The sequence below is a fragment of the Fischerella sp. genome, from assembly GCF_013388695.1.
Taxonomy (GTDB): Bacteria; Cyanobacteriota; Cyanobacteriia; order Cyanobacteriales; family Nostocaceae; genus PCC9605.
This window is the reverse complement of sequence record NZ_JACAEU010000014.1, coordinates 1-96,225: the sequence shown is the minus strand read 5'-3', so window position 1 is coordinate 96,225 and position 96,225 is coordinate 1. Positions and strand designations below refer to the sequence as shown.

General features: G+C 42.2%; 88 protein-coding genes. 33 read left to right on the top strand and 55 right to left on the bottom strand.

Features of this window, described 5'->3' with window-relative positions; genetic code table 11:
* Positions 1 to 94: 94 nt before the first annotated feature.
* The 3 genes from HXY43_RS02795 to HXY43_RS02785 form a co-directional block, all read right to left on the bottom strand.
* Entirely contained in the window at positions 95 to 1,255 is a 1,161-nt protein-coding gene (locus HXY43_RS02795; RefSeq protein WP_290879736.1) for a SpoIID/LytB domain-containing protein, read from the bottom strand.
* 215 nt (positions 1,256 to 1,470) lie between these two features.
* Entirely contained in the window at positions 1,471 to 1,623 is a 153-nt protein-coding gene (locus tag HXY43_RS02790) for a PAP/fibrillin family protein (protein WP_082209750.1), read from the bottom strand.
* A 781-nt stretch (positions 1,624 to 2,404) separates the two neighbouring features.
* Positions 2,405 to 3,010 carry an exopolysaccharide biosynthesis protein gene (locus tag HXY43_RS02785; RefSeq protein WP_290879733.1) on the bottom strand — a complete coding sequence of 202 codons (606 nt, stop codon included), beginning with the start codon at positions 3,008 to 3,010 and terminating at the stop codon, positions 2,405 to 2,407.
* A 635-nt stretch (positions 3,011 to 3,645) separates the two neighbouring features.
* On the opposite strand from HXY43_RS02785, the gene HXY43_RS02780 reads away from it, so the two are divergent.
* A complete protein-coding gene (locus HXY43_RS02780) occupies positions 3,646 to 3,804 on the top strand; it encodes a hypothetical protein (protein WP_290879732.1) in 159 nt (52 codons plus the stop codon).
* 135 nt (positions 3,805 to 3,939) lie between these two features.
* Here HXY43_RS02780 and HXY43_RS02775 read toward each other — a convergent pair whose 3' ends face one another.
* Both HXY43_RS02775 and HXY43_RS02770 read right to left on the bottom strand, forming a co-directional pair.
* Positions 3,940 to 4,149: a hypothetical protein gene (locus HXY43_RS02775; protein ID WP_290879730.1), complete on the bottom strand. Its 210-nt coding sequence runs from the start codon at positions 4,147 to 4,149 to the stop codon at positions 3,940 to 3,942.
* Positions 4,150 to 4,732: 583 nt separating this feature from the next.
* Positions 4,733 to 5,668, bottom strand: coding sequence for a hypothetical protein (locus HXY43_RS02770; RefSeq protein ID WP_290879728.1), 936 nt, complete (start codon positions 5,666 to 5,668; stop codon positions 4,733 to 4,735).
* Positions 5,669 to 6,561: 893 nt separating this feature from the next.
* Between HXY43_RS02770 and HXY43_RS02765 the strand changes: the two genes are divergently transcribed.
* The 4 genes from HXY43_RS02765 (at position 6,562) to HXY43_RS02750 (ending at position 12,785) form a co-directional block, all read left to right on the top strand.
* Positions 6,562 to 7,161 (top strand): helix-turn-helix domain-containing protein, encoded by a 600-nt coding sequence (locus tag HXY43_RS02765; RefSeq protein WP_290879725.1) that lies wholly within the window; start codon positions 6,562 to 6,564, stop codon positions 7,159 to 7,161.
* Positions 7,162 to 7,182: 21 nt separating this feature from the next.
* The gene (locus tag HXY43_RS02760; protein WP_290879723.1) at positions 7,183 to 10,227 is read left to right on the top strand and encodes a peptidase domain-containing ABC transporter; all 3,045 of its coding nucleotides are present in this window, start codon (positions 7,183 to 7,185) and stop codon (positions 10,225 to 10,227) included.
* Between the two features lie 79 nt (positions 10,228 to 10,306).
* Entirely contained in the window at positions 10,307 to 11,872 is a 1,566-nt protein-coding gene (locus HXY43_RS02755; protein ID WP_290879720.1) for an HlyD family efflux transporter periplasmic adaptor subunit, read from the top strand.
* Positions 11,873 to 12,002: 130 nt separating this feature from the next.
* Positions 12,003 to 12,785, top strand: a complete 783-nt coding sequence (locus HXY43_RS02750; protein WP_290879717.1) for a peptidylprolyl isomerase — start codon at positions 12,003 to 12,005, stop codon at positions 12,783 to 12,785.
* Between the two features lie 281 nt (positions 12,786 to 13,066).
* Here the strand turns inward: HXY43_RS02750 and HXY43_RS02745 are convergent, their stop codons facing one another.
* From HXY43_RS02745 to psbP, 11 genes are all read right to left on the bottom strand, one after another.
* Complete coding sequence (locus tag HXY43_RS02745) at positions 13,067 to 13,273, bottom strand: hypothetical protein (RefSeq protein WP_290879715.1); 207 nt, start codon at positions 13,271 to 13,273, stop codon at positions 13,067 to 13,069.
* A gap of 706 nt (positions 13,274 to 13,979) precedes the next feature.
* A complete protein-coding gene (locus HXY43_RS02740; RefSeq protein ID WP_290879712.1) occupies positions 13,980 to 15,485 on the bottom strand; it encodes a glycosyl hydrolase family 57 in 1,506 nt (501 codons plus the stop codon).
* Between the two features lie 255 nt (positions 15,486 to 15,740).
* Complete coding sequence (locus HXY43_RS02735) at positions 15,741 to 16,871, bottom strand: site-2 protease family protein (protein WP_290879710.1); 1,131 nt, start codon at positions 16,869 to 16,871, stop codon at positions 15,741 to 15,743.
* 130 nt (positions 16,872 to 17,001) lie between these two features.
* Positions 17,002 to 18,582 (bottom strand): B12-binding domain-containing radical SAM protein, encoded by a 1,581-nt coding sequence (locus tag HXY43_RS02730; RefSeq protein WP_290879708.1) that lies wholly within the window; start codon positions 18,580 to 18,582, stop codon positions 17,002 to 17,004.
* Positions 18,583 to 18,857: 275 nt separating this feature from the next.
* Positions 18,858 to 20,432 carry a B12-binding domain-containing radical SAM protein gene (locus HXY43_RS02725; protein WP_290879705.1) on the bottom strand — a complete coding sequence of 525 codons (1,575 nt, stop codon included), beginning with the start codon at positions 20,430 to 20,432 and terminating at the stop codon, positions 18,858 to 18,860.
* 427 nt (positions 20,433 to 20,859) lie between these two features.
* The gene (gene cutA, locus HXY43_RS02720) at positions 20,860 to 21,186 is read right to left on the bottom strand and encodes a divalent-cation tolerance protein CutA (RefSeq protein ID WP_290879703.1); all 327 of its coding nucleotides are present in this window, start codon (positions 21,184 to 21,186) and stop codon (positions 20,860 to 20,862) included.
* 85 nt (positions 21,187 to 21,271) lie between these two features.
* A complete protein-coding gene (locus HXY43_RS02715) occupies positions 21,272 to 22,234 on the bottom strand; it encodes a transposase (RefSeq protein WP_290879700.1) in 963 nt (320 codons plus the stop codon).
* A 24-nt stretch (positions 22,235 to 22,258) separates the two neighbouring features.
* The gene (locus HXY43_RS02710) at positions 22,259 to 23,179 is read right to left on the bottom strand and encodes a hypothetical protein (RefSeq protein ID WP_290879698.1); all 921 of its coding nucleotides are present in this window, start codon (positions 23,177 to 23,179) and stop codon (positions 22,259 to 22,261) included.
* Positions 23,180 to 23,314: 135 nt separating this feature from the next.
* Positions 23,315 to 23,971 (bottom strand): Npun_F0813 family protein, encoded by a 657-nt coding sequence (locus HXY43_RS02705; RefSeq protein ID WP_290879695.1) that lies wholly within the window; start codon positions 23,969 to 23,971, stop codon positions 23,315 to 23,317.
* A 163-nt stretch (positions 23,972 to 24,134) separates the two neighbouring features.
* Positions 24,135 to 24,734, bottom strand: a complete 600-nt coding sequence (locus HXY43_RS02700; RefSeq protein ID WP_290879693.1) for a nucleoside triphosphate pyrophosphatase — start codon at positions 24,732 to 24,734, stop codon at positions 24,135 to 24,137.
* Positions 24,735 to 24,878: 144 nt separating this feature from the next.
* A complete protein-coding gene (psbP, locus tag HXY43_RS02695) occupies positions 24,879 to 25,424 on the bottom strand; it encodes a photosystem II reaction center PsbP (protein ID WP_026730910.1) in 546 nt (181 codons plus the stop codon).
* 70 nt (positions 25,425 to 25,494) lie between these two features.
* Here psbP and HXY43_RS02690 point away from each other — a divergent pair, with 70 nt between their 5' ends.
* Positions 25,495 to 26,118: a hypothetical protein gene (locus HXY43_RS02690; RefSeq protein ID WP_290879690.1), complete on the top strand. Its 624-nt coding sequence runs from the start codon at positions 25,495 to 25,497 to the stop codon at positions 26,116 to 26,118.
* 235 nt (positions 26,119 to 26,353) lie between these two features.
* On the opposite strand, the gene HXY43_RS02685 is transcribed toward HXY43_RS02690, so the two are convergent.
* From HXY43_RS02685 to HXY43_RS02645, 9 genes are all read right to left on the bottom strand, one after another.
* Entirely contained in the window at positions 26,354 to 27,754 is a 1,401-nt protein-coding gene (locus tag HXY43_RS02685) for a PP2C family protein-serine/threonine phosphatase (protein ID WP_290879688.1), read from the bottom strand.
* 958 nt (positions 27,755 to 28,712) lie between these two features.
* Positions 28,713 to 30,314 (bottom strand): signal recognition particle-docking protein FtsY, encoded by a 1,602-nt coding sequence (gene ftsY / locus HXY43_RS02680; protein WP_290879686.1) that lies wholly within the window; start codon positions 30,312 to 30,314, stop codon positions 28,713 to 28,715.
* Between the two features lie 294 nt (positions 30,315 to 30,608).
* Complete coding sequence (nusB, locus tag HXY43_RS02675; protein WP_290879684.1) at positions 30,609 to 31,241, bottom strand: transcription antitermination factor NusB; 633 nt, start codon at positions 31,239 to 31,241, stop codon at positions 30,609 to 30,611.
* 98 nt (positions 31,242 to 31,339) lie between these two features.
* Positions 31,340 to 32,113, bottom strand: coding sequence for a DUF502 domain-containing protein (locus HXY43_RS02670; protein WP_290879682.1), 774 nt, complete (start codon positions 32,111 to 32,113; stop codon positions 31,340 to 31,342).
* 594 nt (positions 32,114 to 32,707) lie between these two features.
* Positions 32,708 to 33,157, bottom strand: a complete 450-nt coding sequence (locus HXY43_RS02665) for a dTDP-4-dehydrorhamnose 3,5-epimerase (RefSeq protein ID WP_290879679.1) — start codon at positions 33,155 to 33,157, stop codon at positions 32,708 to 32,710.
* Between the two features lie 126 nt (positions 33,158 to 33,283).
* Positions 33,284 to 34,870 (bottom strand): glucose-6-phosphate isomerase, encoded by a 1,587-nt coding sequence (locus HXY43_RS02660; protein WP_290879677.1) that lies wholly within the window; start codon positions 34,868 to 34,870, stop codon positions 33,284 to 33,286.
* 103 nt (positions 34,871 to 34,973) lie between these two features.
* Positions 34,974 to 35,222 (bottom strand): cytotoxic translational repressor of toxin-antitoxin stability system, encoded by a 249-nt coding sequence (locus HXY43_RS02655; protein WP_290879741.1) that lies wholly within the window; start codon positions 35,220 to 35,222, stop codon positions 34,974 to 34,976.
* 158 nt (positions 35,223 to 35,380) lie between these two features.
* Positions 35,381 to 35,578 (bottom strand): hypothetical protein, encoded by a 198-nt coding sequence (locus HXY43_RS02650; protein WP_026730899.1) that lies wholly within the window; start codon positions 35,576 to 35,578, stop codon positions 35,381 to 35,383.
* Positions 35,579 to 35,703: 125 nt separating this feature from the next.
* Positions 35,704 to 35,853, bottom strand: coding sequence for a ribbon-helix-helix protein, CopG family (locus tag HXY43_RS02645; protein WP_290879675.1), 150 nt, complete (start codon positions 35,851 to 35,853; stop codon positions 35,704 to 35,706).
* A gap of 33 nt (positions 35,854 to 35,886) precedes the next feature.
* Here HXY43_RS02645 and HXY43_RS02640 point away from each other — a divergent pair, with 33 nt between their 5' ends.
* The 3 genes from HXY43_RS02640 (at position 35,887) to HXY43_RS02630 (ending at position 38,505) form a co-directional block, all read left to right on the top strand.
* Positions 35,887 to 36,462 carry a helix-turn-helix domain-containing protein gene (locus HXY43_RS02640; protein ID WP_290879673.1) on the top strand — a complete coding sequence of 192 codons (576 nt, stop codon included), beginning with the start codon at positions 35,887 to 35,889 and terminating at the stop codon, positions 36,460 to 36,462.
* Between the two features lie 152 nt (positions 36,463 to 36,614).
* Positions 36,615 to 37,736 (top strand): branched-chain amino acid ABC transporter permease, encoded by a 1,122-nt coding sequence (locus HXY43_RS02635; RefSeq protein WP_290879671.1) that lies wholly within the window; start codon positions 36,615 to 36,617, stop codon positions 37,734 to 37,736.
* The gene (locus HXY43_RS02630; protein ID WP_290879669.1) at positions 37,726 to 38,505 is read left to right on the top strand and encodes an ABC transporter ATP-binding protein; all 780 of its coding nucleotides are present in this window, start codon (positions 37,726 to 37,728) and stop codon (positions 38,503 to 38,505) included. Before HXY43_RS02635 ends, HXY43_RS02630 begins: the two co-directional genes overlap by 11 nt.
* A gap of 205 nt (positions 38,506 to 38,710) precedes the next feature.
* On the opposite strand, the gene HXY43_RS02625 is transcribed toward HXY43_RS02630, so the two are convergent.
* The 5 genes from HXY43_RS02625 to HXY43_RS02605 form a co-directional block, all read right to left on the bottom strand.
* Positions 38,711 to 38,896 (bottom strand): hypothetical protein, encoded by a 186-nt coding sequence (locus HXY43_RS02625; protein ID WP_290879667.1) that lies wholly within the window; start codon positions 38,894 to 38,896, stop codon positions 38,711 to 38,713.
* Complete coding sequence (locus HXY43_RS02620; RefSeq protein ID WP_290879665.1) at positions 38,889 to 39,734, bottom strand: DNA adenine methylase; 846 nt, start codon at positions 39,732 to 39,734, stop codon at positions 38,889 to 38,891. Before HXY43_RS02620 ends, HXY43_RS02625 begins: the two co-directional genes overlap by 8 nt.
* Before the next feature lie 606 nt (positions 39,735 to 40,340).
* A complete protein-coding gene (locus HXY43_RS02615) occupies positions 40,341 to 40,904 on the bottom strand; it encodes a metalloregulator ArsR/SmtB family transcription factor (RefSeq protein ID WP_290879662.1) in 564 nt (187 codons plus the stop codon).
* 563 nt (positions 40,905 to 41,467) lie between these two features.
* Complete coding sequence (locus HXY43_RS02610; RefSeq protein ID WP_290879660.1) at positions 41,468 to 42,514, bottom strand: glutathione S-transferase family protein; 1,047 nt, start codon at positions 42,512 to 42,514, stop codon at positions 41,468 to 41,470.
* Between the two features lie 4 nt (positions 42,515 to 42,518).
* Positions 42,519 to 43,196, bottom strand: coding sequence for a Uma2 family endonuclease (locus HXY43_RS02605; RefSeq protein WP_290879657.1), 678 nt, complete (start codon positions 43,194 to 43,196; stop codon positions 42,519 to 42,521).
* Between the two features lie 205 nt (positions 43,197 to 43,401).
* Between HXY43_RS02605 and HXY43_RS02600 the strand changes: the two genes are divergently transcribed.
* Positions 43,402 to 44,673, top strand: a complete 1,272-nt coding sequence (locus tag HXY43_RS02600; protein WP_290879654.1) for a class I SAM-dependent methyltransferase — start codon at positions 43,402 to 43,404, stop codon at positions 44,671 to 44,673.
* 248 nt (positions 44,674 to 44,921) lie between these two features.
* Complete coding sequence (locus HXY43_RS02595; protein ID WP_269320999.1) at positions 44,922 to 45,839, top strand: NAD(P)-dependent oxidoreductase; 918 nt, start codon at positions 44,922 to 44,924, stop codon at positions 45,837 to 45,839.
* A 117-nt stretch (positions 45,840 to 45,956) separates the two neighbouring features.
* Here the strand turns inward: HXY43_RS02595 and HXY43_RS02590 are convergent, their stop codons facing one another.
* Both HXY43_RS02590 and HXY43_RS02585 read right to left on the bottom strand, forming a co-directional pair.
* On the bottom strand, positions 45,957 to 46,364 hold the full coding sequence (locus tag HXY43_RS02590; protein ID WP_290879649.1) for a hypothetical protein: 408 nt from the start codon (positions 46,362 to 46,364) through the stop codon (positions 45,957 to 45,959).
* Positions 46,365 to 46,517: 153 nt separating this feature from the next.
* A complete protein-coding gene (locus HXY43_RS02585) occupies positions 46,518 to 47,486 on the bottom strand; it encodes a M48 family metallopeptidase (RefSeq protein ID WP_026730888.1) in 969 nt (322 codons plus the stop codon).
* Positions 47,487 to 47,636: 150 nt separating this feature from the next.
* On the opposite strand from HXY43_RS02585, the gene HXY43_RS02580 reads away from it, so the two are divergent.
* From HXY43_RS02580 to HXY43_RS02570, 3 genes are all read left to right on the top strand, one after another.
* Entirely contained in the window at positions 47,637 to 49,178 is a 1,542-nt protein-coding gene (locus tag HXY43_RS02580; protein WP_290879646.1) for an ATP-dependent DNA helicase, read from the top strand.
* 136 nt (positions 49,179 to 49,314) lie between these two features.
* Entirely contained in the window at positions 49,315 to 49,533 is a 219-nt protein-coding gene (locus HXY43_RS02575; protein WP_026730886.1) for a DUF2839 domain-containing protein, read from the top strand.
* A 611-nt stretch (positions 49,534 to 50,144) separates the two neighbouring features.
* Entirely contained in the window at positions 50,145 to 50,588 is a 444-nt protein-coding gene (locus HXY43_RS02570; protein WP_026730885.1) for a Fur family transcriptional regulator, read from the top strand.
* A 111-nt stretch (positions 50,589 to 50,699) separates the two neighbouring features.
* Here HXY43_RS02570 and HXY43_RS02565 read toward each other — a convergent pair whose 3' ends face one another.
* The gene (locus HXY43_RS02565; protein WP_290879642.1) at positions 50,700 to 53,795 is read right to left on the bottom strand and encodes a pentapeptide repeat-containing protein; all 3,096 of its coding nucleotides are present in this window, start codon (positions 53,793 to 53,795) and stop codon (positions 50,700 to 50,702) included.
* A 144-nt stretch (positions 53,796 to 53,939) separates the two neighbouring features.
* Here HXY43_RS02565 and HXY43_RS02560 point away from each other — a divergent pair, with 144 nt between their 5' ends.
* Together HXY43_RS02560 and HXY43_RS02555 are read left to right on the top strand one after the other, a co-directional pair.
* A complete protein-coding gene (locus HXY43_RS02560) occupies positions 53,940 to 55,682 on the top strand; it encodes a DUF3685 domain-containing protein (RefSeq protein WP_290879639.1) in 1,743 nt (580 codons plus the stop codon).
* Positions 55,679 to 55,801 carry a hypothetical protein gene (locus HXY43_RS02555; protein WP_290879636.1) on the top strand — a complete coding sequence of 41 codons (123 nt, stop codon included), beginning with the start codon at positions 55,679 to 55,681 and terminating at the stop codon, positions 55,799 to 55,801. Before HXY43_RS02560 ends, HXY43_RS02555 begins: the two co-directional genes overlap by 4 nt.
* Here HXY43_RS02555 and HXY43_RS02550 read toward each other — a convergent pair.
* From HXY43_RS02550 to pilM, 10 genes are all read right to left on the bottom strand, one after another.
* Positions 55,796 to 57,250 carry an NAD(P)/FAD-dependent oxidoreductase gene (locus tag HXY43_RS02550; protein WP_290879634.1) on the bottom strand — a complete coding sequence of 485 codons (1,455 nt, stop codon included), beginning with the start codon at positions 57,248 to 57,250 and terminating at the stop codon, positions 55,796 to 55,798. The genes HXY43_RS02555 and HXY43_RS02550 overlap by 6 nt on opposite strands.
* A gap of 45 nt (positions 57,251 to 57,295) precedes the next feature.
* The gene (cobD, locus tag HXY43_RS02545; protein ID WP_290879632.1) at positions 57,296 to 58,396 is read right to left on the bottom strand and encodes a threonine-phosphate decarboxylase CobD; all 1,101 of its coding nucleotides are present in this window, start codon (positions 58,394 to 58,396) and stop codon (positions 57,296 to 57,298) included.
* A gap of 32 nt (positions 58,397 to 58,428) precedes the next feature.
* Positions 58,429 to 58,713, bottom strand: coding sequence for an HU family DNA-binding protein (locus HXY43_RS02540; RefSeq protein ID WP_009457351.1), 285 nt, complete (start codon positions 58,711 to 58,713; stop codon positions 58,429 to 58,431).
* 481 nt (positions 58,714 to 59,194) lie between these two features.
* Positions 59,195 to 59,602: a type II toxin-antitoxin system VapC family toxin gene (locus HXY43_RS02535; protein ID WP_290879597.1), complete on the bottom strand. Its 408-nt coding sequence runs from the start codon at positions 59,600 to 59,602 to the stop codon at positions 59,195 to 59,197.
* Positions 59,599 to 59,853, bottom strand: coding sequence for a hypothetical protein (locus HXY43_RS02530; RefSeq protein WP_290879594.1), 255 nt, complete (start codon positions 59,851 to 59,853; stop codon positions 59,599 to 59,601). Before HXY43_RS02530 ends, HXY43_RS02535 begins: the two co-directional genes overlap by 4 nt.
* A gap of 131 nt (positions 59,854 to 59,984) precedes the next feature.
* The gene (locus HXY43_RS02525) at positions 59,985 to 60,140 is read right to left on the bottom strand and encodes a hypothetical protein (RefSeq protein WP_290879592.1); all 156 of its coding nucleotides are present in this window, start codon (positions 60,138 to 60,140) and stop codon (positions 59,985 to 59,987) included.
* A gap of 383 nt (positions 60,141 to 60,523) precedes the next feature.
* Entirely contained in the window at positions 60,524 to 62,950 is a 2,427-nt protein-coding gene (locus tag HXY43_RS02520; protein WP_290879589.1) for a type IV pilus secretin family protein, read from the bottom strand.
* Between the two features lie 605 nt (positions 62,951 to 63,555).
* Positions 63,556 to 64,314 (bottom strand): pilus assembly protein PilO, encoded by a 759-nt coding sequence (locus HXY43_RS02515; RefSeq protein WP_290879588.1) that lies wholly within the window; start codon positions 64,312 to 64,314, stop codon positions 63,556 to 63,558.
* A complete protein-coding gene (locus HXY43_RS02510; protein WP_290879584.1) occupies positions 64,311 to 65,072 on the bottom strand; it encodes a PilN domain-containing protein in 762 nt (253 codons plus the stop codon). Before HXY43_RS02510 ends, HXY43_RS02515 begins: the two co-directional genes overlap by 4 nt.
* Before the next feature lie 132 nt (positions 65,073 to 65,204).
* Positions 65,205 to 66,311 carry a type IV pilus assembly protein PilM gene (gene pilM / locus HXY43_RS02505; protein WP_290879582.1) on the bottom strand — a complete coding sequence of 369 codons (1,107 nt, stop codon included), beginning with the start codon at positions 66,309 to 66,311 and terminating at the stop codon, positions 65,205 to 65,207.
* A gap of 182 nt (positions 66,312 to 66,493) precedes the next feature.
* Between pilM and HXY43_RS02500 the strand changes: the two genes are divergently transcribed.
* Positions 66,494 to 67,792 (top strand): sugar ABC transporter substrate-binding protein, encoded by a 1,299-nt coding sequence (locus HXY43_RS02500; protein ID WP_290879580.1) that lies wholly within the window; start codon positions 66,494 to 66,496, stop codon positions 67,790 to 67,792.
* A gap of 29 nt (positions 67,793 to 67,821) precedes the next feature.
* Here HXY43_RS02500 and HXY43_RS02495 read toward each other — a convergent pair whose 3' ends face one another.
* From HXY43_RS02495 to HXY43_RS02485, 3 genes are all read right to left on the bottom strand, one after another.
* Entirely contained in the window at positions 67,822 to 69,108 is a 1,287-nt protein-coding gene (locus HXY43_RS02495; RefSeq protein ID WP_290879578.1) for a folylpolyglutamate synthase/dihydrofolate synthase family protein, read from the bottom strand.
* 145 nt (positions 69,109 to 69,253) lie between these two features.
* Positions 69,254 to 69,379, bottom strand: coding sequence for a photosystem II protein Y (locus HXY43_RS02490; protein WP_026730871.1), 126 nt, complete (start codon positions 69,377 to 69,379; stop codon positions 69,254 to 69,256).
* Between the two features lie 262 nt (positions 69,380 to 69,641).
* A complete protein-coding gene (locus HXY43_RS02485) occupies positions 69,642 to 70,172 on the bottom strand; it encodes a gamma carbonic anhydrase family protein (RefSeq protein WP_026730870.1) in 531 nt (176 codons plus the stop codon).
* A 196-nt stretch (positions 70,173 to 70,368) separates the two neighbouring features.
* Here HXY43_RS02485 and HXY43_RS02480 point away from each other — a divergent pair, with 196 nt between their 5' ends.
* From HXY43_RS02480 to map, 5 genes are all read left to right on the top strand, one after another.
* Positions 70,369 to 70,881 (top strand): TIGR02652 family protein, encoded by a 513-nt coding sequence (locus tag HXY43_RS02480; protein WP_026730869.1) that lies wholly within the window; start codon positions 70,369 to 70,371, stop codon positions 70,879 to 70,881.
* Positions 70,882 to 70,988: 107 nt separating this feature from the next.
* Positions 70,989 to 71,432, top strand: coding sequence for a VOC family protein (locus HXY43_RS02475; RefSeq protein WP_290879739.1), 444 nt, complete (start codon positions 70,989 to 70,991; stop codon positions 71,430 to 71,432).
* A 252-nt stretch (positions 71,433 to 71,684) separates the two neighbouring features.
* A complete protein-coding gene (locus HXY43_RS02470) occupies positions 71,685 to 74,516 on the top strand; it encodes a pitrilysin family protein (protein ID WP_290879572.1) in 2,832 nt (943 codons plus the stop codon).
* Positions 74,517 to 74,657: 141 nt separating this feature from the next.
* Positions 74,658 to 75,155, top strand: coding sequence for a cupredoxin domain-containing protein (locus HXY43_RS02465; protein WP_026730866.1), 498 nt, complete (start codon positions 74,658 to 74,660; stop codon positions 75,153 to 75,155).
* Positions 75,156 to 75,474: 319 nt separating this feature from the next.
* Complete coding sequence (map, locus tag HXY43_RS02460; RefSeq protein WP_026730865.1) at positions 75,475 to 76,302, top strand: type I methionyl aminopeptidase; 828 nt, start codon at positions 75,475 to 75,477, stop codon at positions 76,300 to 76,302.
* Positions 76,303 to 76,518: 216 nt separating this feature from the next.
* On the opposite strand, the gene HXY43_RS02455 is transcribed toward map, so the two are convergent.
* From HXY43_RS02455 to HXY43_RS02445, 3 genes are all read right to left on the bottom strand, one after another.
* Positions 76,519 to 77,649: a CO2 hydration protein gene (locus HXY43_RS02455; protein ID WP_026730864.1), complete on the bottom strand. Its 1,131-nt coding sequence runs from the start codon at positions 77,647 to 77,649 to the stop codon at positions 76,519 to 76,521.
* A gap of 96 nt (positions 77,650 to 77,745) precedes the next feature.
* Positions 77,746 to 79,248, bottom strand: a complete 1,503-nt coding sequence (locus tag HXY43_RS02450) for an NADH-quinone oxidoreductase subunit M (RefSeq protein WP_290879567.1) — start codon at positions 79,246 to 79,248, stop codon at positions 77,746 to 77,748.
* A 135-nt stretch (positions 79,249 to 79,383) separates the two neighbouring features.
* The gene (locus tag HXY43_RS02445) at positions 79,384 to 81,240 is read right to left on the bottom strand and encodes an NAD(P)H-quinone oxidoreductase subunit F (RefSeq protein ID WP_290879564.1); all 1,857 of its coding nucleotides are present in this window, start codon (positions 81,238 to 81,240) and stop codon (positions 79,384 to 79,386) included.
* A gap of 813 nt (positions 81,241 to 82,053) precedes the next feature.
* On the opposite strand from HXY43_RS02445, the gene HXY43_RS02440 reads away from it, so the two are divergent.
* From HXY43_RS02440 to HXY43_RS02395, 10 genes are all read left to right on the top strand, one after another.
* Entirely contained in the window at positions 82,054 to 82,362 is a 309-nt protein-coding gene (locus tag HXY43_RS02440) for a carbon dioxide-concentrating mechanism protein CcmK (RefSeq protein WP_009457333.1), read from the top strand.
* Between the two features lie 102 nt (positions 82,363 to 82,464).
* Entirely contained in the window at positions 82,465 to 82,809 is a 345-nt protein-coding gene (locus tag HXY43_RS02435; RefSeq protein WP_010995041.1) for a carbon dioxide-concentrating mechanism protein CcmK, read from the top strand.
* 6 nt (positions 82,810 to 82,815) lie between these two features.
* Positions 82,816 to 83,118, top strand: coding sequence for a EutN/CcmL family microcompartment protein (locus HXY43_RS02430; protein WP_026730861.1), 303 nt, complete (start codon positions 82,816 to 82,818; stop codon positions 83,116 to 83,118).
* A gap of 102 nt (positions 83,119 to 83,220) precedes the next feature.
* Positions 83,221 to 84,882 (top strand): ribulose bisphosphate carboxylase small subunit, encoded by a 1,662-nt coding sequence (locus HXY43_RS02425; protein WP_290879472.1) that lies wholly within the window; start codon positions 83,221 to 83,223, stop codon positions 84,880 to 84,882.
* A 134-nt stretch (positions 84,883 to 85,016) separates the two neighbouring features.
* The gene (locus HXY43_RS02420; RefSeq protein ID WP_290879738.1) at positions 85,017 to 85,670 is read left to right on the top strand and encodes a transferase; all 654 of its coding nucleotides are present in this window, start codon (positions 85,017 to 85,019) and stop codon (positions 85,668 to 85,670) included.
* Positions 85,671 to 85,714: 44 nt separating this feature from the next.
* Positions 85,715 to 86,473, top strand: a complete 759-nt coding sequence (locus tag HXY43_RS02415; RefSeq protein WP_290879469.1) for a BMC domain-containing protein — start codon at positions 85,715 to 85,717, stop codon at positions 86,471 to 86,473.
* Between the two features lie 623 nt (positions 86,474 to 87,096).
* Positions 87,097 to 88,017 carry a LysR family transcriptional regulator gene (locus HXY43_RS02410; protein ID WP_026730857.1) on the top strand — a complete coding sequence of 307 codons (921 nt, stop codon included), beginning with the start codon at positions 87,097 to 87,099 and terminating at the stop codon, positions 88,015 to 88,017.
* 338 nt (positions 88,018 to 88,355) lie between these two features.
* Positions 88,356 to 88,706, top strand: coding sequence for a response regulator (locus tag HXY43_RS02405; protein ID WP_290879465.1), 351 nt, complete (start codon positions 88,356 to 88,358; stop codon positions 88,704 to 88,706).
* Entirely contained in the window at positions 88,676 to 89,443 is a 768-nt protein-coding gene (locus tag HXY43_RS02400) for an ATP-binding protein (RefSeq protein WP_290879463.1), read from the top strand. The genes HXY43_RS02405 and HXY43_RS02400 overlap by 31 nt, the downstream gene beginning before the upstream one ends.
* Before the next feature lie 216 nt (positions 89,444 to 89,659).
* Positions 89,660 to 91,282, top strand: a complete 1,623-nt coding sequence (locus HXY43_RS02395; protein WP_290879460.1) for a mucoidy inhibitor MuiA family protein — start codon at positions 89,660 to 89,662, stop codon at positions 91,280 to 91,282.
* 130 nt (positions 91,283 to 91,412) lie between these two features.
* Here HXY43_RS02395 and HXY43_RS02390 read toward each other — a convergent pair whose 3' ends face one another.
* The 5 genes from HXY43_RS02390 to HXY43_RS02370 form a co-directional block, all read right to left on the bottom strand.
* Positions 91,413 to 91,634, bottom strand: coding sequence for an S-adenosylmethionine:tRNA ribosyltransferase-isomerase (locus tag HXY43_RS02390; RefSeq protein ID WP_290879457.1), 222 nt, complete (start codon positions 91,632 to 91,634; stop codon positions 91,413 to 91,415).
* A gap of 10 nt (positions 91,635 to 91,644) precedes the next feature.
* The gene (locus HXY43_RS02385) at positions 91,645 to 91,776 is read right to left on the bottom strand and encodes a hypothetical protein (RefSeq protein WP_290879454.1); all 132 of its coding nucleotides are present in this window, start codon (positions 91,774 to 91,776) and stop codon (positions 91,645 to 91,647) included.
* Positions 91,777 to 92,071: 295 nt separating this feature from the next.
* Complete coding sequence (locus HXY43_RS02380; RefSeq protein ID WP_290879451.1) at positions 92,072 to 92,563, bottom strand: SDR family NAD(P)-dependent oxidoreductase; 492 nt, start codon at positions 92,561 to 92,563, stop codon at positions 92,072 to 92,074.
* 104 nt (positions 92,564 to 92,667) lie between these two features.
* On the bottom strand, positions 92,668 to 93,063 hold the full coding sequence (locus HXY43_RS02375; protein WP_290879449.1) for a VOC family protein: 396 nt from the start codon (positions 93,061 to 93,063) through the stop codon (positions 92,668 to 92,670).
* Between the two features lie 83 nt (positions 93,064 to 93,146).
* On the bottom strand, positions 93,147 to 93,920 hold the full coding sequence (locus HXY43_RS02370) for a ZIP family metal transporter (RefSeq protein WP_290879447.1): 774 nt from the start codon (positions 93,918 to 93,920) through the stop codon (positions 93,147 to 93,149).
* A gap of 213 nt (positions 93,921 to 94,133) precedes the next feature.
* Here HXY43_RS02370 and HXY43_RS02365 point away from each other — a divergent pair, with 213 nt between their 5' ends.
* Entirely contained in the window at positions 94,134 to 94,886 is a 753-nt protein-coding gene (locus HXY43_RS02365) for a DUF364 domain-containing protein (RefSeq protein WP_290879445.1), read from the top strand.
* 599 nt (positions 94,887 to 95,485) lie between these two features.
* On the opposite strand, the gene HXY43_RS02360 is transcribed toward HXY43_RS02365, so the two are convergent.
* The gene (locus tag HXY43_RS02360) at positions 95,486 to 95,824 is read right to left on the bottom strand and encodes a hypothetical protein (RefSeq protein WP_290879444.1); all 339 of its coding nucleotides are present in this window, start codon (positions 95,822 to 95,824) and stop codon (positions 95,486 to 95,488) included.
* Between the last annotated feature and the right edge of the window lie 401 nt (positions 95,825 to 96,225).

The following is a 96,225-nucleotide window of genomic DNA, read 5'->3' as shown; positions in this document are numbered from 1 at the left end:
CCACTAACCACTAACCACTAACCACTAACCACTAACCACTAACCACTAACCACCAACCACCAACCACCAACCACCACATTAGTTAGTCATTTCATTACTTGTTACTCACCTTAATTGGTGTGAGGGCTACGCCTTTATAGTAATGCCCCAAAATTTGCAGGTGATTTGCTCCCTGTAGAGCTAAATTGTAGGCTCCCCATTGACTCATGCCGATCGCATGACCGAAACCTAGTCCTTGCAGTAAAAAACCACCATTGCCGTTGGAGACGTTAAAGCGAGTGCTTCTTAGCTTCAAGGCAGTCCGCACTTCTTCACCTCGCAGCACCTTTTCACCCTTGTCGCCGACTATTTTTAAAGCTTTGACGCTGTTGAAAGGCGATCGCTTCTCTACAATCATCTGCTTGGGATTGCCAATTTCTGGAAATTTGGTGCTAATTTCCGTTGGAGAAAAGGTTCTTGCCCAATAGCACTCGCGGATATTTTGGTCGAAGTCGGGAACCGCACGCAAGTAATCTTCTTTGCTTCCCCAGACATCTTCGACGTTTTCAGTGTGTCCGCCGGAACAAGCATGGAACACAGAGAGAATCAGCTGATTTTTGTAAGTGAGTACCTGTCCCGCAGTAGTATCTACAGCTGCATAGGTAGTGCTAGTTTCACTGAGTACGCCTTTGTAAATCTGCCAGCGATCTGGAGTATCACCCAAGTCGTAAATAGGGTTATTGCGCTGTCTTTGACGCTCGTAAAGAGCATAAGTACGGGCAGCGATCGCTTGAGCTTTGAGGGCTTCTAGAGGCCAGCGGGTGTCCATTTCGCCACCGATAACGCTGTAGAGATATTCTTCCAAATCCACCCAGTTAACAGCAGTTAGGCCTTTTTCTGTGGGAACAACTAAAGTTCTGCCTCGATACCAGCGATCGCCAATATAAACAAATCCCTTACCTGTCGGTTCAATCCAAAATAAAGCAGAACGCCACTTATCCAAAGCAACTCCGCCAGAAACCGGTTGAGCATAATACGCATTCATCGCCGGTAATTGTCCCAGAGTACGGCCACTACTATCTTTGACAACCGCAGTTGTGGAACTACCCACTTTCACCTGATTGACATCCCGCTCAATTGCTACGCGCAGGATTACAGATGCTTGTGCAGGTAAGCACAATGCAATCCACAAAAGCATACCAAACCACCAATGGCGTCCTTTAATCTGGGAAAACAAAGAGGCTAAGAACAGTTGAAATTTCATGCCGCTGATCATCTAGTTACACTTGTATATATGTCTGACGCTCTTTTATAGAGGTTTCCTTCCCGGTGATAACAAATTATCCCCAATCAATATAAACTATTCCGGACTGGCAACAAATTTTTGTTGTTTGTTGGTGGTGAGCCAGTTACGAATAAATGCGGCTTCTCTTCAACGTCCTCTACACACCTGAAAGTAGTGAAAATAACGCTAAATGAGCAGTAGAGACTTCATTCATCTCGCACCAGCACATACAAATTTCTCTGATTACCACGCACAAGGCGGAGATTGTCATCCAGATAGGTAATGTCTACCCAGCCACTAAATGAAAGTGTTGATTCGAGAGAAGACTGATTATCGACTCTAGCCCTTTGGTGGTGCAACCTTCAACTTCCAAGACTTACACCTTGACAGGGGCAATTATCGACTCCTAAAGCCTCGCGAAAGGCGGAGTGACTCAAATCGTTAGTTGCACTTTTGACGGACGTTTCTAGAAAATCTCTGATGCAGGGCAGATTTATTGCTCATTACTCTGTTTTGCAGTGATTTAATTTTGTTGAGGCTGTTGAATGGAGAATTTTACCTCAATTTAGTTTGTTTGCAAATTAGCAAACAGATGAGATTGTAGGTAATGAATGAAACGCCCTATCATCACTTGGTTATTAACTTTGCAAGTAATACTTATTAATTTAGAAGCTGAAAAGCTCATTGAGAAAGGACACTTACAAATATAAACTTTAATATTGATGAGTAGCTTAGTATATTACAGTACTTCAACGAGTTGGCAAACTAGAAGATAAACACAAAAGCGCGATCGCCATTTCCATTCCAACAACTCTGCTATTAAAACCGGGGATCGCTATCGATAAATTCTTCCGGATGCATTCATTAGTATGACGGATAAAGAAATGGTAGATGCACCCGAGTTTTTTGTAGCCTTCAGCCTCTGGCTGGGGGCTTTATTATAACATGTTCCAAATTAGTAAAACTTCTTCCCTTTTAGGTATTGAAAAATTTCTGTAACTAGTCAATTTTTCCTGATACTGTTATCACCATGATGGATACATAAATGGTAGATGCACCCTAATTGCTGCCCTCAGTCTTGAACTGAGGGTTTTTATTAAGTAATTAAAAATTCTAAATTCAAAATCATTTGATAATTAATTACCGCCAGAGTGCTGGTATCAAGCTTGGAGCTATAAAAAATACATAACCAATAAAGGCAAATAATAAAGTAGTTAAAACAGTAAAAATGTAGCCAATACACATCAGTAAACCATCTGATTCTATTGTTGCTACTGCTAACAGTAAAATACCTATAGTAGGAATGGGATTTGTAAGCGGAACTGGTGATATTAGCAACACAGCCAGCCAGGAAATACAAAGCCCATTAAGACGCCAAACCCAGCCATGGTCAGCTATTTTAGACAATCGAGGACGAGCAATTTTTTCTAAAATTCTGGTAACACGTTGCAGATTTTGCAATAGTATCTGTGCAAAGTAACGAGGAAATTTATACTTAGCGATTTTGTGAGGGAGCCAAGGCGATCGCCTTCCTAAAATCATCTGCACTGATAATATCAAGCAAGCACCACCAAATGGGCCTGTTAATCCTGGTGGCATGGGAAACAAAAATGGCAAAACTAATAGTGCAATCACCAAGCTAAAACCTCGTTCAGAGGTTTCTGCTAGAACATCTCCAAGTGACAAAGGCTGTTCGGCTAAACGTTGCAAAAGTATCTTGATATCTTGAGAAAATTTCAAATGCATTTGCCCTGAAGTGATGTGATTTTTCACAATATTTAGTTTTACTAACTAAAATAAATTTAATTAGTTATATATACAAATGCATCTATGATATTTCCTAAAATATCAAATTTTCATCTATCGTAGGCAGAATTTAAGTTATGATTAAAAACTAGAAAATAGTGGCTAGTATGTTATGTTGGAAACAAAGATAACGTTGAAATTAAGCAAAAAGCTTATTTTTTGAGCGTTTTACCTTCTGCCTTGTTGTAATAGATACTAGCGTTATGAAATAAGTTTATAGGTATCTAAATTAAAATTAATCTCTAGGAATAAAAACTTTTCCTCCTCGTCGTGGTGGTTATGCTCCTGTGAATTGGGCTATCCTACATACTTCTTTCATTACGATCGCTCGTTTTTTTGGTTTCCGTACTATTCCCCAAGCTCAACGTGCTTTGTCTAATCAACTCGATCTACTTTTTTCTCTCTTTGTATGAAACCACCCTGCTATACGGAACCGGCCCAGGAGGCTCATTCTATGGCAATTAGACCAGGAAAATAATTAGGACGGGCGGTATGAGAGTGAGACTAATAACTTTTCAATCTCACCCCTTCCCTATACTTTAAATCTAATTGTAGTTTCTAAGAGGTCTTTGCCTTTGGCTGTCTCATCCCTTCTCTATGAGGGTTTAACTCTTCGCCCAGTAATTGTCATAGAAGTGTGGGTGGGCGATCGCTATTCTATTCAGATTGGTATAAATCAGGCAAAATTTTTGTGTCTTTTGCAGCACAAACCGAAGGGGAAACTATATACCTAATAGTTGCGATGGTCAAAGACTGCTCCTTCGGAGCATCGCACTGGGAATATTAAAAATATAAAAACTAAAGACACTAATGAATGGTAGGGTGCGTTACGCTGTCGCGTTAACACACCCTACATCTTATCTAATTGATTAAACGGAAGTTACCGCTTTAATTGAGAAAAGAGCGAGCGTTTGGATTGCATTAATTTTCTTGTATGAAAGTAGAAAAGCTAGCCCAGCCAAACCGAGAAGAAAGGTATTAAAATTTAAACCACCTTGAACAAATGCAGACTCAGTTTCAGATAAGTCTGCAAGATAGTTTTGCTCCAAAGAAATGTCAGAAATTGTAATTCTAGCCATGATATTATCGCTCACTCCTCTTGATTGATTTGTACTTTTTAGTTGTTGTTGAAGTTTTAGACATCAATATGATGGTTGCAGCCGCAGCCAAGGTATAACCTTTTTTTGAATAAGCAAGAGCTAACCTACGGCAGAAATTTGCTGAACATAAATATTAAATCTCTAATTCAACATAGATTCACCGTCTTATTTCGCCCGCAAAGTCACTTACATAAACTTTGCTTTGTGGCAAATGCTATTCGCTAAAACTTTTGGATGGCGAAATTACCCTGATAAATTTAGTCTATATTTTGGATGTAGGCTTTAACTCGCTTCACCCTCACCCTTTAGTATAGTTGAAATTAACTAGTGTGTTGGTAAAATTTTATTAAAGCCATGCGTAATTACTTAAGCGATATTACGTAAATAAAAAGTGCTATTAAACACGCAGTAGGATAGTGATGCCATTAAAACAGGTGCTTGGAGTTCATGAAGGCGCGAACTTGACTATTCACAGTTGCTATACAAGCTACTTTGATTGAACCACCATAAATTTTTTTAAGTGGGTAAATGGGAATAAAAGCAGCTATGTTAATAACTGAAATTACGAATTTGCTTTGCGCTGACGCTTCGCAATCAGCAAAAAACAACCAGACAAGAGGGAACCCGAGATAGTTAAAGGTTCAGGAACTGCAACTTCAGCTTGATTGCGTTTAAATTCAACCAACCTCACGTTTGTATCCTGCTCAAAATCGCGTTTTAAAGAACCCTGCACAATCAGATCGGCACTTTCTTGATTGCTACCAAAGTCAGTCTCTTGATTGAGAGGCTCTAAACTAATGTTGCTACTTCCCAGATAATCAAGCACATCTTGATTTTTGCTGTCTACTTTACCAGTAGCTAAGAAGAAATCTAGTACTTCCTCTGTTTCTGGATTCACTAAAGCTAAAAGTATATCTCCACTAGCTGCGGCATTTTCCGTAATTGGATCGTCCACACTAGCATACAGGTTTAAGTTGGTAATAAAATCAAAACTAAAGGATGTACCAGCATTCACAAAGAAATCACCAACGACTGTAGCTTCACTGTTTGCTCGTCCAGAGTTATTTTTACCAAAACCTGTCACCATACTAGAAGATGTATTGTATGCCGCAGGCGAAGCTAATGAAGATAATAAAGGTGCAATTTCTTCCTCCAATCCCAAATCTATGTCTGCTGGTGGTTCCATAGGAAGTTGGTTAATATTCATATCTGTGTCAGATGAAGTATCTGCTGGCAACAGGGGATTGCTGAGAAAAGAAGCTTGTGCTTGGGCGATCGCTATTGCCGATCCATCATCACCACTAGCAACTGTATTAGTATTAGTTTTCGTATCAGTTCCGGTGCTAATTGGATTTTGACTAAATTCATTTAAAATCACGAAACTGTCAGACAAAGCTATAGTTGCAGCCTGACTCGGTGAATTTGCTAATAGAGAACTGGCGATCGCTGATGTAGCGATCAGCAAAAAGCGTTTGACTAATTTCATCTGCTGATTCATAATACTTCCTGTTATTTGACGACATTGACGTTGTACATCCTCAGGCTTGTAACATTAGCTGTGATAGCCGGATGATGGCAAAATTAGGCAATTTGCAGCATCTACCTCGATAAATCTTCAAGCCGCTCTTAACTCTACCACGTTAAAAAAAGTTGATTACTGTCTTTGCACCCAAAAGACAGCAATAACCTGATGCAGTTTCAGTTTGTAGTGATACAACTCAACATCGTAGGATATTACCTACGTAATCATACTAGGAAGCGCTAGGAGAGAAATACCAGGTTTTTGTGAAATTTGTGTAAAATATTTTGCTTTTTTATGAAAATATTCTTAGTTTCTCATGAAGATACTGTAAATTTCCTCGGCAGAGAAAACACTCAGACCGGAAATCGATTAGGCTGTATGGAACAGTACAACGATCAAAAGAAACAGACATTTTTTCTTTGAAGGAGATAAAACCTACGACTTTTTTATGTAAGGATTTCTACTGATGCAAGAATCTACAAGAATTTTTGAGTTGCTTCAAGTGGATTTATGGCTCTAATTAGAGAGATGATTCCTGCTTATATAAAGCGATTTAGGAATAAAGCTGTAATAAATTCACTTACAATTCATCTTTTCTGCCCAATTTTGGTTGGTAATTTTAACAAATTGAGTTTGATAATTCAAAAAAAATATGAGGAGTTTAGCGACAAAGAGACCATCTTGAAAAAAGAATCTTAACAACATGTAAATAAAAATACCATTTATTTGATGTATATTAACACACTATGGGTGAAAACAAATTTTCTTGAACAATGTTTGCAAAATAACGGATACAAAGTTGGTAACAATTTGTAAATAAAAAACAAATTAAGTCCACTTACTACAGTTGACGCCAACTGGTGACAAATATGCCAAACCATTCCAGTAAAGACAATGCTCTTGAGAGCTATGACACAAAAAAGAGTAAATTTTTAACGCCATTTCAACGGAAACTTTTGCTCAAGAATTTGCAAACTGATTTGCAACCAGAATACCGACGCAGATTAGAAATCATGTTGTTGGCAGATATGGGTAAAACCCAGACTCAAATCTGCCAAATTTTAGGTTGTTCGCAGGAGATGGCGCGGTATTGGATTGCTATGGTACAAGCAGGCCTAGCACATAAATGGAATGAGCGACTAAAAGGTAGACCGAAAACCGTTAACAAGCAATATCTTGAAAGATTGCAAGAACTAGTAACACATAGTCCGCGTGAATATGGCTATGCCTTTGCCAATTGGACAGCCCAATGGTTAAGCAAACACCTAGCTTTAGAACTAGGGATTGAAATCAGCGATCGCCACATCAACCGCCTACTCAAACAGAAGGGGCTTTCTACAAAACAAAAACACCAACAAGATAAAGAAACTGCCCAATTCAAAAACAATGGGATTAAGATTTGCGATTTGCAATCCAGTTGTGAGTTGCGGGTTGATTGGTCGTTCGACTTGATGAAAATCAGCAACTAAATCTACTTGCGAGGTACGAAAATGCCATCAGTATTTGACCAGCAACAGCTAGGTCAAAGACTCACCGAGATTTTAGGTGAAAAGCTTGCCAATCAAGAACTGCAAAGCTGTATAAAAGCAACAGAAATATTAAAGCCACCAGTAGCAAAGCTGTTTTGGCAAGCAACATCGGGTAAATCCGGAATTTATCTAGTGTTGGTGGGTAAAGTGCGGCTATTAGATAGCTCGAACAACTTAATTACTACCCTCAATGCTGGAGCATCATTTGGTGAGATGACTTTGTTTGCACAACAAGAATGGCTACCATATGCTGCTAGGGCTTCTGCCAACTTGCAACTTGCTTATCTGCCAGATGAAGTGTTGCATACTTTGATGGACAAGTATCCTCCTATTGGCGATCGCCTCAGAAAAAAAGCAGAAATTTGGGATTTAATGCTCGCTTTGTTACCTCAGCAACAAGACAAAAGCACTACCTCTTGTGAAGAGATACTCAAAGCTTTATCTTTGTTTAGGCGGCATAGTTTGGAATTGGGCAGTCTCTATGCCACACTCCGCCAAGATAGCAAACTGTGGCTGCTGCATCGGGGAGAATTACAGAGTCCTGATGGTAGCCGTTTAACTCCTGGCAATCTCTGCGAAATTTCTCGCCAGGGTGATTGGCAAGTAACACAACCGACAACAATTGCCTACACACTCTCCCATGCAGATTGGGAAACTGCACTGCAATCTTGGCCTGATTTAGCCCAGTTGATTAATTCAGAACCAACTTCAGCCACCACAGAAGCACCTACCAACGGCAGAACAGTCATTCCCTTTCCCCAACCAGAACCCTCACCAGCACCAAAGTCAAAAAAACGCAGATCTTATTTTCCCAATCCCCAAGTAAAAATCGGGCAAGTTTGGGGACACATCACTCAGCGCTATCCCTTCTATGCTCAACAAAGCGCCTCAGACTGTGGTGCCGCTTGCTTGGTGATGATTAGTCGTTATTGGGGCAAGCGATTTAGTATTAGTCTGTTGCGGGATTTAGCTAATACTAACCGCAGTGGTGCTTCCATCAAGGGTTTAGTTGCAGCCGCAGAAAGTATTGGCTTTTCTACCCGGCCTGTGAAAGCTAGTCTGGAAAAATTGGCAGAACAACCCTTACCTGCAATTGCTCATTGGGAAGGTAAGCATTACATCGTCGTCTACGAAATTACGAAAAAGCGAGTCATTATCTGCGATCCAGCCATTGGACAACGCAGCCTCACTCACAAACAATTCAATGCTGGTTGGACTGGTTATGCATTGTTATTGCAACCAACCGCTGGGTTAAAAGAAACCCCAGAAGCAACTCAACCATTCTGGCAGTTTTTTGATTTAATCAAACCCCATACTCAAGTGTTGCTAGAGGTAGTGGTTGCTTCTGTCTTGATTCAGTTATTTGGGTTGGTAACGCCACTATTCACTCAACTACTGTTAGATCGAGTCGTTGTCCAAGGTAGCACCCTGACTTTAAACGCTGTCGGTTTGGGGTTAATCATTTTTGGTTTGTTCCGTGTCGCCATGAGTGGACTGCGGCAATATTTACTCGATCACACAGCCAACCGTATAGGCGTCGCCTTGATGGTAGGTTTTATTAAACACACCTTTCGTTTACCTTTGGCATTTTTTGAGTCTCGTTACGTTGGTGATATTGTGTCTCGCGTCCAAGAAAACCAGAAAATTCAGCGCTTCCTCGCAGGGGAAGCACTGTCAACCACTCTGGATTTAGTGACGGTATTTATTTATATCGGCTTGATGTTTTGGTACAGTTGGCAGCTAGCATTACTAGTGCTATTAGTTGTGCCACCATTTGTGTTACTGGCGGCGATCGCCACACCTTTTTTACGCTTAATATCCAGAGAAATTTTTAATACCCTAGCTAAAGAAAGTAGCTATCTGATCGAATCACTTACAGGTATCCGGACAATCCGCTCAATGGCAATTGAGCAGACAGTCCGCTGGCGTTGGGAGGAATTACTCAATCAAGCGGTGAAAAAAAATTTTTCCGGGCAAGTGATCGGTGTACGATTGCAGGTTTTCAGTACTACCATCGAAACCTTAGCAACTACAGTTTTACTTTGGTTTGGTGCATGGCAGGTAATTCAAAACCAATTAACGATCGGACAATTAGTTGCTTTTAATATGTTGTTGGGTCAGGTGATTCGGCCTTTCCAACGGCTGGTAGTACTGTGGAATGAACTACAAGAAATCGTGATTTCTACCGAACGGATCAACGATGTTCTGCAAGCTGAACCAGAAGAAGACTTACAGACCTCGCCCAAGCAATTTATCCCCAAGCTGCACGGTAGTATTCGCTTTGTTGCAGTTACATTCCGCTATCACCCCGAAAGTGACCGTAACGTATTAGAAAATCTTAGTTTTGAAATCAAGCCCGAACAAACAGTCGCCGTCGTTGGACGTAGTGGATCTGGTAAAACTACTCTTTCAAAACTCCTTTTAGGTTTATACCCACCGACAGATGGCAAAATCTTGATTGATGGTCAAGATGTTACAACTCTCTCTTTGCGATCGCTGCGCCAACAAATTGGAGTTGTTGACCAAGACACCTTTTTATTTGGTGGCACAATTCGCGAAAACCTCAGCATCGCTCATCCCCAAGCCACTCTAGAAGAAATTACCCAAGCTGCAACCATCGCTGGTGCAGATGAATTCATCCGCCAACTACCAATGGGTTACGAAACCCAAATTGGTGAAGGTGGTGGTTTGCTCTCTGGTGGACAACGCCAACGCTTGGCGATCGCTAGAGCTTTGGTTGGTAATCCCCGCTTATTAATTTTTGACGAAGCCACCAGTCATTTAGATTCGGAATCGGAGCGGATTATTCAAAACAATCTCAAAACGATTCTCACAGGGCGCACAAGTATCATTATTGCCCATCGTCTTTCGACGATTCGCAATGCGGATTTAATTCTGGTTTTGGATCGCGGTGTGTTGATTGAAAGTGGCAATCATGATGAATTAATCAAAGCCAAAGGACATTACTTTTACCTCAACCAGCAGCAACTCGCCCAAGTTGGTTGAAATGCACATTTTTCTCCGTCTCTCTCTGACTTCCAGTAGAACCAAGACACACAATCAACCTGAACGGTGGTACGGAACTATGGCTAACTTATCCAACAACTTATCATCTGTACTGAAAAAAAACGACACAGATGACCGTCGCAAATATACATACCCTGAAGACGTTGGTAATTTTAACGAGTCCAATCATCAAAGAAGATTGGCAGATACTGAGGGAAACGATTGGTTTTACGGCACAGAAGAACTGCTAGATGCTTTACCTAAGCGCTGGACACGCTCCTCGCTGTATTTTCTAGTCAGTTTTGCTGTGGTCACTTTACCTTGGGCAATGCTTTCTCAAGTAGATGAGACAGGAAGTGCCAGAGGACGGATAGAACCAATAGGCAAACTACAAAAATTAGATAGTCAAGTCAGTGGTAGTGTTATTTCTGTTAAGACCAAGGAAGGAGATACCGTTAAAGCAGGACAAATTTTAGTTGAGTTGGAATCAGATGTCCTGCGAACCGATTTACAGCAAGCCCACACTAAGCTTGAAGGATACCAAAATCGGTTGGCACAGTTGGAGTTGCTCAAAAACCAAATCATCTTAACAACTAGTGTTCAAGAGCAACAAAACAAATCCCAAGAATTAGAAAAACTTGCTCAAGTAAATCAAGCGCAGCAAAACTTAGATGCAAAAGAGAGTACTTATAACTTACAAAAATTAGAAAAACTAGCTTTAGTCGATCAAGCAAAGCAGGATATTAACACTACGCAGGCTGTTCATCAATTAGCTCAAAGTCGTTTAGAGCGAGATGCAGTCGAAGTTGAACGCTACCGGCAATTGCAAAACCAAGGCGTTGTTCCGCGAGTCAAAGTTGTAGAAATAGAAAAGACAGCCCAAGAAAGTCAAGAATTACAAGAAAAAGCAGAATCTGATGCAAAACAAGCCGAATTACGTTTAAAAGAAGAAACTAGCCGTTATCAAACAATTATTAACCAGGCAAAGGCAGAGATTGAGCAAGCAAAACTCCGTCTGCAAGAACAGCGTAACAGCTATAAAGGTGTAGTGGAAGCAGGTAAATTAGCTGTTCTGAAAAATCAGCAACAACTCAAAGATGTGCAAACACAAATTACCGAATTGCGATCGCTAATGGCTCAAAACAAGAGCCAGATTTTAGCATTAAAAATTCAGTTACAGCAACGCATTGTGAGAGCGCCAGTTGATGGTGTAATTTATGATTTGCCGATTGAAAAACCAGGTGCTGTAGTTCAAGTTGGTCAAGGAATTGCTCAGATTGCACCCAAGAATTCCGGTTATATCCTCAAGGCACAAATGCCCAGCCAACAGAGCGGTTTCTTGAAGGTGGGTATGCCTGTGAAAATTAAATTTGATGCCTATCCTTTCCAAGATTATGGAGTTGTTCAAGGGCGCGTGCATTGGATTTCACCAGACTCAAAAGTGGTTGAAACTTCTCAAGGTAATGTCGAAATGTTTGAGGTAGAAGTTGCTTTAGATAAGCCTTATATCCAAGCTGGAAATAAACGTATCATCATCACACCTGGTCAAACAGCGACTGCCGAGGTAATTGTCCGCCAGCGTCGTGTAATTGATTTTATGTTAGATCCGTTCAAGAAACTGGAAAAAGGTGGTTTGGAGTTGTAGTTATTTAGAGATGGTCAGTTGTTAGTAATTAACAATCAGTTGATATTATTAGCTATTAGTTAGTTAAGAACTATTAACTGCCAACTAACAACAGACCATATCCACAGTTCGTAATTGTAATAATTTCACCATGTCAAAAGAGTTGAATATTTCCAGTGTAGATATTTTGCAGCAAATTAAACTCTCGTGCCAAATTCCAAATTTAGTGCAAGCGATCGCGAATCGCAAGATTGTCGCTGATGCTGCAACCAAAGCAGGGATAAAAGTTGAGCTAACAGAACTACAAAAGGCAGCAGATAGTCTGCGCTTGGCTAATAACCTGCTTAAAGCTGAAGACACTTGGGCATGGTTAGCAAAACATCATCTTTCTGTAGAAGAATTTGAATTATTAGCTGAAACTAATTTGCTTTCTGCTAAACTGGCTAATCATTTATTTGCTGACAAAGTTGAGCCGTTCTTTTATGAAAATCAACTCAATTATGTCGCTGCGGCTATCTATGAAGTTGTCTTAGATGACGAAGACTTGGCTTTAGAACTGTTTTATAGTCTTAAAGAAGGCGAAATAAGTTTTGCAGAAATTGCTCGCCAATATATTCAAAATCCAGAATTACGCCGTGCTGGTGGATATCGTGGTGTGCAAACTCGAAGCGAATTAAAGCCAGAAATTGCAGCTGCTGTTTTTGCTTGCAATCCACCGGGAGCAATCATGCCTATTGTTACTCCTAAAGGAGTTCATTTAATCTGGGTGGAAGAAATCATTCAACCTCAATTAAACGAGTTAATGCGAGTTAAGGTTATGAGTGATTTATTTGCTGATTGGTTACAACAACAAATTTCTACATGGAAAATTAATGTGGATTTAGAATCACAAAGTAATTCTTTATTAACAAATGAATTGCTGAAGCAAGCTTAAGTTCACATTTTATACCAATTGCAGCAGTTCAGAGGCAGCAAAATAGCCTCTGGCTCTTATAGAGAATGGTGAAAGATATTAGTGATAGAAATAACTACTGTCAACTGTGAAATTTGTTTCGAGAACAAATAGGTTGTGTTGCAGAAACTTCAAGTATTCGCAACACAACCTATTTTTCCGCTACAATCATAGGGTTAATTCGATTATTACGTTGTGTTTTGGTCTGTAGTTGTAGAACAAACTATCATTGTTCTACAACTACAACAGCGTGACTTTAGAGATTAAACTTTGCCAATTCCATCTACAGCATATTTGAAAATATCTACAATGCTCCAGATTTTCTGGCTAGCGATTTCTTTTCCGAAACCAGCAAAACCAGCAAGGAGTGCGTTAAATTCGCCGGTACCACCCACAACAGCAGCAGTATCAGCTTCAGAAATTTCGGTAATTTGTTCTACAGAGATATCAGAGATTGTGATTCTAGACATGGATTAATTCCTCTTGAGTTAAGATTAGTTGGTTTGTTTGGTTCAGCTTTTGTTCGCTTCATCCATGTCTTTATTTTGCTGTTTTCAAAACGCAGAATCAAGGGTTATTTGTGAAGGGTTTAGACATAACTACTGGAATTATGTCTCAAAGTTTTATCTAAGTAGATGAGTTTATTTATCAGAGAAAAACTAATCGTGTTTATGAAGTAAATATTAAGTACGAAGATAAAAAAATCTTCTATCCAAAAGTTTGTAGTCTGCATTTTTTCAGTGGATAATTCCGTGAAAAATGTCTCAACATCAACATTATTGAGGTCAGAAATTACAATTCTGGTCATGCAGCCACCTACTAAAAAATTTGAAGTAGATGTAAAGCAATGATTGCAAAGTTACATAAGATGAATTTAAAGAGTATTTATCCTTTTTTCATAGTTTATGACTCGATGTGGCGAGTCAAGTTTTTGTGAATAGTTTTACAGACTTAATTACAGGAATTTTGTCTGGAGAAGTTTATTTCAACATGACGAGAACTGGCTCACCATTCGAGTGAGAAAGCCAGAGTCTCTTAATTCTCGTTATCAGGTTCAACCTGGTAACGGAGTTAAGTGGAAGAAACTATGGGAAAAATTAAGTTTTGGAATCGACCACAGATGCACACAGATAATTTATCCATGTGCATCTGTGTGTATCTATTTACCCTCCGGCGTTATTTCCAGTTGCTTAAAACTGCTTCACCCTGCCGATAAATTTCGCCAGCATAATCAGTCCAAGTCCCTTGTCCCCAGTAGCGGAAACAGCTTGTTTGCAACAACAAGTTATATAGCAAAGCTTCCTGGTAGTCAGGACGCTGTGTTACTGAGGGGTCTTGTTGTACCAACGCATCGTATTTTTCGTGAAACATCACGCTGAGTTTTTTCATTGGGTCTAAGACATTTTCATAGCCTTCCACCCAACTTAAATTATTTGTCCAAGAAGCACCATCCATATGGAATTGGTGGTCAGTTGCTCTTAATTCTGCGATCGCCTTTTCTACAGCTTCCGGCGTAGCATCACCTGGTTCGACTCGCTGCCAAATTTTGTATTGATTAACGGCTTGACAAGTTGGATAATCTCCGGGATTAACACCAGCAGCCTCAATAAGTTCTAAATATTCTGTACCGTTGAGTGCAACCACACCCCCATAATTGTTATCTGCATCGCGGATTTCGTGATATACCCTAAATAAATCGCGGGGATATTCATTCATCATCACGCCGCCATTTTCACCATCGGCAATTTGCGTTACCAAAGAGGGAACCATCATATTTCCAATTTGCTGCTTACCTCTGCCTTTAGCCTCAAAATAAGGTTGCATCTGGGCTACTAATTTTGTATCCGAACCTTGAGTTTTAATTAACACTGTAATGCTGATAGTTTCCCCCTGAGAATTACGGGCAACTAAACGATTGGGAATATATTTATCTTCGTGGCGTAACCCAGAACCATCCAGGCGTTCCAGCGAATGCTCTTGTACCATTAGCCACCGATACCCGCATTCTTTTAGCGCTTTGATGTATTCAAACAAGGTATCTGGGTGATTGGGTAAGTGCATTTCTGGAGGAGAAAAGCCCTTTACACGCTTGAGGGCGTCGTAACCAAAAATTGCTGCAAAATAGTGTTGCCACGCTTGTATGTGCAGTTTAATGTCAGGAATGGGAGTAGAAGGAACTACCGCATGACTCCACATTGTTCCCAGCCATTCTACATAAGGCTGATATTGAGGATCGCAGGTGATGCGCTTGAGATTGTTGAAGATGTCATCGCGTCCCATTTGGCGCAACCCCCACAGCAAATTGCCCGAATAGTCAAGCATTATCCGAGGGTTGCAGCCTTGGGAAATCAACTGAGGAATGAATTCTCCCATGCGACTGTAGCACCAGGCAAAGACTTCCGCATTGTGGTTATCTCCCTCATGGGGATGTTCAAACATATACTGGAGATTGCTAATCAGTTGGCTATTTGCACCTGCGGGGATAGTGGGTTGATGCATGTGTAGGGCGCACGCAAACCCCGCCGTGATGTTTTCCAAGCAGAGATTAGTAGTAGTCAAAAATACTGGTTCATTGTTTTGAACTACAGATTTGATTTCTGCTTCCCAACCGCAAATATTGGGGAATCCTGACTTTAATTCTGCCAATGCGGGTAGATTGGAGGATGGTGCTGTAGCAGTCATAATATTTTTGTTAATGCTTTAATCATTGTTACTTTGTAACCACATTTCACCCCACTCCAGCAACAATTTGCAGTCAAAGTTGTTAGTTCTAAACAATCAGTATTCAGTCTATAGGACTCATATTTGATTTTTGAAAAAAAAGCCATTTCTGGTGGCGATCGCCAATAATCACCTGAATTGCATCAATCTTGGTTATTGAAAGAGAAAACCAGCAAACAGAAGGGGCAATAAAATTAGAACAGACACATATCACTTTTAACTCATTACCTCGCCTAAATCTCGCCTGCGCCGCAACCATCTGGCTATATCACCGGCAGTAATGATCCCCTCTAAAGAGCCGTTTTTAGTAACTAACACTCTGCGTACTTCGCACTCTTCCATTTTTTGCAACACTTGTGACATCTTCTCTTGTGGGCGGACAGTCACCCCATTCTCTATTGGTCGCATGATGTTTCTCACGGTTTGATCGCCCCATTTCTCACGAGGAACATCCTTGACCTGATTTAGGGTAATAATACCGACAAGACGATTGTCTTCGGTAACAGGAAAACCCTCGTAGCGTCGATGCATAAAGTATTCGTCTACCAGTCTTTGCAAACTCAGATCGGCGCTGACGGTTTCTGGATAAGGAGTCATCAATTCCCGCGCGGGTACTCCTTCTAAGGCGCTGCGAATTAATAAATCCTGGTAACTAGCTTCCGCTGCATTGATCAGGAACCAACCGATGAAGATTAGCCACAGTCCACTAAGAACAAAACCGCCAAATAGCTGAAGCAAACCCAAACCAATAATGGCGTAACCCAGTACTTTACCGCCAATGGTAGCAATGCGCGTAGCTTTTTTATAGTTACTAGTAATCTTCCAAACAATGGCACGGAACACACGACCACCATCCAACGGAAAACCAGGTAAAAGGTTGAAAATAGCTAACATCAGGTTGATAGTGGCTAGATAAGCAGTTACACCGTTAACTGCAATACTCCAGCCCGCATTTCTGCCAATCCACCATAGGAAACCACACAACACAGCGATCGCTAAACTGGTTAAAGGCCCTACCCCAGCAATTTGAAATTCATCACCAGGAGTTTCAGCTTCCATACGAGTGCGAGAAACGCCACCAAAAATAAAAAGGGTAATTCCTTCTACGGGAATTCCCTTGGCTTTTGCCAAAAACGAGTGGGAAAGTTCGTGAGCAAGTAGCGACACAAAGAACAGTAACGTTCCCACCACACCCATACCAATGTATGTTGCGCTTGACAGTCCTGGATAGTTTCCTGGAAATACCCCTGTCGTTAACGTCCACAGAATCAGAAAGAAAATCAGAAACCAGGATAAGTCAACGCGAATTTCAAAACCAAAAATCGAACCCAGTCGAAAGCCTTGCATAAATACCTCTGCAGAAGCCGCTGTAATCAAAGCAGTTTATGTGAAAGAGCAGTTTGTATCAATTGAGTTTTGGTATTGAGCGATCGCACTTTTTCTATGCACAATCTCAAATGCGATCGCCACTGTTTTCTCAAACTGTCGCTAATTCTTGTTCCACAGAATTAGGCATAGTCAGCGGATCAAATCCTAACTGCTCAGTAATGCGCTCTCTGGCTAAAACCCGGTATTCCCAAAAATGCTCGCCAGCAGCACACAAGCCCAAATACATATTCAGGAATTGAGGCTTGGTGCGTAGGATAGCCCAAAGCTGTTGCCAAAACTGCAAGCGAATTTCTCGTCTTTGCCAGCCTTGACGCCAGAGTAACTGAGCGAGTAGGCGCAGTCCTTTGCCAGGAGGGAAATACATTGTCTGCTGTAGCTGAGGATTGGGTGTGATGTTGAGGCATTGTTGAAAACAACGTCGCAGATAGTTTCTGGGTTCGTACATTGTCCAGATTGCCTCTACATATTCTTTAGCAACTTCAGCCATCGGTCGAGTAGGCACGAAATTCATCAGAGAATTCTGATCTCCTACCTCCAAACCTCCGAATCCCTCCAATAATCGCTGCTCTTGTTTTAGTCTTTGCCAAAGTGCTGTATTAGGAAGGGCTTGCAGTACGCCTAACATTGGTTGGGGAATACTAGTTTGTTCTACAAAAGTTTGAATCCGTTCACCAGCACCCGCCCGTTCTCCATCAAAACCAATTATAAATCCTGCATAAATGAGCAAACCAGCTTGGTTGATGGTCTGACAAGCTTCTAACAGGGGATTGCGAGTATTTTGAAACTTGCGAGTTACTTGCAGACTGTCTTGATCGGGAGTTTCAATCCCTAGAAAGACTGCATAGAATCCAGCTTGATTCATTAGCTCTAGTAGTTCGCTATCCTCTGCTAAATTAACAGAAGCTTCGGTCAGGAAGGTGAAGGGATAATGACGTTCCTGCATCCAAGGAATTAATTCTCGCAGCAGGCGTTTGACATTGCGTGTATTACCGATAAAGTTATCATCCACTATTAAGACAGAGCCACGCCAGCCCAAATCATAAAGGGTTTGCAGTTCCGCCAAGGTTTGACTGGGTTCTTTGGTGCGCGGTTTGCGTCCATAAAGGTTAATGATGTCACAAAATTCGCATTGGAAGGGACAACCGCGAGAAAACTGGATCGCCATCGTTAAGTATTCATCGCGCTTGAGCAAATCGAAGCGAGGTATGGGACTTGTAGTCACGTCTGGCTTTTCCAAAGCGCGAAAAATACCTTGCTCTTGATTTTGGGCGATCGCTTCTAGAAATTGCGGAACTGTAATCTCCCCTTCATCTAAAATTAGGTAATTAGCTCCCGCTTGGAGGGCAGCTTCTGGCACTGAGGTTGGATAAGGGCCACCCACTGCTACTTTTTTCCCTAGCTGTACTGCTTTTTGAATGAGGGCAAGAAAGTCTTGTTTTTGTGCAAGCATGGCAGAGAGAATCACGATCTCGCACCACTGCCAATCAGCATCGGTTTCCTGATTGACATTGCGATCGTAAAATCGAATTTCCCAGTCTGCTGGTAGCAGCGCAGCAACAGTCAGAATGCCCAACGGTGGAATAAATGCCTTTAGTCCTGCTATTTTCATGAATTCGTCATAGGACCAAAAGGTTTTGGGAAAGCCGGGATAAAGTAACAGTGCTTTCATTGCTGTATTTCCCTGATTGTATTTTGATTGAGGTAATCTTCTAACTTTTAAAAATCCTTTTTCTGAGTTCTTAACGCAGAGATAATTGCCATCTCGGATCGCGCCCAGTTGTCTTACAAAATCCCAAATCTCAAACCGTTAAGTAGGTAGGTGGGAATAAAAGCAGCTATGTGTTTTGGAATATAAAAATACTCAAACCCTTACCAATGACAAATGACAAATGACGATCCTCACAAGTTAACTTTATTCGTGCCCACCTAATACTTGTCATCTATTCAATTAATAAGTTCTAGCGAATAAGTTGCGGTCTTCTCCTGTTCTTGTGTATCTTGTTTCAACGCTGCCAGTTTTTGCAGCAATTGTGCCCTCACTTCGTGGCGGTAGTTAAAGAAGTGTTCGCCTACACCTAGGGTAGTTAAGTAGTCATACAATAAACGGGGTTTGGAAAAAGCGATCGCCACTAATTGCCACCAGAACCGCCAGCGCGTAGAACGTACTATACCCTGTCGCCAGCAAATTGCAGTATATAAACGTATCTCCTTCGATGCGATCGGACGCTTAGTTTTACCCCGCCAACCTTTCATCATCATAAAGTGGCGGAATGTCCGTTTCAGATAAGGCATCGGTTCATAGATATTCCAGAAGGCGTCGATATATTCCTCAACTATTTCTTCCACCGGACGTGTCGGTACAAAGTTCATAATCGCACCTTGGTGGAATGTTCCCAAGCCATCAACGAGTCGCCCTTCCTGCTTCAGGCGGTTCCACATGGCAGTATTTTGCAATGCTTGCAGCAAGCTAAACTGTCCTTGGGGAATACCTGTTTCTTCAATAAATTCCTGGATGCGCCGGCCTGCACCAGGGCGTTCGTTGTCAAATCCCATGATAAAGCCAGACATAATCTGCAATCCTGCCCGCGTGATTTTGTGACAAGATTCGATTAAGTCATGGCGTGTATTCTGAACTTTATGAATACCCAAAAGACTATCTGTGTCTGGGGTTTCAATGCCCATAAACACAAGAGTGAAACCAGCTTTGACCATCAATTCTATTAGTTCCTCATCCTCCGCTAGGTTGAGAGAAGCTTCTGTCACCAGAATGAACGGGTAATCATGTTCTTCCATCCAGGGAATGAGCGCCTGTAGAAATACTTTAGCGTTGCGTTTATTGCCAATAAAATTGTCATCCACTACGAATACGTAGCGCCGCCAGCCCAAATCGTAGAGGACTTGAAATTCCTTGAGCATTTGTTCTGGTGTTTTAGTGCGGGGCTTGCGTCCGTACAAGTTGATAATGTCACAAAATTCACACTGGAACGGACACCCTCGCGAAAACTGTACTGTGATTGCCAGGTAAGCATCTAGATCCAGCAAGTCAAAGCGTGCAATGGGTGTTTGAGTAACATCAGGTTTTTCTGTCGCGCGGAAAATGCCCCGTTCTTCTCCCCGTGCTAAAGCTTCTAAAAACATGGGGATAGTGTATTCCCCCTCATCTAAAATCAAATAATGCGCTCCTGCTTCCAAAGCAAATTCCGGTACTGATGTGGGGAAAGGCCCGCCTACCGCCACTTTTTTACCTAACGCCACTCCTTTTTGAATTAACTCCCAAAAATCTTGTTTCTGGATAATCATTGCAGACATGATGACAATATCGCACCATGCCCAATCGTCATCCTCCTCCAGACGGATATTGCGATCGACAAAGCGAATTTCCCAATCAGCAGGTAACATCGCCGCTACTGTGATTAAACCCAATGGTGGATTAGTAGAGCGTAAACCCGCCAAGTCCAGAGTTTCCTGGTAAGACCAGAAGGAATTGGGCATTATGGGCCAGAGTAGTAAAGCTTTCATAAAGCGTATACCCCGGAATATAAAAAATAATTAATTAATTTCAAGATTACTGCTAGTTTCTCTCACCTGAACTTAAGTTTTGTCGAGTTTTGTAAACTAAATATACGCGATCGCTCCAGAGTCCAAAGTCAATAGTCAAAAGTCCAAAATTTTTTCGCTGATGTAAAAGGAACTGGGGATTAGGGATTGGGGATTAGGTTTTCACGCGTAAAAATTATGGAATTCTGCTTTACCCACAGAGGTCGTCCGATCGCTAATACCATTTCACCTTAATCACGATACATATAAATCCTGTAGAGACGTTGCATGCAACGTCTCTACAACAAAATATGTTTCATGGCTAAAGGGAATTGGTATAAGTTATTGGTAGGAACGTGGAGAAAAATTAACTACCAATCACCAATGACTAATGACCAATGACCAATGACTAATGATTAACTTGTTCTGAAATCCACTGCAAATAGGGATGAGAACCTGCAAGAATAGGCAGAGCAATAATTTCTGGAACTTGGTAAGAGTGAATCTCGTGAATTTTGGCTTCTAAGTTAGAAAATTGGCTCAAGTCAGTTTTGATGAACAGCTGCCATTCTTGCTCTTTTTGTACTTCTCCTTGCCAGGTATAAACAGACTGGATAGGGAAAAAATTTACGCAAGCAGCAAGCTTAGATTCTACAAGAACAGATGCGATCGCCTCTGCCTCTTCCCTAGAGGCAGCAGTCACCAAAACTATACCGTAGCCAGTTGAGTTATCCATAAATAAATTTGCTCAAATTTTGGATTTGTCAAAAGTCCATAGTTAATAGTCTATTGACTCTTGACTCTTGACTCTTGACTAATGACTACACCGTAGACAGAGAATAGACCTGACCATCGATCAACAGTCGGGTAATGCCCTTAGCTTCTAAGTGATAACGAGCCTTGTGCAGCATTCTGCTATCAGGAACTTTCACTACGCGATCGCGTTTGGTAGAAAAGCGCTTTGCCACTCGATGATTATCAAACACTGGCAGAGTTCTTTCCTGAGTTTCCAGACTGGGGATATGTCCCAAGTCGCCAAAGTCCCTAAGTGGTCTGGTGATTAATTCCGAGGAGCGATCGATCACCAAATAGCAAGTTCTGGGTAGACTAGCTGCCGATAGCGGCAAGACTCGCACAAAAGCATCACCAGTTCTAGCTCTTGTCACTAGGCGTGGTGCTTCTACAAAGTCTTCTTCCTCCTCGAAATCTTCATCCTCAAAGTCTTCTTCGTCGAGGTCTTCATCTAAATCCTCTAACTCCTCCGACTCATCTAACAAGTCTTCTCCCAACATTTCCGCTATGACTTTGGCATCCGCACGTGTATCTTCAACAAGCGGACTGGGAATATTTGTCACTTCTTGAATTTGGGGTAAAAGCTCCAATTGCTCAGCTACTGGTGGCGTTGGTTCCGATGGAGCAGAGGAGCGCCGCCGCACTCTTCTGCGATGGGAAACTTGTTCCTCAGTCATAGCAATAGGACTGGGTTGTTCCTCTGGCACTTCCTCCTCTAGTGGCTCTAGTGGCTCCTCTTCAGGTTCTAGTTTTGGTTGGATAAATACAGGCGGATTTTCGTAGCTTACCTGCGCTCTTCCCTCAGGAGTTCTGGCAGCACGCTTTAAAGAAACAAGGTACTCGTACTCGTCTTCTGCTAATGTACTTTTAAGTAAACGGCTAATTGTCGAGTTACTCACGTCATAACGTTCGGCCAAAGTAGAGGTCGTTTCAGCAGTTTGACGATATAATTTTAGGATTTCTTGCTTATCAGATTCTGTTAGTTTTCTCACGGCAAACACCAAACAAAAATTTTTCTAAGTACGTTTTCTGACCCGTTCTCGCCGGGAACGGTTTAATGATGCGTCATATTCCAAGACGGCACCCATACCAAATAACACTCCACTCCACACCCAAAATACTTCTAGTATCTCTCCACTTTGATAATTCGGAATCGAATTCGTGGCGTATTTATACCACATATCTGCAATGTAGAGCGAAAATGTCGCAGCTGCAATCATACGCCAAGAAAGAGAAACTCGTCCGCCCCAAAAAGCTAGTAATAGGGTAGTAGCGATAATTAACAGCAATACGTCGCTGATCACGTAAAACCAATTCAAAGCGGAAGCAACCAATTCCAATCCGGGAGGATATTGGGCTTCGACTGCTGCCTGCGGTTGATTGGAAATTAACCATGCCAACGCACTACCAAAAGCTCCTATTGCTAATACTATTATCCACTGTGAAGTTTCCAAATTCAGTCGTCTAGAAGCCACTGCTAAAGCCATGCCTACGCCCAGCAATAGATATGTTATTACAAAAAATACATCACCTAAGGAAGGGAAAGGTTCTTCTTGTAGGACTATTTCCGTATACCCAAAAAATATTCCTCCCAAAAAATAAGAAAGCATACCAATACCAATTGCCAGCCATACTTTACGACCGCTAACTATTTGCTGACTGCGCCAATTCCTAAAACATAAGATACTAGCAGCCAGGTAAGCTAGCGCTTCAAAAACATTTGTGCCAAGAACATACCAATCAGCACGCCTTAAGCAATTTGTTTCTAGAGCTTTTGCACTCAACTTGGCTATACAATCTGGCTCGGCTGGGACTTTAGCACTAAATAACAAAAAGTACAAAAGTGCTAGTACACCCCAACCGATGCTAGCCAAAATGATGTTCTCAGTGGTGAATAAAGATTTTGAATCTTGATTATTGTTGTAAATGCTACTCATAAGACCTGACTGTGACAATGCATTACTGCAATATTTTTTGAGGTGGAATATCTGTGAAACAGTTATTTGACAAGGATTTTGTCAATTTAACTGCTCGATAAAATTGATTCCAACGTCAACAAACACTGATAGATGCTAATGCCACAGTTTACTCAGTGGAGACTGATTTAGCCAACTGATGAATAGCGATCGCTCTCCTTGAGGCATATCTTGTAATTTATCAGCCACAGGATGGGCAAAATTAGTATTGCCAAAATAGGCTTTTCCCAACCGATGCAGGTCTTGCAAGAAGGTAATGACATGATGTTCTTGCCAATCAGGCACTGGCACAGTCAGTGGATTCATATCTAGCAAGAATTTGACTTCAAGGGGCGAAGATACCTGGGGAAATTGCCACTGCTGCAAAATCTCCGCAATTTCTTTCTGAAATAATGCGGCTTGCCTAGCACCTAAAAAATCTTCTATATCCATATACACAGCTTGCAGCAGCAAAATACTAGCTTGAGTAAAAATACTAATTTTACTATGGCTACCCGTGTCGCCACTCAGTTGATCTAAACGGATTTTACCCCAAACGCTAAAACGTTCAGGTTCTTCCAATAAAACACAGGCTTTGCCTTTGTTATCGGTCAATTCTCTCCACAAGGCTTTGGCTTCTTCTTCTTGACTAGCTTTGAAGACGCTAATTAATCTAAAGGTCTGCCCCTGATAATGGAGGATTGGTACTTGCTGATCCCGTTTTGGGTGCCCAATAGTCGATATTTCAACATCCTGCCTTTTAAGAATAAACATGACACTGGCAAATAACTCCTCACAGGGGCGTTCTTAATTAATATGGCAGATATCATAACTCTATTAGGGCAGGATGCGCTTCTGTTAGTTTTTGGTAGTTGGTGGTTAGTAGTTAGTAGTTAGTGGTTCATTGTTTTTACTACTAACCACTATCCACTATCCACTAACACTCATTCCAAAAATCAGTCACCTCATACCCAAGTTCTACCAGCATTTGCCGTAGTAGAGGCAAACTCAGCCCAATCACATTACTGTGACAACCTTCGAGTTTTTCTACAAACAAACCACCACGGCCTTCCAAGGCAAAAGCCCCAGCACACTTGAGGGGTTCACCTGTAGCAACATATGCATCAATAGTGCGATCGCTTATTGACGCGAAGTAAACTCTTGTTACCTGACACTTGACTAAAGTGCGGTTGTGAGAAAGGTCAATTAAGGCATGACCAGTGTATAGGTCGCCAATATTACCTCGCATCATTTGCCAACGTTGATATGCTTCTTCTGCATTTTTTGGTTTGCCGTGAATTTCACCATTAACAGCTAAAACTGAATCACAACCCACGATCAAACCAGATGGAAACTGAGGGGCTACAGTTTCCGCTTTCCGTTGGGCAAGAGTTTGCACCAATTGTGCTGGATCGCTAAGTTTGACTTGCGACTCATCAAAATCACTAGGACAAATAACTGGTTCAATACCAGCAGTTTGCAGCAAGCGGCGTCGCGCCGGTGAAGCAGAGGCGAGTATAAATTGAGGAATGCCCATATGTGAAGAGTGGGGAGAGTGGGAGAGGGGGAGAGTGGGGGCTAGGGGCCCCCTCTGGGGTTGGGGGCTGTGGGAGAATAACAACCAACAACCAAAAACCAACCACTAACTACTAACTACTAACTTTTGATCAATGACTAATGACTAATACACAGAAAAAGAATCAACAGATTCTTCAATCATGCCTTTGACTTTCCGCCAGCGTTTTTCGGGAATGGAGGCATTAAAAGTAAAAAGTTTACCCCGGCTGGTGGCAACACTGGCCAGATTGTGGCGTTTTTGGTTATTGGGAAGCGTGATTAAGTACTCTAATTTGTAATAAGTTTTACCGTTAGATTCTCGCTGTTCGGCGTTGACTAATTCGGCTGTCCGTCCTGAACCTTCAGGAGCAAGAGCATTTTTTCCTAGTCTATATCCTACCTCACCAGCTGTACCTAGTTCTGTTAAAGTTTTGGCTTCCGGTACCGGACTAATTACAACAGAGATATTTTCACTCATTTCGATCAAATCGTGGAAGACTACATCAGGACCGTTAGCAACTTTAACTTGCACCCAGCCGTTAGGATATAAGAACTGATAGCCATCGTTAGTGTTTACATAGCTTTTGAGTGCAGCAGCAGTAGCCGAACCGTAATTAGTTAAGCTGAAGCTAAACACCAATAGCAAAATTACTGCAATTCGTTTCCACATTTGTTTTAATTCCTTTAGGCTGGAAGCAACACAAGGCGAGTGTAATTTTTCGTTTTTCATTGTGCCACGGATGCTGACAACTTACGAACTGCGCTGGTTTTACCCTGGTAAGGTACCAGAAGACATCCAACATTGGTTTGAGCAGAATTGTCTAGTTCAGCCAATACAATCTCCAGAAGCACGAGAAGATTTATATCTTTACTCTCCCAAATGTGAATTTTTGGGAATCAAATTACGGCAAGATCAACTGGAAATCAAATGGCGTAAAGCAGAGTTAGGCGTGATGTCTATTGGCGAATTTATTGAGGGCAAAGTTGAAAAATGGACTAAATGGCTTTGTCAAGATCCAATGGAAGAAAGTTCTCAACTACAACAGATTTTCAGCCATCCTGCTTGGGTAAGTATTAAAAAAGTTCGCTATTCACAACATTACCAGGTCTCATCTGAATTTTCACTACAACCTGTATCTAGTAAAGAAAATATCGATAATGGTTGTAGTGTGGAACTAACCCATCTTGTCATTAGCGATCGCGATTGGTGGAGTCTTGCTTTTGAAGCTTTTGGTGATGACGCCCGTTTACTCGATAATCTTCAGTTCACAGCCAATAGTATATTCAATACCTATGAAGGCTCAAAGCTGCTTGCTGTAGATTCTTATGCCTATCCAATTTGGTTAGCGTTAGCTTGTCGATAACAAAACAAATTAGATTAACGTAATAATCGGTTAACTTATGTTAATAATAATACTTATAAAATTCTGAAAAGTAAGGCAATAAAAATAAAGTTAAGGTCAAATACTTGACCATCATACTGGGATAGCGATCGCTCATCACCAAGATGATTCCCAAGCAATTAATTTAATGTTTGTCATTAGTCATTTGTCCTTTGTCATTTGTAATAACTAATGACCAATGACAAGTGACTAATGATTATTGACTATCAACTTGCAACACAACCAACGTCATATCATCGGTATTTTGTTTCTCAGTACCGATGAATTGTTGTACTCGTTCAAACAGGTAATCTAGAATTTCCTGTGGGGTATCGCAACGCCTGCAAGCAGCGCTGAATTCATCGACGAAGTTTTCTTCTTCAAAGCGATCGCCACTTGCGGCGGCTGCGTCGGTCAAGCCATCTGTATAGTAAATAATTGTATCTCCCGGTTCTAACTTGGCTTGACCATCTTCGTACTGGCTGTTAGCATCCAAACCAATCAGCATTCCTAGAGTATCTAAGCGCGTTACAGTTTTCGTGGCGGCGTGCCACCAGATCGGAGGATTGTGTGCAGCATTACTATAGGACAAAATCTGGGTTTGCGGGTCGTATTCTGAGTAAAACAATGTGACGAAGCGGTTGGAATTTTCTAAATCCGCATACATGACTCGATTCAAATTTTGGAGAATCTGGGCAGGAGTGTTACTGTGCAGCACCTCTCCCCGTAGCATTCCCCGCATCATTGTCATAATTAGCCCTGCGGGAACACCTTTACCCATCACATCACCAATCACCAAAGCCCAACGACTAGGTTCCGCCATTGCATCTACGGTTGGCGGCAAAATCAAATTTTGATTAGTAGGAATAAAGTCGTAGTAGTCTCCACCCACGCGATTAGCTGGTTTACAACGTGCAGCCAGAACTACACCAGGAATAGTAGGGCATTGGCGTGGCAGAAGTCGCCGTTGAATCTCTGCACCAATTTCTAGTTCTTGGTCTAGGCGTTCTTTTTTCCTTAGTTCTACAGCAAGTTCATCGTTTTCAATCGCTACTGCGGTTTGGTCTGCCACTAACCGGACTAACTTTTGTCTGGTTTCCGTCCAACTATACTCTGGATCGCGGCTCAAAACATAAAGCCATCCCCGTTCTACATGCTTGACCAGAATTGCCGTGCCAAAGACTTGCACATCCGGCCCTAGATGTTGATGCATTTGAGCATCCAAAATACTTGTGGTAGTTGCTAGCGGCGATGTATTTGGCGTATGTGTAATTTGGCTACTTGCTGTTTCTAGTGCTTTGCGGATATCTTTCCTTTGGCGACTGTCCTGCCAGTGAAGCTGTTCTAGCCTGACTTGACCGTTGGGTTTGTAGAGAAACAGTGCGCTACCGTCGGCATCTGTAACTCTTGTTGCCATTAGGGGTATCAACTCTAAAAACTGATTTAAGTTGTTAAAGCTTCTGAGGGCAAATCCTAAAGAACTTAGCAAATCTTGGATCTTGTTCTGTTCCCGGTGCAGCCTTGCCACAAGTTCTTTCAGCGCCACAACTGGGGTAACATCTGTTGCGGCACTAGTATTACTGTCGGTGGGTTCAGAAGGCAGTTTAGGCACAAGCACAGGTATTATTTCACTTCAATAAGCAGATTCGAGATTACTTTTTAATCAACTGGGTTTGGAATCGCTAAACCATATTGAGACAAGATTCGTCAGTTTAGCAAGAGTAGAAAGACGTAAGTGTAAATTTTACAAGTTTTTCATTTTCGATCTCATTTCTTCATCAATCCTAGGTATTTCAAGTGATGTATTTTTAGTCTAAAACCGATCTATCAACAGCAGTAATTTTTACTAAGTAACTGAAGGCTCTAAATTTTTTCATAATTTTATTACTATGTCATATACCTTAAGAGATAAAAATCTGCTGGAAAATTAGGTATAGGTGTCGCTTTTTCATTGTCACTTTTGAAACTGAGGGGTAAAGTACATGAGGGGTTTTACCATTTTGAAATTATACAAAGAGGATGCTGTTGAACTTCTTCTATTAAGAAATAGAAGTTATTTAAAAAACTCAGAAGAAAATCATAACTCAAGATATTTCACTTGAACATTAGATATGATGATGTTTTAGTCATGTTATTACACTTACACTCTTTAAACTACATTCAGAGAATATTTTGGGGCATTGATCGGCAAATCCTGGGAAAGAGTTTGTAAGTACTATTCCAATAAACTTACATCAAATAAGACTTTTTGCAGCAATGTTTTACATACCTTTTGTGAGTCGGTCAAAGAAAGCATTAAGTTGCAATTCTAGCAAAGGTTTCCCGCCTTTTATCACCAACTAACAGTTTGTTGGACTTACGCTTTTTTCAGTATGTTCTTTTCAAGCGATTCAACTGAATAATATCAGATATAGTAAGTCTAAATTTATTAGTGTTGAAAAAAACTCTTCAATCAGTGTTGTGTGGCAGAAATAGCTAGTACAGGAAGGCAGAAATAATCTGAGTGTTAAGAACAGACAAAAAACTTACAGTACAAGCTTTTTACCTGCTGCCTCCTGCATAGCTGCTTTCTTACACTAGCCACTTAAAAGTGCTTCGACAAACTCGTAGCTGGAAAAAGGACGTAAGTCTTCGATGCCTTCACCAGCACCAATAAAGCGAATTGGTAAACCCAACTGCTGCACAACCGCAAGAGCAACGCCTCCTTTAGCAGTGCTGTCTAGCTTGGTCAATACCACACCAGTGAGATTGGCAGCTTCGGAAAACACTTCTGCTTGCCGCAATCCATTTTGACCCAAAGTGGCATCAAGAACCAATAGTGATTCTACTTTAGCGTTGGCGGCTTTTTTGTCGATAATCCGACGAATTTTACTGAGTTCCTCCATTAAATTTTTCTTATTTTGAAGTCTGCCTGCGGTATCTACCAGAAGTAATTCTGTTTCCCGGGCTTGTGCCGCTGCAATCGCATCGAACACTACAGCAGCCGGATCTGTATTCTTACCCGGATTGGCAATGACTTCTACACCGCTGCGATCGCCCCAAATCTTCACCTGTTGCACAGCAGCAGCGCGGAAAGTATCCGCCGCCCCAATCAAGCATTGGTAGCCGGATTTTTGCGCCAAGTGAGCAATTTTGCCGATAGTAGTGGTTTTCCCAGCCCCGTTTACTCCGGTAATTAACCAAATGTTCAAAGTATCTTTTTCGGGGGCAAACAAAGGCTTTTGAGATTTATGAATCGGCTCATCCAGCATATCCCGCAGGATGCGTTTGAGGTAGGCGATCGCTTCTTCTGGTGGCAAAGCTTCTTCGCGCAGCTTTTTCTGTAAAGCGTTGATGATGTAATCTGTCGCCTCTACACCCACATCAGCTTGCAACAGCAATGCCTCAATTTCTGCTACCCCAGCTTGGTTCAGCGGGCCTTGACCGACAATTGCCTTGAGTTGATTGACAATGTTACGACGGGTTTTGTCTAAGCCTTGCCGTAGCCTTTTTAGCCAGGTAATTTCCTCAATCGAAATATCTTCTACACGCCTACCTTGTGCCGCCAGCACTTCCGCTGACCACAAAAATCCTTCATCAAAAGCTAGTTCGGGTATTTCTTCTGTTACTGTTGCAGTAGTAGTGGCAGCTGCTGCTGGTTGTACTTCTTCCGGTTCTGTGACTTCAATCGCGGTAGCAATTAATCGTTCCTGCTTTGCTTGTCGTTCTGCTGCTGCTCGTTCTAACAAGGATACAGGCGTTGCTGGTTGTGTTATCTCTTCTTGTTTTACCTCTTCCTCGACTACAACTTCTGGACTTTCTTCTGCTGTAGCAGGTGGCGCTTCTGCGATTGGTGCAACTGTGACAGCTGGTTCTTCAACTGCTGTTGTTTCAGTTTCTAGTGATGGTGTTGTTGTGGCAGTATCTTCCGATACCGATGTTTCTGGTGCAGCCTCAGCTATTGCTTCACTACTAGGTGGAGTTTCGACTGATTGGGGTTGTTGCTTTTGCTGAATATTTTTGTAAGCAGCTTTAGCATATGCCAGCAAATCTGTCGCTACTGGTTGTTCTGTTGCTGGGGTTGGCGTTGCTGCTGATTCTGGGGAAGATGGTTCTACAACAGGAGTTTCTGCCTGTTGTTCTGGGGAGGTAGTATCTGGAGATTCGTTATATTTACGACGAAACCAATTGAAAGCCATTTGCAGCTAATTATGTTAGTGATGATTTATCTCCACACTACCAAGTAAATATCTCAAGCTGCGATCGCGCCAAAAAAGAGTGGGGAGGTGGGGAGTAGTCAATTAAAAACTAAAAATTAAAAATTAAAAATTTTGAATTTTACATTTTTAATTCCCCGAAGGGGAGATGGGGGAGTGGACATCGAGCATTGGGCATTGGGCATTGGTCATTGGGAATTGGAAATAACCAGCAACCACTAACCACTAACTACTAACTACTAACCACTAACCACCAACAACCAACCACCAACCAATCTAAACAGTTTGTTTTTGCTGCTGCGTGACTCGGCGCAGAACACCGTTGATAAATCGATGGCCTTCTTCGCCACTGTAACGTTTGGCTAGTTCTACAGCTTCGTCAATCGCCACGCTGTTAGGAACTCCTAGATACAGCATTTCTGCCACAGCAATTCGCAAAATATCGCGATCAATTTGAGCGAGGCGAGTCACTTGCCAATCTACTAAAGCCGTACCTATTTGTTCATCTATATTTTTTCGCTCTTCATCGACTGTTCTGACAATTTCAATGGCGTATCTGCTAACTTCTTTGTCTTGGTTGGCTAACTGAATCAATTCAGGAAACTCAATTGCTGCACTCAGTTGGTTGATTGCAGTTTGAGTGTAAGAGATAGCCTCCTTCACCATAGTTCTTGCGGTATTCACATCAGTGGCGCGAGTTTGGCTACTTAAGAGGCGATCGCTACTGCGTTGCAGTTCGCCAACGGCATTATCCAGAGTATCTTGCACTTCCGATCTTAAGGTGCGTACTGCTGCCAGCACTAATTTCGGTAGTTGGTCTTCAGTTAGTTTTTTTGGATTGGCTGGCAGCTGAGAGAGACTCAAAAGCGCCAATTCACGGGCGATTTGACGGGGTTTCCGAGGTTGCATAAAAGTTTAAGTGAGGGAGTATGAGGAGTGTTTTAGAGAAATCAATGGAGTTAAAAGTATATCAGCAACGCCTGCTTATTAACTAAACATGATTGATTTTAAGTATCTTCGACGGGAAAAACTTGCCGTTTTGGTTCTATAGGTGACACTTCCAATTGGCGGTCTTTGGTAATAATTAGAGAAGTTAGGGGTGTGTTGGGGGCAACGATACCACCAGAAACTATGATTTTAAAGGCATCTTCTATCGACATCGACAGGTTAACTACATCATCTTCGGGAACTACTGCATACCATCCAGTTGTAGGGTTGGGAGTCGTGGGAATAAAAATACTGAGCATGGGGCGGGACATGTGAGTTTGAATGTCACTGCTGACAACACCAGTTACAAAAGCGATCGCCCAAATTCCCTGGCGGGGATACTCTACCAAAATTACACGGCGGAACTTGCCATTTGTATCTTTGAGTACTGTTTCCAGAAGTTGCTTGAGAGTTTTGTATACCTGTCCAGCCAAAGGAATCGCTTGTAGGACTCGCTCACCAAAATCCAGCAACCACCGTCCAACAATGTTCCTAGCCATCAAGCCAATCAAGAGAATACTCAACAGCGGTACCATCAGTCCCACTAACAGATTTAGTAGATTAACTAAGATGGGGTGCATTCCATCAAAAGGATTCAGTTGTTTAGGAATGCGAGTGAGAAAGTTAATGACCCAGCTGGCAATGGTAATCGATAGCCAAATAGTAGTTGCTAGGGGAATTACCACCAACAAACCAGCAATCAGGTCATTTTTTAAATCCTGCTTCCAGCGATCGATTACCAAACCGCGATTCTCCTTTTTTAGGGTAGTAGAATTTCTGTTATTGGAATTCATAACAGCAGTTTCGTCAAATGGCGAAGACAGTCCTTGACATATAAGACGGCATTAGCTAATAACTGTTCGGTTACAGTCAACAGTTGCACCGCTGCCGTCAAAAATTTGCTTCTGGCTAGAGAACAAGCTATTTTTCTATCCTAATTTGAGCATATAGACTTATACCAACGGCGATCGCAGTTGGATAATCTAAATACGGTGTTACTTTACTTTTTAAGACTTGTAAATGATTGTTGCAAGCCTTAAGGGTATTTCTAATACTACCGCGCTCGCTCAAAAGCTGCTTATAATTCTGAAAGTCTTTATTGCCAAGTTCAGAATCTGTTTGTTTGTTGAGCTAGCCTGATGAGGACATCATCGAATATTCTGAAAAATTTATTTGCAAAATATGAAATTATATAATTTATTCTAACTTAACAGAATTAATCAGCTACAGGGTCAAGGCTGGAACAAAGCTGTTTAAAAATCCACGCTAGTCACACTACAAGCGAACGCCTAGGTACAGGTTTACGTCAAAAAACTAGAACTACACATGGTTCGTAGTAAGCACAAAGCATGCTTACTACAAGCCAAGAAAATTTTGTAGTCATTTTTTCATCTCACATTGGCTTCTTGAATTCTAGCTTCCAGATTTTTCAATGCTTGAGTAACCGCTGCCAAATCGTAAGGAAATGGTCGTCCACGAGTAATATAATCCCGCTCTTGAACTGGCCGATGACGCAGCACTGCATTCACGACAACACACATCTGCGAACTGAGATTTATCGCTCCGTGCAGCACTCCTGGTGGGATAGTTACTACTACGGGATAATCTTCACTTAAGGGAATATACTGATATTGTTTGTCAATCAAAGTTACGATCGCAAATTCGCCTTTGACTACGAGTAATTGGTCAGTTTGCGATTTGTGAACAAATAAATCATCGACCGTATTGGGCGGAATCTGCACGAGCATTGTTTCGTGACTGGCTTGGGGGGTGAAGAATTCAGCCATTCCCCCTTTAATTGATTCCAACTTACGAATTGCTATTCTTCTTGCACTCATAAACAATGTCCTAAAAAAGCATCCTAAAGATTGAAGATTGAACTTCAATTTAAGATGCTCAATTATGAAATATTGTTACAAGTGAACAATATTACACCAAATATGGTAAAGGAGTTGTTAAATCTATCAGGCGATAGAGACCTTTAAACTGCTGGGTTGAGCGAGATTACCTTGTAAAACTACACCCCGTTGATTAGCGTGGAGATGACGCAGAATTATGTAAATTGACTCAATTCGGTCTGTCGCACCTGCTTTCTGGGCGATTTCCTCTAGAGTCAGAGGTGCTTTTTCTGTTTGCAGAACTTCCACTACTTGTTTTTGCAAGTCAAGAATCGCAGCGGCGGCTTTTTTGCCAGCTTCTACCCCTGGTTGATGGTAGGCGTTGATGTTGATTAAACTGGCATACAAACCAACAGCGCGTTCGTATAAAGCAATTAATGCCCCGACAGTGCGGGAATTAACTTGAGGGATGGTAACTGTAATCGAATAGCGATGATTTTCGTACAGTGCTTGTCTGGTTCCTTGCAGAAAACCGGAAAGATAATCGCCTGACGTGATTCCGGGTTCGATTTCTGGGGATGGACTTTTACGGTCTTCCAATACTTCAATGAAGGTAGCAAAGAAATTCGGCACACCCTCGCGTAACTGCTGGACGTAGGCGTGTTGGTCAGTTGAACCTTTGTTACCATACACGGCAATACCCTGATGAACAATGTTACCTTCTAAGTCTTTCTCCTTACCCAAGGATTCCATCACCAACTGTTGTAAGTAGCGGCTAAATAAAAGTAGGCTGTCTTTGTAAGGTAGAACCACCATGTCTTTTTCGCCCTTGCCGTTGCCAGCATAATACCAAGACAGGGCTAACAATGCCGCTGGGTTGTTTTTGATCTCAGGGATGCGGGTAGCGTCATCCATTTCTTTCGCACCCTCCAGCATGGCACGGATATCAATACCCTGCAATACTGCCGGTAATAGCCCCACGGCAGACAGTTCAGAAGTACGTCCGCCTACCCAATCGAACATGGGAAACCTGGCTAACCAGCCTTCAGATTTTGCTTGTTCATCCAGCTTGCTACCAGGCATGGTAATTGCGATCGCATAATTGGCGAAATCCAAATTATGTCCGGCGTAGGCTTTTTTGATCTCCGTCATCCCATTGCGTGGTTCTGGTGTACCTCCAGATTTGGAAATCACCAATACCAAAGTGCTAGAAAGGCGGTTTCGCACATGAGTTAAAACGCGATCTATACCCACTGGATCGGTGTTGTCGATAAAGTGGATAGCCAGTGGTGGAAAGTCTGGGGCTAAAGCTTCAGCAACGAATTGGGGACCGAGGGCAGAACCACCGATACCAATAGAGATAATATCGGTGAAGCGGGAAGCTTTGGGGGGATGAATTGCACCTGTGTGGACTTTTTCGGCAAATACTTCAATTTGCTCTATGGTACTGACAATTTCTTGTGTCAGTTCTGGAGTAGGCGCTAAATCGGGGTTTCGCAACCAATAATGTCCAACCATACGATTTTCATCAGGGTTGGCGATCGCTCCCCTCTCAAGTTCTGCCATATCCGCAAAAGCCTTCTCAAACTTTGGCTGTAACGCCTCCACAAAGGCATCATCAAAGCCCATCCGGCTTATGTCTAGGTAAAATCCTAATCCTTCATGGAAATATAGCCATTTCTGGTATCGTTGCCAAAGTGCCGTAGCGTCCATAGGGAAATCTCAAGTAAAGTGATTTTCAAAAACAAGTTTAAGCCAAGGATAGAGCAAGCTTTGTCCCTCTAATACAGTTTTAAATGTTCACACACTGCTGACTCTACACATCTGGCATTGGTATGACTCGCAAAAATTTCACGATTTCACCCCTTAGTTCTATACCAACCAAATAATTATCGAGAATAAAACGGTAAAAAATACCTTCTCCATCGAGTTGGCGTAGTTCCAGGCAATGCAGTTGCCTTTTATCTGCAAACTCAACAAAGACAAAATCATAAACCCGCTGATAGGCAGCTGGTTCTAAATTCTTGAGGTCTATTAAAAAAGACCGCGCATAGCGCACTTCCATATTCACAGGGAGTGGGAGAGTGGGGGCTAGGGGCCCCCTTTGGGGTTGGGGGCTGTGGGGGAGTGGGAGAGTGGGAGAGTAGGGGAGTAGGGGAGTGGGAGAGTGGAGAGAGTAAGTAAATCACTAACCACTAACCACTAACCACTAACTCCTAACCCTTATGAAAAAGTTAACAATCGGATAGCTTCTTCATGGGTTAAAGTGTCCCAAGGTTGCTGCGATCGCTTGACTTCTTGTATGCCTTTGAGCATGTAAAAATCACAATGTAGGGCGTAAACGGCATTCCAAACACTTTCCAACTCCTCGTCGGCTAACTGCTCTATTAAATGATGGATTCTGATTCGCAGCAAGTTCATAATACATCTGCCTAGTACAATCAACATTTAGTCTTCCCATCTAGACCTCCCTTCGGGTACTCCCGCCACAACAAAGTTTGGCGGTGAGGGGAATTGCGGGACAATTAAAGAGGTTCGATGCCTCTTTAATTGTCAATCTTTTTCTTGATTTTCTTTTTAAGGTTACGAATGAATTCACGAATTACCTCTGTTTGAGTTCTATCTTCTTGTTCACAATAGGCTTTAAGAATTTCTAGCTCTTGTTCTGGCAACCTGATATCTATGCGAGTAGTCATGACATGTACGGAAATATGCTGTACAATGACTATATGCTACTAACTTACCAGTACAAACTCAACCCCACGCCACAGCAGGTCGTCACAATGGAAGCCTGGGGTGAGTTGCTGCGTCGCCATTACAACTATGCGTTAGGACAAAGACTGGATTGGTTAAATCGTTCAAGATGCCAAATTGACCGTTGTAGTTTGGTTTGTGAGCCAATTGGTGAGATTTCAGAGAAAGCTGATTATTACACACAAGCAAGTGACCTCAAGCAAACTAAAGAACTATTTGCTGAATATAAAAACATTTATGCCGACTGCCAGCAACAAAACCTAATGAGGTTAGATAAGGCTTGGAAACGGTGGTTAATACCAGATAAGAACGGCAAGCGAGGAGGACGTCCGCGTTTTAAAAAGCATGGTGATATTTGCTCATTCACTTTCCCGCGTGTTAACTCTCCCAAAGCAGGAGCGCATCTGGTTATTGACCGAGACTGGAACAGCGCAATCAATCTTTTAAATTTTGGGTCGGTTGGACTACCGATTCCTGGCTGCGGAGGCTTAGGGGATACCCAGCCTATGAGGCAGCAAGTCTCTTATGTGAATTTGAGATGCTGCCGCTAACTCAAAAGCAGTTAGCGGGGGAGTTGTCACAAAGTAGGCTTTGGTTAACGAGAGAGTGGAGATAGGGAGATGGGGTGATGGAGAGAGTAGAGGAAGTAGGGGAAGATAGGGATAATAATTTTTGACTAATGACCAATGACCAATGACTAAATATGGTTGACTATCTCATTTTCTTAGCAATTTCTACATCAATTTTTGCTTTATTCAGTCTGGGACTGAATTTACAGTGGGGTTTTACAGGCTTAATTAACTTTGGTCATGTGGCATTCATGACGCTAGGGGCATATACAACTGTGTTATTAAGTTTAAAGGGAGTCCCTCTGCTGCTGGCGGCATTAATTGGGGGTGTTTTAGCAGCATTGTTAGGTTTGATAATTGGTTTTTCGACTCTGCGTTTGCGGGAAGATTATCTAGCGATTGTCACTATCGGTGTTGGAGAAGTAATTCGTCTGATCGTTAACAATCAGGATTTACCTGTAGGTGACACCTGGATATCTGGGGCGTTTGGCGTGCAAAGCTATCCTATACCGCTAGCGAATTTGCAACCCAATTTGTTTGTCAAACTGCTGATGATTGGGGTGCTGACGCTGGTTGCTGGTATAACTTTTTATTGGTTGTGGCGCTGGATACGTCCGAAGGATTCACTCAAGCGGGCTAGTAAAAAGCAAGAGTTTGTATCGCGTCTAGTGATAGGAATTATCTTAGGACTGTTGTCAGCGGCAATTTATATTTCTGGGGTGATTGCCCTATATAATTACAATCCGAAAGCGGGTTTGATGCTGTTGTCGCTGGTAGTATTGGCTTTTGTTTTCTGGCGATTGGAAATTTTGGTGCGATCGCCTTGGGGTCGAATTCTGAAAGCCATCCGCGAAGATGAACAAGTTCCTAAAGCACTAGGAAAAAATGTTTTTTGGTATAAATTGCAATCTTTTATGTTAGGCGGTGCGATCGCTGGAATTGCTGGTGCTTTCTTTGCATGGCAACTTAGCGCTATTTACCCTGATAATTTCCAGCCGCAGCTTACCTTCGATGCTTGGATTATGGTGATCTTAGGAGGTTCCGGTAATAATGTTGGCACTATCTTAGGTGCAGTCATTTACTTTGCTTACGATACCCTCACCCGTGAATTTTTGCCGAAAATTTTCACTAATCTTTCCTCCGATCAATTGGGTGCATTTCGCATCATGGTAATAGGACTGATCTTGATGGTGCTGATGATTTGGCGTCCTCAAGGTATCTTAGGCAAAAAGGAGGAACTTACCCTTGGTAAATAACGACTCTTCCCAATTTCCCTTATTAGCTGCGAGTGGACTTTGCAAAAGCTTTGGTGGCATTAAGGCGGTATACAACGCCGAAATTCAAGTACCACCTGGCAGCATTACTGGCTTGATCGGCCCTAACGGTGCTGGTAAAACCACTTTATTTAACTTACTTTCTAACTTCATCCGTCCCGATAAAGGACGAGTGATTTTTGATGGTGAACCCATTCAGCACTTGCAGCCCCATAAAATTGCCCAACAAGGGTTAGTACGTACGTTTCAGGTTGCCCGCGCCCTCTCTCGATTGTCAGTGCTGGAAAATCTGCTACTGGCAGCCCAAAAACAAACCGGTGAGAATTTTTGGCAGTTGCAATTGCAACCCCATGTGGTTGCCAAAGAAGAAAAGCAGCTGCAACAACAGGCGATGGCTGTATTAGAATCGGTGGGTTTAGTGCATAAAGCCGACGATTACGCCGGTGGGTTATCTGGCGGACAACGCAAGCTGTTGGAAATTGGGCGGGCGCTAATGACTAATCCCAAATTAATTTTGTTGGATGAACCTGCGGCTGGGGTGAATCCCAGACTGATTGATGACATATGCGATCGCATTGTCGCCTGGAATAAGGGAGGGATGACGTTTTTGATTATTGAACACAATATGGATGTGATCATGTCATTGTGCGATCGCGTTTGGGTACTTGCCGAAGGGCAAAATTTGGCTGACGGTACACCAGAGGAAATTCAGCGTAATCCCAAAGTTTTAGAAGCTTATTTAGGAAAATGAGTAGAAGACAGCAAGTGGGAAAGTGGGGGAGTGGGAGATGGGGAGTAGTCAATTCAAAATTCAAAATTCAAAATTCAAAATTTTTAATTTTTAATTTTACATTTTTAATTCCCCGAAGGGGGGATGGGGAGACAGCTAACCACTAACCACTAACCACTAACTACTAACTCTTGACTAGTGACCAATGACAAATGACTATTAAATTTTAAATTCTTGACGCACTAAGGAGCATTGCCATTAATCTACTTTCTCTGAATTCATTAATACTTGCAGAGTCTATTTCAAAAAACCCTATCTTAGATATATTTTCTAGAATATGATATTTTTGAAATAACTTTTCCCAGGCAATATCATTTTTAGATTTTTGTCTTTGAATCGATAAGTCACTCATAGTTTTTTACTAATATTTCGTCTACTTTACCTCTTTTTTTTGCATTTGAATTGATAGCTCTAATTGCTGATATTTTTGTATATTTATAACCTTCATACAAGTCTGTGATGAAGTTTGTATAAGCATTACTCAATAGAACTTTACAACCTCTTCTGTCTAAATCATCAAATGTATCTTTTAACCTAATTTGTTCATCTTTATTAAATCCATTTACATCATAGACAGTAAAAGAAGCAGTATCTGAAACCGGATCATAAGGAGGATCAAGATACACAAAGTCTCCTCTTTTAGCATCTTTAAGAGCATCTTGAAAATCTAAATTTAATATTTTAATTTCGTTATCATTCAAATATTTACTTACAGCTTTTAAAACAGCTACATCTAAAATATTTGGATTTTTATATTTACCAAAAGGCACATTAAACTGTCCTTGAGAATTAACTCTAAATAAGCCATTGTAACAAGTCTTGTTCAGAAAAATAATTCTTGATGCTCGTTGTACTGGTGTTTTGTCTTGAAAAGTTTCTTCCCTGTCCCAATCTCTAATGGCATAATAATACTCCTCATTATTTTCATGAGATTTTAAATCATCAATTAGTTCATCAACTGAGTCTCTAACAATTTTATAACAATTGATTAGTTCAGTATTACTATCATTAATTACAGCCTTTTTAGGTTGCAAAGCAAACAAGAGCGCTCCTCCGCCAAGAAAAGGTTCATAGTAGGTTTGGTAATTATAATTTTTAGGAATATAATTTTCTACAATTAATGGAACAAGTTGTCTTTTTCCTCCTGCCCACTTCAGAAACGGTTTTACTAGCTTATTGACTGCGACCATTGTTTGACCTAACAAATCATTAAATAACACTGATATAGTACTATTGTACTATAGATATAGTTAACTCGCTCATAAATATTACAGCTATTCGATATAGTAAAGGTGCAAAGTTAATTTTGAGCAATTCCGACCCAAAAAACGAAGACTCATACCATTTCACGTTAATCACGATACATATAAATTTTGTAGAGACGCGAAATTTCGCGTCTCTACACTGTCTGTATTTGTATCAGAGTTTTTGTGAAATGGTATCAAATGATAAATTTTTGAGCTAGCCTATGAAGGGTACAGAATTGAACGAGTAAAAGCAAAAAGAAATATTAATAGTGATACTTCCAGACGCAAACACATTAATGAAATATTAATCATGAACTAATGAATACTAAGTTTATACAGCATATAAAATTTCATACTGTAAGATACCCAACTTTTGGTGAGAACTCGGGGGTCTTACAGGATGCATTTTACGTTTAATTTGGTTGTTCTGCTTAATAAATATAGCAAAATTATTGCCACTGCTGAGTAAAAATTATTAAAGCTTCTGTTTTCGGCTCTATTTTCATCCTTTCCTCTTTGTCTTATGGCTTCGTCAACAATTCCTCTCGATTAATCTGTATAACGCCAATATATCCCGTCTTTTTGGTGGATTAAATGATAACTAATCAACTCCCGTCTGAGATTAGAAAAATCAGGATGGTAACGCTTGAGAATTTCATCAATTGTACGTTCTGAGTACTGAACTCCCACTTCAAATTTGTTTGCCAGCCACTTCAAAATTACCAAGCGTTTTTTACGACTCGCAGGAATTTCTTTAAGACGTTCTCCTTCTATATAAGTCTGGAGTATCTTGCTTTCCCATACTTTTATATCCGCATCCTCAACCCAAGAAGCTATCTTCTGTAGTGTCAAAATTTCTTTGCTGAAGCTTTGTAAAGTATTGCCATCCAACTGGTAAAGATGAGTATTACCTTCAGGACGCATGGTCACTAGATTTACTTCTTTTAATTTCGCCAAATGATGAGATACTGTCGGTTCTTTAAGTTGCAGCAATACCGCCAATTCTTCGACACTGCACTCTTGGTTAGCCAGAAAAGCTAAAATTTTTAATCGGCTTTCATCAGCCAAAGCTTTGAAGAAACGTAGCAAGATTTGAAATTGTTCCGTTTTCATAATTTGTTATAAACTAATTAGATTTAAATCTAATTAGTGTTCGGTCAAATTAGTGGTGCAATAGTCATCCGCCACAGCATAGTTGCTGTGTTGATGGATTTTGTCTTTATGTTGATTTTGTTACGTTTTTCTAAGAATATTGAGATTTCTTAAGCAGTTTTTTACATTTCGCCATACTTAGCCGCTTATATAATCGAAAAAGAAAAAACAGAGTACTATTGAAGCGAGGTATTTCTCTGGTATAAGCAGCGAAATTCCTAAATGTAGACCAAGCAAATCTCTACATGGTTTTGTAAAAACGACAGATCCTCGCCTCTAGAACTAAGTGGAAGAACTAGAGTTAGTGCAGGATTATTAGATTATCGAGCAAGAAAAATAATAAACTGATTAGTTTTTCCTAATCAGCAAATAAAAATTAAAAATAGTAAAAGGTAGGAGACTCAGTTGGCAGAAAGCAGAAGGAAAAATCTGTTTCCAGATAATGGAGAAATTAGTAAAAATCAACAACCAACCACTAACCACTAACCAATGTACAGACGTGCCATGGCACGTCTCTACAACCACTAACCACTAACACCTAACCCTATACTTTCACGACGATGTGGTTCCAAAAGACTTGTAACATCAGGGCCACAGGGGATGATCCCGCCAGGATTGAGTGGGAAAAGGTTGCCATAGTAGTCTCGCTTTACACTTTCTAAATCGCAGGTGTCCGCAACTCCTGGAAGCTGATACAAGTCACGCAAGTAAGCACCTAGATTTTTATAGTCTTGAATTCTCTTGCGATTGCACTTGAATAGCCCGTAATAGACTATATCAAAGCGGAATAGGGTAGTGAACAAACGTACATCCGCCAGTGTGACTCTGTCTCCGCACAGGTATCGACTTATTTCTAGTGCCGCGTCAATTTCGTCCAAAGTAGCGAAAAGTTCGTTACAAGCTTTGTCATATGCTACTTGAGTTTGGGCAAAGCCGCAGCGATACACGCCATTATTTACCGCATGGTAGATTTTCTCGTTCCAACGGTCAATTTGCTCACGCAGTTCTTCCGGATAAAGGTCAAGTGTGGGATTGGTTGCGAACTCGTTGAACTGAGAGTTCAACATCACAATAATCTCCGCGCTTTCATTGTTAACGATCGTCTTGGTTTGCATATCCCACAGCACGGGAACCGTACAGCGCCCTTTGTAACTTGGTTGTGCTAGATTGTACAGTTCAGGAAGAGTGCGGCAACCTTCTTCTTCTTGGTTGATAACCCAGATTCCCTCGTTCGGTGAAGGAGACACAATAGATACTGGTATGGCATCTTCAAGACCTTTGAGCGATCGCACAACTAGGGTTCTGTGTGCCCAAGGACATCCTAAACCAACATAAAGACGATAGCGTCCTGCTTGTGGTTGGTAGGGATTGCCTGCTTCCGTGCTGATGGAGTTCCGGAACTGACTGGCAGGACGGATGTACTCTCCCGATTTGTTGCGGGGGGCAAGATTCGACATCATGATCTGCCAAAGAGTCGTCCAGACAAATTTTCCCAACCGGATGACGATCCCAGAAGGAAGCGACTTACCCTTTTTCTTTGTCTGTTGGTTGCTCAGATTTTTGTCCTGCACAAGATTATCTCCTCAATTTCTCTATAAATGCTTGATGTTCCGCTGTTTGCAATCCTTGTTGAACAACAGCTAAAACCTCAGCCATGTCACCCTCTCGTAAAGCGTTGACTGCTAACCATAATCCAGGGAAAATCTGGCTGCGAATTACTCCGGTTGCATCTGGTTCTAGCGAGATATATCGCCCTTGGTGAAGTGTGAACCAATCTAGGCGATTTTCGTAACTTTGCCAGACAATATACTCTTGTACTCCATTGCGGCGATAGGCATTGAGTTTGTCGTTGAGGTCATAAGCAGCACTGCTAGCAGCAATTTCTGCAATTAATTCCGGTGTGCCTTCAATATAATCATCATCACTGATGCGAGATTTGCCGCCTACCTCTGGTTCAATTCGCAATAGTGCATCGGGTTGGGGTTCGTTATCAGGATCTAAGCGTACGGTGGCGTTGTCCTGCAAGTCTACTCCAGGCGTTGCAGCACTATAAACTAGCAACCAACCAATAATTTGAGCATGGGGTCTACCATGACCTTTAGCACGTACGGGTGATGCCAAGTACACTACTCCTTCTATCAATTCTGCTTTAATATTCTGTGGCATTGCCTGATAGCGGCGCTCGAACTCGTAGCGAGTCAAGCGATCGCCACTTTCCAAAGGGGGAAGGTTAGTAGTAGATATAGCTGGCATAGGAGCAACAAGCTTTATACTTTTACATCGATTCTAAGCTAAACAACTGAGATGAGTACAAATATTGAATCTACCTACTTGAGCATTACTATTTGGGTAACGATTTTATGTCCTGAAAGCAAAGCGCATTCAGCCTGAATTGATAAAACTCAACATAGTGCTGAACTTATTCGTATCAAATCTAAAATTTTCAATCTCAAAGTTTATGGATTCTCATCCAACGCTGTGTACTGCCATAGCCGATTACATTACCACCAGCCCCCAAAAGCGAATCACTTTCGCTGCATACATGGAAATGGCATTGTATCACCCTGACTACGGCTACTATTCCACTCAGGCAATGAACCTTGGCAAGCAGGGAGATTTTTTCACTTCTGTTCACCTGGGTGCAGATTTTGGCGAGTTGCTGGCTGAGCAATTTTTCCAGATGTGGGAAATTTTAGGTCAACCTATGCGTTTTTCTCTGGTAGAAATGGGTGCAGGCCAAGGGCATTTAGCATGGGATATTCTAAAGTATGTACAGCAGCGCTATCCAGATTTTTTTGCAGCACTAGAGTATGTAATTGTAGAAAAGTCACCGCGTTTAAAGCAAGAACAACAACAACGCCTGCAAGAATTTACAGTACGCTGGTGCAGTTTAGAAGAAATACCAGAAGACTCCATTATTGGCTGCTTTTTTTCTAACGAATTGGTGGATGCTTTGCCAGTGCATCAGTTCATTCTCGAAAATGGACAATTGCAGGAAATTTATGTGACTGTACAGGAAGAGTCAAGAGTCAATAGTCAAGAGTCAATAGTCAATGGTCAAGAGTCATTGGTTTCTCCTACTTCCCCCTTTCTCCCTCTCCCCCTCTCCCCCTCTCCCCCTCAAGCATTCACAGAAATCACAGGTGAACCTTCCACTCCCAAACTGGTTGAATATTTTGATTTAGTTGGCATTCAGTTTACAGAAAATCTCTATCCAGAGGGCTACCGCAGTGAGGTAAATTTAGCAGCTTTGGATTGGTTAAGTGTAGTAGCAGACCGTTTGCAGCGAGGGTATGTGCTAACTATAGATTATGGCTATCCCGCCAGCCGTTACTATAATCCTAGGCGATCGCAAGGGACGCTACAGTGCTACTGGCGTCATCAGCGTCATAATAACCCCTATATCAATATCGGGCGACAAGACATCACAGCTCATGTTGACTTTACTGCTTTAGAACGATGGGGTGAACGCTGCGGATTAACTAAAGTGGGTTTGACGCAGCAAGAATTGTTTTTGATGGCACTGGGTTTGGGCGATCGCATTGCGTCTCTATCCTATACAAAGCAGCCAATCTCTGAGTTGCTGCGACGGCGAGATGCATTACACCAGCTTTTAGATCCCTTTGGATTGGGCAGATTTAGTGTTTTACTGCAAACTAAAGGATTGACAGAGACAGAAATATCTCAACCACTGAAGGGATTTAGCATGCCCGAACCAGCATCAATCTAAAAAATTTAAAATTTTGTTAATCTCGCTTGGGGAATAGTTAACTTAACATAACACTGATGACAGTGAAAAAATAGACATTCAGAAGGTAATAATTATGACCACCCATGACCTATTAATGTTAATCGTGCTACTCGTTCCTGGTATTTTACTTTCAGTGATGATTATGGTTACTTTTGCCGCAGGCGGCTAAATCAAGTCAAAAGTCAAAAGTCAAAAGATAAATAATTTCTTTTGACTTTTCTTAACCCATGTCTAATATTTACGAAAAAAGCGATCGCTCGACCAGAGGAACGTCAAAAATGAAGGTAGCATTTCTGGGGACTGGATTAATGGGGCTGCCGATGGCGCAGAAGTTGTTAGAAGCAAAAGTCCAGCTAATTGCCTACAACCGCACCCCAGAAAAGTTAGAACCCCTCAAGGCAGCAGGTGCGGAAATAGTAGAGAAGCCCCATCAAGCCATTCGCGCTGCTGACTGTGTAATTCTGATGCTCACCAATGCCGCAGCGATTTATACTGTGTTGCTATCAGATCAGTCTTCGCAAGCTGTAGCAGGACGCAGCGTTATTCAAATGGGAACTATTACTCCTACCGAAAGTAGAGAAATTCGAGATGCAGTAGTTGCCGCAGGTGGTGAGTATTTAGAAGCACCTGTACTTGGTAGCATCTCAGAAGCACAAGCTGGCAAATTGATTGTAATGGTAGGCGCACATCAAGAACAATATCAGCGCCACTTAGAGTTATTAAAACATTTTAGTCCAGAGCCTGTCCTTGTTGGCCCAGTAGGAACTGGTGCAGCGCTGAAACTAGCTTTAAATCAACTGATTGCTTCGCTAACAACAGCTTTCGCTCTCAGTCTTAGCTTTGTCCAGCGTTATGGCATCGATGAAGACTTGTTTATGTACATTCTGCGCCAGAGTGCTCTTTACGCGCCAACTTTTGACAAAAAGCTACAAAGAATGCTGGATGGCAATTATGCCAATCCTAATTTTCCAACAAAACATTTGATGAAAGATACTGATTTCTTTATCGAAGAAGCTAAAACAGCTGGTTTGAATGTTAACAGTATCGAAGGGGTAAAGAAAATTTTGGAAATGGCTATGAAAATGTCATTTGCTCACGAAGATTACTCATCTATATTTTCTGTGATTAAATTAGGGGAACACTAAACTCAATTTGAACACGCTTTTACAGTGCAGGTAACAATTTTGCCTTTGCGATAGCAACAAATTTTACTGTACATCTCCTAACTTTATCCATCTCGGAAATATGCACTGCCACAAAAATTATTTTCCTGCTTGCAGTGAATAACGAGATAAAATTGCCTTTATTTTCAAATCACAAATTTTCACGATCGCCTCTACCATTTCCTTCTGATCGCCTTGCAAGTGAAGTTTTTCTAGAGCTTGATGAAAATTATTACCAGAGCGTAGATTGTGAGTGAATTGGGCGACTTGAGATGAATCTAAAACTTTCTGAATCTCGCGGTTTCGGCGTTGTCGCACAGCCTGGAGTTGTTGCCGCACCTGTGGAGTAAAATCAGTTTCTGAGAATGATTTCGCTGTTTGGGCAACAATAGCAGTAGAGATTGTATCGAGTTTAGCCGGTGCTGCCAAAACAATTCCTGGTAAGAAGAAAATAAAGGCAATAACTATAGTTAAAACAGACAGGAACTTAGTAAATTTGATAGTCATCTTGAAAAATTTATAAGTAGCCGTCATCAACCGCGTGCACTCCTCAGCATGAAAATTATTTGACTCTTAGTGTCTTGGTGTCTTGGTGGTTCAAGATTTTTTAACCACTAAGGCACAAAGACACAAAGTATTTTCAAATTACCCCATTTTTAATTACTCCGATTTCTTCATTTTATTAATTTCCCTTTGCAATTCTTCAATTTGTCGCCGTAAATCTTCTACTTCTTTGTTTTGGGTAGTGTCCGTTGGTGTGACATCAACTGCTCCGGATGCGGGCGATCGCGCATAATTCCCTCTCTTGATTTGCTGATATTCTTCTGATACTGCCCACTCTTGCAGATAATGCACGCGTTCTACAGGAAAAGGATGGCTGAGCATTTCGCCTTGAGCACCGTTGTATACCAAAAATTTATACACTTGATTAAGTCCATCTTCATCCAGTGCTTGATAATTTTCTGACTGACGAATAAACTCTTGTAAACTGCATTCGTTGGCATATTTTATACTGCCACCTGAAACTTTCATCATTGATGACATCACGATATTTAAGTCATCTGCTACTAGCAACGCTGCACGATCGGCTGATAACTCGGCTTTGCGCCGCCATTCAAAAAAGGCATAAATTAAGGCTGGTGTTACAAAATTACCAATGCCAAAAGTAAATCTACCAAGGGCATAAGCGGTATTCATCGCCCAAATCGCCATTTGAATTAAAATAGTATGACCACATTTAATATGCCCCAGTTCATGGGCTAACACCGCCCTAGTTTCGGCTTCATTCAGTAAGTCTAAAATCCCTGTATTTATGACTATATATGGATGCTCCTGCCCCATTGCATAGCTATTGGCTTGGGGATTTTGTGATACAAATAGTGCTGGTTCTGGATAAATATCCAAATCCCGCACGCATTCCCGAAACATCTGGTAAATAGTGGAATATTGACGAGGCCCAACTTGGATGGTGTTGCCCATTAGATAGACTAGCTGGGGGCGTTCGTAGACAAATTCCACAAATTTACGGGCAACTAAATCAAATCCTGGTAAACTGCGTAAGGCTTGCTCGGCTTGCCGATCTAGGGGATGCCTAAAAGCTTCGCTGGAAATTCCTGTATAGGTTGCCATAATTCAGGGTAATTGGTTAGTGGTTCTTTGTTGGTGGTTGTTTGTTAGTGGGAAAATTCCAAACAACTAACAACTACCAACTAACAACTAACAACATAATAGAAATGGGGTTGTTACAAGTAAAATCACTTTGTATGGGATGAAAAGCGTGTGATTGAGGCAGAAGTTCACTTATCACTACATAACTTCCTGCGATCGCAGGCGGGTTTCCCTTCCTGGCCCCATCATTTGACGATGGCACGGTTGGTAGCACGCGCTCTGCGCCTAGGACGTAGCGCCTTAATTCAAGTAGGTGCAGCTTGTGGCTATCAAGGGCGTTACCGTACAAGCTTCGTGGCATCAGCGTTGATGTGGCACGGCCCTGTGATTATTGTTGCACCTGAAGCTGTGCAACAACGTCTTGCGAAAGTAGAAATTCCCCGCCTACAGCAGTGGCTGCGAGTCAACAAAGCGATTAGAACAGGTGACGTTTGGCCTGGTGGTGAGTTCCAAGGGCTTTTGTTGGTTTCCCCTCAAGCTTGGTTAAAAGGACAACTTGCGCTCAATAATAATTTTCCCAGTGACATTCCTACAATTATTGATGGCGTGGACGATCTAGAAGATTGGGTGCGCGATCGCCTCACCATCACTTGGGAAGCCCATGATTGGGATCAGCTCATGCTTGCTTGTCCGCACATCGCTGAGGAAATTCGCTCTGCACGGGTACAACTGACACACGAACTATTCCAGCATCCTGCTAATCCCTACGAATGTTATCTGATTTCCCAAACAGAGATAGAGATATTGAGCCGTCTTTGTTCGGCTTTGGACATCGCTAGCCTGCCAGATGCTTGGAAACACTTCTGGCAACAATTCCAGCACTCTTCCCCCTCTCCCCCTCCCCTCCTCTGGGCTACTGTTGCCCGTCGTCAAGGCTTATTTTCTTTACACATAGCTCCGATTGAGATAGCAGAAATACTTTCACCGATTTGGCAGCGGCAACCTGTGGTGTTAATTGGCAGCACTTTAGAACCGGAAACGGAAGCTCCGATTTTTCGCCAGCGCTTTGGATTAGGTGGGGAATTGACTTGTCTGAAGTTCTCGGACAGCCAAACAGAAGCCATTCAACTGTACGTACCACATCAGTTTCCCTTGCCAAACACGCCAGAATTTCAAGCCGCGTTTATTCACAAAGTCCGGACGCTGGTTTGTCTGAGTGCAACATCACCAGGACTAACAGTTGTATTAGTAGGAGATGTACCGCTGAAGGCACAACTAGGAGCAATTCTGGCTTCAGAGTTTGGCTCACGAGTGCAGGTAGAAAAAACTTGTTTAGATGAAAATGGCATTTTAGTTAGCGGTTGGGAATTTTGGCGAGAGCATCAAAAAGTTTTGCCTGCACCCCAACTGATCGTTATTGCTACCTTGCCTCTGCCATCTCTCGAACATCCGCTTGTAGCAGGCAGAGTAGCTTATTATAAGCGATCGCATCAAGACTGGTTTCGTTTGTTTCTGTTGCCCGCAGCTTTGAACGAATTGCAAAGAGCGATCGCTCCAGCACGAGAAAGTCAAGGTATCGTGGCTCTACTTGATAGCCGGGTGGTAAACCGCAGTTATGGCGCTCAAGTTCTGGCTGCCCTTAGTCCCTTGGCACGCATTAACTATCTCGATCCCAGTTTGTTTTCCCAATCTGGCGAAGACAATTCTCCATAGTAATTAGTCATTTGTCCTTTGTCATTTGTCAAAAATCTTGACCAATGACTAATGACCATTAAGCGTTATCATCAGCCTTAGCAGATATTTAATGCAGTCAAATTTGAAATTTTGATTTTTCATGGTAGGTGAGCAAATGGGTGAAGCAAAGCGTCGTAAAACCGCACTGGGAGAAGATTACGGCAAGAGCCAACAGACTCGCATCTTACCTTGGGTTCCAATCACCAAATCACAAGCAGAACTATTTGTCAAATGGACAAATCGCGGTGCCTGGATTGGCATTGGCCTTATGGTTGTAGCTTGGGTGACAATCCGTTTTATTGGCCCAGCTTTTGGTTGGTGGCAAGTTGTCTGAAACTATTTCTCTGATCGACAAACAATCCCACCCTTTTTCAAGGGTGGGATTTTTAATGGTATCTACCTTCACATTAGTCCCTAGAGCATAGATTCATACTAGGTTGCAGTCAAAGATAGTACTTCCCTCACCCCGCCTGTCGGCACCCCTCTCCCAATTTGGAACAGGGGAGGGGGTTGGCATCAGTATTCAGAAATTGTCTTTATGGGTGAGACAAGGGAGACATGGGTGACAAGCTAGTACGGGCGGGTTTTGATAGATATTTTGTGATTGAAGCTTATAAATTTGTGACTAAACCCGCCCTTACTAACCATTAACCACTAACCACTAACAATTAACCAATGTAGAGACGTGCCATGGCACGTCTCTACAACCACCTGCCTTTGGGTAGACGTTTGTGGCAATTTTAAGCTAAAGTTGTAATGAGTTTATTTTAAATTAAGGCGCGATCGCAAAGTTGTCAAGAAGCACAAAAATTGCTCTCGCTGAGTATGTGATTTCCACAGCAATAGTGAAAGGCAACCTGGGGGAGTGCATAATGCTTAGATATATAAAATAACAAATAAATATTCACAAGAAAAAATTGCCCGAACAGTTAAAAAGCATAAAATATGCAAAAACCGACGATATCTACACAACCAATTCGTTCTTTAGAAGATGCCCTAGAGCAGTGTCAAGCGCTGGGTATGCGCGTCAGTCGCCAGCGTCGGTTCATTCTGGAATTACTTTGGCAAGCAAAAGAGCATCTGTCTGCTAGAGAAATTTACGATCGCCTCAATCAGCAAGGTAAAGCGATCGGTCATACTTCTGTATACCAAAATTTAGAAGCATTATCTTCTAGTGGCATCATTGAATGTATTGAACGCTGCGACGGGCGTTTATACGGCAATATCAGTGACTCTCACAGCCATGTCAACTGTCTTGATACTAACCAAATATTAGATGTTCATGTAACATTGCCAGAAGATATCATCCGCTTAGTTGAAGAACAAACAGGAGTTCGGATCACTGACTACAGTATTAACTTTTACGGTTATCGTGATTCCAAAGATTAAGAACTGGGGACTGGGGACTGGGCATAGGGAGTGGGTGAGAATCATGAATGCTGAAAATTTCATAATTCATAATTCATAATTCATAATTTTTATTCCCTAGCCGTTAAAAATTCAGCCCAAAATTGTCTCATCATCACCATAATCCTCATATAAATCCGCTGACAAAATTGGTTTGCCTTCTGCACTTTCAATTAGCGTGACTTCAGAGGTATCTTTTAACCAAGCGGCTGTGTTTTCAGAGGAAGAGGAGATGGAGATATCGGTATAAGACGACTCTAACAGCAAACTTTTAATTGCTTGAAACTCTTCTAATGAGAAAATTGCACCATTGATAGCGGCAATCTCTCTGTTGATGTCGCTTAGAATAGCTTCAAATAAGCAGGTGTTAGTGACATTGACTGACTGGAAATTCACTCCTGTGAGATTGGCACCTGTGAGATTGGCACCTGTGAGTTTTGTACCTGTCAGGTTGGCGCGTGTGAGATTTGCCCCTGTGAGGTTCGCGTATGCAAGATTTGCTCCTTGCAAGCTGACTCCGGCTAAATTTGCCCCTATTAACTCAGCATTTGATAAATCTATCTGCTCAAGATTTGCGCCAGATAACACTACTTGTGGCAAGTAAGCTGCTGATAAATTGAGAGAAACAAGGGATGTTGAGTGCAGGTGTGTGGCGAAAGCAGCTTTATCTAAAACTGCTGTTCTAGCAATCAGCATCATTAGTGCTTCTGGCTGGAATTGTGCCAAATTGTCTGGATTGCCACAAGGCCAAAACGGAACTTTCGTTTTTTGATGACAAGCACAAAGCAATAAAAACACATTCAATCCCACAGCTGCATTTACTTGTTCTACATTTACGGGGTTTTGCAGTGCCTGAAAATGAGTTAAAGCTTTGTGTGTGATACCTTCGTCTAACCAACGACCTCGACAGTAAGCATACCAAAAAGGCAGCAGGCGATCGCACAATATCTCAAAGGAGAACTCTTGCTTTGGTTCCCTCTCTAAACCCTCAATCACAAGTTCTTGTATTTCCTGACTGAGAATTCCGAAACCGAGTAAATTATAAACATGCTGAGCAATGCTACTAGGAGATTCCAGCACAAACTTAATTTCACCATAAGCGCTTTCTTGGCGTTGGGTGAGTAATTTTAGTTGAGTAACAATAGCTTGAACGCAGAGAAATCTTCCTAATTTGGGATGAGAGAATTCAATTCTACAATCGGGAGTAGGAGGAGTAGGGGAAGAATAAGAAAAATAACTCTTGACCCTTGACTCTTGACTCTTAAAATAAAAAGCTGGTAGCGTCGTGTTATTCGCTTCGTCAGGTAAATCAATTTGATGGCGTTGGGAGTGCAAAATTTGTAACGCGATCGCTTGCATTTGTGCGAGTACATCTTGGGGATGGCGACCTTGGAGAAGATTGGCGATCGCATCTTGTGTACGATGGATATAATTTGAACCCGATCGCAACAGCATTGTCTTGATGCCACCAGGTTGAGGATAACCCAACAACCAGCGATTTAACCGATGGTGAATTTCCCATAAAAGCGTTGCGTTGGTTTTTGCTTGAGTATTGGCAGCTAGTAGTAATAGTTCATCATCTAGCAGTCCGTCCCGATGTAAAACACCCAACAAATAAAGCATTAAAGGTTGACGGACAAGGTGAGAAAGTTGCGGTAGCTTGGATGTAGCAGAAAATAATCCTGACTGTTTGAGAAAAGTAAAGAAGTTTTGGGCGATGGGCAATGATTGCACTTTTGCCCACTGTTGAAACCATTGTCTCCACTCTTCCTGATCCCAGGGCTGAATGCGAATTCGCCGCAATGGCAGTGCTAGTTCTTTGCTAATTTCCTGCAAAGTTTTTGACTGACTCGTCAACACAATCTTATGGCGAGATTGAGATTGCAGATTGAGTAACTGCTGCATAAAAATGATTTTTGCTCGATTACCTTGATGAGAAACAGGTAGTTCATCCAGATCATCTAGCAGCAAAAGACACCGGGGATAGTCTTGTTGCAACCAATCACAAAGGTTAGTTTGAGAATGACCTGTAAAACCAGAATTCAGCGTTTCTGCTAAATTTTTACCGTACTTTATATCCCGCAGGCGAATTAGTATCGGCATCCACGTAGGGTAAAGTTCTTTTGCTACAGTTGCTGCCCACATTTGACAGAAACTAGTTTTTCCATAACCAGGTTCCGACTCGATCGCAGTAATAGTTTTTAAATCAGTTAATTGTTGCTGTGCCCATGTCATTAAATCAACTGATTTAGCAGTTTTTTGCTCTGGTTGGGAATCACTCTCATTGATTGGTAAGCCGTTTGGGGGAACATAAATATCCTTAAGAGAAAAGGATTCCATCAGCAAAGGTTCAGACTGCTTCTGCATTAAACTGGCTCGGTAGTATTCCCTGTATAAGTCAATTTTGTCACCTACACTTAAGCTTATTTCTGGGGGTTGTAGTTCCTTATCAGTATCAGTCGAGCTAGCAGACAGTGAATTTCCCAATCCAACAAATTTTTGCAGCTGGGCTAAAGGAGGGGCATTTTCAGCTATGACTGCCAGTAAATGACCGCTCAAAGAATTTTGGAGGCGCTGCGTTATCAATTTAGCTTCTGCTTCCTCCACACCATTGGCGATAAACCACGCTACAGCAGCATTATTCATCTGTTGCACCAGTAATGAATCTGCAACCAAACTCAGGGCTTGTTCAGCTTGAGTATCGCTGAGTTTTCCTGGACGAAGAGTTTTGAGTAGCCCTTGCAGTTGAGGATCTTGCAGAGGTCGCCCATGTCTCCGTGTCTTTGTGTCTTTGTGTCTTCGTGTCGGAACATCGCCCAGCATTACCCGGTCTAGCCAAGGTCTTCGTAAGTTGTGTTCCCAATCAAGAACTTGTTGCAAACCTTGCAGGTAGGCAATTTGAAATGCCAACCATGTACCTTCATTGCGTTTTAATGGCTTTTTTTGCGTAATTGCGCGGGCAAGGCTGGCTGTCAACTGAGCAATTACGCTGATTTCCTGCCAAACTGTATCTAGGGGTAGTTCTAACACTTCTGCTAGAGTACAAATGTCTAAAGGCATCAAACTTTTGACTTCCATATCCTGAACAATACGGAAGGCAATAACTGCTATCTGTCCGGGCGATAATCCTGCGATTTCAGGTATTTCTAGATAATATTCTGCCAACCAATGCCGAATACTCAAGTTCATTTAATTACATATTTAATGGCTGCCTATGGCAATTATCATCGATTTTTTTGTCTTCACAAACAGGTGACAATGAGGGGATAAGTTAGATATCAAAGCTGTTTTCGATTTGAGAAAAACAGCATCAAAAGTATTTTCAAGTGGATTATGAGCGATCGCCCTCTGAAATTATTGCTGGTTGACCAAGATCCTATTTTCCGACTAGGATTACGGGTTGCTCTAGAAGAATTTTCTGATTTGCAGGTGGTATCAGAGGCAGACACAGATACCAGTGTGTTGCAGATTTTAGCAGAACTTGCCCAAAAAGACCCTACCAGCGTGAATTTAGTTGTCTTGGAACTTGGCAACGGTCGCTCTATTCCCAGCCAGCAACTAGGTTTACAACTGTGTCGGCAATTGAAAACTCAGTATCCCAACCTACCAATCTTGCTCCTCAGCTCTCTTCAAAACCAAGGGTTGCTATTGGCAGCTAGGACAGCTGGTATAGATGGTTACTGCCCCAAAGGTACACCTGTTTCTGAAATAGTCACTGCCATGCAAGAAGTGGCAGCAGGTCGTTCCTATTGGTATTGGGAACCGGGGGGAGGTGGGGAGGTAGGGAGAATAAGAACTCCTCATTTTTCCCAAAGTCCTTTCTTGAGATTTTTAGAAAAACTGCGTTTATCAGGAACTGCTCAAATAGACGCCAACTTGGCAGCAGTGACGGCACGTTTGCAAGTTCCCGGACAGCCAGAACTAGAACGGGCAATTTTAGCGGGACAGCGACGAGAATTGCTAGCGGCTCGTTGGCTAGTTAATCATTTGTTGGCGACACCACAACCACAGCCAGTAGATGAGCAAATAGCAGATATTTCCGAACAACTACCACCCCCTCCCGTAAATCTCTCTAGTAGTGCGATCGCCAAAAATGCCCCCTCTCTACTTAGCCCCAGAGCGCTGCAAGCAAAACTATTTGCATCTTGTATTAATAAACTGCAATCGCCTTTGCAAAATATTACAGATGTACCATTGGAAATCGACATTTTGCGCCCAGATAAAAAACGAGAATTGCTTTATTTGATTTTGCAAAAAATTGCTGAGGTTCTGGATGAGCTACGTAGTTCTAAAATTGAAATCAAGCAATTATCTGAACTCAAAAATACAATCTTGTATGATTTATGGGAAGAAGTAACTACAGAGTTTTTTGGTAAGTTTTCTCTAGTGAGATTAGGTAATAATCGTGTCGAAATAGTGAAAATTTTACTACAAAATTCGGCAGTAGTGCAAGCAGAAATTCTCAAGCAAATTCCGTTTGTTGTAGAATTGTTTAATTATTTGCTATTTCAAACAAATTTGACTATTGACAATACAAACTATCCGGCGGGTAGTTTTGAAGCTAATCAGCAAGCAGAAATGTTGTTAGAAAATTTATTAATTCAGATAGGTAATGGTGTAGTACAACCACTACTAAGCTATTTAGCAGATGTAGAAGATATTAAGCAAAATTTTTATGACCGCAAATTAATTTCGACGCGAGAAATGGAACGTTTCAGAAATAATTTGTCTTGGAAATATCGGATGAGAAATTATGTAACAGAACCGAAGGCAATTTTTGAAAGCCGCTATGAACTATTCGTATTTGCTCCACGCGGTATCGCCAAAACTTCAATTTATGCTCCCCGTGGGCAAGAGTTAGCCCAACTTTCAGGAATTGCTCTATTGGTGACTTTAGGGCTAGAATTTGGTGATGCGATCGCGCCTCGTCTGCGATCGCTACTATCTTTCTTAGGTAGGGGAGTCGTCTTCGTACTAACGCAAGTAGTTGGTCGAGGTTTAGGTTTGATTGTTCGTGGTATTTTACAAGGTATTGGTAGTGTTTCACTATCAGAAGGGAAGAATAAAAAGCTATGAGTCAAGTCAAGAGTCAAGAGTCAAGAGTCAAGAGTTCTTCTCTCCATCACCCCATCACCCCTACCCTACAGGAAGCCGCTTGCGCGTCTACACCCCATCACCCCATCTCCCATTCATAAATTCCAATCGCGACGGAAATGAAAAAAACTTTCTAAAAATTCTTGCAACATAGTATTACTTTGGAACATTTGCTGATTCCACTCGTTTGCAGTTTTTTCTAAAATCTCTGAAAAACTCACAGAGATAGGAGATAAATTCGCTATGCGATCAATTTTTATTTTTTTGGCGATCGCCAAAGCAATAACATTAATTAACTCAATAGCTTCTGCTCCTAATATGGAAGCCCCTAAAATTTCTCCATTACGTCGAACAATAAATTTACAAATACCTGTGGTTTCTTCTTGGATTTGGGCTGCTGCCAGGGTTTTGAAATATTGTCGTAACACTAAAATTTCATCTTGATGATATTGGCGTTTTGCTTGTGCTTCTGTCATACCAACTTGCGCCAACATGGGCTGAGAAAATACTCCCCACGGAATACAACTATAATTGACTTTATTCCAGGGTAAAAATAGAGCATTTTTTATAGCAATTCTTGCTTCATAATTAGCAATGTGAGGAAATTCATAGCCACCAATTACATCACCACAAGCGAATATGCGGTGGTTTGTAGTTTGGAGTTTGTCATTCACTACCAGGCGACGATGATGCCATTTCACACCTACCGCAGCCAAATTAAGAGATTTAATATTCGGCTGCTGTGCAGTTGCTACTACAATTTCATCTGTTTCAATCGCCTTATCTCCCACCTGAAGCCACTTTTTATCGTCTATTAACCGCACCTGAGTAACTGCTGTGTGGGTAAGGACACGCACACCCTCTGCTTCCAGTTGCGCTTGTAAGAGTAGAGCTATTTCTGGATCGGTATGGCTAATTATAGAGGGACGATTTATTACTAAGGTAACGCTGCAACCCAATCGCACTAAAGTTTGCGCTAACTCGATGCTTTGGGGGACACCGCCAATAATTACCCAATTTTTAGGTGATACAGAACTGCTAAGGGACTGCCAAATATTAGACAGGGTAAGAAAGCCTGTTTTTTGCAATCCTTCAATCTCTGGAATTATTGGAACTGAACCACTAGCCAGTAAATAGGTACGTGCCCGTAACAAACGGTCATTAACAACAAATGTCAAATTTGGTGAGGATTGAAACTGACCCTCACCGACAATAACATCAACACCTCGGGCAGCTAAGATAACAGGTGAATGCTGTTCTTCGATATTGGAGGCAATGCCGCGAGCATACAGCATTGCTTCTGGCCATGCCACAGAAATTTGGTATTTTTCTGCGGTGTCAGGGTATAAAACTCCAAGACCAAATTGCCCAGCATTACTTACCTGACGAGAGAATTTGCCTATCTCGCTAAAAACGTGGTGATGAATAAATTCATAATTAGTTTTTGGCTCTACCAAAGCGACTTTGGCTCTTAATTGGGTTGCCATAAGGGCAGCCTCACGCCCTGCAAGACTGCCACCAATAATTACGACATCGTAGTCAATAGTCATTAGTCAAGGGTCAAGGGTCAAGGGTCAAGGGTCAAGGGTCAAGAGTCAAGGGTCAATATTTTGACTCTGGACTTTTGACTCTGGACTCTGGACTAATGAAATAGCGTCTAATAAACGCTGATTCTCAGAACATAAGCGTACAGCAACACGAAAATAGCGATCGCCAAGTTCAGGGAAACTCAAGCAATCACGGATTAAAATCTGGTGATGCTTGAGTAGTTGTTGCTGCAATTGGGAACTAGGCTGCTGTGATTTCACAAGTAAAAAGTTAGCAGCGCTTGGCAAGGGTTGCAAACCTGGAATTTGGGCTAAACCCTCAAACAGTTGGTTGCGTGTCGCTGGTAGCCATGCCCAGGTTTGCTCCTGAAACTCCCGATCGCCTACTGCGGCAACTGCTGCGGCTTGGGCAAGGATGTTGACTGGCCAGGGGTCACGCCAAGACTGCCAGCGCCGCAAACGATCGGGATGAGCGATCGCATAACCTAACCGCAATCCAGGGAGACTGTAGAACTTGGTTAGCGATCGCAAAATTACCAAATTGGGATATTTTTGCACTTCCCCAATCAGGCTTTGTTCCTGATGCGGAGGCAGAAAATCCATAAACGCCTCATCCACCACTACCAAAGCAAATTCCTCTAGGTAGGGCAAAATGTCTGCTCGCGAAAATAACTTTCCCGTTGGGTTATGGGGGTTATTTAGGAGTAGTCCTTTGTCCTGTGTCATTTGTCGTTTGTCAAGAATCGATGACAAATGACCGTTGACTAAAGAAAGAGGAAATTCCAGCACTTGAGCGTCGTATGCCGTTAGCGATCGGTAGTAGTCGCCAAAGGCTGGAGTAATTAAAGCTGTTGCGGCGAATTCTGCAAATTCTTTTCCTGCTAGTGTCAGTAATTCTGCCGAACCATTACCCGGCAGAATCCACTCAGGCGGCAGTTGATGAAACTGACCCAGAGCCTGTCTCAGTTCATGGTAGTCAGGGTCAGGATAGTGCCTAAGATTACCCAGTTGAGACTCAATTGCAGTTAACGCACTGCTTGGGGGTCCCAACGGGCTGATACTCGCAGAAAAATCAACAATAGCACCAGGGGAACAGCCAGCCAGTGCCGCTGCCCAAGCTAAATTCCCCCCGTGTGCTGTTTGCCGCATCAAACAAGAGTTCCCTAGAAAAACACCACTGATTAAGATTTTGGGGGTGCAACTTTTTCTCTAAACAGCTTTCCAGCAGAGAAGGCAGGAACCTTAGTTGCAGGAATTTCCATCTTTTCGTTGGTTTTGGGGTTGCGTCCTTCGCGGGCTTTGCGTTCGCGTGATTCAAAAGAACCAAATCCCACCAACGTCACTTTATCGCCAGAAGAAACAGCTTCAATGATCGTTTCCAAAGCAGCAGTTAAGACTGCATCAGCTTGTTTTTTGGTTACGCTAGCCTTTTCAGCTACGGCATCAACTAATTCACCTTTGTTCATGTCAAACTCCTTGAGTTTTACTTGAGATTGCGTACAGATGCGCCTTGACGCATCTTTACTTAAACCCCTGTTTTGAGATTTACAAAGTCACCTTTTTGAGTATTTATGCTTAAAAACGCTGTAACTCTCATAGGCTCGACTTTTCAATGAATCATTCTAAAGTGTTCAAGCCAGAAGTGGATAGATGAAACCATTAATTTATATAGATTTCAGGATTTTTTATTTAAAAAGGGTGTTTGTTTCACTAAAAACACCCGCAAAAGTAAGAAAAAATACTTAGAAAAAACCCCTGTTGCGAGGGGAACAGGGAGATTTGTTAGAGATATGGGGGTAGGGGAAGTAGAGGTAGTGAGGAGAGAAAATCTTTCTCTATCTCTGTTTTAATGTTTTATTAACCAAGATTTAGAATTATGAATCATATTGATTAAGCCACTAAGAACTTGATTATAAGTTCTGTAAATTTATCGACCTGTATCGCTATCTAACGGGCTTCCTCCCAATCTTCTATCTGCAACCCGTTTACCCGACCAAATTCACCTGTATTATGCGTTACTAATATTAAACTATTCGCCAAGGCAATAGATGCAATTTGTAAGTCATTGGGACCAATGGGAGTTCCACTCACAGCCAAGTCAGCGCGAATATGTCCGTATATTATTGCAGCAGCATCATCAAAAGGCAGAGAAACAAACAAATTGAGAAATTGTTGCTGTCTGGCTAATGTTCGCTCAGGATGATTGCTTCTCATCGCTCCATAAAATAACTCTGCCTTGACTATCGAACACACAGCAATATCTGCTACTCTTGTTGCCTGCAAACGTTCCCTAATTGCCACCGACCTACCATTGAGATAACGGATGCAAACATTGGTATCTAACAAATACCTCACAAGATTTCTTCTCTTTGCTCAAACACACCCTCAGAATCAATAACAATAGGGTCATCCTGGCAACTACCATAAGTCTGCTCAAAAAAACCAGCAGGCCAGCCCAATTCTTCTGGTGTTTTCATCTGCGCCGATAGTTCTAGTGGCTGAAAAATCACCATCACTTCTAAATCTTTGTCCGTTATACCCACTGGAATTTCTAAATGTAAAATCCCATCTTTGCCCACATGAGAGCGTAATTTTATACTCTGCATTTGCCTTGTCTTCAATTTATCGGTTAGTTACAAGCCCCATCCCCTTGTGGGTGGGGCGGTTGACAGATAGATTCATTCTAGAGTTTCAAGGAATTCACCAAACCACACTAATGAGGAGATAGAAAAGTAGGTCAAGATGGGGTAAGAATGAGTATTTGCACATCGTGCGGGCGAATCAAACCAGAATAGAGCGATCGCTCTATAAAGTGATATCTCCCAGCGGTGCTGCAAGCAGACAGCGATCGCGAGCTTCTCAGTAGTGATAGGTAATTCGCGTTATTCAGCATCGCTTCGACGCTCGTATAACTCTGACAATGTTTTTAAACCGAAGTAATCCATTAAAACTTCTTTGGAAAAATTACACAGATTTGAACCACATTTTTTTTGGGAAAGAGGCGAGGAATCGCCATCTCCCCGCCTCCTCATCTGGTTTGAAAATCAACCTCACCCCGTCCTATCGGACACCCCTCTCCTTATACCAATTTGCATTCTAAAGTGTCATTCTGAACGGAGCGATAGCGAAGTGAAGAATCTCGCGAGATACTTCGCTTCACTTCGTTACGCTCAGTATGACAAAATTACAGTTCCAAATGCGGATTGGTATTAGCAAGGAGAGGGGAAGGGGTGAGGTTTTTCATTCATTCTGGTGTACACAGGTCATGATGGCTACTCATCGCTTCGGAACCTGCAAGCCACGACGCTCAAGCATTTGTCGCACCTCTGGGCTAGGAGTATAGTTATAGCCAAAAGAAGAACGCTCAGAATCATCCATAACTTGAGGTGTGAGCAACACAATTACCTCATTGCGCTGGTTCTGTTTATTTGTCCTTCTAAACAGCGAACCAATGAGGGGAATATCACCTAAGATCGGAATCTTGGAAACAGTCGCTCTATCTGTGTCTTGAATGATACCGCTGAGAATTAGCGTTTGACCATCGCGCAGGCGAACCAAGCCAGAATTGAGCGATCGCTGAGACACCAAAAATATTCTTTGGCTACCACCTGAACCTAAATTAATATTTTCTGATGCTTGGGGTGCTTTGACAGTAGGAGCTACCGATAGAGAGACAAAACCATTGTCATCAACGCGATCGACTTTGACAGCTAAGGTTAAACCCACATCCTCTTTCTCCGCTGTCACAGTTTGTGTAGAACTGCCATCACCGCGAGTGATTTCGTTCTTAATGTTTCCTACTACTTGCTGAGTCAGGTTAACATTAGCTGTTTGACCTTCTTGCACAATTAAAGTCGGGTCGGTCAAAATTTTGGCATTGCCACTTTGCACCTGAGATTGCAAACTCAAAAGAAAACGTTTAGGGAACTGGTATAAAGTTGGCAAACTGAATTCAGCAGTTGCACGCGCACCTTCTGCAAAACTAGCAGTTCGTCTTCCAGTCGTGGGGTCAGTAGTAATCGTTACCGTATCTGGCGTTCCTGGTGTGAAATTGGAAAGACCAGGTTGAGTTGGATCGCTGTCTGTTGGAGAAACAGGTTGGAGGAAGGTCGCATCTCCTGGAATGTCCTGCACAACTAGACCGTCTTGTATAACTCTCAGACCTGAGCCTCCATTCGGTACTGTAAAAGACCCGTTTTGGTCAAAGAATGGCTTTCCTGTAATTGGATTGCTGATCACAGGTGTACTACTCACACTGGTTGCTGCTTCTGCACTAGTGGGTGGTCTAGAACCACCAAAATTCAGAGATGCAGCACCGCCATCATTGACAAAGAAGTTATTGCCAACGCCAAAGGAAAAACTAGTGTTAACATCTTTGGTATTTAAAAGGTTAACATCGATAATCTTGACGTTAACTGCTACTTGCCGACGCCGAATATCCAATTGAGTAAGTTGAGCCATTGCAATCTCAACTAGTCTAGGAGGGCCAATCAAAGTCAGGGAATTTGTACGCTCGTCTCCTAATGCCTGCAAACCTCGGAGTAGAGGCTTGGAATCTTGAAAATCAATGCGTTGAGTTTCAACTCTTGTTTCTGTAGTTGTTTGAGTTTGAGTAATCGGAGCGGCTCCAGCAGCTACAGGCACTGCACTGACGTTGGTTACTTGTCGTTCGCGGTTGACAGCACTTTCTGCACCCAAGGACACCAAAAAGTTTAGGGCAGTTCCTATCGTGACCTGATTAAGTCGCAGGTTCCGCATCACCACATCACGTGTGGAATTGGGTAGTTTCGGCCCTACAAAAACTGTGCGTCCGCTACGGTTAGCTTCCAGACCACTCAAACGCAAGACATAGTTAAACACATCTTGCACTGGCTCGTTTTCTATATCTAGAGAAATTGTCTGTCCTCCTTGTCCTCCTTGTGTTCCAGTTGCATCGGCTCCTGTATAAGCCAGGTTCAAGCCAGCAGCACGAGCAAGCAGTGACAGCACTTCGCGTACCGGCGCATCTCGCAGCACTAGGCGGGGTACACGTTCTTGAGTTCCTAAGTCAACTGCGCTGGGAGAGGCATCAATATTAGAGATGGCTATGTCTCCCACTGGTGGAGCGACGGCTCTAGGTAAGAAAGGCGGAGCTGGGGTTGGAGGTTGACCCGGCCCGGCTGTTTGCGCTGGTGTGCCATCAATGCTGACTTGCGGATTAGGAACGACAGGTGGAACCGATGGGGTTGGTATGGGTGCTGGTGCTGGGTTAGGCGTAGGTGCTTGGGGAGGTGTGGGTGCTGATGCTGTGGTTCCTCCTGTGGGAGCAAAGCCAAGTGTGATATCGTTTGCTCCTCGGTCTACAGGTTGGCTGCTAGGGGCGCTGTCAGCCCCAATCACCAACACTCTGATGCTATTGGCATCCAACTGAGTAACTTCAATGGAGGTAATTCCGGGAGCGGGGTTTTCTTTGCGGAAGCTATTGCCTTGGGGTAAGCGTAGTTGAGTATTAATAATATCTGCAACTAAAGTTTTACCTCTTTGTGTGGTAAAAATTTGGGGGCGGGAGCCAGAAGAAGTTTTTAAAATAAGGTTGATTCCGCCATTAGCTGTTTTTAGCTGCACATCCGTAATTTTAGTAACTTGTGCTTGGGCTGGATGAGCCGCTAAGAAAACTATAGCGGTTGCGCCTAATATTAAACTGTTACCGTGAAGCTGTTTCACAGTTCATTCCTCACATTAAACCGATTTCTAGACAATTTTTGAAATTTTTGTGTAGCTAGCTAGGGCGGAAATAAATTTCCGACTAAAACCTGTTAAGACAGGATTAAATTTAACTCAGACACATGGTATTTTTGCGTAAGTGCGATCGCTGTTGTTGCTATAATTCCCTAAAAACCTGCATAAAATAACACTGTTTAATCAAATTATTTTGAGAATTTTCATTCATAGTTAGCGATCGCCTGAGAAAACCTACAAACAAACTTAACCTTGAGTAAATTTTGACCAAAAAGAGCGCGAAAAAATCTCCCAACCCCCGAAATATGGGGGGTTAAGACAAAGTTGTACATGACCTTTAACCCTCTATTAAGCTGTTGCAGTTAAGCTAAAACACATTTAATTTGCATGAACATTTTTTTTGAACTTCTTGTGGGGTGGGCGTCTCGCCCGCCCAGATTATGCAATTTCAATGTGGAAAAGCTTACAAGTATTCATGTTTTCAGGAAAAAGAGTAAATCTCTCTCCCCACCTCCCCTTGGGGGAATTAAAAATTAAAAATGTAAAATTCAAAATTTTTAATTTTTAATTGACAACTCCCCATCACCCCATCACTTCTTCAGCGCTGCTTGGACAGCTGCAATTTCTTCTGGAGTAAGCGGCATCAATGCCTGTAATTGGAAAGATGTAGAAATTGGTGCTGGCCCCATCCTAATTGCCACTTTACCTGGTTCTGGAGCAGGTTCTGGAGCTAATGTGGATTGATAGTCCTTGACTATCAACAAAGGCTGCAAACGTTCAATATTGCGAAGAATTGATTGCGTTTGTTCATAAGTGCCAACAATTTCGATATTGACGCTCCTGCGTTTCAGCTTACCGTCAACCTGTAGCCCTAATGAACCATCGGTAATCGGTTCAGCTTTATCTGAAGCTGGCACAAATTTCTTCAGTTTAGCTCTAACAGCATTAGCAGAAATTTTACCGTTGCCAGACTCAACCAAACGATTCAAATCCAGCAGTAATGTATCCAAAGTTTTCTCGTTAGCAAACAATCCTAACACCTGGGTTTGTTGTTGTTTGGCATCTGCTAACTCTTGCTTTACCTTGTCTATCTGTTTGATGGTGGCTTTCTTTTGGTCAATTTGCCCTTGCAGTTCACTTTGTTTTGCTTGCTGTTGCTGAAAGGTGTCCCAAGCTGGCACAACCAAGTTCAGCAACATGTAAAGTGCCCCGGCAAATCCTAACACCCCCACTAGGATGCCGATGATTTTGGGTGTGAAGGTGATGCCAAAAACAACGGGGTAGGTTGATGATGCCCCTTCCTCGAACTCCCCACCTTCTACAAAATTAAAATCTTCACTCAGCGTCATTTTTGAATGACTCCTGTTTGTTGTAGACTGCGAATGCGTGCGACTAATCCCACTGTGCCTTTTTGCTCCAACTCTCTGATTAACTCCGAAGCGGGAACATCGCTCAAGCTAGTTTGAATGTTGTATCTGACTATTTGAGGTGGTTTAATCGCTACACCTTGAGGAGGAAAATTTTTCATAGGTGCATCTACTAATTCTGCTGAGACAATTTTTGCTTCACTAGCTTTAAAGAAACGAGATTGTTGCAGAATCAGCAAAAAATCGTTGACATCGTTAAAGGAGCGAGCTAAGCCAGTAATTGCCATTCCGCCAGCGGGATTGGGTGGTGGTTGTCCCTCTACTGGGGCAGCAGGTGGTGTTTGTCTAACATTCTCAATTTGTACTGACGCTGGAATGCGATCGCGCAAATCTTGTAACATTGCTGACCAAGGACGAATCTGATCGAACACGGCAACTAAAGATTGCGTTTCCCCCTTGACTTTGTTGGTTTCTTCCCGAATTTTGTTAATGCTACCGATTTGTGCATCTAAGCTCTTGCTCTCCTCCTCCAGTTGCGCTATCAACTGCTCTAACTCGGCATTTTTCGCTTGCAAAAGCCACCAACCAGTTCCCGCAAAAGCTGGGAAAAGCACACCAATCCCCACTCCTATAAATACAGGTGTTAAATTTCCCGGCTTGAGTGATGATTTCGGCTTCTTTTCAGTATTTTTCTGGAAATTTGGGCGGTCTTTAAGAAAGTTAATATCTAAACTGTACATTTTTAGTCATTAGTTAGTAGTTAGTGGTTAGTGGTTAGTGGTTAGTGGTTAGTCTCCCCCTCTCCCCATCTCCCCATTGCCCCTTATCCCCACAAAGTGGGGGCCCCCCTTCCCCATCTCCCACTCTCCCTTTCACGCCTCCCGCACACCAAGACCAAGCACTATTCCCAATCCGGGACGTTGCACGGCTGGAAATTTTTCTTCGTCAACTTGCAGTGACAAAGACCCAATTGGATCTACTTGAGAGGTTGGTAAACTCAATCGTTGTGTGAAGAACTCATCAAGCTGTGCTAATCCGCCACCCGGTCCCGCCAGCAAAATCTGCGCTACTTCCAAATTTTCACTTTGATTCAAATAAAAATCGATGGAACGGCGCAATTCATCCGTAAGTTCTCCCAACACCCGCATCATCGCTGCCATACCAGGATTAGCTTCGGTGACACCAGTTTTTCCACCCTCCATAGGAGTTAAAGGAATGGTCATTCCCTGCAACAGTTCCATGTCTCGTGATGCAGGTAAGTTCATTGCCCTTGCTAGTGCCATTTGCATCTGATAAGTCCCAAGTGGAACTGTACGCGAAAATTGCGGTACTCCATTGACAACGATCGCAATTTCCGTGCTGTCGAACTCTATATCGACTAGCACAGCGGCTTCTTGTGGGCTAAATTGCCGCAGCTGATCGCGAATTGTCCGAATCAGTGCAAAACTGTTAATCTCTAAAACATCGACTTGCAGTCCTATTTGCTCGAACGTATTTATATAGGTATCAGTAATTTCTTTGCGAGTCGCAACCAGAAGCACCTGTACCTTTTCTATGCCATCTTCATCTACAAAGTACCCAAGTTTCTGATAATCCACATCAGCTTCTTCACGAGGATAAGGCAAATACAAACCTGCTTCATGATTTAACACCATCTCTCGCAGTTCCTTATCATCTAACTCAGCTGGAACGGGTATCAGACGCACAATTGAATCTCGTCCCGTTACGGCAGTAGCAACTCTAGAAGCATTGATTTTACTCTCAGAGAGCGCCTGCTGGATGATTTGCGCCATTGTTGGAGGATCGGCAATTTGACCATCGACAAAAACACCTTCTGGAACTGGTACCGATGTTAAGGCGTCTAGTTTCAGACCTTGGCGTTGTTTGCGTAAACGAGCAACATTTACGCATTGTGGAGAAAGCTCAATGCCGACTCCGCCCTTTGATTTGCCAAACAGACTCTTGAAGCTTTTAACCACAGTTTTGCCCGCATGACTGCTAAGTTGAAAAATTTAAATTTTAGTCCAGAGTCAAGAGTCAAAAGTCCAAAGAACTTAAGTTTAACTATTGACTATTGACTCTTGACTATTGACTAATGACTTTATAATCTCGAAAATTCTGCATCAATTTTTCACCCCGGTTTAACTGAACTACAAGCACAATGATTCAAATTCAAAAATGTAAAAGATTAGCTGTTTGGGCGTTACTTGGCTTATTGACAAGCTGGATTGTCAGTTGCAGCACGGGTAACGTCAGTCCAAGCACAAAACAGGCATCTTCAGGAGTGGCAACAATTGAGTTTTGGACGATGCAACTCAAACCTCAATTTACCGACTACTTTCAAAGCCTGATTGCGACTTTTGAATCGCAAAATTCAGGTATAAAGGTTAACTGGGTGGATATACCTTGGGCGGAAATGGAAAACAAAATTTTAACAGCTGTCTCCGCAAAAACGCCACCTGATGTTGTGAATCTGAATCCCGATTTTGCATCGCAATTAGCAGGTCGAAATGCTTGGTTAGATTTAGATACAAAAGTTCCAAATGAGCTAAAGTCAGCATATCTGCCAAATATATGGAAAGCCAGCACGCTGAATGGTAAGAGTTTTGGAATACCCTGGTATCTCACCACACGGCTAACTATTTATAACACTGATTTATTAAAACAGGCAGGTATAAATAAACCACCTGCTACTTACACTGAATTGGCACAGGTGGCGCAACAAATTAAAGATAAAACTGGTAAGTATGCCTTTTTTGTTACTTTTGTTCCGCAAGATTCCGGTGAGGTTTTAGAATCTTTCGTGCAGATGGGAGTAACCCTAGTGGATGCCGAAGGGAAAGCTGCCTTTAACTCTCCTCAAGGTAAAGCAGCATTTCAGTATTGGGTAGATCTTTACAAAAAAGGACTACTTCCTAAAGAAGTATTGACACAAGGACATCGTCATGCTATAGAGTTATACCAGGCAGGAGAAACAGCTTTACTAGCTTCAGGCCCCGAATTTCTCAAGCAGATTGCCAATAATGCGCCTGCGATCGCCAAAGCTTCCGCCACAGCACCACAAATCACTGGTGACACCGGTAAGAAAAATGTCGCTGTAATGAATGTAGTTATTCCGCGCGACACAAAACAACCAGACGCCGCTGTGAAATTTGCCCTGTTTGTTACTAATGACGAAAATCAGCTAGCATTTGCCAAAAAAGCAAATGTCCTGCCATCTACAAAAAAAGCGCTGTCTGACAGTTACTTTAAGGATGTATCGGCAAATGCCTCTAATATAGATAAAGCGCGTGTAGTCAGTGCCAGTCAACTGCAACAGGCAGAGATTCTAACCCCAACCTTGAAGAATTTCAATCTCCTGCAAAAGGCAATTTATGAGAACCTGCAAGCAGCAATGCTAGACGAAAAGACGGTAGATAAAGCCGTAGAAGATGCAGTACAGGAGTGGAACAGTCAATAGTCATTAGTCAATAGTCAACAAACTCTTGACTATTGACTAGTGACTATTGACTCTTTTAAAAAATGTCCGACTAAATACAGCGAACCGCATAAAACGACTAAATCATCTGTCAAGGAAAAAGCCGCTTCTAGCGCGGATGTTAAATCTGGGAAAGTACTACAAATACTCAATTTTGGGCAAATATTTCCAGCTAACTGTGCTAATTCACTAGGATGAGCTGAACTATGATCGGGTACTGGTACTAAATATAATTGGTCATTGGGTCGCAGTAAGGCTTGAAAAATTTTCTCATGCTCTTTAGTCGAAAGCATTCCCATCACCCAAGTGACTGCTTGGACATCTAGGCTATCTACATAATCTCGCAAAACTTGGGCAGCAGCTGGATTATGAGCACCATCAAGCAATAATTTATGGTTTTTCCAGGTAGTCCATTGCATCCGCCCCGGCCACTTAGTTTTGGCCATACCGTTAATTATGGCTTGCTCAGAAATCTGCCAACCTTGTTTTTGCAGGATTTGCAGCGCAGCTAAAGCTAAAGCTGAATTCGTCAACTGAATTTGTCCCTCTAATGGCAAAGGGTATTGAATGGGGTGATCTCCCCACCTCCGGTTCTCCCCATCTCCCAATCTTTCATATTCTGCCCATCCAGTAGAAATTTGACGCGCTGGCTGGGGTGTAAAGATAGGGCATTGTAATTCCAAAATGCGCGATCGCACAACTTTTTCTGCATCTGGTGGCAAAAGGCCAATCACAGCCGGGCATCCAGGCTTGAGAATACCAGCTTTCTCTCTAGCAATATCAGCGATGGTAGGCCCGAGTTGCTGCCAGTGTTCGCGACTAATAGATGTGATAATAGTAACAAGGGGTTGATCGCAAACGTTAGTAGCATCCAAACGTCCTCCCAGTCCTACTTCTACCACTGCAATATCAATTTTTTGCTGAGCGAAATACAACCAAGCTGCTGCTGTCACCACTTCAAATTGAGTCGGTGACTCTTCATCCGGATCAATAGCAGCTTCGACTTGCAGTAATAATTTGCAAAATTCCTCAGAAGAAATAGGCTGTTCGTTAAGGCAAATGCGTTCTGTCCAATCAACTAGGTGAGGAGAAGTATAACGTCCTGTGCGATAACCTGCCTCCGTGAGAACCGAAGAAAGATAGGCACAAACAGAACCCTTACCATTAGTGCCAGCAACGTGAATTACCGGAACTTGGTGATGTGGACTACCAAGATTTGTCAATAATTTCACTATACGTTCCAACCCCAGATGAACGCCAAATTTTTGGAAGGGTTGGAGTAAAGAGTCGATGTCCATAAGTAGATAGTTGTTAGTAGATAGTAGTTAGTGGTGAGTTATTACAGCTAACTACTAACTACTAACCACTAACAATTAACGAATAAAACCGACTGTCTCTACAAAAGAGAAACAGTCGGGATCGGATGATGATACGGAGTATATTTTATGCTTCTTTATTTAAAAAGCTTTGAATTTGTCTTAAAGCAGCAGCACCGATATTAAACAATGCCCAAGCAGCTGCGATCGCGACTGGTGCCAACACGATAACCACACGCATATCAAAGTCCATTTTTTTAACCTCTCTCTTAAGTACAACTTAAAGTATTGTCAACTGTTCTCATTTTTTTATTTTTAGCTGAAGTGAGCAATTTTTCCCAATTGATATGTAAAGAATCTTTACAAAATTAGTCAATAGTCATTTGTCATTTGTCATTGGTTAGTGGTTAATAGTTAGTAGTTAGTGGTTAGTAGTGATGGTTAGTGGTTGGTCGTCTCCCCATCTCCCATCTCCCCATTGCCCCTTATCCCCACAAAGTGGGGGCCCCCCTTCCTCAATGGGAAGTGCTAAAACCAGTATCTGTCCCCTTGCCAGCATGAACTAAAGCTAACTTCTTATAATTTTCAGCGTGTTCGATCAGTTCTGCTGCCTCAGCATCTGTAACTTGGCGTAATACTTTTCCAGGAATACCAACAACCAAGGATTTAGGTGCTACATCTTTAGTTACCACTGCACCAGCACCGATGATGCTACTAGCACCCACCCGCACTCCATCTAAAATCACTGCTCCAATACCAATCATGCTGCCACGTTCAATGTAGGCAGAATGTACCACAGCACGGTGTCCTACGGTAACATGGTCTTCTAGGATTGTGGGCTTACCCGGGTCGCCGTGTAGAATTGCTCCATCTTGGATATTAGTGCATTCGCCAATTTCAATGCGTTCCACATCTCCTCTAATGACTGCTCCATACCAAATGCTAACCCCTGCTGCTATATTTACAGAACCCATAACCACAGCATTGGCTGCAACGAAGGCAGCTTGAGAAAAATCGGGAGAAGGCCAGTAGGAAGCGTTAGACACGATAGAATATGAATATGGTACTCAGGAACACTGGAAAAATTCCAACCTTGGAGGCTGGTTGCAAAACCAGAATATCACGGCATTAAGCCTGTTCACTGAGGCAGCAGTCAGTACATACCCTTATCGTGTGGCGCAGAAGTATAAATAAAACCAACGTCACTGGTGAAGACAAAAATATTCTTCTTGTACGCACTTCATGATGAATCCAGGCTTGCAGTACCCAATATTTGGCCCCGAAATTCAGTGTCCCCACTGCCGTCAGACAATCCCGGCACTGACACTAACAGATACTTACTTATGTCCCCGTCATGGCGCGTTTGAAGCCAATCCTAAAACAGGAGAGTTGATTCATTTACAGTCTGGACGTCACTGGCGTCGGTGGAATGGTGAATGGTATCGACAACATACGCATCCAGATGGCATTCGGTTTGAAATCCACGAAGCATTAGATAAGTTATATACGCAAGGTTATCGAGCAACACGGGTAATTATTGCTCGCCGCTATCAGGAATTGATGAGTGGCTATTTAGAACGCAGCACTCCTTGGCGGGGAGGACAATCAGAAGGGGCTTCGGCACGACTGTACGGTTTACCTGTGGAGTTTGGCCCCGATCCCAAAGAAGAACCCTGTTGGGAAGTAATTAATTTTGATTTGGAAAAAGAACCCGGTGTGCCTGTACGTTATCCTTATTTCAGATTATTTGAATAATAGTTATTAGTCATTTGTCAATGGTTGGTTGTTGGTATTTGTTAGTTGTTGGTGGTTTTTCCAAACAACAAACAACTAACAACCAACAACAATTGAAAGCCAAAATTATGCACCACGCTTCTATTCGCACAGCTAATATTCATCGAGCGATCGCCTTCTACGAACAACTAGGGTTTACAGTTTGCGAACGCTTCACTACAGGCTATACCCTCGCTTGTTGGATGGAAGGACTAGGTGGCAGAATTGAACTAATCCAAATACCAGAACCAAAACCAGCCCCCGATGCATTCGCAGATGAGCATTATGTGGGTTACTATCATCTGTCTTTCGATCTCACTGACATCACAACCGATTTGCCTAGCTGGTTGACAGGTTTGAAAGAAAATTTTACTCTGGCCGCACAAAATCAACCAGAACACTTACAACCACTAAAGATTCTTTTAGAACCGATGCAGCAGCAAATAGGCGATCGCATTTATGAAGTCGCCTTTATTGCCGATGCCGATGGCTTACCCTTAGAATTCATTCGGGTTTTAGCCACACTCCAGTAGTTGTTCATCAAAGAAAGGGTATAGGGGTATAGGGTATCTCTATGGATTTTTCTTTGTGTCTTAGTGTCTTGGTGGTTCAAGAAAATTTATTTTTTCAAAAAAATCAACCCATCGGTAGTTGCATATTTATTACTTTATCTGTAGAATAATATTTCTCTGTAGTGTTGCTGAGGTAACATATTCCCCAGCGGGATTAGACTATAGTCGTAGAAAAAATCTGTAACTTAATTTACAGATATATTAAGCAAATACATGTCTGTGTTTACAGCGTTGCATAGATATCGTTTCTCTATTTTTGTGTTAACTCTCTGGTTTATTGCGGTTTTGCTACTCAGTGATGGATCTGCTATCAGCCATATGACCGCAACATCAGCCTTAGTAAAAACTCGCAATGATAATGTTGCTAAAAAAACACAAATCAATTCAGTGACAGATAACGTCAGCAAGACAGTACTGGAAAATGGTCTTACTGTCCTGACCAAGGAAGTCCATTCAGCACCAGTGGTGACTGTGCAAGTTTGGTATAAAGTGGGATCGCGCAACGAAGAAGCAGGAGTGAATGGTATTGCCCATCAGTTAGAGCATATGATGTTCAAAGGTACGAAAAATCGTCCAATTCAATTTGGACGCTTGTTTAGTGCTTTAGGTAGCGACTCCAACGCTTTTACAAGCTACGATCAAACTGCATACTACAGCACAGCGGAGCGCGACAAGCTGAATGCTCTTCTAACGCTGGAAGCAGACAGAATGCAAAATGCTCTGATTAATGTCGAGCAATTAGCGAGTGAGAAGCGAGTAGTAATTTCTGAGTTGCAGGGTTATGAAAACAGCCCAGAGTACCGTCTTAGTCGTGCAGTGCTACAGAAGATATTTCCCAAGCATCCTTATGGCTTGCCTGTAGGTGGCACTAAAACTGATGTCGAGAAGTTTCAAGTTAAACAAGTACAAAAATACTACAGTAAATTCTACAGTCCTGACAATGCTGTTTTGGTAATTGTTGGTGATTTTGAAACAGCAAAAACCCTCAAAGCCGTTCAAGACATATTTGGGAAAATCCAGAATAGTCAACAGTCAACAGTCAACAGTCAACAGTCAACAGTCAAAACTACAAAGACTCTCCCTCTCTCCTCCTCTCCTATAGTTCTACGAGAACCAGGAGCAAATGCACTTTTGCAAGCAGTATATGCGTTACCGGATGCAAATCATCCGGATGTGCCAGCGTTGGATGTAATGGATTACTTGTTGACAGAGGGACGAAATTCTCGGCTGTATCAAGCGTTAGTGGAGTCTGGTTTAGCTAGCGATCTGACAGGTTCTGTTGTCAGCTTGCGGGAAGGAGGTTGGTACGAACTATCGGTAACTGGGACTCCCGGTCAAAATTTGACAAAGATTGACTCAACGATGCAGAAGGCGATCGCCAATCTTGCTCTCAAAGGAGTAACAAAAGAAGAAGTCAACCGCGCCAAAGCACAGCTAGAAGCGAATTTGATTTTAAATAACCGTGATATCACCAGTCAAGCAATGCAACTAGGTAATGATGAAACCACCGCTGGTGATTATCGTTATACAGACCGCTATCTAGCAGCGATTCACGAAGTGACGGCTACAGATGTGCAACGTGTAGTAAATCAATACCTAAAACCAAAAGCGCGTTTTGTAGGGATTTTTGAACCAACCCAGACGCAGCCAGAAGAAAAGAGTGCTGTCAAGCCACGCTCCACACTCATAACTGAAAATTTTACTCCTGGCGAACCTCAGGAACCTGCTGAAGTGGCGAAGTACCTCCCACGTGTAGATATGACGATGGTCTCCGCTACTCGCACACTACCAGAGCAATTCACATTGTCCAATGGTATAGAAGTATTGCTGTTGCCAGACAAAAGTACTCCAACAGTAACGTTAAGTGGTTATATCAAAGCTGGTACGGAATTTGATCCAGAGGGTAAAGCTGGACTCGCATCTTTGGTAGCAGACAACCTGATGAACGGAACTAAAACCAAGGATGTATTGACAATAGCTAAAGCTTTGGAAGAACGTGGGGCTAGCCTAGAGTTTGAAACTTATCGCGAAGGTGTGGAAATTCAGGGTAGTAGCTTGGCAGGCGACTTGCCTGTGCTTCTAGAAACTTTGGGAGATGTTGTTAAAAATGCGACTTTTCCAAATAAAGAATTGGCACTGAGTCGTCAACAGGCCTTGACCGATCTGAAGCAAGAATTGGACGATCCCACAGAAGTTGCAAAAAGAACATTTTTACAATCTCTTTATCCAAAGAAACATCCCCTACACAAATTTCCCACACAAAAGAGTTTGCAGCAGATTCGCCGAGCAGATTTGGTTGATTTTAAAACTAAACATTACCGCCCAGACACTTTGGTGCTAACGTTGGTAGGAGATTTTGCTCCCGAACAGGTGCGATCGCTGATTGAAGCGGAGTTTGGTGACTGGCAAGTTAGCGGTCAACCCCCACAATTGGAATACCCAGTGGTATCAATGCCAGACAAAATCGTGCGTGTTAATCCGGTGCTTCCGGGTAAAAGCCAAGCAATTACTTATATGGGTAGCACAGGGATTAACCGTAAAGATCCGCGATTTTACGCGGCTTTGGTGTTAAATCAGATTTTGGGTGGCGATACTCTATCCAGTCGGCTGGGAGCAGAAGTACGCGATCGCCAAGGTTTGACTTACGGAATTTATAGCACCTTCCAAACTGGGAATAACGTTGGGATATTTTTGATTGAAATGCAAACATCCCCAGAAGATACTTCTCAGGCGATCGCCAGCACCCGCCGACTGCTACAAGAAATTCATCAGCAAGGCATTACCGCTGAAGAATTGGAGACAGCTAAACGTACTCTGATTAGTAACTATAATGTTTCTCTAGCCAATCCAGAGGAATTATCATACAGAATCTTGATGAATAAGGTGTATGGGCTAGATGCAGAAGAACTGCGCTCTTTTGTTGGTAAAGTTGCTACAGTGACCCTTGACCAGGCCAATCAAGCAGCTCGTGAGTTACTTCATCCAGATAAAATTGTGGTAGTAACAGCTGGCCCAGCTATAGTAGCAAATCAAAGTGTCAGGTAGAAATAGTCATTGGTCATTGGTTAGTAGTTAGTAGTTAGTAGTTAGTAGTTAGTAGTTAGTAGTGAACAACCAACAACCAAAAACCAACAAAGGACAAATGATTAATGACTAATGACTAAATTTACATTTTGGTGATTACCTATGATTCAGTTCGTCGCAAGGATTTTTTTAGAGACTTTACAACGCATCTTTGTTGTAACAATTGCGTCTGTTCTGTGTTTTAGTATCATCATTGCTACTCCGGCACAAGCAGCTAATTTATCTGGAGATCTGCTAAAACAACCACCTACAGAAATTACGGTTAGCCTAGGCAATTCTAGTAACGAACTTAAGTATGAGCCAAATCAATTAGAATTTGTGGCTGGTAAACGCTACAAACTTCGGCTGATCAATCCCAGCCCCCAAAAGCATTATTTCACAGCCAAGGATTTTGCTGATAATATTTGGACACAAAAAGTCGAAGCAGGCAAAGTAGAAGTCAAAGGGGCGATTCACGAGATGGAACTCAAGCCAGGTGCTGAAGCAGAATGGGTGTTTGTGCCGCTAAAGCCGGGGAAATATAGCTTACACTGTCCCATCCCGGGACATACTGAAGCTGGCATGACCGGAGATATTATCATCACTTCTGGACAGCCCTGAAAAAGGCAGAAAATATGAAATTAAAAATTGAAAATAAAAAAAATTTAGTCTCTAGTGACAAGCATCTTAAATAGAGCTTAGCAAAACACAACTTCACGAACACAGCATCAGGCAAAAAATAAGTTAATTTAAATATAGAAATTGTTTCTCAACTAAGTACTAAGAGCAAACAAACATAGGTAGGGGTGGGTTTTAATAGATATCTCGTCATTGACACCCATGAATATCATAACTAAACTTCTCCTACCAGTTGCTTGTTCCAAACAACGAACAACAAACAACAAAAAAGCGCTAAGGCGCAGATAATTATTGATTTCCCATGAACATTCTAAGTAACCTGCTTTCTCAACCAGCTCAAGATAACCGTCCTAAAAGGCAACGCAGAGGCATAGAAATTAAGTCGCCACGTGAAATTGAAATTATGCGGCAATCGACAAAAATTGTAGCAACTGTGCTAAAAGAAATTTCTGAGTTGGTACAGCCAGGAATGACTACAGCTGACTTGGATGCTCATGCGGAAAAACGCATCCGAGAGATGGATGCAACACCTAGCTTTAAAGGATATCATGGTTTTCCTGCTTCCATCTGCGCCAGCATAAATAATGAAGTTGTGCATGGTATCCCCAATCCTAAAAAAGTTATTCGTGCCGGAGATGTTTTAAAAGTAGATACAGGCGCTTATTATCAAGGTTTTCATGGTGACTCTTGCATTACCATTGCTGTAGGTGAAGTCACCCCAGAAGCTGCGAGACTGATTCGCGTAGCAGAAGAAGCGCTTTATAAAGGAATTGAACAGGTAAAAGCAGGTAATTACCTGATGGATATTGCTGGAGCAATTGAAGACCATGTCAAAGCTAATAAATTTAGTGTAGTTGAGGACTTTACCGGACATGGTGTTGGTCGCAATTTGCACGAAGAACCTTCAGTTTTCAACTTCCGCACCCGCGATATGCCAAATGTAAAACTGCGTGCGGGAATGACACTGGCAATTGAGCCAATTCTGAATGCTGGTTCCAAGTACACGCGGATACTATCAGACCGTTGGACTGCTGTAACTGTGGATAATTCTCTATCTGCTCAGTTTGAGCATACCGTGTTGGTGACAGAAACTGGCTACGAGATTTTGACAGACCGCTCTCAAGTTTAGCTCTATTACTCCACCACACTAATTTTGATAGGTTTGTAGTGTAGACGCTCGTAAGAGCGGCTTCCCGAAGGGTGGGCTTTATAGCCCTCATGTAAGCATGCTTAGTGCTTACTATAAACTTCCTTAGCCTGTCATAATCTTTGTGGCAGATTACTATATATATAAGGTGCGTTAGCTGACGCTAACACACCCTACATTAGCTAATTCTTGCTAAAACTAACTATTAACTTCCTGCAACCGCGAAGTTTCTAATCTATCCATCCACTTTTCTAAATAAACTCGATTTAGTCTTTGTTCTTCTGGATCTTGCGTATCCGGAGGATAAGGCATTAATCCTAAAATCGCTGCGGTAGTCACGCAGAACATCGACTTTTGGAAAGTCATGCAAATTTGCACCCGTAAATCATCTTCTCCCCGGCGACTGCGACGATACACTTCATGCAAATACTCTGGGAGAAAGTGACGCATATCTTGCATTAATAAAGTCGGAGGAATACCCGCACCGCCAATAGGCAAGGGGTCAGCATACAAAGCACCATATTGAAATCTCGATTGATCTGGTGGAATTTGATACGCTTGGGCATTGTATGAAACTGTGCCAGGAAAAGGTGTTCCCCGGAAGAAAACAGCTTCTACATAGGGTACTGCGGTATCAGCAAGGAATGTCAAACCAACACTTGCAGGAATAATGTCATAAACTTTATCCCGTATTTTGACAGAGTAGGTAATTGGTTTATTTGCGGCTTCTACTAAACCTGCTTTGATATGGTCTACAACTTGGGGAATCGATTTGATTTTGCCTTGATCGTAGAGGTCTGATAAGCTGAGGAAAATATCAGCCATGACCCGCCAGAATTGACCTAATCCGCTGTAGTAAGCAGATACTCGCAACTGTTCGATTAAGAAATCGGGAAAGAGTTGATTAATTCCCATAACAATGGGATTATTTTTAAATTTAGCTGCGATAACAGCTTGCGCTCTCTGTTGAAATTCTTTTGTATCTAAATATTTATCTAATCCACCACCACCATGCCAAAACATTGCTTTCATGCAATATTCGGCATATTCAAAATTAATTCGGTCATGCCACCAGTGACGAAGTAATTTTTGAAAAGAAATTTCTCCATTAAAATATTTGAAAAAAGGGAAAAAAACTAAGAATTGATTTTCGGCAATATAAATGAGATTTTTCGAGTAAGCATCCAAAACTACGCCATAACTCTTAAGAATGCCGACTACTTCTAACACGTTTTCTGGATTGTCGGGAAGCAATGCTCCCCCAGATTGGAGCCGTTCTATATATTCAGATAATGGATAATTAGTAGGTTTATTTTTAGCAGTTACCATTGGCAATTCTCCTAACAAAAACTGGAAGTGTTAGTAGTTAGTAGTTAGTAGTTGCTTGTTAACCACTAACTACTAACCACTAACTACTAACAAGTTTCAACTCTTACCTTGTGCCTTCTCAAAAGACACGTGGGCAACAACACTCTGAGTATTTGCTATTGCTGTTGTTGTTGCTTCAGTCCAATGTATTAACCAAGCTGGCTGAATACCAAAAATTACAATCAAAACAGCTAGAACAATTGCTGGAGCGCGATCGCTCCAATAAACTCGTGGTAAGTTGACAACTTGTGCAGATAAGCGTCCAAAAAAGGCGCGATTAGTCAGAAGTAAGAAGTAAACCGCAGTTAAACCTGTACCAATCATGCATAACAGGGTTTGTACAGGAAAAACTGCAAAACTAGCACGAAAGACAACGAATTCAGCAATAAAACCGAACATTCCCGGTATGCCAGCACTTGCCATTACTCCCAATACCATCAAGCTACCAATTACAGGCATACCTCGTTCTGGATTCAACAGTCCCCTGAGGACATCTAAATCACGGCTACCTGCTTTTTTATACACAACCCCTACTAGCAAAAACAGTAATGCAGAAATTAAGCCGTGGCTAATCATTTGCATAACTGTTCCCAATATGCTTAAAGGAGTGGCAGCAGCGGCAGCAATCAGTACGTAGCCCATGTGACCAATAGAACTGTATGCCACCATTTTTTTCATGTCTGTTTGGGCGATCGCGCAGGATGCACCGTAAAGCACGCTGACTACCGCCCAAGTTGCCAAAACAGGAGCCAAATAACTCCAAGCATCTGGCAACAAGTACATACCAAAGCGCAGTAAACCGTAAGTTCCCAACTTCAACAATACCCCAGCTAACAGTACTGAAATTGGCGTGGAAGCTTCTACGTGAGCATCCGGCAACCAAGTATGAAAGGGAACCAAGGGAATCTTGATACCAAAACCAATTAAAATCCCCAGCAATAGCAAAATTTGTGTGGCTAAAGGTAAACCCGATGCATTCAAAGTTTCTAGAGCAAAGCTAGGAGAACCACTTAGCCACACTATACCAAGGAAACTTGCCAAAATCAAAATTCCGGAAACAGCGGTATAAATCAAAAATTTTGTCGCTGCGTAACCCCGGCGTTCACCACCCCAAATGGCAATTAGCAAATAAAGGGGAATGAGTTCTAACTCGTAAAACAGGAAAAATAACAGTAAATCCTGTGCTAAAAATGCTCCACTGACGCCAGCACTTAACAGCAGTATTAAACAGTAATAAAAGCGCGGACGCCGTAGATTTTCATCGCTGCTGTGGATCGCAATGCAAGTTAACAGTCCATTCAAAACCAATAAAGGTAAAGATAAGCCATCTATCCCCAGGTGATAGTTCAAACCCAAGGTATCTATCCAAGGCAGAAATTCAGCAAACTGTTGAGTGATGACTGTTGGATCAAACTGGCTTGTTAAAACCAGCGTCCATACGAAAGCTAAACTGGCAAAAATCAAAGCGACACTACGAGAGAGTTTCGCGTTCATGCCAACAGGCAAGAAACTGACTATAGCCGCACCTAACAATGGCAGCAAAATTAAAGCACTGAGCATAGTTTGTAGGAACTAGGGACTAGGGAGATGGGGGGAGTGGGAGAGTGGGGGAGTGGGAGAAATAACTACTAACCACTAACCACTAACCACTAACTACTAACTACCAACTGTTGACTAATGACTAATGACTATTGACTAAAAAGGCAATTTCTCCAGCAATCCTAATGACCAGCCGATGAAGAAACCCAGGATGCTGATGCCAACAACGATAGTCAAAAGATACCCTTGCGATTGACCGGAAACGCTGTATCTCAAGCTTTGCCCACCAAACATTGTTGCGAACCCTACTAAGTTAACCAGACCGTCTACTAAATAGCGATCGCTCCACGCGGAAATCTTGGAAAGCAAAGCAACAGCACTCACTACCGTAAATTTATAAATGCGGTCAATGTAAAAGTCATATCCCAGCAAATCCTGCACAAGTCTCCAAGTCAGTACTCTGGAACGCGACCAAGCTTTGTGCAGATAAATTGTAGATCCTATACCTACTCCTAACATAGTAGACGACACCAACATTGCTACTACGAACCAATTAATGCTTTCCCAGCTAGGTAAGAGATACCATTGCTGTAACATCATGGGTACTAACAGAGTCATCACTGTCAGAGCTACCATTGGCAATGCCATTGGCCAGGGAACTTCTGGAGCACGGCGGGTCTTTTGTTGGGGTTCTCCCCAGAATACTAACCGGAATACCCGTGTTAAATTCAATGCCGTTATGCCATTTACAATTACCAAAACCCACAAGACCCAAGGGGTAATGAGTGCCAAGCCGTCAGCCCAAGATAACATTGCCCAAAAGCTTCCCAAGGGTAGCAGCGTTACCATTCCGGCTGAACCGACCACAAAGGCTGTGGTAGTTGCTGGCATCCGCGACCACAAGCCGCCCATTTCTGTTAAATCTTGGCTACTAGTGGTATAAATTACAGAGCCAGTACTCATAAATAACAATGCTTTGGCGATCGCATGGGTAAACAACAAGATCAGAGCCACACCTCCTTGCTGCAAACCCACAGCCAAAAACACTAATCCCATGTATGCACTAGTGGAATGGGATAGGGCCCGCTTGATATCAGTTTGAGCGATAGACACCAAAGATGCACCGACCGCTGTCACTGTACCTATAATTATCAAAGTCCTTAAAGCAAAGGGCGATAGTGCTAGGATCGGCTGCAATTTGAACAATATAAAGGCACCACCAGCTACCACCATTGAGTTTCGCATCACCGAAGCTGGATTTGGCCCTTCCATCGCCTCATCTAACCACAGGTGCAAGGGAAATTGAGCGCATTTACCAGCAGGGCCTGCAATCAATGCCAATCCTAATAAACTCGATGTTAATGGGCTTAACTCTGCTGTTTGCGCCCACTCATATAAATCGGAAAAATTCAAACTGCCTGCTTTGGTAGACAGGGTTACTACTCCCATCAGCAGCAGCAAATCTCCCACACGCTTAGTTAAAAAAGCATCTCGTGCTGCTGTTACTACTAGCGGTTGAGCATACCAAAACCCCACCAATAAGTAAGTAGAAAGAGTCAGCATTTCTAGCAACGCATAGCTGAGAAACAAGGAGTCACTTACTGCTAAGCCACTTAGCGCTGCTTCAAAAAAGCCCATCAAGGCAAAGAACCGAGCCAATGCCCAGTCTTTTTCCATGTAACCCAAAGCATAAATTTGTGCTAGTAAACTTAACCCTGCTATTAAAACTGTTGCCCCAACACTAACTGGTGAGATTTCTAAGGCAAAGGAAATATTTAAATCCGCAGCACTAAACCAGGTAATTACAAAATTTTGTGGTTCTCCATTCCAAATATCTTTGAAGACAAATAGACTATGAAAAAAAGCCAAAAATGTCGCCAATAAGTTGAAATACGCTGCGGGTCTTGGTCCTGTACGCCTAATTATTCCCATTGCCCAAGGCAAGGTCAAAACTGCCCCAAATAAGCTATAAAATGGTATCCACCAAGTTGTTGAGAACAGAAACTGATTCATTTAATTTTCCCTTGACGACTTAGCATTGAACTATTTTTCCCAGTCTACGATAATGCTTTTCTGTCCCTAATATCGTTGGCTTAATTTATATTTTATCAGCCAAAACTATTTTTTATTTGTTCTTATCCTTAATCGTATAAAAATCCCTATTTTATGTAGTATAAATGTGAAAAATAAATCTATCTATCAAACTCTTATCTATCTGTATCATTTTTTTACTGTCAATTCTGTTTGATGGCGACAAAGTTCAAAAACTATTTCTTGTAAACAATTTGAATCGTAAACTTGCAATAGTGACAAAATAGTGACATTTTTTATTTCAAAAACATTTGATTGAATTTGATTTTATAAACTTTATGATTTCATATACTTATAATTTAATTTCTAAACTTAACAAACCCATTTTATAGAGATTATAAGAAAATATTATATACATTTCCAATCATTTTATATGTAAATAGCAAGAAAGCGAGGAAAGACAGCAATAGAACTCTCTGGCTTGTTTGTCATTCCTCTGAAGGCTGAAATTTAGCCCTTATGAAACTGTTTGAACTAATGTAATAAAGAAATTATAAAGCAGAAGTGCCTGCTCTAGGAATCCGTAAAGATTGGTTGAGCGAAATCTACCCATAAAATTTTATTAAGTTTTTTTAAACTATTTTATTATAAACTATTATACTAATTTATATTGTCAGGGGAGCCAAGCTTTCTTATGCTTAATTTGAGAACAGTTAAATAGCTCAAGATGAGCATCCCCGTCAGAATTTTCAACAAAAAAGTACAAATTGCATTAAATGTGTTAGGAGTCCTGCGATGCCTATTGCGGTTGGAATGATTGAAACTAAAGGTTTTCCGGCAGTGGTGGAAGCTGCGGATGCGATGGTAAAAGCTGCTCGTGTCACTTTAGTCGGTTATGAAAAAATCGGCAGTGCCAGGGTGACAGTGATTGTGCGGGGAGACGTTTCGGAAGTGCAAGCTTCGGTAGCTGCCGGAGTTGAAGCAGCCAGAAGAGTAAACGGCGGTGAAGTGGTATCTACCCATATCATTGCTCGTCCTCACGAGAACTTGGAATACGTCTTGCCGATTCGTTATACGGAAGCTGTGGAGCAGTTCCGCACTTAGGCACAGTTCATAAACAAAACAAAACAACGGGGTTGCCTTCTTGTCGCTAGCTTTGCTTGTGTTTGATCGTTTGTTGGAAGCTTCTTAAGGATTAAAAAAATTATGTCAATTGCAGTAGGAATGGTGGAAACGCTTGGTTTCCCGGCAGTGGTGGAAGCAGCGGATGCAATGGTAAAAGCTGCTCGCGTCACCTTGGTAGGTTATGAAAAAATCGGTAGCGGTCGCGTCACCGTTATCGTTCGTGGAGATGTTTCGGAAGTCCAAGCCTCTGTAGCAGCAGGAGTTGAATCTGTTAAGCGAGTCAATGGCGGACAAGTGCTGTCTACTCATATCATTGCTCGTCCCCACGAGAACTTAGAATATGTTCTGCCAATCCGTTACACCGAAGATGTAGAGCAGTTCCGCGAGAACGTGAACGCAATTCGTCCCTTTGGCAGAAGACCATAAAGAGTAATGCAAATTGCTAAAGTGCGCGGCACAGTAGTGAGCACTCAAAAAGACCCAAGTCTTAGAGGTGTTAAGCTACTGTTGTTGCAATTAGTAGATGAAGAAGGACGCATTTTACCAGAATACGAGGTGGCTGCTGATAATGTTGGTGCGGGAGTGGATGAATGGGTACTTGTCAGTCGTGGCAGTGCTGCACGCCAAATTCTTGGTAATGAACAGCGTCCAGTAGATGCTGCTGTGGTGGCGATTATTGATACAATTCACGTCGAAGATCGCATGATTTACAGCAAAAAAGATCAATATCGATAGGAATTTGTTAGTGGTTAGTGGTTAGTAGTTGGTGGGAAAAAACCAACAACCAACAACCAACAACTAACAAACAACCAACAACAATTGAGGAGGAATCTCGCAATGGCAGTCCGCAGCATCGCGGAGGCGGCTCCCCCAACCCCGTGGTCAAGAAATTTAGCTGAGCCAACAATAGATCCATCAGCATTCTTGCATTCATTTTCCAATATCATTGGGGATGTACGGATAGGGGCAAATGTAATAGTTGCGCCTGGTACTTCGATTAGGGCAGATGAAGGTACGCCTTTTTATATCGGTGAAAACACTAATATTCAAGATGGTGTTGTTATACACGGCTTAGAGAAAGGGCGTGTAATTGGTGATGACCAACAAGAATATTCGGTATGGGTTGGTGAGAATACCTGCCTCACCCACATGGCTTTAATTCACGGGCCATGCTATGTAGGAGATGGTTGTTTTATCGGTTTTCGCTCTACGGTTTTTAATGCCAGGGTGGGAGCAGGTTGCATTGTGATGATGCACGCTTTAATCCAAGATGTGGAAATCCCCCCAGGCAAGTATGTGCCTTCGGGAGCAGTAATTACTAACCAGCAGCAAGCTGACCGATTGCCAGATGTGCAAGCTGAAGATAAGGAATTTGCCCATCATGTGGTTGGTATCAATCAGGCACTGCGAGCAGGTTACTTATGTGCTGCGGATAGTAAATGTATTAGAACGATTCGTGATGAATTAACTAAATCTTATACAAGCAAAGGCGTTAATGGATTTGAAAGGAGCGGCGAGGTGTATAGCAGCAGCTTGGGTGCAGAAACAGTAGAGCAGGTACGCTATCTATTGGAGCAAGGATATAAAATCGGCACAGAACACGTAGACGGGCGGCGGTTCCGCACGGGTTCTTGGACTAGTTGCAAGCCAATTGAAGCAAGAAGCTTAGGTGAAGCGATCGCAGCTTTGGAGGGTTGTTTAGCAGACCACAGCGGTGAGTACGTTCGCCTGTTTGGCATTGACCCCAAGGGCAGACGGCGCGTGTTAGAAACTATTATTCAACGTCCGGATGGCGTTGTCCAAGCACCTACTTCCTTTAAGGCTCCTGCTGCTAGTTATAGCAGTAATGGCAGCTACAACGGCAATGGTAGCAGCAACGGCAGCAGCAGCAGACTCAGCAGTGAAACAGTAGATCAAATCCGCCAACTATTAGCAGGTGGTTACAGAATTGGTACAGAACACGTAGATGAGCGCCGTTTCCGCACGGGTTCCTGGCAAAGCTGCAAGCCAATTGAAGCAACTTCTGCGGGTGAAGTGGTTGCTGCCCTAGAAGATTGTATGGATAATCATCAAGGCGAATACGTGCGCTTGATTGGTATCGACCCGAAAGCCAAACGTCGTGTACTCGAAAGCATTATCCAACGCCCCAACGGCCCGGTCGCTGCATCTGGTAGCAACAAATCAGCTAGTACGACGGCTACCTCTTTTGCTTCTACAACCGCAACAGCTACTAGTACCAAATTAAGTTCCGAAGCAGTAGAACAGCTACAGCAACTGTTGGCAGGTGGCTTTAAGATTAGTGCCGAACATGTAGATCAAAGGAGATTCCGTACAGGTTCTTGGGCTAGCTGCGGACAAATTCAGGCTAGCAGTTTGCAACAGGCGATCGCAGCATTGGAAGGATACCTCGCCGAATATGAAGGAGAATACGTGCGCTTAATTGGTATTGATCCTAAAGCTAAGCGCCGGGTATTGGAATTGATTATCCAACGCCCGTAATTAAAGGGCATGGCGCATGGGACAAGGGACATAGGAAAAATTAGTACTTCAATTCCTAATTCTCAATGCCCAATTCCCAGTTCCCAATGCCCAATGCCCATCATAACTTCACGGCTTCCGAGGTTAAAAATTCCATGTCTGTGCCGCCACTGCGCCTAGGCAACAACTTTGATTCTTACATCAGTGGCGAGGTGATTATTCATCCAAGTGCAGTTATCGCACCAGGAGTAATACTCCAAGCGGCTCCAAACAGCAAAATCATTATCGGTTCTGGGGTTTGCATTGGTATGGGGTCAATCCTTAAAGTCCATCAAGGAACCTTAGAAGTAGAAGCAGGAGCAAACTTGGGAGCCGGTTTCCTAATGATTGGTGAGGGTAAAATTGGCGCAAACGCTTGCATTGGTGCGGCGACAACAGTTTTCAATTGTTCTGTGAAACCTGGACAAGTAGTTGCACCCGGTTCAGTTCTAGGAGATACCAGTCGGCATATTTCTGATTCTGTCGATACCACTGACCAAATACAACAGCCGGAACCGTCCACCACCAATTCTGATTCTGCTTCTATTCAAGAGGACAAGTCGCCACAGGAACAGGCAGACACGGGAAATTCTCATGTCGATATCTCCGCGTCTTCTGCAACTGAGGGTATAAAAGAGCCTACCACTGACTCACCAAACAATATCGGTACTCACATCTATGGACAGGGAAGTATTCAGCAGCTTTTGATCACGTTGTTTCCACATCGGCAATCCTTGAACAAACCCCCCTCTGACGAGCAGTCTGAATAAGTGTTAATTGTAAGTTGTCAGTTTGGATATCCTGGAGAATTCACATGGACGCATACAATGTCCAGGCATCGCATCGTCGAGACAACCTCAAGGATAGTGCTTTGGGGTTAGTATCAACTCGCAGTTTTCCAGCGATAGTTGGTACGGCAGATATGATGCTCAAATCAGCTGGGGTTCACCTAGTTGGATATGAAAAAATCGGCAGTGGTCACTGTACTGCTATTGTTCGAGGGGGAATTGCTGATGTGCGTTTGGCTGTAGAAGCTGGTGAGCAAACCGCTAAACAATTTGATCAGTTTATTTCTAGCTTAGTTATTCCCCGACCTTTTCCCAACCTAGAAGTAATATTACCTATTAATAGTCGCCTCAGTGCGGTAACAGGGGATGGCAATTATAGCCGTTTGAGCAACCAAGCAGTGGGTTTAGTAGAAACTCGGGGTTTTCCGGCAATGGTAGGAGCTGCTGATGCGATGTTGAAAGCTGCTGATGTGCAGTTAGCAGCGTATGAAAAAATTGGTGGGGGTTTGTGTACAGCCATTATTCGCGGCACTGTGGCAAACGTTGCGGTAGCAGTGGAAGCTGGTATGTACGAAGCAGAACGCATTGGAGAACTGAATGCTGTGATGGTGATTCCTCGACCACTAGATGAATTAGAGCAAACCTTGCCAGTAGCAAGTTGCTGGCTAGAAGAACGTCAACCATTAAGGTTGCCAATCAATATCAAAGAGCCAGTTACCGAAACAGAGTTACTTCAGTTACCAGATTTATCCAAGTTATCCATAAAAATTACAGAGGAGTCCTAGAAATCTGAACAGAGAGAAAAACGTTGTACACACCCAGTGGGATGAGGTTAGTACAACGTTGGTTACTATCCCCAAAAAACACCTTCAAGGTGTGTAACGTTGGCTGGAAGGCATCTTACGCTTTGCTTGTTGTTTTGATAATAACTTTTCAAACTTATAAGTTAAATACCTATCTAATAATAACAAGCATAGATTATTATCTATATTCACAACACATAACTTTTGCATAAGTTACCGCATTGGACTGGCAAGTGTTCAGTGATACTAGATTTATAGCGGTTTTTATTTCTATGCAATATAGAATGACCTTTCTCCCAATCCTTCCTCTCAAAAGGAGAGTAAAGGGTAAGGGGTAAAGGGAAAGGGAAAGGGTTTTTTCCTTACCCTTTAACCTTGAACTTTTCTCCGCCCAACAACCGTCAATTTTGGTTTGGTGAACTACTAGTGATTTATGTCATTAGTTTTGATGAATGAACCTAGTTTCACAGTCAGCGCTAAGCGTTGACTAACAATAATCAAAACGTTAAATATGGCAAATCGTTAGGCAGATGTGAGAAAGGGATAAGGACTAGGTAAAACTGCTATATCTCAATTCAATTGCCATTAGATGAGGAGAATTACCCTTGAACCAAGCGACGTTGCACCAGTTGAAGGTGTTCGAGGCCGCAGCACGGCACGGTAGCTTTACTCGCGCCGCCGAAGAATTGTTTCTCACTCAACCTACCGTTTCTATGCAAATCAAGCAACTTACAAAATCGGTAGGGTTGCCATTATTTGAACAGGTAGGTAAGCGTCTGTATTTGACGGAAGCTGGACGGGAATTATATGCCACTTGTCGGCAAATTTTCGATACCATCGCCCAGTTTGAAATGAAAGTGGCAGATTTAAAAGGGTTAAAACAGGGTCAATTACGCTTGGCGGTAATTACTACAGCAAAATATTTTATACCACGATTGTTAGGGCCATTTTGTCAGCTTTATCCAGGAATTGATATCTCACTACAGGTGACAAATCATGAAGGCATTCTGGAACGCATGACAAATAACATGGACGACTTATATATCATGAGTCAAGTCCCAGAACATTTAGATGTAAGTTATCAGCCGTTTCTCGAAAATCCCTTAGTAGTTTTAGCTCCAATTAATCATCCTTTAGCAAACGAGAAAAATATCCCCATAGAACGTCTTGCTGATGAAGCTTTTATTATGCGGGAACCTGGTTCAGGAACACGCCGCGCCGTGCAGAAATTATTCGATCAGCATGGAGTGACTGTGAAAGTAAAGCTAGAATTAGGGAGTAACGAAGCGATTAAGCAAGCCATAGCCGGTGGTTTGGGAATTTCTGTTTTATCTCGTCACACCTTATTACCTGATACTGGGGATTTAACCATTTTGAATGTAGAACACTTTCCAATTAAACGGGACTGGTACATGGTTTATCCATCGGGAAAACAACTATCCATCGTTGCTCGTACATATTTTGAATATCTAATAGATGCAGCAAAACAAATTGCCGAACAAACTGCTTCTCTTAGTTGTGATTAGCATCAATAAAATAGTTAAATTTACTAGAGTTTGAGATTTTCAATTTTAGATTTTTGGTGGGAAGGATCTGAAACTAGCTATTTTCAGCTGCCCTACCCCTCTAATCAATTTTTATCAATAAAATAAGGTTGGAGGTAAAGCAATTACAGTTCAGTACAGGTTTTTTAGTCAGAATTCCAAAATTTATCATATCACAGAAATTCAATGGTACGCGGGCTAGTAATTATGCGTACCAATAAAAAAGTGTATAGCTTTTTCTCAAAAAAGCAAAATTGACAGATGCAAAACTATAAATATGATGTTTGATGAAATTTGCAACACAAGTTGCTTTTAGAATAATGAATAAACTACGCATTCTGCATCTTGAAGATGACCTTATCGACGCTGAACTGATTCAGCTAATGTTAGTTAAAAATGGCTTGGAATGTGAAATATTGCTGGCAAAGACGCATTCTGAATATCTCGCAGCTCTCGATGAAGGTAATTTTGATTTAATCTTGTCTGATAGTAGCGTCCCCGGGTTTTCTGGACAGGCTGCCTTTGAGACAGCTCAACAAAAGTGTCCTGGTGTTCCCTTTATCTTGGTTTCCGCAACCGTTAACGATCGCGAAGCCGCTGTTTATTTAGATCGAGGTGCTTTAGACTACATTAGTAAAAAATGGAAAACGTCCAAGTTTACAACGAATTAGAACAAAGAGTACGCGATCGCACTGCGGAATTAGAAGCCGCGAACCAAGAACTAGAAGCTTTTGCCTATACCCTCTCTCACGATTTGCGATCGCCACTAGCTGCAATTGATGGCCATAGCACGCTGTTGCTAAATGAGTACGGCAGTAAAATTGACGAGCAGGCAAAACTTTACTTCAGCCGTATGTGTTTAGCCGCCGAACGCATGAACAATCAGATTGAGCATATGCTGTCTCTGCACCAACTCTCACGAGTTGAAATTCAGCCGCAAAAAGTCAATCTCAGCAACATTGCTCAAGAAATTTTAGCGCATCTCAAGGCCAGCGAACCTAATCGCCAAGTAGAAACAACGATCCAAGAAGAACTGACAGCGTATGGCGATCCTGTTCTGCTGCGTGTAGTACTAGAAAATTTACTATCCAACGCCTGGAAGTACACATCCCAGCGTCAAAAGGCTCAAATTGAGTTTGGTGCAATGCCAAAGTCTAACAGTTCACCAACATTCTACGTGCGGGATAACGGTGCTGGTTTTAATATGACTTACGCTCAAAAACTATTCCGCCCTTTCCAGCGAATGCATTCTCAAACAGAGTTTTCTGGTACAGGCGTAGGACTTGCCTCTGTACAGCGCATTATCCAAAAACATGGAGGGAACATTTGGGCTGAGGCAGCTGTAGATCGGGGAGCAAGCTTTTATTTTACCCTGCCTGAAGAACCAGTACAAGAAGGCAGAAGATAACATCAGTTTTTGGATCTTCTCAAACAGTATGTTTATTTCCGCTGTGACGTATTAATTATTTCTGCTATGCTGCACTAAGGGCTAGAAATTAAAATTTTTGAATTTTGTATTTTCAATTTTAAATTGATTTATCCCTAACGTTAAATTACTTGACGCTCAGGCCTGTAAACATTAAAAATTAACCAGCAAAACCATTAAAGAAAGGGAAAACTGGCAGTGGTTAACCCAGAAATTCCATCTGTGCGAAAAACAGTAGCAAGCCAAATTGTTGCTGTAACGGTGTATTCGGACAAAGCTCTAGTAACACGACGGGGTATAGTGTCCTTAACAGGACATGAAAAAGAATTAGTAATTTCTCCACTGCCAGACGTTATAGAAACTGAGTCGGTAAGAGTTGGCGGTAAAGGTAAAGTAGCAGCACGGTTACTAGAAGTGAAATGCGATCGCATCTTTTCAACCGAACCTGTAGCTGCAAAAGTTACACAGTTGACTCAACAGATCCAACAGTTAGAAGCAGAATGGCAGCATCTGCAAGCACAACTTGATGCTTTAGGCTTACAGTCTAGTTTTATCCAAGGTTTGCGCGATAAGACAGAAGAACAATTTTCGATCAGTCTGGCGCGAAAAAGCCTCAGCCTCAGCGAGACTTTGGATTTTCTCAACTTTCTCGGAAGTCAGTATAGCGAATATGCGATCGCCACAACAGAGTGCAAAACTCGCCAGCAAGAATTAGAAAAACAATTACAAACACTCCGCCAACAGTTGCAATCTATACAAACACCCCATCCTAAAGAAAGTTATAGTTTGAGCGTGGGGATAGAAAGCGCAGGTACAGGGGAGTTTGAGCTAGAGGTATCATACGTAGTCAGTCGTGCCAGCTGGACTCCTTTGTATGATCTGCGAGTAAGTAGTACAAGTAATGCTGTCAATCTTGGCTATTTGGCAGAAGTAACCCAAAGTACAGGTGAAGATTGGTTGGGTGTAACTCTTACCCTTTCTACCGCCAAACCAGGACTGGGAACACTACCACCAAAACTGGAGCCTTGGTATATTGACGTACCAAATTTTCCAAGAGAATTACGCAAGCGGCTAGCATCTATACCTACCGCAAATCAACTATCTGCGGCAGAGGCTGTAGCTGGTATGCCAAGTCCAGTTTCAGAAAACCTCAATGAAGATTATATTGAAGCCGAGACTGTTGTAGCAGAAGTAAACAGAGAAGGTAGTGTTGTCACCTTTAAATTAAATGGCAGTGGTAACATACCCAGTGATGGCGCACCCCATAAAACTACGATTTTTAATGATGATTTTCCTTGTAGCTTTGATTACGTGGCAATGCCGCGCTTGGTAAGCTTTGCGTATCTGCAAGCGAAGGTAAGAAATAGTGCTAACGGTGCGACTTTGTTACCAGGCAAAGCAAATATATTCCGCGACAATATCTTTGTGGGGACTACTCAGCTAGAAAATATCGCACCAGGGCAAGAGTTTAAAGTTAACTTAGGCATCGATGAAGGATTAAAAATTGAACGCGATTTAGTTGAGCGTCACGTAGACAAAAAATTGATTAGTAATACCCGTAGAATTAGTTTTGCTTATCGATTAATAGTTACTAACTTGCTCAACCAAGAAGCTGATCTGAAATTAACCGAACAATTGCCAGTTAGCCGCAACGAACAAATTAAAGTCCGCCTCATCCGCAGTCACCCACAAATTCAACTTGGTGAGATGGGGATATTGGAATGGGATATTACTCTCTCCCCCCAGGCAAAACAAGAGATATATTACCAGTTCGTAGTAGAGCATCCGCCACAGTTAAGGGTAATGGGGTTGGATGTTTGACACTCTGTTAACCTAAGCATAGGCGACAGAATTTACTTGTGAACATAAAATTAGAGCAAGCCAAGAATTATCCGGAAGATGTTGCGCCAAACGTATTTCTAAACACTGTCCCACCTGGCTATCACAGCTATTAAGTGCAGCTGGCAAGGTGCGGCTTGCGGCTCGTATTAAAGACAAGTAAATCACCAGGGCGTAGGAAATCACCTATGGCGTTAAAACGAGTATGTTCAACCTGAAAATTATTGCGGTTGATGACCATCAATCGCACTTGATCGCGGGCAATTCCCCGCCGCTCTGGTGGTTCTTTAGCGGAAAGCTCCGCCGGAAGTAAAAAAGTAAAGGGCTTTGACATAGTATCTTTTTTAATCTTTGGAAATCGTATAAACGCGCACAGATTTGCCCCACATTTGGGCGTCTTTTTCGTATTTCATACCGTTCTTGATCGCCACCTTTTGAGATGCGATGTTTCCGTGGTCGATCAGTGGGGCTTGCACCTTCAGTACCTGGCTCCATCACAAACTCAAACAGGCCAAAGTGACCATTAGTATCTTTGCCAGTTACTTTGAATGTGCAAGTACTGGTTTTAATTTTGACTGATTCACCCTCTCCTGGTTGCAAGATCAACGGTAAAGACATAAATATCTCCTATGAGGTGATCAAAACGGCGATCGCATCTCTCCCAATACTGATATCAAGTCCGGCTAATTACTTACGATATGGTTGGTTTTGTTGGTAATTGGTAATTGGTAATTAGTTTCCCATTACCAATTACCAATTACCTACAGTCCTTCACAGATATGATAAGTGTTCACCCGAACCTGATATTACCCCTGCATCACTGGTGACATTAATGATAGAACCACTATTTTCTATCATCGCTGGTAATGCCTTTTTAATCAGCAGAAATGGAGCGATTAAATTAGTGTTGATAACGTTGTGAAAATCCTCAAGCGGGTAGTCGAGTAAATAAGGCATAGGCGAAGGGCCAATGGTCGAGGCGTTGTTAATTAAAACATCCAAATGACCATTAAATTCATTTAAGGTTGTCGCTACTACGCGCTCAATTTCTTCATGCTTGTTTAAATCTGCACCAATTACCAAGACTTGTGTATTTGGTGCAATTTCCTGGATACTGTGACGCACTTTTTCCAGCAAATCTACACTCCGTGACACAATAGCAATTCCTGCTGCTCCTTCACGAGCAAAATCAATTGCTAATTGCCGTCCCAATCCTTGTGATGCCCCTGTGATTAAGGCATACTTTCCTTGTAATCTGTTCATATCTGCAAACCTTCATTATGAAAGTTGGTAGTTGGTTGTTGTTAGTTGTTTGGAAACTGTCAGTAAAATCCAAACAACAAATAACCATCAACAAACAACAAATTCTATTTGAGAGCGTAGTCTGGGTTATATTCTACTAGCTCTATTTCATTACCATCGGGATCGTTGATATAAATTCTGTGTTTGGTTTCTGGTGCTGACATTGTGTAATATTCAATTTTTTCATCATCAAGCAAATTTTTCATGGCTTCGCCATCTTTAATCACAAAACCGACATGATTTATGCCAATATTTTCGTAGGCAATATGCACATGTTCTTGCTCAGGCTCATCATTAAGAGCAAGATAAAATTGGTTATCACCTAAATGCATCCAGCGTCTGCCATTGTATACTCCTTCTGCGCGTACGTACCAATTAGGAAACAAGGTTTGATAAAACTCTTTGCTTGTATCTATATTTTTGCAAGAAAGGTTAATGTGTTCAAAGCGAAGAAAATTCATGTTTCGCTCCTTTGTAATTATTAGTTATTGGTCATTAGTCATTAGTCATTGGTCATGGGTAAAGACAAATGACAAGTAATTAATTAGCCTAAAGCAACATCCAAAAACATCATGACTACAAAGCCCAACATCACACCGATAGTTCCTTCTTTTTCTAAACCTTTGCGATGAGATTCGGGAATGATTTCATCACTAATTACAAACAACATTGCTCCGGCTGCAAATGCCATCGCCCAAGGCAAGATAAAATTGGCAATGCTTACCACTCCTGCACCAATTAAACCGCCAATTGGTTCGACTAAACCCGTAAGTAGAGAAACCCACAAAGCATAACCTGCTGAATATTGCTCGGTTACTAAAGATAATGCCACTACTAAACCTTCTGGAATATTTTGCAAGCCAATACCCAACGCTACGGGAATTCCATCTGTAATATTGTTGTTGCCAAAATTCACTCCTACTGCCAATCCTTCAGGGAAGTTGTGAATAGTAATTGCGGCAATAAATAGCCATATTCGCTTTAAATTACTGCCACGGCTATTTTCTTTACCCTTGAAAAAGTGTTCGTGAGGTAAAAATTTATGCACTAGTTGCAAAAACACTCCGCCTAGCAGTATGCCAACCACAATAATCAAAGCTGCACTAGGTTTCGATGCTCCTTGAGAAATAGCTGCTTCGGTTCCCGGTACAATTAACGAGAACGATGTCGCCGCTAACATCACTCCCCCACCAAACCCCAGCATTATTCCTTGCACTCGCTGCGTGAAATTGATTGGTAACAAAATCGGTAAAGCACCAACTACTGTGGCAAGTCCCGCACATAAACTGGCGATCGCACCGATAACAAGGCTTTCCATATCTGGGGTTCTTTATCCAACTTTATACATAAATCATAATCGTTATGAGTTTAACTTGCAACTATTCTCAAAAAAATCGCAGGCAAAAAACCTGCCTGCGATGTAAATATTTGTAAATGGCTAAAGAGAGTAATTTTTCTATTTTCAGTTCTTTGGTTACTGAGGCTTGCTAGTAATCCTGTTATTGTAACCACAGTAATCAAAGACTAAGCCATGAGAGTACACCCACGCCAAATCTATAATCTGCTGCTAAAGTCAAGCCATACGAATCTATTAGTACGAGAGATTATCATCGGGCTAACCTGGACATTGTGCCAAGCAGATGGGATTGGGTTGTGTATGAGTCCTAATCAACCAACGCGCACCTTACCCTGGTCAGGAACACTTGTGAATATGGCTTTAGCAGATTTAGTACCCTGGCTACAATCGTGGGATAGCTATCAAGCTACTGTTGGCATGGCAGCGATTAATGCTGCGATCAATCCATCTTCGCCACTTGTTTGGAAAGCAAAGCCGCTTTCACCTGAAGGTTCGGCGAATCTTGCTGTTTTTGAGCATTTTCTACCGTTGATTCGGGGGAAACGAGTAGTGGTAATTGGGCGCTATCCTGGGCTATCTGAGTATGAACAAGAAATAGACTTAACGGTACTCGAACGTCAACCGAATACCCAGGACTTACCCGATACCGCTTGTGAGTATCTTTTACCCGAAGCAGATTGGGTGTTTCTTACGGCAACCTCTATTGTAAATAAGACATTTCCGCGTTTGGTTGAGTTATCGCAAAATGCGAAATTAGTATTGATGGGACCGACTGTACCTTGGTTGCCAGATTTAGCGGATATGGGGATCGATTATTTAGCAGGTGTTGCTGTCACCCATCCAGAGGCATTACGTCAGACAATAGCCGAGGGTGGAGGCATCAGAATTTTTGACACAGGGGTGCAATATCGGCTTCTAGAACTTTGACACTCCCCTGGAAAACAGCCGAGGGGATTTTAGTTCATCCTAGTTACTGGCTCTAACAGGTTTTCACCAATTAGAGTAGAGGCTGCCAGTCCTCTAACGTTACTTTGGGATTGCCCATCCCTAGCTTTTACAAGATTGAGAATATTTATTGTGATACGTCTGTTAGTGGGATGCAATGAGCAACTTTCAAGACAGTCGCTACTAGATAATTTATTTTTTTATATGTTTGGTCAATTCAAGGGTTTTGTGGAATTCGGCGATCGCTTTGTCTTTATTGCCCTTTTTAGATCATATCCGGTAGATCACTTAGAGATGATTTATAAAGTAAGCCTTAAATTGTAGGGGAGCCAGTGCGTTGCGGAGGTTCCCGAGGGCTGGAGCCGGAACTTGTATCCGGCTATGGAAGCCCGTTCCGTTGTAGCACCTGGCGTTGCGTTAAAGTAGCGCCAGATGCTTTATGCCGGGGAACCCGTCCATCGCACTGGCTCCCCTATTTAATTATTTACTTTATAAATGACCTCTTCTAAAAACGTTGAGAATAAAGCGATCGTTGGTAACAGTCTACTTCCCATTACCTATTATCAGCCTTCTTTAGTGAACTACTGACGAGGAAGTTTTTTGTCCTGAGGCAAGTAATCAGGGCAATTTATTGCTTCTTGACTGAGAACTTTGGTAGGGTGTATTGCACATTGGAGGTATCGGTTATTTTTAAAATACTGACATTTTCCGCAGGGAATTTGATGATTGTGCTTAATAGTAAAGATGCGATTAAGTATAGCTTTACTCAAGTTAGAACGTAGTAGAGCTATAACCAAAACTGTAAAGCCAAGGTAAGCTGACACAATACCTATGACTGCGATACTGGATTGATGAGCCGATGCTGCATCAGAAGGTGCCTGATTCAAAGGCTGCTCGATAATGGTTTCTTGCTGCTGCATTTTGCTTCAAAAATTTACTAAATCTGTTCCCTATATATAATTGCTAACCTGCTATCAATGGCCTGCAAAAATAGTTTCGCTAGTTGCATCTGAGGAATACATCCCTCTTGCAGCTAGCTTAGGAAAAATTTATTTAGTTTGTATAAATTGTGGCAAAACAAAACTGTTAAGCCAAGACGGCGTTGCTGAATCAAAATATGAATTTACAATTCATATCAAGTCCGGCTAATTCATGTTCATTAAAAACCCTCACCCCGTCCTGTCGGACACCCCTCTCCCAACTTGGGAGAGGGGCAGTTCTTGTGAGGGCAGATACGATAACTAATCAAACGGATTTGATATTACGGATGTGTAGAGACGTAGCATTGCTACGTCTCTACAGAAACGTATACAAACATAAT

Excerpts from the sequence above, each read along its gene's own strand:
- HXY43_RS02795 (WP_290879736.1), bottom strand. The coding sequence starts at position 1,255 with ATGATCAGCGGCATGAAATTTCAACTGTTCTTAGCCTCTTTGTTTTCC.
- HXY43_RS02785 (WP_290879733.1), bottom strand. The coding sequence starts at position 3,010 with ATGCATTTGAAATTTTCTCAAGATATCAAGATACTTTTGCAACGTTTA.
- HXY43_RS02775 (WP_290879730.1), bottom strand. The coding sequence starts at position 4,149 with ATGGCTAGAATTACAATTTCTGACATTTCTTTGGAGCAAAACTATCTT.
- HXY43_RS02770 (WP_290879728.1), bottom strand. The coding sequence starts at position 5,668 with ATGAATCAGCAGATGAAATTAGTCAAACGCTTTTTGCTGATCGCTACA.
- HXY43_RS02765 (WP_290879725.1), top strand. The coding sequence starts at position 6,562 with ATGCCAAACCATTCCAGTAAAGACAATGCTCTTGAGAGCTATGACACA.
- HXY43_RS02760 (WP_290879723.1), top strand. The coding sequence starts at position 7,183 with ATGCCATCAGTATTTGACCAGCAACAGCTAGGTCAAAGACTCACCGAG.
- HXY43_RS02755 (WP_290879720.1), top strand. The coding sequence starts at position 10,307 with ATGGCTAACTTATCCAACAACTTATCATCTGTACTGAAAAAAAACGAC.
- HXY43_RS02750 (WP_290879717.1), top strand. The coding sequence starts at position 12,003 with ATGTCAAAAGAGTTGAATATTTCCAGTGTAGATATTTTGCAGCAAATT.
- HXY43_RS02745 (WP_290879715.1), bottom strand. The coding sequence starts at position 13,273 with ATGTCTAGAATCACAATCTCTGATATCTCTGTAGAACAAATTACCGAA.
- HXY43_RS02740 (WP_290879712.1), bottom strand. The coding sequence starts at position 15,485 with ATGACTGCTACAGCACCATCCTCCAATCTACCCGCATTGGCAGAATTA.
- HXY43_RS02735 (WP_290879710.1), bottom strand. The coding sequence starts at position 16,871 with ATGCAAGGCTTTCGACTGGGTTCGATTTTTGGTTTTGAAATTCGCGTT.
- HXY43_RS02730 (WP_290879708.1), bottom strand. The coding sequence starts at position 18,582 with ATGAAAGCACTGTTACTTTATCCCGGCTTTCCCAAAACCTTTTGGTCC.
- HXY43_RS02725 (WP_290879705.1), bottom strand. The coding sequence starts at position 20,432 with ATGAAAGCTTTACTACTCTGGCCCATAATGCCCAATTCCTTCTGGTCT.
- cutA (WP_290879703.1), bottom strand. The coding sequence starts at position 21,186 with ATGGATAACTCAACTGGCTACGGTATAGTTTTGGTGACTGCTGCCTCT.
- HXY43_RS02710 (WP_290879698.1), bottom strand. The coding sequence starts at position 23,179 with ATGAGTAGCATTTACAACAATAATCAAGATTCAAAATCTTTATTCACC.
- HXY43_RS02705 (WP_290879695.1), bottom strand. The coding sequence starts at position 23,971 with ATGTTTATTCTTAAAAGGCAGGATGTTGAAATATCGACTATTGGGCAC.
- HXY43_RS02700 (WP_290879693.1), bottom strand. The coding sequence starts at position 24,734 with ATGGGCATTCCTCAATTTATACTCGCCTCTGCTTCACCGGCGCGACGC.
- psbP (WP_026730910.1), bottom strand. The coding sequence starts at position 25,424 with ATGTGGAAACGAATTGCAGTAATTTTGCTATTGGTGTTTAGCTTCAGC.
- HXY43_RS02690 (WP_290879690.1), top strand. The coding sequence starts at position 25,495 with ATGCTGACAACTTACGAACTGCGCTGGTTTTACCCTGGTAAGGTACCA.
- ftsY (WP_290879686.1), bottom strand. The coding sequence starts at position 30,314 with ATGGCTTTCAATTGGTTTCGTCGTAAATATAACGAATCTCCAGATACT.
- nusB (WP_290879684.1), bottom strand. The coding sequence starts at position 31,241 with ATGCAACCTCGGAAACCCCGTCAAATCGCCCGTGAATTGGCGCTTTTG.
- HXY43_RS02670 (WP_290879682.1), bottom strand. The coding sequence starts at position 32,113 with ATGAATTCCAATAACAGAAATTCTACTACCCTAAAAAAGGAGAATCGC.
- HXY43_RS02665 (WP_290879679.1), bottom strand. The coding sequence starts at position 33,157 with ATGAGTGCAAGAAGAATAGCAATTCGTAAGTTGGAATCAATTAAAGGG.
- HXY43_RS02660 (WP_290879677.1), bottom strand. The coding sequence starts at position 34,870 with ATGGACGCTACGGCACTTTGGCAACGATACCAGAAATGGCTATATTTC.
- HXY43_RS02655 (WP_290879741.1), bottom strand. The coding sequence starts at position 35,222 with ATGGAAGTGCGCTATGCGCGGTCTTTTTTAATAGACCTCAAGAATTTA.
- HXY43_RS02650 (WP_026730899.1), bottom strand. The coding sequence starts at position 35,578 with ATGAACTTGCTGCGAATCAGAATCCATCATTTAATAGAGCAGTTAGCC.
- HXY43_RS02645 (WP_290879675.1), bottom strand. The coding sequence starts at position 35,853 with ATGACTACTCGCATAGATATCAGGTTGCCAGAACAAGAGCTAGAAATT.
- HXY43_RS02640 (WP_290879673.1), top strand. The coding sequence starts at position 35,887 with ATGCTACTAACTTACCAGTACAAACTCAACCCCACGCCACAGCAGGTC.
- HXY43_RS02635 (WP_290879671.1), top strand. The coding sequence starts at position 36,615 with ATGGTTGACTATCTCATTTTCTTAGCAATTTCTACATCAATTTTTGCT.
- HXY43_RS02625 (WP_290879667.1), bottom strand. The coding sequence starts at position 38,896 with ATGAGTGACTTATCGATTCAAAGACAAAAATCTAAAAATGATATTGCC.
- HXY43_RS02620 (WP_290879665.1), bottom strand. The coding sequence starts at position 39,734 with ATGGTCGCAGTCAATAAGCTAGTAAAACCGTTTCTGAAGTGGGCAGGA.
- HXY43_RS02615 (WP_290879662.1), bottom strand. The coding sequence starts at position 40,904 with ATGAAAACGGAACAATTTCAAATCTTGCTACGTTTCTTCAAAGCTTTG.
- HXY43_RS02605 (WP_290879657.1), bottom strand. The coding sequence starts at position 43,196 with ATGCCAGCTATATCTACTACTAACCTTCCCCCTTTGGAAAGTGGCGAT.
- HXY43_RS02600 (WP_290879654.1), top strand. The coding sequence starts at position 43,402 with ATGGATTCTCATCCAACGCTGTGTACTGCCATAGCCGATTACATTACC.
- HXY43_RS02595 (WP_269320999.1), top strand. The coding sequence starts at position 44,922 with ATGTCTAATATTTACGAAAAAAGCGATCGCTCGACCAGAGGAACGTCA.
- HXY43_RS02590 (WP_290879649.1), bottom strand. The coding sequence starts at position 46,364 with ATGACTATCAAATTTACTAAGTTCCTGTCTGTTTTAACTATAGTTATT.
- HXY43_RS02585 (WP_026730888.1), bottom strand. The coding sequence starts at position 47,486 with ATGGCAACCTATACAGGAATTTCCAGCGAAGCTTTTAGGCATCCCCTA.
- HXY43_RS02575 (WP_026730886.1), top strand. The coding sequence starts at position 49,315 with ATGGGTGAAGCAAAGCGTCGTAAAACCGCACTGGGAGAAGATTACGGC.
- HXY43_RS02570 (WP_026730885.1), top strand. The coding sequence starts at position 50,145 with ATGCAAAAACCGACGATATCTACACAACCAATTCGTTCTTTAGAAGAT.
- HXY43_RS02565 (WP_290879642.1), bottom strand. The coding sequence starts at position 53,795 with ATGAACTTGAGTATTCGGCATTGGTTGGCAGAATATTATCTAGAAATA.
- HXY43_RS02560 (WP_290879639.1), top strand. The coding sequence starts at position 53,940 with ATGAGCGATCGCCCTCTGAAATTATTGCTGGTTGACCAAGATCCTATT.
- HXY43_RS02555 (WP_290879636.1), top strand. The coding sequence starts at position 55,679 with ATGAGTCAAGTCAAGAGTCAAGAGTCAAGAGTCAAGAGTTCTTCTCTC.
- HXY43_RS02550 (WP_290879634.1), bottom strand. The coding sequence starts at position 57,250 with ATGACTATTGACTACGATGTCGTAATTATTGGTGGCAGTCTTGCAGGG.
- cobD (WP_290879632.1), bottom strand. The coding sequence starts at position 58,396 with ATGCGGCAAACAGCACACGGGGGGAATTTAGCTTGGGCAGCGGCACTG.
- HXY43_RS02540 (WP_009457351.1), bottom strand. The coding sequence starts at position 58,713 with ATGAACAAAGGTGAATTAGTTGATGCCGTAGCTGAAAAGGCTAGCGTA.
- HXY43_RS02530 (WP_290879594.1), bottom strand. The coding sequence starts at position 59,853 with ATGCAGAGTATAAAATTACGCTCTCATGTGGGCAAAGATGGGATTTTA.
- HXY43_RS02525 (WP_290879592.1), bottom strand. The coding sequence starts at position 60,140 with ATGCTGAATAACGCGAATTACCTATCACTACTGAGAAGCTCGCGATCG.
- HXY43_RS02515 (WP_290879588.1), bottom strand. The coding sequence starts at position 64,314 with ATGACGCTGAGTGAAGATTTTAATTTTGTAGAAGGTGGGGAGTTCGAG.
- HXY43_RS02510 (WP_290879584.1), bottom strand. The coding sequence starts at position 65,072 with ATGTACAGTTTAGATATTAACTTTCTTAAAGACCGCCCAAATTTCCAG.
- HXY43_RS02500 (WP_290879580.1), top strand. The coding sequence starts at position 66,494 with ATGATTCAAATTCAAAAATGTAAAAGATTAGCTGTTTGGGCGTTACTT.
- HXY43_RS02495 (WP_290879578.1), bottom strand. The coding sequence starts at position 69,108 with ATGGACATCGACTCTTTACTCCAACCCTTCCAAAAATTTGGCGTTCAT.
- HXY43_RS02490 (WP_026730871.1), bottom strand. The coding sequence starts at position 69,379 with ATGGACTTTGATATGCGTGTGGTTATCGTGTTGGCACCAGTCGCGATC.
- HXY43_RS02480 (WP_026730869.1), top strand. The coding sequence starts at position 70,369 with ATGATGAATCCAGGCTTGCAGTACCCAATATTTGGCCCCGAAATTCAG.
- HXY43_RS02475 (WP_290879739.1), top strand. The coding sequence starts at position 70,989 with ATGCACCACGCTTCTATTCGCACAGCTAATATTCATCGAGCGATCGCC.
- HXY43_RS02470 (WP_290879572.1), top strand. The coding sequence starts at position 71,685 with ATGTCTGTGTTTACAGCGTTGCATAGATATCGTTTCTCTATTTTTGTG.
- HXY43_RS02465 (WP_026730866.1), top strand. The coding sequence starts at position 74,658 with ATGATTCAGTTCGTCGCAAGGATTTTTTTAGAGACTTTACAACGCATC.
- map (WP_026730865.1), top strand. The coding sequence starts at position 75,475 with ATGAACATTCTAAGTAACCTGCTTTCTCAACCAGCTCAAGATAACCGT.
- HXY43_RS02455 (WP_026730864.1), bottom strand. The coding sequence starts at position 77,649 with ATGGTAACTGCTAAAAATAAACCTACTAATTATCCATTATCTGAATAT.
- HXY43_RS02450 (WP_290879567.1), bottom strand. The coding sequence starts at position 79,248 with ATGCTCAGTGCTTTAATTTTGCTGCCATTGTTAGGTGCGGCTATAGTC.
- HXY43_RS02445 (WP_290879564.1), bottom strand. The coding sequence starts at position 81,240 with ATGAATCAGTTTCTGTTCTCAACAACTTGGTGGATACCATTTTATAGC.
- HXY43_RS02440 (WP_009457333.1), top strand. The coding sequence starts at position 82,054 with ATGCCTATTGCGGTTGGAATGATTGAAACTAAAGGTTTTCCGGCAGTG.
- HXY43_RS02435 (WP_010995041.1), top strand. The coding sequence starts at position 82,465 with ATGTCAATTGCAGTAGGAATGGTGGAAACGCTTGGTTTCCCGGCAGTG.
- HXY43_RS02430 (WP_026730861.1), top strand. The coding sequence starts at position 82,816 with ATGCAAATTGCTAAAGTGCGCGGCACAGTAGTGAGCACTCAAAAAGAC.
- HXY43_RS02425 (WP_290879472.1), top strand. The coding sequence starts at position 83,221 with ATGGCAGTCCGCAGCATCGCGGAGGCGGCTCCCCCAACCCCGTGGTCA.
- HXY43_RS02420 (WP_290879738.1), top strand. The coding sequence starts at position 85,017 with ATGTCTGTGCCGCCACTGCGCCTAGGCAACAACTTTGATTCTTACATC.
- HXY43_RS02415 (WP_290879469.1), top strand. The coding sequence starts at position 85,715 with ATGGACGCATACAATGTCCAGGCATCGCATCGTCGAGACAACCTCAAG.
- HXY43_RS02405 (WP_290879465.1), top strand. The coding sequence starts at position 88,356 with ATGAATAAACTACGCATTCTGCATCTTGAAGATGACCTTATCGACGCT.
- HXY43_RS02400 (WP_290879463.1), top strand. The coding sequence starts at position 88,676 with ATGGAAAACGTCCAAGTTTACAACGAATTAGAACAAAGAGTACGCGAT.
- HXY43_RS02390 (WP_290879457.1), bottom strand. The coding sequence starts at position 91,634 with ATGTCAAAGCCCTTTACTTTTTTACTTCCGGCGGAGCTTTCCGCTAAA.
- HXY43_RS02380 (WP_290879451.1), bottom strand. The coding sequence starts at position 92,563 with ATGAACAGATTACAAGGAAAGTATGCCTTAATCACAGGGGCATCACAA.
- HXY43_RS02375 (WP_290879449.1), bottom strand. The coding sequence starts at position 93,063 with ATGAATTTTCTTCGCTTTGAACACATTAACCTTTCTTGCAAAAATATA.
- HXY43_RS02370 (WP_290879447.1), bottom strand. The coding sequence starts at position 93,920 with ATGGAAAGCCTTGTTATCGGTGCGATCGCCAGTTTATGTGCGGGACTT.
- HXY43_RS02365 (WP_290879445.1), top strand. The coding sequence starts at position 94,134 with ATGAGAGTACACCCACGCCAAATCTATAATCTGCTGCTAAAGTCAAGC.
- HXY43_RS02360 (WP_290879444.1), bottom strand. The coding sequence starts at position 95,824 with ATGCAGCAGCAAGAAACCATTATCGAGCAGCCTTTGAATCAGGCACCT.